110 protein-coding genes and 7 tRNA genes (2 of these 117 only partly in view) are annotated in these 115343 nt (G+C 51.7%); 39 read left to right on the forward strand and 78 right to left on the reverse strand.

All coding sequences use genetic code 11. From position 1 onward, the window contains the following. Positions 1 to 605, forward strand: the 3' end of a protein-coding gene (gene yfcC / locus OGY33_RS12225) for a putative basic amino acid antiporter YfcC (RefSeq protein ID WP_048224744.1). Its footprint begins 916 nt before the window's first position; only the last 605 of its 1521 coding nucleotides appear in the window; the start codon falls outside the window, past its left edge; its stop codon occupies positions 603 to 605. A gap of 56 nt (positions 606 to 661) precedes the next feature. Here yfcC and yfcD read toward each other — a convergent pair whose 3' ends face one another. The 3 genes from yfcD to yfcF are packed head-to-tail and all read right to left on the reverse strand — an operon-like array spanning position 662 to position 2524. After that, the gene (gene yfcD / locus OGY33_RS12230; RefSeq protein WP_003834775.1) at positions 662 to 1216 is read right to left on the reverse strand and encodes an NUDIX hydrolase YfcD; all 555 of its coding nucleotides are present in this window, start codon (positions 1214 to 1216) and stop codon (positions 662 to 664) included. A 56-nt stretch (positions 1217 to 1272) separates the two neighbouring features. Then, the gene (yfcE, locus tag OGY33_RS12235; RefSeq protein ID WP_048234823.1) at positions 1273 to 1824 is read right to left on the reverse strand and encodes a phosphodiesterase; all 552 of its coding nucleotides are present in this window, start codon (positions 1822 to 1824) and stop codon (positions 1273 to 1275) included. Between the two features lie 55 nt (positions 1825 to 1879). Next, on the reverse strand, positions 1880 to 2524 hold the full coding sequence (yfcF, locus tag OGY33_RS12240; protein WP_003834778.1) for a glutathione transferase: 645 nt from the start codon (positions 2522 to 2524) through the stop codon (positions 1880 to 1882). Positions 2525 to 2658: 134 nt separating this feature from the next. On the opposite strand from yfcF, the gene yfcG reads away from it, so the two are divergent. The 4 genes from yfcG (at position 2659) to OGY33_RS12260 (ending at position 5212) form a co-directional block, all read left to right on the forward strand. Next, positions 2659 to 3294 carry a GSH-dependent disulfide bond oxidoreductase gene (gene yfcG, locus OGY33_RS12245; RefSeq protein WP_020996685.1) on the forward strand — a complete coding sequence of 212 codons (636 nt, stop codon included), beginning with the start codon at positions 2659 to 2661 and terminating at the stop codon, positions 3292 to 3294. Between the two features lie 54 nt (positions 3295 to 3348). After that, on the forward strand, positions 3349 to 3711 hold the full coding sequence (folX, locus tag OGY33_RS12250) for a dihydroneopterin triphosphate 2'-epimerase (protein WP_003028107.1): 363 nt from the start codon (positions 3349 to 3351) through the stop codon (positions 3709 to 3711). Positions 3712 to 3731: 20 nt separating this feature from the next. Further along, positions 3732 to 4625 (forward strand): TIGR01777 family oxidoreductase, encoded by an 894-nt coding sequence (locus OGY33_RS12255; RefSeq protein WP_003834782.1) that lies wholly within the window; start codon positions 3732 to 3734, stop codon positions 4623 to 4625. 71 nt (positions 4626 to 4696) lie between these two features. After that, a complete protein-coding gene (locus OGY33_RS12260) occupies positions 4697 to 5212 on the forward strand; it encodes a GNAT family N-acetyltransferase (RefSeq protein ID WP_071845290.1) in 516 nt (171 codons plus the stop codon). Between the two features lie 33 nt (positions 5213 to 5245). Here the strand turns inward: OGY33_RS12260 and hisP are convergent, their stop codons facing one another. From hisP to pdxB, 15 genes are all read right to left on the reverse strand, one after another. Beyond that, entirely contained in the window at positions 5246 to 6019 is a 774-nt protein-coding gene (gene hisP / locus OGY33_RS12265; protein ID WP_003028114.1) for a histidine ABC transporter ATP-binding protein HisP, read from the reverse strand. A 13-nt stretch (positions 6020 to 6032) separates the two neighbouring features. Beyond that, positions 6033 to 6740, reverse strand: a complete 708-nt coding sequence (gene hisM, locus OGY33_RS12270; protein ID WP_003028116.1) for a histidine ABC transporter permease HisM — start codon at positions 6738 to 6740, stop codon at positions 6033 to 6035. Next, complete coding sequence (locus OGY33_RS12275) at positions 6737 to 7423, reverse strand: histidine ABC transporter permease HisQ (RefSeq protein ID WP_003028118.1); 687 nt, start codon at positions 7421 to 7423, stop codon at positions 6737 to 6739. The genes hisM and OGY33_RS12275 overlap by 4 nt, the downstream gene beginning before the upstream one ends. 186 nt (positions 7424 to 7609) lie before the next feature. Beyond that, positions 7610 to 8392, reverse strand: coding sequence for a histidine ABC transporter substrate-binding protein HisJ (gene hisJ / locus OGY33_RS12280; protein ID WP_003028120.1), 783 nt, complete (start codon positions 8390 to 8392; stop codon positions 7610 to 7612). Positions 8393 to 8639: 247 nt separating this feature from the next. Then, positions 8640 to 9422, reverse strand: a complete 783-nt coding sequence (gene argT / locus OGY33_RS12285) for a lysine/arginine/ornithine ABC transporter substrate-binding protein ArgT (RefSeq protein WP_006683634.1) — start codon at positions 9420 to 9422, stop codon at positions 8640 to 8642. Between the two features lie 287 nt (positions 9423 to 9709). Beyond that, positions 9710 to 10279, reverse strand: coding sequence for a UbiX family flavin prenyltransferase (locus tag OGY33_RS12290; RefSeq protein WP_060683492.1), 570 nt, complete (start codon positions 10277 to 10279; stop codon positions 9710 to 9712). A gap of 96 nt (positions 10280 to 10375) precedes the next feature. Then, a complete protein-coding gene (gene purF, locus OGY33_RS12295) occupies positions 10376 to 11893 on the reverse strand; it encodes an amidophosphoribosyltransferase (RefSeq protein WP_003028127.1) in 1518 nt (505 codons plus the stop codon). 33 nt (positions 11894 to 11926) lie between these two features. Further along, positions 11927 to 12415 carry a colicin V production protein gene (cvpA, locus tag OGY33_RS12300; protein WP_003028129.1) on the reverse strand — a complete coding sequence of 163 codons (489 nt, stop codon included), beginning with the start codon at positions 12413 to 12415 and terminating at the stop codon, positions 11927 to 11929. Between the two features lie 213 nt (positions 12416 to 12628). Next, positions 12629 to 13297 carry a cell division protein DedD gene (dedD, locus tag OGY33_RS12305; protein WP_003834793.1) on the reverse strand — a complete coding sequence of 223 codons (669 nt, stop codon included), beginning with the start codon at positions 13295 to 13297 and terminating at the stop codon, positions 12629 to 12631. Further along, the gene (gene folC, locus OGY33_RS12310) at positions 13287 to 14555 is read right to left on the reverse strand and encodes a bifunctional tetrahydrofolate synthase/dihydrofolate synthase (RefSeq protein ID WP_048215850.1); all 1269 of its coding nucleotides are present in this window, start codon (positions 14553 to 14555) and stop codon (positions 13287 to 13289) included. The genes dedD and folC overlap by 11 nt, the downstream gene beginning before the upstream one ends. A 192-nt stretch (positions 14556 to 14747) precedes the next feature. Then, the gene (gene accD / locus OGY33_RS12315; protein WP_003834797.1) at positions 14748 to 15662 is read right to left on the reverse strand and encodes an acetyl-CoA carboxylase, carboxyltransferase subunit beta; all 915 of its coding nucleotides are present in this window, start codon (positions 15660 to 15662) and stop codon (positions 14748 to 14750) included. A gap of 149 nt (positions 15663 to 15811) precedes the next feature. After that, positions 15812 to 16471 carry a DedA family protein gene (locus OGY33_RS12320; RefSeq protein ID WP_003028140.1) on the reverse strand — a complete coding sequence of 220 codons (660 nt, stop codon included), beginning with the start codon at positions 16469 to 16471 and terminating at the stop codon, positions 15812 to 15814. Between the two features lie 24 nt (positions 16472 to 16495). Beyond that, positions 16496 to 17308 carry a tRNA pseudouridine(38-40) synthase TruA gene (gene truA / locus OGY33_RS12325; protein WP_191238266.1) on the reverse strand — a complete coding sequence of 271 codons (813 nt, stop codon included), beginning with the start codon at positions 17306 to 17308 and terminating at the stop codon, positions 16496 to 16498. Next, on the reverse strand, positions 17308 to 18321 hold the full coding sequence (locus tag OGY33_RS12330; protein WP_008785360.1) for an aspartate-semialdehyde dehydrogenase: 1014 nt from the start codon (positions 18319 to 18321) through the stop codon (positions 17308 to 17310). The genes truA and OGY33_RS12330 overlap by 1 nt, the downstream gene beginning before the upstream one ends. Before the next feature lie 68 nt (positions 18322 to 18389). Next, positions 18390 to 19526, reverse strand: a complete 1137-nt coding sequence (gene pdxB / locus OGY33_RS12335) for a 4-phosphoerythronate dehydrogenase PdxB (RefSeq protein ID WP_079939919.1) — start codon at positions 19524 to 19526, stop codon at positions 18390 to 18392. Positions 19527 to 19634: 108 nt separating this feature from the next. Between pdxB and flk the strand changes: the two genes are divergently transcribed. Further along, the gene (gene flk / locus OGY33_RS12340) at positions 19635 to 20636 is read left to right on the forward strand and encodes a flagella biosynthesis regulator Flk (protein WP_048216403.1); all 1002 of its coding nucleotides are present in this window, start codon (positions 19635 to 19637) and stop codon (positions 20634 to 20636) included. Here flk and OGY33_RS12345 read toward each other — a convergent pair. Continuing rightward, on the reverse strand, positions 20633 to 21811 hold the full coding sequence (locus tag OGY33_RS12345) for an MFS transporter (RefSeq protein ID WP_003834805.1): 1179 nt from the start codon (positions 21809 to 21811) through the stop codon (positions 20633 to 20635). The genes flk and OGY33_RS12345 overlap by 4 nt on opposite strands. A 293-nt stretch (positions 21812 to 22104) precedes the next feature. On the opposite strand from OGY33_RS12345, the gene OGY33_RS12350 reads away from it, so the two are divergent. Continuing rightward, the gene (locus tag OGY33_RS12350; protein ID WP_191238265.1) at positions 22105 to 22620 is read left to right on the forward strand and encodes a YqhG/Tai3 family protein; all 516 of its coding nucleotides are present in this window, start codon (positions 22105 to 22107) and stop codon (positions 22618 to 22620) included. A 52-nt stretch (positions 22621 to 22672) separates the two neighbouring features. Here the strand turns inward: OGY33_RS12350 and fabB are convergent, their stop codons facing one another. Then, positions 22673 to 23893, reverse strand: a complete 1221-nt coding sequence (gene fabB / locus OGY33_RS12355; RefSeq protein WP_006683621.1) for a beta-ketoacyl-ACP synthase I — start codon at positions 23891 to 23893, stop codon at positions 22673 to 22675. 159 nt (positions 23894 to 24052) lie between these two features. On the opposite strand from fabB, the gene mnmC reads away from it, so the two are divergent. Next, on the forward strand, positions 24053 to 26053 hold the full coding sequence (gene mnmC, locus OGY33_RS12360) for a bifunctional tRNA (5-methylaminomethyl-2-thiouridine)(34)-methyltransferase MnmC2/FAD-dependent 5-carboxymethylaminomethyl-2-thiouridine(34) oxidoreductase MnmC1 (RefSeq protein WP_191238264.1): 2001 nt from the start codon (positions 24053 to 24055) through the stop codon (positions 26051 to 26053). Between the two features lie 114 nt (positions 26054 to 26167). Here mnmC and OGY33_RS12365 read toward each other — a convergent pair whose 3' ends face one another. From OGY33_RS12365 to prmB, 6 genes are read right to left on the reverse strand one after another with little or no spacing between them, the layout of a single operon-like run. Further along, positions 26168 to 26443 (reverse strand): YfcL family protein, encoded by a 276-nt coding sequence (locus OGY33_RS12365; protein WP_003028163.1) that lies wholly within the window; start codon positions 26441 to 26443, stop codon positions 26168 to 26170. A 32-nt stretch (positions 26444 to 26475) separates the two neighbouring features. Further along, the gene (locus tag OGY33_RS12370) at positions 26476 to 27024 is read right to left on the reverse strand and encodes an elongation factor P hydroxylase (RefSeq protein WP_191238263.1); all 549 of its coding nucleotides are present in this window, start codon (positions 27022 to 27024) and stop codon (positions 26476 to 26478) included. Then, positions 27024 to 27833, reverse strand: a complete 810-nt coding sequence (locus tag OGY33_RS12375) for a sulfite exporter TauE/SafE family protein (protein WP_003834821.1) — start codon at positions 27831 to 27833, stop codon at positions 27024 to 27026. Before OGY33_RS12375 ends, OGY33_RS12370 begins: the two co-directional genes overlap by 1 nt. Then, positions 27833 to 28657 (reverse strand): penicillin-insensitive murein endopeptidase, encoded by an 825-nt coding sequence (mepA, locus tag OGY33_RS12380; RefSeq protein WP_032944099.1) that lies wholly within the window; start codon positions 28655 to 28657, stop codon positions 27833 to 27835. Before mepA ends, OGY33_RS12375 begins: the two co-directional genes overlap by 1 nt. Positions 28658 to 28660: 3 nt before the next feature. Continuing rightward, positions 28661 to 29746, reverse strand: a complete 1086-nt coding sequence (aroC, locus tag OGY33_RS12385; RefSeq protein WP_003834825.1) for a chorismate synthase — start codon at positions 29744 to 29746, stop codon at positions 28661 to 28663. 39 nt (positions 29747 to 29785) lie between these two features. Further along, positions 29786 to 30718, reverse strand: coding sequence for a 50S ribosomal protein L3 N(5)-glutamine methyltransferase (gene prmB / locus OGY33_RS12390; protein WP_003028173.1), 933 nt, complete (start codon positions 30716 to 30718; stop codon positions 29786 to 29788). Positions 30719 to 30884: 166 nt separating this feature from the next. On the opposite strand from prmB, the gene smrB reads away from it, so the two are divergent. After that, positions 30885 to 31436 (forward strand): endonuclease SmrB, encoded by a 552-nt coding sequence (smrB, locus tag OGY33_RS12395; protein WP_191238262.1) that lies wholly within the window; start codon positions 30885 to 30887, stop codon positions 31434 to 31436. 74 nt (positions 31437 to 31510) lie between these two features. On the opposite strand, the gene sixA is transcribed toward smrB, so the two are convergent. From sixA to OGY33_RS12415, 4 genes are all read right to left on the reverse strand, one after another. After that, positions 31511 to 31996: a phosphohistidine phosphatase SixA gene (gene sixA, locus OGY33_RS12400; RefSeq protein ID WP_003028179.1), complete on the reverse strand. Its 486-nt coding sequence runs from the start codon at positions 31994 to 31996 to the stop codon at positions 31511 to 31513. Between the two features lie 208 nt (positions 31997 to 32204). Beyond that, positions 32205 to 34352, reverse strand: coding sequence for a fatty acid oxidation complex subunit alpha FadJ (gene fadJ, locus OGY33_RS12405; RefSeq protein ID WP_191238261.1), 2148 nt, complete (start codon positions 34350 to 34352; stop codon positions 32205 to 32207). Then, positions 34352 to 35662 (reverse strand): acetyl-CoA C-acyltransferase FadI, encoded by a 1311-nt coding sequence (gene fadI / locus OGY33_RS12410; RefSeq protein ID WP_063940574.1) that lies wholly within the window; start codon positions 35660 to 35662, stop codon positions 34352 to 34354. Before fadI ends, fadJ begins: the two co-directional genes overlap by 1 nt. Positions 35663 to 35838: 176 nt before the next feature. After that, the gene (locus OGY33_RS12415) at positions 35839 to 36123 is read right to left on the reverse strand and encodes a YfcZ/YiiS family protein (RefSeq protein WP_003834838.1); all 285 of its coding nucleotides are present in this window, start codon (positions 36121 to 36123) and stop codon (positions 35839 to 35841) included. Between the two features lie 371 nt (positions 36124 to 36494). Between OGY33_RS12415 and fadL the strand changes: the two genes are divergently transcribed. Continuing rightward, complete coding sequence (gene fadL / locus OGY33_RS12420; RefSeq protein ID WP_048215843.1) at positions 36495 to 37826, forward strand: long-chain fatty acid transporter FadL; 1332 nt, start codon at positions 36495 to 36497, stop codon at positions 37824 to 37826. Positions 37827 to 37885: 59 nt separating this feature from the next. On the opposite strand, the gene mlaA is transcribed toward fadL, so the two are convergent. Continuing rightward, positions 37886 to 38641, reverse strand: coding sequence for a phospholipid-binding lipoprotein MlaA (gene mlaA / locus OGY33_RS12425; RefSeq protein ID WP_003028190.1), 756 nt, complete (start codon positions 38639 to 38641; stop codon positions 37886 to 37888). A 288-nt stretch (positions 38642 to 38929) separates the two neighbouring features. Between mlaA and OGY33_RS12430 the strand changes: the two genes are divergently transcribed. Together OGY33_RS12430 and OGY33_RS12435 are read left to right on the forward strand one after the other, a co-directional pair. Further along, entirely contained in the window at positions 38930 to 39871 is a 942-nt protein-coding gene (locus OGY33_RS12430; protein ID WP_048215842.1) for a formate/nitrite transporter family protein, read from the forward strand. Positions 39872 to 39946: 75 nt separating this feature from the next. Next, positions 39947 to 40018 (forward strand) — tRNA-Arg (locus OGY33_RS12435). 620 nt (positions 40019 to 40638) lie between these two features. Here OGY33_RS12435 and OGY33_RS12440 read toward each other — a convergent pair. Together OGY33_RS12440 and OGY33_RS12445 are read right to left on the reverse strand one after the other, a co-directional pair. Next, a complete protein-coding gene (locus OGY33_RS12440) occupies positions 40639 to 41334 on the reverse strand; it encodes a hypothetical protein (RefSeq protein WP_191238260.1) in 696 nt (231 codons plus the stop codon). 733 nt (positions 41335 to 42067) lie between these two features. Further along, the gene (locus OGY33_RS12445; RefSeq protein ID WP_191238259.1) at positions 42068 to 47263 is read right to left on the reverse strand and encodes an autotransporter outer membrane beta-barrel domain-containing protein; all 5196 of its coding nucleotides are present in this window, start codon (positions 47261 to 47263) and stop codon (positions 42068 to 42070) included. A gap of 999 nt (positions 47264 to 48262) precedes the next feature. On the opposite strand from OGY33_RS12445, the gene OGY33_RS12450 reads away from it, so the two are divergent. Beyond that, a complete protein-coding gene (locus tag OGY33_RS12450) occupies positions 48263 to 48802 on the forward strand; it encodes a DUF2058 domain-containing protein (protein ID WP_020996692.1) in 540 nt (179 codons plus the stop codon). A 105-nt stretch (positions 48803 to 48907) separates the two neighbouring features. Here the strand turns inward: OGY33_RS12450 and pgtA are convergent, their stop codons facing one another. Genes pgtA through pgtC form a run of 3 tightly spaced genes read right to left on the reverse strand, consistent with a single transcriptional unit; the run spans position 48908 to position 53350 of the window. Further along, positions 48908 to 50155, reverse strand: a complete 1248-nt coding sequence (pgtA, locus tag OGY33_RS12455; RefSeq protein ID WP_191238258.1) for a two-component system response regulator PgtA — start codon at positions 50153 to 50155, stop codon at positions 48908 to 48910. Beyond that, on the reverse strand, positions 50145 to 52139 hold the full coding sequence (pgtB, locus tag OGY33_RS12460) for a two-component system sensor histidine kinase PgtB (RefSeq protein ID WP_191239009.1): 1995 nt from the start codon (positions 52137 to 52139) through the stop codon (positions 50145 to 50147). The genes pgtA and pgtB overlap by 11 nt, the downstream gene beginning before the upstream one ends. Before the next feature lie 11 nt (positions 52140 to 52150). Beyond that, the gene (gene pgtC, locus OGY33_RS12465; RefSeq protein ID WP_104021912.1) at positions 52151 to 53350 is read right to left on the reverse strand and encodes a phosphoglycerate transport regulator PgtC; all 1200 of its coding nucleotides are present in this window, start codon (positions 53348 to 53350) and stop codon (positions 52151 to 52153) included. Positions 53351 to 53765: 415 nt separating this feature from the next. Here pgtC and pgtP point away from each other — a divergent pair, with 415 nt between their 5' ends. Further along, positions 53766 to 55157 carry a phosphoglycerate transporter PgtP gene (pgtP, locus tag OGY33_RS12470; RefSeq protein ID WP_191238257.1) on the forward strand — a complete coding sequence of 464 codons (1392 nt, stop codon included), beginning with the start codon at positions 53766 to 53768 and terminating at the stop codon, positions 55155 to 55157. A 109-nt stretch (positions 55158 to 55266) separates the two neighbouring features. Here the strand turns inward: pgtP and OGY33_RS12475 are convergent, their stop codons facing one another. Next, entirely contained in the window at positions 55267 to 55509 is a 243-nt protein-coding gene (locus OGY33_RS12475) for a DUF2545 family protein (protein WP_008785383.1), read from the reverse strand. A gap of 440 nt (positions 55510 to 55949) precedes the next feature. On the opposite strand from OGY33_RS12475, the gene lpxP reads away from it, so the two are divergent. Continuing rightward, positions 55950 to 56870, forward strand: a complete 921-nt coding sequence (gene lpxP, locus OGY33_RS12480) for a kdo(2)-lipid IV(A) palmitoleoyltransferase (RefSeq protein WP_191238256.1) — start codon at positions 55950 to 55952, stop codon at positions 56868 to 56870. 41 nt (positions 56871 to 56911) lie between these two features. On the opposite strand, the gene OGY33_RS12485 is transcribed toward lpxP, so the two are convergent. Next, complete coding sequence (locus OGY33_RS12485) at positions 56912 to 57526, reverse strand: lysozyme inhibitor LprI family protein (RefSeq protein WP_103015410.1); 615 nt, start codon at positions 57524 to 57526, stop codon at positions 56912 to 56914. Between the two features lie 343 nt (positions 57527 to 57869). Between OGY33_RS12485 and ypdK the strand changes: the two genes are divergently transcribed. Beyond that, on the forward strand, positions 57870 to 57941 hold the full coding sequence (gene ypdK / locus OGY33_RS12490) for a membrane protein YpdK (protein WP_010723117.1): 72 nt from the start codon (positions 57870 to 57872) through the stop codon (positions 57939 to 57941). Between the two features lie 67 nt (positions 57942 to 58008). Here the strand turns inward: ypdK and alaC are convergent, their stop codons facing one another. Beyond that, complete coding sequence (gene alaC / locus OGY33_RS12495; protein WP_048215831.1) at positions 58009 to 59247, reverse strand: alanine transaminase; 1239 nt, start codon at positions 59245 to 59247, stop codon at positions 58009 to 58011. Between the two features lie 387 nt (positions 59248 to 59634). Between alaC and OGY33_RS12500 the strand changes: the two genes are divergently transcribed. The 3 genes from OGY33_RS12500 to OGY33_RS12510 all read left to right on the forward strand — a co-directional run bounded on the left by OGY33_RS12500 (position 59635) and on the right by OGY33_RS12510 (position 63225). Further along, on the forward strand, positions 59635 to 61332 hold the full coding sequence (locus tag OGY33_RS12500; protein WP_008785387.1) for a sensor histidine kinase: 1698 nt from the start codon (positions 59635 to 59637) through the stop codon (positions 61330 to 61332). A gap of 14 nt (positions 61333 to 61346) precedes the next feature. Beyond that, positions 61347 to 62081: a LytR/AlgR family response regulator transcription factor gene (locus OGY33_RS12505; RefSeq protein ID WP_003834866.1), complete on the forward strand. Its 735-nt coding sequence runs from the start codon at positions 61347 to 61349 to the stop codon at positions 62079 to 62081. Between the two features lie 121 nt (positions 62082 to 62202). Then, the gene (locus tag OGY33_RS12510) at positions 62203 to 63225 is read left to right on the forward strand and encodes a hypothetical protein (RefSeq protein ID WP_149607689.1); all 1023 of its coding nucleotides are present in this window, start codon (positions 62203 to 62205) and stop codon (positions 63223 to 63225) included. 26 nt (positions 63226 to 63251) lie between these two features. On the opposite strand, the gene glk is transcribed toward OGY33_RS12510, so the two are convergent. Continuing rightward, a complete protein-coding gene (gene glk, locus OGY33_RS12515) occupies positions 63252 to 64217 on the reverse strand; it encodes a glucokinase (protein ID WP_003028256.1) in 966 nt (321 codons plus the stop codon). A 204-nt stretch (positions 64218 to 64421) separates the two neighbouring features. Here glk and OGY33_RS12520 point away from each other — a divergent pair, with 204 nt between their 5' ends. Further along, positions 64422 to 65657 carry an ion channel protein gene (locus tag OGY33_RS12520; protein ID WP_032944118.1) on the forward strand — a complete coding sequence of 412 codons (1236 nt, stop codon included), beginning with the start codon at positions 64422 to 64424 and terminating at the stop codon, positions 65655 to 65657. On the opposite strand, the gene OGY33_RS12525 is transcribed toward OGY33_RS12520, so the two are convergent. Then, entirely contained in the window at positions 65658 to 67310 is a 1653-nt protein-coding gene (locus tag OGY33_RS12525; RefSeq protein WP_111465282.1) for an alpha-keto acid decarboxylase family protein, read from the reverse strand. It lies immediately after the preceding gene. A gap of 182 nt (positions 67311 to 67492) precedes the next feature. Between OGY33_RS12525 and mgrA the strand changes: the two genes are divergently transcribed. Together mgrA and ypeC are read left to right on the forward strand one after the other, a co-directional pair. Continuing rightward, on the forward strand, positions 67493 to 68482 hold the full coding sequence (gene mgrA, locus OGY33_RS12530) for an L-glyceraldehyde 3-phosphate reductase (protein WP_048234784.1): 990 nt from the start codon (positions 67493 to 67495) through the stop codon (positions 68480 to 68482). A 137-nt stretch (positions 68483 to 68619) separates the two neighbouring features. Further along, a complete protein-coding gene (ypeC, locus tag OGY33_RS12535) occupies positions 68620 to 68946 on the forward strand; it encodes a DUF2502 domain-containing protein YpeC (protein WP_003834889.1) in 327 nt (108 codons plus the stop codon). A 32-nt stretch (positions 68947 to 68978) separates the two neighbouring features. Here the strand turns inward: ypeC and OGY33_RS12540 are convergent, their stop codons facing one another. Together OGY33_RS12540 and OGY33_RS24585 are read right to left on the reverse strand one after the other, a co-directional pair. Continuing rightward, positions 68979 to 70217, reverse strand: coding sequence for an Nramp family divalent metal transporter (locus OGY33_RS12540; protein WP_008785392.1), 1239 nt, complete (start codon positions 70215 to 70217; stop codon positions 68979 to 68981). Next, positions 70214 to 70288 carry a hypothetical protein gene (locus OGY33_RS24585; protein ID WP_418219455.1) on the reverse strand — a complete coding sequence of 25 codons (75 nt, stop codon included), beginning with the start codon at positions 70286 to 70288 and terminating at the stop codon, positions 70214 to 70216. The genes OGY33_RS12540 and OGY33_RS24585 overlap by 4 nt, the downstream gene beginning before the upstream one ends. Before the next feature lie 273 nt (positions 70289 to 70561). On the opposite strand from OGY33_RS24585, the gene nupC reads away from it, so the two are divergent. After that, positions 70562 to 71764 (forward strand): nucleoside permease NupC, encoded by a 1203-nt coding sequence (gene nupC / locus OGY33_RS12545; protein ID WP_003834893.1) that lies wholly within the window; start codon positions 70562 to 70564, stop codon positions 71762 to 71764. 150 nt (positions 71765 to 71914) lie between these two features. Here nupC and OGY33_RS12550 read toward each other — a convergent pair. Together OGY33_RS12550 and OGY33_RS12555 are read right to left on the reverse strand one after the other, a co-directional pair. Beyond that, a tRNA-Ala gene (locus OGY33_RS12550) sits at positions 71915 to 71990 on the reverse strand. 42 nt (positions 71991 to 72032) lie between these two features. Continuing rightward, positions 72033 to 72108 (reverse strand) — tRNA-Ala (locus tag OGY33_RS12555). Between the two features lie 221 nt (positions 72109 to 72329). On the opposite strand from OGY33_RS12555, the gene OGY33_RS12560 reads away from it, so the two are divergent. Together OGY33_RS12560 and OGY33_RS12565 are read left to right on the forward strand one after the other, a co-directional pair. Next, entirely contained in the window at positions 72330 to 72692 is a 363-nt protein-coding gene (locus OGY33_RS12560; RefSeq protein ID WP_003028277.1) for a YfeC-like transcriptional regulator, read from the forward strand. A gap of 1 nt (position 72693) precedes the next feature. After that, complete coding sequence (locus OGY33_RS12565) at positions 72694 to 73086, forward strand: MerR family transcriptional regulator (RefSeq protein ID WP_003834896.1); 393 nt, start codon at positions 72694 to 72696, stop codon at positions 73084 to 73086. A gap of 56 nt (positions 73087 to 73142) precedes the next feature. On the opposite strand, the gene gltX is transcribed toward OGY33_RS12565, so the two are convergent. Continuing rightward, positions 73143 to 74558, reverse strand: a complete 1416-nt coding sequence (gene gltX / locus OGY33_RS12570; protein WP_008785393.1) for a glutamate--tRNA ligase — start codon at positions 74556 to 74558, stop codon at positions 73143 to 73145. A gap of 258 nt (positions 74559 to 74816) precedes the next feature. Here gltX and OGY33_RS12575 point away from each other — a divergent pair. The 4 genes from OGY33_RS12575 (at position 74817) to OGY33_RS12590 (ending at position 75217) form a co-directional block, all read left to right on the forward strand. After that, a tRNA-Val gene (locus OGY33_RS12575) sits at positions 74817 to 74892 on the forward strand. 46 nt (positions 74893 to 74938) lie between these two features. Further along, a tRNA-Val gene (locus OGY33_RS12580) sits at positions 74939 to 75014 on the forward strand. A 47-nt stretch (positions 75015 to 75061) separates the two neighbouring features. After that, a tRNA-Val gene (locus tag OGY33_RS12585) sits at positions 75062 to 75137 on the forward strand. Between the two features lie 4 nt (positions 75138 to 75141). Next, a tRNA-Lys gene (locus tag OGY33_RS12590) sits at positions 75142 to 75217 on the forward strand. Between the two features lie 303 nt (positions 75218 to 75520). On the opposite strand, the gene OGY33_RS12595 is transcribed toward OGY33_RS12590, so the two are convergent. The 7 genes from OGY33_RS12595 to OGY33_RS12625 all read right to left on the reverse strand — a co-directional run bounded on the left by OGY33_RS12595 (position 75521) and on the right by OGY33_RS12625 (position 82395). Beyond that, positions 75521 to 76405, reverse strand: a complete 885-nt coding sequence (locus OGY33_RS12595; RefSeq protein WP_149608333.1) for a LysR family transcriptional regulator — start codon at positions 76403 to 76405, stop codon at positions 75521 to 75523. A gap of 98 nt (positions 76406 to 76503) precedes the next feature. Continuing rightward, complete coding sequence (locus tag OGY33_RS12600) at positions 76504 to 77760, reverse strand: nucleoside permease (protein WP_191238255.1); 1257 nt, start codon at positions 77758 to 77760, stop codon at positions 76504 to 76506. Between the two features lie 56 nt (positions 77761 to 77816). After that, positions 77817 to 78650, reverse strand: a complete 834-nt coding sequence (gene xapA, locus OGY33_RS12605; protein ID WP_149608331.1) for a xanthosine phosphorylase — start codon at positions 78648 to 78650, stop codon at positions 77817 to 77819. Between the two features lie 326 nt (positions 78651 to 78976). Beyond that, entirely contained in the window at positions 78977 to 79246 is a 270-nt protein-coding gene (locus tag OGY33_RS12610; RefSeq protein ID WP_008785396.1) for a YdgH/BhsA/McbA-like domain containing protein, read from the reverse strand. Between the two features lie 229 nt (positions 79247 to 79475). Continuing rightward, on the reverse strand, positions 79476 to 79871 hold the full coding sequence (locus tag OGY33_RS12615; protein ID WP_048215817.1) for a DUF302 domain-containing protein: 396 nt from the start codon (positions 79869 to 79871) through the stop codon (positions 79476 to 79478). 77 nt (positions 79872 to 79948) lie between these two features. Next, complete coding sequence (locus tag OGY33_RS12620; RefSeq protein WP_191238254.1) at positions 79949 to 81040, reverse strand: YVTN family beta-propeller repeat protein; 1092 nt, start codon at positions 81038 to 81040, stop codon at positions 79949 to 79951. Positions 81041 to 81468: 428 nt separating this feature from the next. Next, positions 81469 to 82395, reverse strand: a complete 927-nt coding sequence (locus tag OGY33_RS12625) for a LysR family transcriptional regulator (protein WP_032944140.1) — start codon at positions 82393 to 82395, stop codon at positions 81469 to 81471. Positions 82396 to 82484: 89 nt separating this feature from the next. Here OGY33_RS12625 and OGY33_RS12630 point away from each other — a divergent pair, with 89 nt between their 5' ends. Further along, a complete protein-coding gene (locus OGY33_RS12630; RefSeq protein WP_003038103.1) occupies positions 82485 to 83483 on the forward strand; it encodes a bile acid:sodium symporter family protein in 999 nt (332 codons plus the stop codon). Here OGY33_RS12630 and OGY33_RS12635 read toward each other — a convergent pair. The 3 genes from OGY33_RS12635 to zipA form a co-directional block, all read right to left on the reverse strand. Next, positions 83480 to 83698: a DUF3820 family protein gene (locus OGY33_RS12635; protein ID WP_003038102.1), complete on the reverse strand. Its 219-nt coding sequence runs from the start codon at positions 83696 to 83698 to the stop codon at positions 83480 to 83482. The genes OGY33_RS12630 and OGY33_RS12635 overlap by 4 nt on opposite strands. A 1-nt stretch (position 83699) precedes the next feature. Next, entirely contained in the window at positions 83700 to 85715 is a 2016-nt protein-coding gene (ligA, locus tag OGY33_RS12640; protein ID WP_191238253.1) for an NAD-dependent DNA ligase LigA, read from the reverse strand. 71 nt (positions 85716 to 85786) lie between these two features. After that, positions 85787 to 86716 carry a cell division protein ZipA gene (gene zipA, locus OGY33_RS12645; protein ID WP_191238252.1) on the reverse strand — a complete coding sequence of 310 codons (930 nt, stop codon included), beginning with the start codon at positions 86714 to 86716 and terminating at the stop codon, positions 85787 to 85789. A gap of 230 nt (positions 86717 to 86946) precedes the next feature. Between zipA and cysZ the strand changes: the two genes are divergently transcribed. The 5 genes from cysZ (at position 86947) to crr (ending at position 91807) form a co-directional block, all read left to right on the forward strand. After that, entirely contained in the window at positions 86947 to 87708 is a 762-nt protein-coding gene (cysZ, locus tag OGY33_RS12650; RefSeq protein ID WP_057066948.1) for a sulfate transporter CysZ, read from the forward strand. Positions 87709 to 87871: 163 nt separating this feature from the next. After that, complete coding sequence (gene cysK, locus OGY33_RS12655; RefSeq protein WP_003038091.1) at positions 87872 to 88843, forward strand: cysteine synthase A; 972 nt, start codon at positions 87872 to 87874, stop codon at positions 88841 to 88843. A 383-nt stretch (positions 88844 to 89226) separates the two neighbouring features. Then, the gene (gene ptsH, locus OGY33_RS12660; protein WP_002913505.1) at positions 89227 to 89484 is read left to right on the forward strand and encodes a phosphocarrier protein Hpr; all 258 of its coding nucleotides are present in this window, start codon (positions 89227 to 89229) and stop codon (positions 89482 to 89484) included. 45 nt (positions 89485 to 89529) lie between these two features. Continuing rightward, complete coding sequence (gene ptsI, locus OGY33_RS12665) at positions 89530 to 91257, forward strand: phosphoenolpyruvate-protein phosphotransferase PtsI (RefSeq protein ID WP_008785405.1); 1728 nt, start codon at positions 89530 to 89532, stop codon at positions 91255 to 91257. A gap of 40 nt (positions 91258 to 91297) precedes the next feature. After that, on the forward strand, positions 91298 to 91807 hold the full coding sequence (crr, locus tag OGY33_RS12670) for a PTS glucose transporter subunit IIA (RefSeq protein ID WP_000522253.1): 510 nt from the start codon (positions 91298 to 91300) through the stop codon (positions 91805 to 91807). Between the two features lie 208 nt (positions 91808 to 92015). Here crr and OGY33_RS12675 read toward each other — a convergent pair whose 3' ends face one another. Both OGY33_RS12675 and pdxK read right to left on the reverse strand, forming a co-directional pair. Further along, positions 92016 to 92255: a hypothetical protein gene (locus OGY33_RS12675; protein ID WP_008785406.1), complete on the reverse strand. Its 240-nt coding sequence runs from the start codon at positions 92253 to 92255 to the stop codon at positions 92016 to 92018. Further along, a complete protein-coding gene (gene pdxK, locus OGY33_RS12680) occupies positions 92252 to 93118 on the reverse strand; it encodes a pyridoxine/pyridoxal/pyridoxamine kinase (RefSeq protein WP_191238251.1) in 867 nt (288 codons plus the stop codon). Before pdxK ends, OGY33_RS12675 begins: the two co-directional genes overlap by 4 nt. An 82-nt stretch (positions 93119 to 93200) precedes the next feature. On the opposite strand from pdxK, the gene ptsJ reads away from it, so the two are divergent. Both ptsJ and OGY33_RS12690 read left to right on the forward strand, forming a co-directional pair. After that, entirely contained in the window at positions 93201 to 94493 is a 1293-nt protein-coding gene (gene ptsJ / locus OGY33_RS12685) for a MocR-like B6 salvage transcription factor PtsJ (RefSeq protein WP_191238250.1), read from the forward strand. Positions 94494 to 94506: 13 nt separating this feature from the next. Continuing rightward, the gene (locus OGY33_RS12690; RefSeq protein WP_191238249.1) at positions 94507 to 95223 is read left to right on the forward strand and encodes a type 1 glutamine amidotransferase; all 717 of its coding nucleotides are present in this window, start codon (positions 94507 to 94509) and stop codon (positions 95221 to 95223) included. A gap of 81 nt (positions 95224 to 95304) precedes the next feature. Here the strand turns inward: OGY33_RS12690 and cysM are convergent, their stop codons facing one another. The 10 genes from cysM to OGY33_RS12740 form a co-directional block, all read right to left on the reverse strand. Then, complete coding sequence (gene cysM / locus OGY33_RS12695; RefSeq protein ID WP_191238248.1) at positions 95305 to 96216, reverse strand: cysteine synthase CysM; 912 nt, start codon at positions 96214 to 96216, stop codon at positions 95305 to 95307. A 67-nt stretch (positions 96217 to 96283) separates the two neighbouring features. Beyond that, positions 96284 to 97381 carry a sulfate/thiosulfate ABC transporter ATP-binding protein CysA gene (gene cysA / locus OGY33_RS12700; RefSeq protein WP_003038066.1) on the reverse strand — a complete coding sequence of 366 codons (1098 nt, stop codon included), beginning with the start codon at positions 97379 to 97381 and terminating at the stop codon, positions 96284 to 96286. Next, entirely contained in the window at positions 97371 to 98246 is an 876-nt protein-coding gene (gene cysW, locus OGY33_RS12705) for a sulfate/thiosulfate ABC transporter permease CysW (protein WP_149607883.1), read from the reverse strand. Before cysW ends, cysA begins: the two co-directional genes overlap by 11 nt. Then, complete coding sequence (cysT, locus tag OGY33_RS12710) at positions 98246 to 99079, reverse strand: sulfate/thiosulfate ABC transporter permease CysT (protein ID WP_003038061.1); 834 nt, start codon at positions 99077 to 99079, stop codon at positions 98246 to 98248. Before cysT ends, cysW begins: the two co-directional genes overlap by 1 nt. Continuing rightward, the gene (gene cysP, locus OGY33_RS12715) at positions 99080 to 100096 is read right to left on the reverse strand and encodes a thiosulfate/sulfate ABC transporter substrate-binding protein CysP (RefSeq protein ID WP_003835019.1); all 1017 of its coding nucleotides are present in this window, start codon (positions 100094 to 100096) and stop codon (positions 99080 to 99082) included. It abuts the gene before it with no gap. Between the two features lie 157 nt (positions 100097 to 100253). Then, positions 100254 to 101045 carry an SDR family oxidoreductase UcpA gene (gene ucpA, locus OGY33_RS12720; protein ID WP_003835020.1) on the reverse strand — a complete coding sequence of 264 codons (792 nt, stop codon included), beginning with the start codon at positions 101043 to 101045 and terminating at the stop codon, positions 100254 to 100256. 171 nt (positions 101046 to 101216) lie between these two features. Then, on the reverse strand, positions 101217 to 102116 hold the full coding sequence (gene yfeX, locus OGY33_RS12725; RefSeq protein WP_191238247.1) for a porphyrinogen peroxidase: 900 nt from the start codon (positions 102114 to 102116) through the stop codon (positions 101217 to 101219). Positions 102117 to 102209: 93 nt separating this feature from the next. Next, positions 102210 to 102785 (reverse strand): RpoE-regulated lipoprotein, encoded by a 576-nt coding sequence (locus OGY33_RS12730; RefSeq protein ID WP_032944164.1) that lies wholly within the window; start codon positions 102783 to 102785, stop codon positions 102210 to 102212. A gap of 59 nt (positions 102786 to 102844) precedes the next feature. Then, the gene (locus OGY33_RS12735) at positions 102845 to 103294 is read right to left on the reverse strand and encodes a DUF2919 domain-containing protein (protein WP_008785415.1); all 450 of its coding nucleotides are present in this window, start codon (positions 103292 to 103294) and stop codon (positions 102845 to 102847) included. Further along, positions 103281 to 103706, reverse strand: a complete 426-nt coding sequence (locus OGY33_RS12740; RefSeq protein WP_003038048.1) for a GNAT family acetyltransferase — start codon at positions 103704 to 103706, stop codon at positions 103281 to 103283. The genes OGY33_RS12735 and OGY33_RS12740 overlap by 14 nt, the downstream gene beginning before the upstream one ends. A 212-nt stretch (positions 103707 to 103918) precedes the next feature. Here OGY33_RS12740 and amiA point away from each other — a divergent pair, with 212 nt between their 5' ends. Beyond that, the gene (gene amiA / locus OGY33_RS12745) at positions 103919 to 104788 is read left to right on the forward strand and encodes an N-acetylmuramoyl-L-alanine amidase AmiA (protein WP_003038046.1); all 870 of its coding nucleotides are present in this window, start codon (positions 103919 to 103921) and stop codon (positions 104786 to 104788) included. A gap of 2 nt (positions 104789 to 104790) precedes the next feature. Continuing rightward, a complete protein-coding gene (gene hemF / locus OGY33_RS12750; protein WP_048224960.1) occupies positions 104791 to 105690 on the forward strand; it encodes an oxygen-dependent coproporphyrinogen oxidase in 900 nt (299 codons plus the stop codon). 95 nt (positions 105691 to 105785) lie between these two features. Here hemF and eutR read toward each other — a convergent pair whose 3' ends face one another. The 10 genes from eutR to OGY33_RS12800 form a co-directional block, all read right to left on the reverse strand. Next, complete coding sequence (gene eutR, locus OGY33_RS12755) at positions 105786 to 106838, reverse strand: HTH-type transcriptional regulator EutR (RefSeq protein ID WP_003835032.1); 1053 nt, start codon at positions 106836 to 106838, stop codon at positions 105786 to 105788. Between the two features lie 48 nt (positions 106839 to 106886). After that, the gene (eutK, locus tag OGY33_RS12760; RefSeq protein ID WP_003835033.1) at positions 106887 to 107417 is read right to left on the reverse strand and encodes an ethanolamine utilization microcompartment protein EutK; all 531 of its coding nucleotides are present in this window, start codon (positions 107415 to 107417) and stop codon (positions 106887 to 106889) included. An 11-nt stretch (positions 107418 to 107428) separates the two neighbouring features. Continuing rightward, positions 107429 to 108088 carry an ethanolamine utilization microcompartment protein EutL gene (gene eutL, locus OGY33_RS12765; RefSeq protein ID WP_003838537.1) on the reverse strand — a complete coding sequence of 220 codons (660 nt, stop codon included), beginning with the start codon at positions 108086 to 108088 and terminating at the stop codon, positions 107429 to 107431. 9 nt (positions 108089 to 108097) lie between these two features. Then, complete coding sequence (eutC, locus tag OGY33_RS12770) at positions 108098 to 108994, reverse strand: ethanolamine ammonia-lyase subunit EutC (RefSeq protein ID WP_008785418.1); 897 nt, start codon at positions 108992 to 108994, stop codon at positions 108098 to 108100. A 20-nt stretch (positions 108995 to 109014) separates the two neighbouring features. Further along, positions 109015 to 110376 (reverse strand): ethanolamine ammonia-lyase subunit alpha, encoded by a 1362-nt coding sequence (gene eutB, locus OGY33_RS12775; RefSeq protein WP_003038029.1) that lies wholly within the window; start codon positions 110374 to 110376, stop codon positions 109015 to 109017. Positions 110377 to 110387: 11 nt separating this feature from the next. Next, entirely contained in the window at positions 110388 to 111791 is a 1404-nt protein-coding gene (eutA, locus tag OGY33_RS12780; RefSeq protein WP_191238246.1) for an ethanolamine ammonia-lyase reactivating factor EutA, read from the reverse strand. Then, on the reverse strand, positions 111788 to 113020 hold the full coding sequence (gene eutH / locus OGY33_RS12785) for an ethanolamine utilization protein EutH (RefSeq protein ID WP_003835043.1): 1233 nt from the start codon (positions 113018 to 113020) through the stop codon (positions 111788 to 111790). The genes eutA and eutH overlap by 4 nt, the downstream gene beginning before the upstream one ends. A gap of 119 nt (positions 113021 to 113139) precedes the next feature. Then, positions 113140 to 114327, reverse strand: a complete 1188-nt coding sequence (eutG, locus tag OGY33_RS12790) for an ethanolamine utilization ethanol dehydrogenase EutG (protein WP_008785420.1) — start codon at positions 114325 to 114327, stop codon at positions 113140 to 113142. Next, positions 114317 to 115156, reverse strand: coding sequence for an ethanolamine utilization protein EutJ (eutJ, locus tag OGY33_RS12795; RefSeq protein WP_008785421.1), 840 nt, complete (start codon positions 115154 to 115156; stop codon positions 114317 to 114319). The genes eutG and eutJ overlap by 11 nt, the downstream gene beginning before the upstream one ends. Positions 115157 to 115168: 12 nt before the next feature. Continuing rightward, positions 115169 to 115343, reverse strand: partial view of an aldehyde dehydrogenase family protein gene (locus OGY33_RS12800; protein WP_003835050.1) — the 3' end only. 1229 nt of this gene lie beyond the right edge of the window; the window shows 175 of its 1404 coding nt (coding positions 1230–1404); the start codon falls outside the window, past its right edge — the gene reads right to left on this strand; it ends in the stop codon at positions 115169 to 115171.

Here is a 115343-nt window from a genome sequence, read left to right on the forward strand (position 1 = left end):
TCAACGCGTGGTTTATTCCTGAGATCGCCAGTCAGTTCTTCACGATGGGTCTGGTGATTGGCATTATCGGCGTCGTGTTTCGGCTCAACGGCATGACGGTCAACATCATGGCCTCCTCATTCACTGAGGGTGCACGAATGATGATTGCCCCTGCCCTGCTGGTTGGTTTTGCCAAAGGCATTTTACTGCTGGTCGGTAATGGAGAGGCGGGTGAAGCCAGCGTGTTAAACACTCTGCTGCACAGCATTGCCAATGGCATCAGCGGGCTGGATAACGCCATCGCGGCGTGGTTTATGCTGTTGTTCCAGGCAGTTTTTAATTTCTTCGTCACTTCCGGCTCTGGTCAGGCTGCGTTAACCATGCCGCTACTGGCACCGCTGGGCGATCTGGTTGGCGTAAACCGTCAGGTCACAGTCCTGGCCTTCCAGTTTGGCGACGGATTCAGTCATATTATCTATCCGACGTCAGCATCTCTGATGGCTACGTTAGGCGTTTGTCGGGTGGATTTTCGTAACTGGCTGAAGGTAGGTGCTACGCTGTTGGGACTGCTGTTTATTATGTCCAGCGTGGTGGTGATTGGCGCGCAGATGATGGGTTACCATTAAAAAGTGTGCGTCCGGCCTACTCGATTTCTCGACGCAGTAGGCCGGATGAACAGAGTTTACTCAGCTTCTTCCTGCTTTTCGGCTTTCGCCCCTTCATTCTTGGCGTTGCGGGTCATCCACAGCGCCAGGGCTTTCAGGGAGTCCGGTGTAAATTCGTCGCAGCGCGCGGTAATTTCTTCCGGCGTCAACCAGCAAACTTCACTGACCTCATCTTCCTGAAGCGCAAACGGTCCGTGGGAAACGCAGCTAAACAACCCACCCCATACGCGACAGTTCTGGTCTTCAAAGTAAAACTGACCATGCTCGGCAAACGGCACGCCCGCAATCCCCAGTTCCTCTTCTGCTTCACGACGCGCTGATTCCAGCATCTGCTCGTCAGCCTGAACCACACCGCCTGCGGTGGCATCCAGCATGCCGGGCAAAAAATCTTTTGTCTCAGTGCGGCGTTGAACCAGAATTTTGCCCATACCATCATGCACAACGATATACGTTGCACGATGGCGTAAGCGTTGCGCCCGCATTTGTTCCCGGCTGGACTGTGCAATGACTTCGTTGTCTTCATTCACAATATCCACCCATTCAGTACTTGCCAAACGACGCTGTTCCACCATCAGGAAACCTTCTTTTTTCTGGCGCTCTTACGGCGCGTTTATGTTTGTGGGGTAAATTACGGATTAATCTCGACCTGTGCAATAACACTTTGATCATTGAGTGCCATTACGCTGAGAACATTATCATCCAGAATCCCGTAACTTGCCGCAAAGCCCCCTTTCGGGATGCTTACCGAGCCGGGATTGAAATGATAGATACCCTCGCGCCGCTCAGCAACCGGCAGATGAGTATGCCCATAAACCAGAACATCGCCCGCATTGAGCGCCGGCATATTTTGCGGGCCAAAAAGATGTCCGTGCGTCAAAAAGAGTCGCTGGTTTTCTGTCAGAATTTGCTGCCACGGCGCAGTCATCGGAAAATGCAGGAGCATCTGATCCACTTCGCTGTCGCAATTACCACGCACCGCAATAATTCGCGATGCCAGCTCATTCAGCCGTTCAGCAACCTGCGCAGGTGCATAGCCTTCTGGAAGCGCATTACGCGGCCCGTGGTTTAAAACATCACCCAATATCACCAGCCATTGCGCGCCGCTTGCAGCAAACCGTTCGAGTACGCGTTCCGTGGCTGGCAACGAACCATGAATGTCCGATGCGAACATCAGTTTCATCACTCACTCCTCGCTGAAAATTACCTTGTAATGATACTGGATTACGGCCCGTTTTTCAGCAGGAACGCTTCGCTGAAAGCGCGATAAAACGCTGTACTGAAGCGCGCTGCCACTGGAAGGTGGCGTATTCCGCAAGCGCTTCTGGAACCTCATCGCCGTTAAGGACCAGGCGATTAAGCATTAGCGCTAAATCACAGTCAGCGATACACCATTCGCCAAATAAATTCTGCTTACCGTGGCTCAGTAAACTGCTCGCAGTAGCGAACAGTTTTTCCGCACTGGCTTTTCCCGCTTCGCTTAACGGTCCTTTCTTCACGCCAGCAAAAACGACATCTGTTGATCGTTCCTCACGGATAGGCATTAAATCGCTGCGGATCCACGCCTGAACCTGGCGCGCCCGAGCGCGCTTTTGTACATCGTGTGGGTAGATACGCTCCCACTGTGGCGGTGCAAAGCTCTCTTCCAGGAATTCTGTAATCGCTGATGATTCGCTCAGTTCAAAACCATCGATCTCAAGAACCGGTACGCGGCGCGTCAAGGCGTAACCTTGCCATGAAGGATGCAAGTGTTCACCACTATTGAGATCAACGGTTTTCAACGTAAAAGGTAGCCCTTTCTCTTGCAGAGCAACATAAACAGACAGCACGTAAGGGGAGAAAAAATTGGCATCTGACCATAGCGTAATTGCAGATTTGCTCATAATGTCCTCTGAAGTGTATTGGCTTGCTTTCAAAATATAGAGTCTTTCTCTCGCTGTCACTTGATGAAAACTCACGCACGCCAACAGGCTCTATACTTGTAATGACCCGGTTCATGACAAAACGGATGCTGAAAATGATCGATCTCTATTACACGCCATCGCCAAACGGTCACAAAATCACGCTGTTTCTTGAAGAGGCACAGCTGCAATACCGTCTGATTCATGTCGATATCAGCAAAGGCAGCCAGTTTCGCCCCGATTTTCTACTGATCTCGCCGAACAATAAAATCCCGGCCATTATCGATCATGCGCCGGAAGATGGCGGAAGGCCCATCAGCTTGTTTGAGTCCGGAGAAATTTTACTCTATCTGGCGGAGAAGAGCGGTAAGCTGCTTAGCGGTGAATTACGCGAACGCCACACCACACTGCAGTGGCTGTTCTGGCAGGTCAGCGGTCTGGGTCCCATGCTGGGGCAGAATCATCATTTCAGTCATTACGCTCCGCAAACGATCCCTTACGCTATTGAAAGATACCAGGTTGAAACCCAGCGCCTGTACAACGTGATGAATAAACGTCTGGAAACGTCACCCTGGCTGGGAGGCGATCACTACAGCATTGCTGACATTGCCTGCTGGCCGTGGATCCACGCCCATCAGCGTCAGCGCATCGACCTCGACAATTACCCGGCGGTCAATAACTGGCACGAACGCATCCGTACGCGTCCTGCCACGGAACGCGCCATGCAGCAAGCACTGAGTGAGAAGCGGTGACGCAATTCGGTTCTCGTGTATCATGCAGAGGTTCATACATGGAGGAAACCTGCAATGTCACAACCTGACGCCATTATTCGTATAAAAAACCTTCGTCTGCGCACCTTTATCGGCATCAAAGAAGAGGAGATCCTTAATCGCCAGGATATCGTCATCAATATTGCCATTCACTATCCGGCAGACAAAGCCCGTACCAGCGAAGATATCAACGACGCGCTGAATTATCGCACTATAACCAAAAGCATCATTGCCCACGTGGAGGGTAACCGCTTCTCATTGTTAGAAAAATTAACTCAAGATGTGCTCGATATCGCACGCGAACATCACTGGGTCACTTATGCTGAAGTGGAGATAGATAAACTTCACGCATTGCGTTACGCCGACTCAGTATCAATGACGCTGAGCTGGCAGCGCTAAAACGTAACCCGGGAGGCGACATGCAGATTCTGATTACCGGCGGTACTGGCCTGATTGGACGTCATCTGATCCCCTGCCTGCTGGAACTGGGGCATCAGATAATCGTAGTGACACGTACCCCTGATAAGGCTCGTCAGATTCTCGACTCTCGGGTCACGTTATGGAAAGGACTGGAAGAGCGGCAACATCTCAATAATATTGATGCCGTGATTAACCTTGCCGGAGAGCCTATTGCAGATAAGCGCTGGAGCGCACAGCAAAAGGAACGCTTGTGCCAGAGCCGTTGGGGCATTACGCAGAAACTGGTCGATTTAATCAATGCCAGCGAGACGCCGCCCTCAGTGTTAATCTCCGGTTCCGCTACCGGTTACTACGGCGATTTGGGCGAAGTTGTGGTTACGGAAGAAGAGCCACCGCATAACGAATTTACCCACAAGCTGTGCGCCCGCTGGGAGCAAATTGCCAGCACTGCGCAAAGCGACAAAACCCGCGTATGTATGCTGCGTACCGGCGTGGTACTAGCCTCAGCAGGCGGCATTCTGGCAAAAATGGTCCCGCCGTTTCGTCTTGGCTTAGGCGGCCCGATCGGTAACGGACGCCAGTATATGGCATGGATCCATGTTGATGATATGGTCAACGGAATTATCTGGCTGCTGAATAACGATCTACGCGGTCCCTTCAATATGGTTTCGCCATACCCGGTGCACAATGAGCAGTTTGCCCACGCGCTGGGTCACGCTCTGAACCGCCCTGCAATTCTGCGCGTTCCCGCCACCGCTATGCGACTGCTGATGGGGGAATCGTCAGTACTGGTCCTTGGTGGACAACGCGCATTGCCCAAACGCCTGGAAGCTTCCGGTTTTACGTTTCGCTGGTACGATTTAGAAGAAGCGCTGGCGGATGTCATCCGATAACCCCAATGCACTATTCACAGTCGCCGTTGTGGTGGTAAGGTTATAGACCAGATTTCCGCAATGGCGACGTTATGGCGATAATATCGACTCCCCGACTTACCCTCTCTTTGTTTCAATTTTCTGACTGGTCATTTTTCCAGAAACTCCGTGAATGTCCTGAAGTCATGCGCTATATGGGCAACATCGCCCCGGCGAAAGATACGCGGCTGTTATTCGCCAGACGTCTGGCCGCACAGCACACTTTCGTCATCCGCGAACATAACAGCCCGACGCCACTTGGCGATATTGGTCTGCAAATCAGCCATCTTTACCCGCAGGAAGCCGACCTCGGCTACGCCATCATGCCACAGGCTCAGGGGAAAGGTATTGCCAGCGAAGCCGTGCGCGCGGTGTGCCAGTATGCCTTCGAGCATGCAGGTGTGACGGCGATAAACGCATACGCGCTGGCGGATAACAAGGGTTCAATCCGTATTCTGGAAAAGACAGGCTTTGTACGTACGCAGGTACTGGAAAAGGCGTATGAGATTGACGGCATCGCCTACGACGACTGGGTGTTTCGGCTGGAGCGCGACGCGCTAAAATTGTAAGCCCGGAAAGCGTAGCGCCTCCGGGCTGTTGACTTACTTCAGCGATCCTTTAAGGAACTGTTGCAAACGCGGGCTTTGCGGATTACCAAATACCTGCTCCGGGTCACCCTCTTCCTCAATTTTCCCCTGATGCAGGAAAATCACGTGCGTGGAAACATGACGGGCAAACCCCATTTCGTGGGTCACCACCACCATGGTTTTCCCCTCTTCAGCCAGCTGTTGCATAATGCGCAGCACTTCACCCACCAGCTCAGGATCAAGCGCCGACGTAGGTTCATCAAACAGCAACACTTCCGGTTCCATCGCCAGCGCACGGGCAATGGAAACACGCTGCTGCTGACCACCGGACAGGTGCACCGGATATTTGCCCTGTGCGCGCTCATCAATGCCCACTTTAGCCAGATACTTCACCGCACGGTCGCGAGCTTCCTGCTTGCTCAGCCCCAACACCTGAATCGGCGCTTCCATGACGTTTTCCAGCACTGTCATGTGGCTCCACAGATTAAAGTGCTGAAAGACCATCGTCAGACGCGTACGCAGCAGGCGTAGCTGATTTTTGTCCGCAACTTTCAACTGGCCGTCTTTGTCGCGCACCAGACCAATGTTCTGACCGCTGACGACAATCGACCCGGCACTCGGTTTCTCGAGAAAGTTAATGCAGCGCAGGAAGGTACTTTTACCGGAACCTGACGAACCAATAATGCTGATAACATCACCCGCGTTGGCCTGCAGCGATACCCCTTTCAGCACTTCATGTTCGCCGTAGTGCTTATGTAAATCGATAACGTTTAATTTATTTTCAGACATCGTGTTACTCGAATCATTTAGAGGATACATGCTGCAACCAGCGTTTTTCCGCTTTACGGAACAGACTGATCAGGACATACGAAATAATCAAATACAGCACAGCGGCAATACCGAAGGCGGTAAACGGCTGATACGTTGCCGAGTTGATATCGCGAGCGATTTTCAACAAATCTGGCACCGTGGCCGTAAATGCCAGCGCCGTGGAGTGCAGCATTAAAATGACTTCATTACTGTATGCCGGCAGCGCAATACGCAGCGCGGAAGGTAAAATAATGCATCGATACAGTTTGAATGACGAGAAACCGTATGCGCGCGCAGCCTCAATCTCACCGTGAGGCACGGAACGAATAGCCCCGGCGAAAATCTCCGTGGTATAGGCGCAGGTATTCAGCGTCAGCGCCAGCACGGTGCAATTCAGCCCGCTGCGGAAAAACGCGTTGAGGAAGTCCGTGCCTTTAACTATCTCCAGCGTATACATCCCGGAATAAAACACCAGTAGCTGAACGTACAGCGGCGTCCCACGAAAAATATAGGTGAACAGCCAGATGGGAAACTGGATAAATTTATTACTGGAAACGCGACCAATCGCCAAAAAGAGTGCCAGTATTCCGCCCATCACTACTGACGAAATCAAAAGCCACAGGGTGATAGCGACGCCAGTATAGCGATATCCGTCGGTCCACAGCAGGGACTTCCAGTATTCCTGAATAATCTCGATCACAGGTCAGCCCTCTTCACACCCACGGAATAGCGGCGCTCAAGGTACAGCAGCACACCATTAGAAACAGTGGTAAACACCAGATAGATGACCCCGCACACGACGGCAAAATAGAACGGCTCCCAGGTACTCTTCCCGGCAAGTTGAGTCGCTTTCACCACGTCTTCAAGTCCAAGCAACGATACCAGCGCCGTAGCCTTAAGAATAACCTGCCAGTTATTGCCGATTCCCGGTAAGGCATAACGCATCATCGCCGGGAACATAATGCGACGAAATATTTGTGAGCTGGTAAAGCCAAACGCCGTCGCGGCTTCAATATGGCCTTTTGGTACAGCCATAAACGCACCGCGAAAAGTTTCGGTAAAGTAGGCGCCGTAGATAAATCCAAGGGTGATAATGCCCGCAACCATCGGATCAATATCAATCTGGCCGATACCGATGGCATCGGTAATGGTATTCAGCGCGATTTGTAATCCGTAGAAGATGAGCAGCATTAAGACCAGATCGGGCACGCCGCGGATTAGCGTTGTGTACCCTTCGAAAATAAGCCCCATTGCCCGGCTTTGCGACAGCTTTGCTGCTGCGCCGACAAGACCTATCAGAACCGCCAGTACCACCGAGCTGAGAGCCAGCTCCAGCGTAACAATTGCGCCCTGTAAAATAACACCTGAAAAGCCATACAACATGCTGCCTGTCCTGTCGTGTGTGGTGGAGTAGTAAGCCTCTTTTGATTTCAGACTAACCGTTAAATGCCGGATGGCGGCCTTGCCTTATCCGGCCTACAAAATCACCGTAGGTCGGATAAGCGCGGTGCCATCGGGCATAAATTCAACGCGTCAAAAATCTACGGGCTTTATCAGCACCTGCGGTAATTAACCGCCGTAAACATCAAAATCGAAGTACTTTTTCGCCAGCTTCTCGTAAGTACCGTCAGCTCGCATTTCGGCAAAGGCTTTATTCAGCGCTTCGCGCAGTTCGTTATCGTCTTTGCGCAGCCCCATACCGGTACCCACGCCGAACAACTTCTCGTCTTTCACAGACGGGCCGCCGAATTTGTAATCTTTACCGACTGGCTGTTTCAGGAAGCCTTCGCTGGCCGCAACTTCATCCTGGAACGCTGCGTCAATACGCCCGGCAGTCAGGTCAGAATAGATATTGTCCTGCCCCTGATAAGAGACAATCTCAATACCTTTTGGCGCCCAGTGTTCGTTGCCGAACGTTTCCTGGGTAGTGCCCTGCAGCACACCAACACGTTTGCCTTTCAGCGACTCAATGGTCGGCTGAATAGCAGAATCTTTAGCGACAACCAGACGCGAATCGGCTGCATAAAGCTTGTCGGTAAATGCGATTTCCTGCTGACGTTTTTCAGTAATGGAAAGCGAGGACATGATGGCATCGATTTTCTTCGCTTTTAGCGAAGGGATCAGCGCGTCCAGCGGGTTTTCCACGAAGGTACATTGCGTATTGATACGTTTGCACAGCTCTTTAGCCAGATCGATATCAAAACCGACTAATTCACCCTGCGCATTCTTCGATTCGAACGGCGCATAAGTAGGATCGGTACCGATACGAATTTTTTGCGGAATGGCTGCAAATGCTGCGGTAGCACTGGAGAAAGCCAGAACCAGAGAAAGAGACAACACCAGTTTTTTCATAACTATCCTCAACAGACTGTCTTTTATAGGGGATCTTTACAGGACCAGGTGCAGTTATCGTGCCATTAATCAGGCCGACAAGGCAAAGCATTCTACCCTGTCGGCGGTATTTATTTGCATGAAAAGCGCTTAAGTATGCACTCATGCTTATTAAGTCAGCGATAAAAGCACCAAAACAGTGCACTGAATTTATTATGCACCGAAATGGTTACCCGCAATGGTGCAGTCAATTCCCCACGCCGCTGTATTAATCGCCGTAGACATTAAAATTAAAATATTTGCTCGCCATTTTGTCGTAGGTGCCGTCTTTACGCAGTTCGCCCAGCGCTTTGTCGAAAGCGGCTTTCAGCTCTGCATCATCTTTGCGCAAGCCAATCCCGGTTCCGTCACCAAAGTATTTTTTATCTTTCACCGACGGACCGGCAAAAGCGTAATCCTTACCAGCAGGCTGCTTCAGGAAGCCTTCGCTGGCCGCGACTTCATCTTGCAATGCCGCGTCCAGACGGCCTGCCGTCAGGTCAGAATAGATGAGGTCCTGGTTCGCATAGGCCACCACGTCCACGCCTTTGCTGCGCCAGTTGTCATTGGCATAGGCTTCCTGAGTAGAGCCTTGCAGGACGCCAACGTGTTTACCTTTGAGGGAATCCAGAGTCGGCTGAATTGGGGAGCCTTTCGCGGCGATCAGACGTGAGTCTGCAGCGTAAAGTTTGTCTGAGAACGCAATCTCTTGCTGACGCTTTTCGGTGATAGAAAGCGAGGAGATGATGGCATCAATTTTTTTCGCTTTCAGCGATGGGATCAGCGCATCAAAGTCACTTGCAACCCAGGTGCATTTGATCTGCATGCGCTTACACATCTCATTTCCCAGATCGATATCGAAGCCGACAAAGTCGCCTTTGGCATCTTTAGAGGAAAAAGGAGCGTACGTTGTATCTGTACCAATACGAACCGTCTGCGGAAGTGCTGCGTAGCTGGCCGCGGTGGCGGAGAGTCCTACCAGCAAAGACAAAGCAAGAACCGTCTTCTTCATACATAACCCTCAAGTGGCGTAATTTTATTATGTTTTACGTTGTGTTGTGTGTTTGCAGACTTTTTCATGCAGGTCTTATGCCATTTTCGCGTCGATGAGGATATTCGACGTTAAATATGTTAATAAAACGTTGCAATAATGTCCTGATTTTGAAGATAGCAGGTCTGGCGGTTGAACCGCAGCGTTTCGTTGAGTTTTAACGAATTAAATGTTGAGGATATGATCGCGGTTACAAAATTGCCCTGAAACAGGGCAACGGATGATTCTTTGCACGCTGATGGAACGGCTTACGCCCCTTGCCAGCGGGTGAACAGGTCCTGTGGAAGGGTAATATCAAACTGGTCAAGCACGCGATTAACCGTTTGATTAATCACATCATCGAGCGTTTGCGGACGATGATAAAACGCCGGGACAGGTGGCATAATTACCGCCCCAATTTCTGCCGCCTGCGTCATCAATCGCAAATGCCCCAGATGCAGCGGCGTTTCGCGTACACACAGCACCAACGGACGGCGTTCTTTCAATACCACATCCGCCGCACGGGTAAGCAACCCATCGGTGTAACTGTGGACGATGCCAGAAAGCGTTTTGATTGAACAAGGCAGAATAACCATTCCGGCGGTCTGAAAAGAGCCGGAGGAGATACTGGCGGCGATATCACGGCTATCATGATTCACATTTGCCAGCGCCTGCACGTCGCGCACAGAGAGGTCCGTTTCCAGCGCCAGCGTCTGCCGGGCAGCGGCACTCATCACCAGGTGGGTTTCCACATCAGTGACGTCACGCAATACCTGCAACAGGCGCACGCCGTAAATTGCCCCGCTTGCACCAGAAATACCAATGATGAGTCGTTTCATGTGTAATCGCCCTTACTTGCTCAGGGCCGACTTTGCAGGAAATTACGGTGAGTTGCAAGCAAGGGCGCAGGTTGCGCCCTTGCTTGCGAGCAAACATTAACCTTCGTTGTGCATCTCAAGGTTTTCCGCTTCGTTCTGACGCAACACCGCTTTGGCATCGTCATTACGCAGGGAGTCGAGGAAATCGAGATATTGCTGGTCGACGTCTTTGGTAACGTACACGCCGTTAAACACTGAACATTCAAACTGCTGAATATCCGGGTTCTCAGCACGGACAGCTTCAATCAGATCGTTCAGATCCTGGAAGATCAGACCATCTGCGCCGATTATCTGGCGAATCTCGTCCACTTCACGACCATGCGCAATCAACTCCGTCGCCGTAGGCATATCGATGCCATAAACGTTCGGGAAGCGAATTTCCGGGGCGGCAGAGGCCAGATACACCTTCTTCGCGCCAGCTTCACGCGCCATCTCGATAATCTGTTCTGAGGTGGTGCCACGCACGATGGAGTCATCCACCAACAGCACGTTTTTATCACGGAATTCCGCACGGTTAGCGTTCAGCTTACGGCGCACAGATTTACGACGCAACTGCTGGCCCGGCATGATAAAGGTACGGCCCACATAGCGGTTTTTCACAAACCCCTGGCGGTACGGCTTACCGAGAATACGAGCAATTTCCAGCGCGATATCACAGGAGGTTTCCGGGATTGGGATTACTACGTCGATGTCCAGATCTTCCCACTCACGGGCAATTTTTTCGCCAAGCTTAGTCCCCATATTCACACGGGCGCTGTAGACGGAAATCTTGTCGATAAAGGAGTCAGGACGTGCGAAGTAAACGTATTCAAACAGACATGGATTGCTCACCGGGTTATCGGCACACTGACGGGTAAACAGCTGGCCTTTTTCGGTGATGTACACCGCTTCGCCAGGTGCTACGTCGCGCAGGAATTCAAAGCCCAGCGTATCCAGCGCTACGCTCTCAGACGCCACCATGTACTCGGTACGGCCATCGCCAATATCGCGTTTGCCCATCACCAGCGGACGGATACCGTTAGGGTCGCGGAAGGCAACCATACCGTGACCGATAATCATCGCCACGCAGGCATAGGCGCCGCGAATCTGGCGGTTGGTTGCCGCAATGGCCGCAAAAATATTGTCGGCTTCCAGCGGGTAATGGCGGAAGTTATCCAGCTCGCTGGCGAAAATATTCAGCAGAATTTCAGAATCTGAAGTGGTATTGATGTGGCGGCGCTTTTCTTCAAACAGCTTTTTACGCAACTCATGCGCATTGGTCAGGTTGCCATTGTGGGCAAGCGTAATGCCATACGGTGAGTTGACGTAAAAAGGTTGAGCTTCGGAGGCGCTGGAGCTGCCAGCCGTTGGGTAACGCACATGACCGATGCCCATATTGCCCTGCAAACGCTGCATATGGCGCGCTTCAAAAATATCGCTCACCATTCCGTTTGCTTTACGCAAGCGGAAGCAGTTGTTGGCATCAATGGTGATGATGCCCGCAGCATCCTGACCACGATGCTGGAGCACCGTTAACGCGTCATAAATCGACTGGTTTACCGGCATAACACCGGCGATACCGACAATACCGCACATACGTCTTTTCCTCGTTCAGCAACGACCCAAAGTTTATACTTTGGGCAAGAAACTTGACGAGCTTTGCAGATAGTCAAAGAACCATCTGATGATGAAACTGAACTGCGGGATCAGCTGTGACTTACCCCAGTCTTCACTTTTCGACAGACCGGTAAAGGTATCGAGAAAGAACAGTATGGCGGCGACGATCAACGCTCCACGCAAAGCACCGAAGCAGATCCCCAACACCCTGTCGGTACCCGACAGTCCTGTTTTCTCTACCAGTTGGCCTATCACAAAGTTAACGATAGCGCCGACGATAAGTGTCGCGATGAACAGTATCGCGATAGCAATCCCATTTCGAACCAGTTCGTCTTCAAAGCCCGTAAACCAGACAGACAGGTAAGTGTAGTAATGGCTGGCGACAAAGAAAGCACAACCCCAAGTCACCAACGATAATGCTTCACGAACAAAGCCACGGATCAGGCTAACCAGACAGGAAAAACCAATCACCGCGATAATGGCGTAATCAATCCAGACCATATGTGTCCCACGATTTTACGCCCTGTCGTCCTGTTCGGGGCGCATTCTAACAGAAAAAGAAAACGTTTGCGTAGGGATTTCCTTTCCACGCGTAAATAAAAATGGCGCTGAAAAAATCTTCAACGCCATACGATTTTATGCCTCTTCGGACACTGCCGGATGGCGGTGTAAACACCTTGTCCGGCCTACATCAGAGCAACGTAACGCAATCCCTTAGTTAGGGGTATACCCCATCACCACCCCGCTCAAACCAGAGATCTTCTGCAGCTCGCCCAGCGAGTTCTTCAGCTTATCTTTGGAGGCGTCAGGCCCTACGAGAATGCGGGTTATTTTACCCTGCACCGGCGTTGACGGGGAAGTATATACCCGGAAGCCCGCGCCACGAAGTTTACCCACGATCTCATTGACCTTATCCGCGTTTTTCAGCGCACCGAGTTGTACAACGTACGCTTTGCCGGTTGGCGCTGGCGCTTCCTCAGCGGCCGGTTTCGGCGCTGGAGTCGGTGCCGGTGTTGGTGTCGGGGCGACGGCAACAGGCTGCGGTTTCGGTTTAGGTTTCGGTGGTTCCACAGGCGCAGGGACAGGATCTAACTCCGCGCTGTTTGCCGTCGTCAAACGTGATGGATCCAACGATGGCGCGGCAGCATCACCCGCACGCACCTCTTCTGCCGCCCCTTCCGGCGGCTGAGTCGGCAGCGCCTGCGTTGCTGCAGGCATCATGTCTGGTTCATCGCGATCGCCGGGTTTAGGTACCAGTGGGATCGCTGCAAATTCATCCTGATAATGCTTTTTCTGGCCGTCAAGCAGCCCGGGAAGCACAATCACCCCGAGCGCGACCAGCACAATTGTGCCGACTAATCGATTCTGAAACTTACTCGCCACCGCTTCTCCCCACGTCTATTACTTCCATGACATGTGCGACAGTGTGAAACGATCCACACACCAACACGGTATCTTCTGGCTTCGCCTCAGCAAGTGCCGCAGTCCATGCCTGCGCCACGCTGTCATAAGCGTTGCCTTTGCCCAGGTGCTCCAGCAGCTGTTCTGCCGTTGCACCACGCGGCCCTTCCAGGGGCGCACAGTACCAGTCGTCAACCACACTTTTCAGCCAAGCCAACGTACCGGCAATATCTTTATCATGTAGCATACCGATAACCGCAAGTACACGCCCGCTTTTCACTAACTTTTTCAGACGTCCGGTCAGATACTCCGCCGCATGCGGGTTATGGGCAACATCAAAAATAACCCGCGGCGACTCGCTCACAATCTGGAAGCGTCCCGGTAAAATCGCTTGTTCGATACCGTCACGAATGGCCTGCTCGCTGACGTTAAGACCGCTTGCGCGCAGTGCAGCCAGTGCGGTTGCAGCATTAGGTTGTGGCACCTGCGGCAACGGCAGGTGCGCCAGCGTTCCATGAGCATCAGTAAACGACCAGTCGTTCTCCGTGACTGCATAGCGCCAGTCCACACCACAACGTTGCAAAATCGCCCCGCTCTCCTGAGCGACATCCGCGATGGTGTAAGGCATTTCCGGTTCGCCGACGATGGCCGGTTTCTCTGCGCGGAAAATCCCTGCCTTCTCACGACCAATACTTTCGCGATCCGGGCCCAGCCAGTCAGTATGGTCAAGCGCAATACTGGTGACTACTGCGACATCGGCATCGACGATATTGGTGGCGTCAAGGCGGCCGCCTAACCCCACTTCCAGAATAACAACATCCAGTTGGGCCTGTTTAAACAGCCAGAGTGCCGATAACGTACCGTATTCAAAGTAAGTCAGGGAAATGTCACCACGTGAGTCTTCAATCTCAGCAAACGAGGCGGTATGAGCTGATTCCGGCAGTTCACGCCCCTGCACGCGCACGCGTTCCGTGTAGCGCACCAGATGAGGCGAACTGTACACCCCAACTTTATAGCCTGCCGCAGTCAGCACAGATTCCAGCGTACGACAGGTTGTGCCTTTCCCATTGGTTCCTGCCACCGTAAAAACAAATGGCGCAGGTTTCAACACACCCAGTTTACGCGCCACCTGGCTGACGCGTTCAAGGCCCAGATCGATGGTTTTACTGTGCAGGTTTTCAAGATAAGAAAGCCACGACGCCAGGGGCGACGCGGCTTGAGGGATACGTTTATTGTCCATGATGCCTGTAGATTCTTTACGTTGAGAAAAGCAAAAGGGCAGCGCCAACCGGCCTGCCCTTTTTTACACGTCGTTTTCCACGTTGCAGATGTGTTGGCTGTACTCGCTCTCCCGAATCACTTAACGGTGTAAGTTCATCGGGATTAACACTCTTGTCGCCTGCCTGCAACCCGAAACCCATAGCGTAAACTATCAGGCCTCTGGTTCCTGATCGGGAACCGGAGGTACCACTTCGCCTTCACGCGGCTCATCCGGATTCGGCGCAGGAAGATTCATCAGCTTCGCCAGGATGCTTGCCAGTTTCAGGCGCATTTCCGGACGGCGGACGATCATATCGATAGCGCCTTTTTCAATCAGGAACTCGCTGCGCTGGAATCCCGGCGGCAGTTTCTCACGTACGGTTTGCTCGATAACACGCGGACCAGCGAAGCCGATCAATGCTTTCGGTTCGGCAATGTTGAGATCGCCCAGCATCGCAAAGCTTGCGGAAACACCACCCATTGTTGGGTCGGTCAGTACAGAAATATACGGTAAACCGCGTTCCTGCATTTTCGCCAGCGCAGCAGAGGTTTTCGCCATCTGCATCAAAGACATCAGCGCTTCCTGCATACGCGCCCCGCCAGAAGCGGAGAAGCAGATCAGCGGACAGTTGTCTTCCAGCGCCTGCTCAACGGCACGGACAAAACGCGCGCCGACCACAGAGCCCATGGAGCCGCCCATAAACGCGAACTCGAATGCCGCAGCAACGACCGGCATACCGTGAAGTGTGCCTTTCATCACCACCAGCGCATCTTTCTCGCCGGTTTCTTTCTGCGCAGAAGCCAGTCTGTCTTTGTATTTTTTGGAGTCACGAAACTTCAGCACGTCTTTCGGCTCAAGCTCGCTACCCAGTTCCACAAGAGAACCTTCATCTAACAGGCTATGCAGGCGATTGCGCGCCGACATGCGCATATGATGGTCACACTTCGGACAGACCTCAAGATTACGTTCCAGCTCAGCACGGTATAAAACCTGACCGCAGCTATCACACTTGGTCCACACCCCTTCAGGAATGCTTGCCTTGCGGGTGGGAGTAATGTTGCTTTTAATTCGTTCAATCCAGCTCATTGGTGACCTTTCTGCCTGAACCCTAGTCAGCTTTGTTATAAGGGGCGCATAATGCCATTTTTGCCCCTAACAGACCATGAATGTTGCACATTAAAACATAACAGCCCGAAACTTTGGATAAAAAAGTGGTCGAACCGCTGAGTTACTTTCTATTTTGCAGCCCGTGACGCAGCACGCTTATGGCGAATTACTTCAATCACCCCCGGCAATACGGAAAGGACGATAATCGCCACAATCAATAATTTCAGGTTTTCCTGGACGATCGGCAGATCGCCGAACAGGTAGCCTGCGTAGGTGAACAACAATACCCACAGCAATGCGCCTACGACGTTATACATCGCAAAGTGACGGTAGGACATATGTCCCATACCGGCAACAAACGGCGCAAATGTACGCACGATTGGCACGAAACGCGCCAGGATAATCGTCTTACCGCCATGACGCTCGTAGAACGCATGGGTTTTATCCAGGTAGCTGCGGCGGAAAATTTTGGAGTTCGGGTTACTGAAAAGTTTTTCCCCGAACAATCTGCCAATCGTGTAGTTCACCGCATCGCCCACAATCGCCGCCACAATCATCAGTGCCACCATCAGATGAACATTGAGATCGTTGGTTGGCAGCGCAGAAAGCGCACCCGCAACAAACAGCAGCGAATCCCCTGGCAGGAATGGTGTCACCACCAGCCCGGTTTCACAGAACAGGATCAGAAACAGAATGGCGTATACCCAGATACCGTATTCCGCAACCAGCTCCGCCAGGTGCACATCAATGTGCAGGATAAAATCGATAAGAAAGTAAATCAGGTCCATAGTTTTGCCTTTATACGACTCAAATTAGTCCGCCAGAAATAGCGGGCCCATAGGCGGTTTTGGCAGGTCGAACCGGTCCGGGTAATCTACCGCAACCAGATACAATCCTTCCGCTTTCGCCGTTGCCGCTGCCAGCGTTCTGTCCTTTGCCGCTAACAGTTCTGCTATCCAGCTCTCCGGCTGGTTGTTGGCGCCAACTTCCATCAGGCTGCCGACAATATTCCTGACCATATGATGTACAAAGGCATTCGCTTTAATATCCACCACCACATATGCACCGAAACGTTCGACGTTAATGTGCATCACGTTTCGCCACGGCGTGCGCGACTGACACTGCACCGCTCGAAACGAGGTAAAATCATTTTCGCCAATCAGACACTGGGCCGCACGATGCATACGCTCAGCGTCCAGCGGTTCATAGTAATGGGTTACCCCTTTACCCAAAACCGCAGGGCGCAACCGATGATTGTAGATGATGTAGCGATAACGGCGAGCCGTGGCGCTAAATCGGGCATGAAAATCATCGGGTACAGCTTTAACCCAGCGCACGGCGATGTCACCAGGTAAATTCGCATTTACCCCCAGTGTCCAGGCCGCATCTTTACGCTGGGCAGCGGTTTCAAAATGCACGACCTGCCCAGTGCCATGAACGCCCGCATCCGTGCGTCCTGCACAAAAAACATTGATGCGTTCATTCGCCACCTGAGAGAGCGCTTTTTCCAGTTTTTCCTGAACGCTACGCACTTCGTTCTGGCGCTGCCAGCCATAATATTTGCTGCCGTCATACTCAATGCCCAGCGCAATTTTATGGGTTGACGGCTGTTGCTGGTCAGACATTAGTACAGGTACTCCTGCACCAGTTTTTCCGCAATTTTCACCGCCATTAACGCGCCGCCAAAGCGTACGTTGTCCGCCACAGACCAGAACTGAACCTGCTCTGGCATACCGTAATCATTATGCACGCAGCCAATAGAAAGGTGCGGCGTGCCCGATGCATCGCCAACCTGGGTCGGGAAGTCGGTCTCTTCCGACAACACCACGTCTTCACCGCGTGAAAACGCATCGCGCGCTTCTTCCGCCGCCAACGGGCGCAGGGCCTCAAAATTTACCATCTGCGCGTGGCCATAAAATACCGGGGACTGCACGATGCTGGCAGAGATGAGCAGACCGTCATCCTGCATAATTTTGCGCACTTCATCGACGATACGACGCTCTTCACGCACGCTACCTTCACGATCGGGCAGCAGCGGCAGCATGTTGAATGCCAACTGACGGCCAAAGAAATCATCTTCGTCAATCGGGATGCCGTTAAGCAGTTTTGCACTCTGTCCGGCCAGCGCATCCACCGCTTTTTTGCCATGAGCGGAAGCTGAGATAATATTGGTCACCGTAATACGCGAAAGCCCACCGTCATCAATCAACGGTTTCAGCGCAGACAGCAGTTGGCTGGTCAGACTGTTAGGCACTGCAATCACATTGCGGTTACGGTAATCCGCCAGCACGAACGGGTTAACGTCCGGAACCACCAGCGGAACGTCTGGCTCAAGCGCGAACAGACCGCTGCTGTCGATCACCAGGCAACCCGCATTAGTGGCTTCTTCTACCCATGCGGCGGTGGCTTCAGCGCCCGCAACAAAAAATGCCAACTGTGCCTGCGTCCAGTCAAAGTCTGCAACGTCCTGTACTATGACCGATTTACCGTTAAAACGCAGATGTTCACCGGCGCTTTCATTACGCGCCAGCGCATAAATTTCACCGACCGGGAACTGGCGTTCAGCCAGCGTATCGAGCAGGGCTTCGCCTACGGCGCCCGTTGCGCCCAGAATGGCAATATTCCAGCCTTCAGACATGGTGATTTACTCCAAGAAATACGTAAGCGTCCCTGTCGCATTATTCGACAGGGAGCATTAAGAAGACATTAATGTGCCGGATGATGAACAGCGTTAAAACCCAGCTTACACAATAAGGCAGCAGCCGTTGCGTCGTCACACATCACATATAAAGACGACCATTCACGACGCTCAAGGTAATTTTTACGCAGTTTATCAAACTCACCCGGAATTCCAGCGACTTTACGCAGCGGCGCATCATCGCGGCGCACATCATACACTAAATGCACCAGCCTTTTCAGCGTTGGCTGATCTAACGGGCCGTGCAGGGTGATACGACCAAATTCCGGCGCGGGTAACAGGGTACTGAGCGCAACGTGCTGCTCGTGACCAATAAACTTACTATAGGCCTCAAAGACCTGCGTGGTGCCACGCGCTTTTCCTTCGAGGGTATACCCGGCAATGTGCGCCGTGCCGATATCGGCTTTCTCCAGCAACGCCACATTGAGATCCGGCTCTCCTTCCCAGACATCCAGCACAACGCTCAGCGACTGACCGGCATTCAACCGGTTCAGCAATGCCGTATTGTCGATGACCGGCCCACGGCAGGCGTTGATCAGAATAGTGCCCGGCTTCAACCGGCTAATCAGCGCGTCATCCGCCATGTGCAGCGTTTTGTACGGCCCGTCTTTAAACAGCGGGGTATGGAAAGTCAGCACATCGGCTTGCTCAACCAGTTCATCCAGCGAGCAGAAATTGCCTTCGTCACCGCGATCGGCTCGCGGTGGATCGCACAGCAGCGTGCGGATCCCCAGCGCTTCCAGACGCGCCTGCAAACGCCCGCCCACGTTGCCCACACCCACAATGCCTACGGTGCGATCGCGTAACGCAAACCCGTCGCGCTCCGCCAGCATCAGCAACGCTGAAAAAACATATTCTACGACCGCTATTGCGTTACAACCGGGCGCGGCGGAAAAACCGATCCCCGCCTGCGCAAGCCAGGCGTCATCCACATGGTCTGTGCCAGCGGTTGCCGTACCGACAAATTTAACCGGTTTTCCGCCAAGCAGTGATTCATTTACTTTCGTCACCGAGCGCACCATTAAAGCATCCGCATCATCCAGTTCAGCAACGGGAATCGGACGACCGGGAACCGCTTTGACCTCCCCCAAACGACTGAACAGTTCGCGGGCATAGGGCATATTTTCATCAACGAGGATTTTCACGTCTTTCGCACCTGTTTGAGAACGAGAGTTAACCGGGCAAGTGTGCCATAATCTCGCCGCCAGGCATACTGCGAGACCTGGTCAGCACAGATTTAAGGAACAGAGATGATGCAGCCCATTTCAGGTACGCCCGCACGCCCTCCCGGCGAAGGCCAAAATGCCCCTTCCGCTGCGGGTGAACAACCGTTATCCACGCAACAACGTACTGTGCTGGAACGGCTAATTACCCGTTTGATTTCACTCACCCAGCAGCAAAGCGCTGAGGTGTGGGCCGGAATGAAGCACGATCTGGGCGTCAAAAGTGATACGCCGCTGCAGTCTCGTCACTTTCCTGCCGCTGAGCAAAACCTTAACCAACGACTGGGGGTTGCTCAGCAAAATCATGTTAATCGTCAGGTGCTTTCGCAGCTCACTGAATTACTGAGCCAGGGAAATAATCGCCAGGCGGTGAGTGATTTTATCCGTCAGCAGTATGGGCAAACGGCGCTCAGCCAGCTCACGCCTGAGCAGTTGAAGAACGTGCTCACGCTGCTGCAACAAGGACAGCTGTCGATACCGCAGCCGCAGCAGCGCCCGGCTACCGATCGCCCGTTGCTCCCCGCAGAGCACAATACGCTGAACCAGTTAGTTACCAAACTGGCGGCGGCCACAGGAGAATCCGGGAAGATGATCTGGCAGTCGATGCTGGAGTTGTCTGGCGTAAAAAGCGGTGAGCTGATCCCTGCCAAACAGTTTACGCACCTGGTCACCTGGCTGCAGGCGCGCCAGACGCTCAGCCTGCAAAGCGCCCCTACGCTACAAACGCTCCAGGCGGCGCTGAAGCTGCCATTAGAGCCGAATGAGCTGACAGCGATAAAAGAATACGCACAGCAGACGTATCAGATCCAACCACAATCGATTCTGACCACGGTGCAGGTGCAGGACTTGCTCAATCAAATTTTCCTGCGTCGCGTGGAACGAGAACGTGAGCTCATCGATCCGCGTCATCTGCAGCCCATTTACAGCCCGTTCGCGCCGATGATTGAAACGGTTAAATCTCTGTCGGCACGACCGGGACTGCTGTTTGTTGCGTTGATGATTGCGTTAGCCATTTTCTGGCTGGTCGCTTAACCTTTACGCAGCGTAAGCAACGTTACAATAATCCCCACCACGGCGGATATCGCCCCGGCAAGGAACACTGAGGGATAACCGTACGCGGTGGCCAGCACCCCGGCGACCGGACCGCTTATGCCGTAGGAGATATCCTGAAACGCGGCGTAACCGCCCAGCGCCGTACCGCGAACCTGCGCGGGCACTCGCTTCACCACTTCGACGCCCAATGCCGGGAAGATAAGCGAACACCCGGCCCCGGTTAATGCCGCCCCGAGCAGCGCAATCCAGGCCGATGGGGCCTGCCACAGCAAAATCAGCCCCGCTGTTTCCACCAGCAAAGAGACAACGGCAACCTTCACGCCGCCGAAACGGTCCGGCATCCAGCCAAACAGAATGCGCATCAGCACAAACGCCCCACCAAACGCAGTCAGGGTGAACCCCGCCATCGTCCAGCCGTTGCTGACAAAATAGAGTGAAATAAAGGTACCGATCACCGCAAAGCCAACGCCCTGCAGCGCCAGGCCCAGGCCCGGTTTCCATATAAGCCCGACTACGCTCCATAAAGAAGGACGTTCTCCTGCATGCGCAGGCACTTTGCGCACGGTGCCGTTGAATGCCCATGCCAGCAACGGTAATACCATCGTCGTTCCCGCCAGCGCCGCGAAGCCAAAGTGGCTGTGGATCAACAGGCCCAACGGTGCACCGGCGGCCAGCGCGCCGTAAATCGCCATTCCGTTCCACGACATCACCTTACCGGAGCGTGTTGGGCCGACCAGCCCCAACCCCCAGGTCAGCGTACCGGTGAGCAGTTGGCTTTCGCCAAAGCCGAGGATCAAACGCCCGACGATTAACAACGCAAATTTTACGGGAACAGAAACAGGCAATAGCGCGGCTAAAAGCCACGCCGCGCCTGCCAGCCCACAGGCAAACATCCCCTGTAGCGCCGAGCGTTTAGCACCATATTGATCGGCTAAGCGCCCGGCGTAGCCGCGCGTTAATACCGTCGCCAGAAACTGTACACCTACGGCGATACCGACCATGGTGTTGCCATAGCCCAGTTCCTGATGCACAAACAGAGGAATCACGGGCAAAGGGAGACCGACCGTCATATAGGTCAGGAAAACTGCAAAAGCGATACGAAACAGCGAAAAGTTCGCCGAAGGTGTTTTTTCTTGTTGGGTTACAGCTGTCATGCGTTACTCCAAAATGCAGAGTAAGGCGAGGAATGCCCACGCCCCCTCTACCTGACTATCAGGATTAAGGTGCGTTGGATAACGTTAAACGCTTACGCATTATCAAGAGGATAATGTTGAAGCTGGAGTCTGCCTGTGAGGGGCTAAACTTGTCAACCTCGAAATCACCGAAGGCATCCACAAAACAGAGGGTTATATTATCGAAGAAAAGCACTAACAATGAGGAAATAGTTTTCAATCAGAGGGACACTCAACGATCCATTTTGTCGGAATATATTTTTAGGGACACGGTAATGAAAGCATTTTCGCTTATTGCTCTCATCCTGATGCTTTGCGGCTGCTCTGCGCCTCATCAAGACAGCACACAGGCTGTAAAACAGTTCTATCTCTCATGGATGAACATTAACACCCAGGATCTGGATACACCTCATGACACATCCGCATTAATGCAGCGCTATGTAGCAAAAGACCTTATCGAACGCCTGGCGCTGATTGATTCCCTTTACGAGCAGGAAATCCTCGGAGCAGACTACTTTATGTACGTTCAGGATTACGACCCCAAATGGATCCCGCAGCTACGGGTCGGGCGAGCACAACCTTTTCTCGGCGGTGAAAAAGTTGATGTTCAGTTAGGCACAGGGTCGATACCGCTTCAACTGGAGGTCTATACGCGTTGGGAAGACGGGCGCTGGAAAATTTATCGCGTTCGCGATATTAGCGATAGTTATGAGCACCTCATCTACAGCGCCGGGGATATTACCCGTGCGCAAGCGTGGTCGGCGGAAATCGCGCCGGATTACGAAAAATGAATAAATAAAAAAGGGAGCCATCAGGCTCCCCTTTGCATCTTATTTTGCAGACTTACGCTTTCAGCTTACGCATTACCAGCGTAGCGTTGGTGCCGCCAAAGCCGAAGCTGTTGGACATCACGGTGGTCAGCGCCTGCTCGGTCGGTTTGGTCACGATGTTCAGACCCGCCGCCTGCTCGTCCAGCTCTTCAATGTTGATGCTCGGCGCGATAAAGCCGTGTTCCAGCATCAGCAGAGAGTAGATAGCTTCCTGTACGCCAGCCGCGCCCAGAGAGTGACCGGTCATGGCTTTGGTTGCCGAGATTGCCGGGCTCTTATCGCCAAACACTTCACGGATTGCGCCCAGCTCTTTCACGTCGCCTACCGGAGTAGAAGTACCGTGGGAGTTCAGGTAGTCGATAGGCGTGTCAACGCCGTGCATCGCCATCTGCATGCAGCGTACTGCGCCTTCGCCAGACGGGGCAACCATGTCTGCGCCATCGGAGGTAGCGCCGTAACCGACGATTTCCGCGTAGATATGCGCGCCACGAGCCAGAGCGTGTTCCAGCTCTTCAACCACCACCATACCGCCGCCACCTGCGATAACAAAACCGTCGCGGTTTGCATCATAGGTACGGGAAGCTTTAGACGGGTCGTCGTTATATTTGGTAGACAGCGCGCCCATGGCGTCGAATTCACACGCCATTTCCCAGCACAGCTCTTCGCCGCCGCCAGCAAAAACGATGTCCTGTTTGCCCAGCTGAATTTGTTCCACAGCGTTGCCGATACAGTGCGCAGAAGTCGCACAGGCAGAGCTGATGGAGTAGTTTACGCCGTGAATTTTGAACGGCGTTGCGAGGCAGGCAGAAACGCCGGACGCCATCGCTTTGGTGACCACATACGGGCCAACCGCTTTCAGACCACGCGGGCTACGCATTGCGTCAGCGCCGAACACCTGAAAACGCGGGGAGCCGCCGCCGGAACCTGCAATCAGGCCAACGCGCGGGTTGTTCTGGTAATCTTCTGCTGCAAGGCCGGCATCAGCCACTGCCTGTTCCATAGAAAGGAATGCATAGATGGATGCGTCGCTCATAAAGCGCACTACTTTGCGGTCAATGAGGCCAGTGGTATCCAGTTTTACGTTGCCCCAAACGTGGCTACGCATGCCGGAGTCCTTCAGCTCCTGAGAGAAAGTGATCCCTGAACGTCCTTCACGCAGAGATGCCAGGACTTCCTGCTGGTTATTACCGATGCTGGAAACGATGCCCAAGCCAGTAATCACTGCACGTTTCATTCAATACCTCTGTAAGTCGCACTATTTTAAAGTTTCGAGTGGCACAATAGCGTACACTTGTACGCCGAACAAGTCCGATCAGCCATTTAATGTGGAAATTTGCGCAGCCAGGCACTCATCGCTAAGATCGGGGCACAGCCTGCCAGACGAGTAACTTACGTGAAACAATACGCTATACAACCTGCAAACCTTGAATTCAACGCTGAGGGTACACCTGTTTCCCGAGATTTTGACGATGTCTATTTTTCTAATGATAACGGGCTGGAAGAGACACGTTACGTCTTTCTCGGCGGGAATCATCTCGCCCAGCGATTCCCCGCGCATTCACGTCCCCTCTTGGTGGTGGCAGAAAGCGGGTTTGGCACCGGACTTAACTTCCTGACGCTCTGGCAGGCATTTACCGGTTTTCGCGATACCCATCCTGAAGCTACCCTGGAAAGATTACATTTCATCAGTTTTGAAAAATATCCGCTAACGCGCGAAGATCTCACCTTAGCCCATCAGCACTGGCCAGAACTTGCCCCGTGGGCCACGGCGCTGCAAGAGCAATGGCCGCTGCCACTGGCGGGATGCCATCGCCTGCTCCTTGATGAAGGACGCGTCACGCTGGATCTGTGGTTTGGCGATATTAACGAACTGACCAGTAAGCTCGATGACTCCCTGAATCAAAAAGTGGACGCCTGGTTTCTGGACGGTTTCGCACCGGCAAAAAATCCGGATATGTGGACGCCAACGCTGTTTAACGCAATGGCCCGTCTGGCTCGTCCCGGCGGTACGCTGGCGACCTTCACCTCAGCGGGCTTTGTGCGTCGGGGGTTGCAGGAAGCCGGGTTTACGATGCAAAAATGCAAAGGCTTTGGTCGCAAACGTGAAATGCTCTGTGGCGTAATGGAACAGACGCTGACGCTCCCTTCATCGGCTCCCTGGTTTGCACGTTCCGGAACAGATAAACGCGAAGCCGCCATTATTGGCGGGGGGATTGCCAGCGCATTGCTGTCGTTGGCGTTACTGCGTCGCGGTTGGCAGGTCACACTCTATTGCGCCGACGATAATCCAGCCGGGGGTGCCTCCGGCAATCGCCAGGGCGCGCTTTATCCGCTACTCAGCAAGCATGACGCGGCCATTAATCTCTTTTTCCCCACCGCGTTTACCTTCGCTCGTCGACTGTATGACGCCCTCCCCGTTGAGTTCGCGCATGACTGGTGCGGTGTGACGCAACTGGCGTGGGATGAAAAAAGCCAGCAAAAAATCGACAAAATGCTGTCCCTTGAATTGCCTGATGCGCTCGCCGTCAGCGTTAACGCAGAGCAGGTTTTACAAACGACCGGCGTCGAAACCGGATGCGGCGGGATTCAGTACCCTGCCGGAGGATGGCTGTGTCCGGCACAGTTAACCGCCGCCGTATTCGACTACGCCGCAACGCTGGGATTACGCACGCGGTATCAACATACGCTGGCCTCGCTGTCTCGCCAGACAGAACACTGGCAATTGACGTTTGCCAGTGGCGAAACCGCCACTCACGCTGCTGTAGTTCTGGCTAACGGGCATCGCATTAACGGCGTTGAGCAAACGCAGTCGCTACCGGTCTACTCCGTAGGCGGTCAGGTGAGTCACATTCCTACCACGCCTTCGCTTTCAGCGCTGCGCCAGGTGCTGTGCTATGACGGCTACCTCACGCCGCACAACCCGCAAAACCAGCAGCACTGCATTGGCGCCAGCTATCATCGCGGAAGTGAAGAAACGGTGTATCGCGCGGACGATCAGCAGCAAAACCGTCAGCGCTTAATAGATTGTTTCCCGAATGCCTCGTGGGCAAAAGAAGTAGACGTTAGTGGCAATGCCGCCCGTTGTGGAGTGCGCTGCGCCACGCGCGATCACATGCCGATGGTCGGCAACGTCGCTGATTATGACGCCACGCTCAGCCAGTATGCCACTCTTGCCGAAGACAAAGAGCACGCCGTAAACGCCCCGGTGTATTCCGATTTATTTATGTTAGGTGCACTGGGCTCGCGCGGGCTGTGTACTGCCCCGCTGTGTGCAGAAATTCTGGCATCGCAAATGAGCGATGAACCTATACCCATGGATGCTAGCACGCTGGCAGCGCTGAATCCGAATCGTCTGTGGGTGAGGAAGTTATTGAAGGGTAAAGCGGTGAAATAAGATAGCATCTCGCCATTGCCTGATGGCGCTACGCTTATCCGGCCTACAACCCCCGTCCGCGTAGGCCGGATAAGACGCCTTCGCGTCGCCATCCGGCACAATCCACTGCAATTATTATTGCGTTGCCTTCTGGAACAGTGTGTCCCACATCTCTTTCACTAACGCCTGGTCACGCGGCGAGAGTTCGCCTGCGCTGATGGCTTTTTCCAGGCTGCTGGTCACATTGGCGTACAATGCCTCAGCGGAATGGTCCTCGCCAGCATCCAGCTCAGCCACAGCCAGCGTCAGGTGCCCACGCAAATAGCCACTGGCAAACAACTCATCATCGCTGGCGTGCTCTACCATATCGTCGATTAATGCCAGAATGCGTGATTCAAACTCCGCGATCATCTTATTTCCTCATTGTAAACGTGGCAGCGGCTTCAGTTGAGCGCTTCGGGCCACGGGAATTGTTCCGCCGTAAGTTCAGGCGTGTGATAATAATTCTGTAACGCGTTAATGAAACGCGCCGGACGTTCAGGGATCCCCTTTTCCAGGTACTCCATCACCTGAGCATGAACACGGCGCTGGAATACCACGCGATCCGGTTCAAAGTCTCCTTCCAGATTGTCGCAACTGACGTTAAACGGGTAGCCCGCCGCCATGCAAAACAACCAGTCAAACGCCTGCGGCTTCACTTCCACATCTTCAAACTGGCATTGTGTCTTCGCGTCTCGTCCGTCCGGGCAGTACCAGTAACCGAAATCGACCAGCTCACGACGGGCTTTACCGGCGATACACCAGTGTGAAATTTCGTGTAACGCACTGGCGTAATAACCATGCGCAAAAACGATACGGTGATACGGTAATTCCGCATCCGCTGGAAGATAGATCGGTTCGTCGTCGCCTTTAATCAGACGGGTATTAAATTCATCGGCAAAGCAGCCGTTAAAAATCTCAATTAACTCTTCGTAGTGATGCGTATTATTCATTAGTTCATCCCCAGCCAGTGGAGAATCTCCTGTCCATGATTATCATAAAGTAGCTTGGCGCTCATCACGGCGGAGACAATAACGATCATTGGCCGAATGAGTTTTTGTCCTTTGCTGAGTACCAGTCGAGAGCCCATCCGTGCGCCAATAAACTGGCCAATGAGCATCACAAAACCTGTCGCCCAAATCACTTTGCCGCCGAGGGCAAACAGCAACAACCCACCGATATTCGATGTGGCATTTAATACTTTGGCGTGGGCCGTCGATTTCGCCAGGTTGTATCCGCACAGCATGACAAAAGCCAGCGCGTAGAACGACCCCGCCGCCGGACCAAAAAAGCCATCGTAAAAGCCGACGCAGCCCCCGGCCACCAGCGCGAAAGGCAAACCGTGCAGTCGGCGCTGTCGATCCTCTTCCCCGATTTTCGGCATCAACAGAAAGTAAAGGCCAATACAGATAACCAATACTGGCAGGATCTGACGCAGAACATCTGACTGCACGTGCTGAACCAACAGCGCGCCACTCATTGAACCGATAAAGGTCATGAAGATATTGAGTTTCTGATCCGCCAGATTAACCACACCCCGACGAATAAAATAGAGGGAGGAAGAGATAGATCCCCCGCAGGCTTGCAGCTTATTGGTCGCCAGCGCTTGCGCAGGTGGCATCCCGGCCGCCATCAATGCCGGGATGGTGAGTAGACCACCACCTCCGGCCAGAGAATCAATAAAACCTGCCAGCATCGCCACAAAAAAAAGCACACCTAACAGCAGTGGCGACACCATAAACAGAGAGGCAAAATGATCCATTAGAGTACATGCTCGTCCAGTAGCGCCTGGCAGGAAGGCGGCAACGGCGGCGGTGTCTTCTTCTCAGGCTTGGTGGTTCCAGGTTTTGGAGGTTCGAACCAGCTTTGCAGCTCTGCGCCACAGCCGTCACCCGGTGGCGGTAACGGTTGATCTTCGCACTCAAGGCTGTCGGCAGGGCAACGTAACCGCACGTGCATATGCGCACGATGCTGGAACCACGGCCGCACTTTACGCAACCAGTCCCTGTCGGTCCCTGCATCCAGACAAAGTTGTTGCTTAATCGCCGGATTCACGAAAATACGCGTTACTTCATTATCTTTTGCAGCCAGCCTGATCAGGCTGAAAATCTCCGGTTTCCACAGTGACGGCACAACACGTTTGCCATCCTGTGAGACCAGATCTAACGCCTGCGGCCGCAGCAGTTGCGACTGGGTCCAGCGCGTTTTCGGCAGTTGCAGGAAAATATCCACATCCAGTCCCGTCTGGTGGCTGGCGTGACCGCCATTGAAACGCCCACCGGCCGGCATCCCCATATCGCCGATTAACACCGTGCCCAGTCCCTGACTATTGGCCTGATAACTCAGACGCTGGATAAACCTCACCAGATCCGGATGGCCAAAGTAACGACGCTGATCGGTACGCATCACCTGATAATGTTCTGACTGTACAGGCAGCGTATCAGCGCCAACAATACAGCCATTGGAAAACGCGCCGATAGACTGCGCACTTCCTGCAACCGGATGGGTAATTTTCTGCCAGGGCGTCGCCGCCAGACAGGCGGTACTGGCAAACAGAGCCAGCGCCGCAAGTGCCGTTTTTTTCATCTCTTACCAGCGTGGAATATCGGTCTTCACGTCCGCATTTTGCGCCCGCTGACGCAGCAGGTGATCCATCAATACGATCGCCAGCATCGCCTCGGCGATCGGTACGGCGCGGATCCCTACGCACGGATCGTGGCGACCTTTAGTGATCATTTCGACTTCTTCTCCAAAGCGGTTAATAGTGCGCCCAGGAACGGTAATACTGGACGTCGGTTTCAGCGCCATATGAGCAATGATTTGCTGCCCGCTGCTGATCCCGCCCAGAATGCCGCCCGCATGGTTACTCTGGAAACCTTCTTTGGTGATTTCGTCACGGTTCTGACTGCCGCGCAGCGCAACAACGTCAAATCCATCGCCAATCTCAACGCCCTTAACGGCGTTAATGCTCATCAGCGCATGGGCGATGTCAGCATCCAGGCGGTCGAATACAGGTTCGCCGAGACCCGCAGGTACACCGCGTGCAACAACGGTCACCTTCGCTCCGATTGAGTCACCTTCTTTCTTCAGCCCGCGCATCAGTTCGTCCAGCGCTTCGAGTTTATCCGGGTCCGGGCAAAAGAACGGGTTAAGTTCCACCTGGGACCAGTCTTTGATCTCCAGCGGAATATCACCCATCTGCGTCAGGCAGCCGCGGATCTCAACGCCGAATTTTTCCGCCAGATATTTTTTGGCTATCGCTCCGGCCGCCACGCGCATCGCCGTTTCACGTGCGGATGAACGTCCGCCGCCACGGTAGTCGCGCAGGCCATATTTTTGCTCATAGGTATAGTCGGCGTGTCCCGGACGAAAAACGTCCTTAATCGCGCCGTAATCCTGTGAACGCTGATCGGTATTTTCGATCAGCAGGCCAATGCTGGTGCCTGTGGTAACGCCCTCGAACACCCCGGAGAGGATTTTCACCTGATCCGGCTCACGACGCTGCGTAGTGTAGCGCGATGTGCCCGGACGACGTCTGTCGAGATCGTGCTGCAGGTCAGCTTCTGTCAGAGAAATGCCCGGCGGAACACCATCGACAATACAACCGAGCGCCAGCCCGTGTGATTCGCCGAAAGTGGTTACGCGAAAGAGTTGCCCAATTGTATTTCCTGCCATCACGGCTCCGTTATGCGTGTTGTGTATGTGCGCGTGTAATTAGTCTTTATAAATGCTGAAGTGCTCGCGAGCAGCAACTAACTGCTCTTTGGTCAGCATGAATACGCCGTCACCGCCGTTGTCGAACTCCAGCCAGGTGAACGGTACATCCGGATATTGCTCTATCAGATGTACCATGCTGTTTCCGACTTCACAAATCAGAATACCGTTATCTGACAGGTAGTCCGGGGCGTTCCCCAGAATGCGGCGGGTAAGTTTCAGCCCATCGCTGCCGGACGCCAGACCCAGTTCAGGTTCGTGACGATATTCGTTTGGCAGATCGGACATATCTTCTGCATCGACATACGGCGGGTTGGTCACAATCAGGTCATACTGGACTTTCAGCAGATCGCGGAACAGATCGGAACGGATCGGCGTGACGTGATGAATCAGGCCGTGTTCTTCAATATTGTGTTCGGTCACCGCCAGCGCGTCAGTGGAAATATCCACCGCATCCACTTCGGCTTCCGGGAAGGCATACGCGCAGGCAATGGCAATACAGCCGCTGCCGGTACACATATCGAGGATATGCTGCGGTTGCTCATTAATAAGGCCCGCAAAGCGGTTATTGATAAGCTCGCCAATCGGTGAACGCGGAACCAGCACGCGTTCATCAACATAAAACTCATGCCCGCAGAACCAGGCTTTGTTGGTCAGATAAGCAACCGGAATGCGCTCGTTGACGCGGCGAATCACGCGTTCAACAATACGATGACGCTCGCTGGAGGTCAGACGCGCGGTACGCATATCTTCTGGAATATCCAACGGCAAATAAAGTGACGGCAGCACCAGTTGTACGGCCTCGTCCCATGGGTTATCCGTGCCATGGCCATACCAGATGTTCGCCGCGCTAAAACGGCTGACCGCCCAACGCAACATGTCCTGAATGGTATGCAGTTCACTCACTGCTTCATCGACGAAAATTTTATCCACGTATTCCTCCAGGGCATGCTCGTATTAATTTCGGCGGCTAGTTTGCCACGAAGACGGCGATAAATCAGCATTCACACGGGGCCTGAACGCGAAAATTGCGTTTTAAGCGATCGGATGCCCGCCGAGTCGGGTTAAACTAACGGAAAATAAAAGTTGAGACTCTCGAATGAAAAAGAAAACATCGCTCAGCGAGGAGGATCAGACGCTGTTTCGCCAGCTGATGACCGGCACGCGTAAAATTAAGCAAGACACTATTGTTCACCGACCTCCACGTAAAAAAATTGCCGAGGTTCCGGTTAAAAGACTGCTACAGGAGCAGGCTGATGCCAGCCACTATTTCTCGGATGAGTTTCAGCCGCTGCTGAATACGGACGGCCCGGCAAGATACCTGCGCGCTGACGTCAGCCATTTCGAGCTGAAGAAAATGCGCCGTGGCGATTACTCTCCGGAGCTGTTTCTCGATCTGCATGGGCTGACCCAGCAACAGGCCAAACAAGAGTTAGGCGCGCTGATTGCCGCCTGTCGTCGTGAGCATGTGTTTTGCGCCTGCGTGATGCATGGCCACGGAAAGCATATTCTGAAACAGCAGACGCCGCTCTGGCTGGCCCAGCATCCGCACGTTATGGCCTTTCATCAGGCACCGAAAGAGTACGGTGGCGACGCCGCCCTGCTGGTGCTGATTGAAGTGGAAGAGTGGCTACCGCCCGAACTTCCGTGATGCAGAAAAACAAAAAGAGCCGCATTTGCGGCTCTTTGATTTTCCGGGTGGCGGCTGCGCCTTATCCGGCCTGTTTAAATCGCTTTTGCCATTTTCAGGTTACACGGGCTCATCTGCCAGTTAAAAGTACCCTTCCCGCTCTCATCAAGCGTAACGCTGGCAATCGCTGATGTGGTAAACATCGGCGGTGTTTCACCAGGGCAAAGCTCAGACACCAGATATCCCACTAAAGGCAAGTGAGAGATAACCAGTGCCGTGGCGATACCTTCATTGGCCAGAGCCTGTAAATAGGCGCTGACCAGACCGACATCGCCGCAGGGAGTCAGCTCCGGCAAAACATCCACACCGGTTGGCAGGTTCATACACTCCCCCACCACATCCAGCGTTTGTTCGGCTCGTAGGAACGGGCTCACCAGAACACGTTCGATATCCACTTTTTGACCTTTCAGCCAGTTCGCCATCAGGCGAGATTCGTCACAACCACAGGAGGTTAAGGGACGAACCGAATCACTGGCGGCATCGAGGGCCGCGTCGCCGTGACGCATGATAAAAACTTGCATATTGCACCGCTTTTGTTAACCAGAATCACCACTACCTTTATTCACAGCCCCTATTGGCTGTGGTAACGATATGGTGGCCGGCATTGTGCCTTATCCATTCACCGAATGAAACGCTGTTTTTTACCTCAACGGCGTAAGTATAGTCAATCTCTGTTTACATTTTGAGCGCGACCCATACATTCAGTGCGGACTCATCCTACCTTTGACCTCATGAATTCAGGTCAGTTTCCCCAATATTCCAGAATCTTTCACTGCGTTCCGCCATCTGCAATAACTGCTCACACGGTGTAAACCGCGAGCCGTACTGCGTGGTCAGCCGTTGCAGAACCGCAACCACTTCACCCGCGCCGAGAGAATCCATATACCGGAACGGGCCGCCGAGGAATGGCGGAAAACCAATACCAAATACAGCGCCGATGTCGCCATCACGTGCGCTGCGGACTATCTTCTCGTCGAAACAACGGGCTGCTTCATTGAGCATTAACATAACGCACCGCTCTGCTACCTGCGCGGCGGAAAGTCGGCCCTGACCCTGGACGCCAATAAGCGTATAAATTGCAGGGTCGACCTGTTTTTTGCTTTTACGCCCTTTCGCACCATAAAGATAGAAACCCCGACCATTTTTTCTACCTTTGCGATCGTCATTCAAAATTGAAGCAACAACATTTGCAGGCGCGCTAAAACGTTCTCCATATGCAGCCTCAAGCACTGGTATAATTTTAGTGCCCGTATCAATTCCAACCTCATCCAAAAGTTGGATTGGCCCAACTGGAAAACCAAACTTAACCAGCGCGGCGTCTATGGTTTCGACCCGCTCGCCTTCGGTCAACATACGAATCGCTTCGTTAATATAAGGCGCTAAAATGCGGTTAACGTAAAAGCCGGCCTTATCTCTCACCACTATCGGCGTTTTGCCCTGTTTTTTCGCTAACTTAACGGTAGTTGCAATCGTCTGCTCAGAGGTCGTGGCATGCGGGATCACTTCGACCAACGGCATTTTTTCCACCGGACTAAAAAAGTGTAAACCAATCACTTGTTCGGGCCTTGCAGCGTTCGCAGCAATATCGCCAATGGGCAAAGATGAGGTGTTAGAAGCAAAAATGGTATGAGGTGCGCAATTTTGCTCAACTTCTGCCACCATCCTTTGTTTTAGCGACAGATCTTCAAACACGGCTTCAATAATTAGATCGCGATGCGCAAAGCCACGGTAGTCGATCGTTCCCGAAATCAGCGCCAGTTGTTTATCGCGTTCGCTGGCTTTGATATGACGGCGGCGAACCTTCGTTTCAAGCTGATCCCAGCTGTACTTCAGCGCGTGGTTGATTCCCTTAGCGTTTATATCTTTGATGCGCACAGGCAAGCCGCCTTTACAGGCCGTCACGTAGGCAATACCCCCGCCCATCAGACCGCCCCCCAAAATACCTACGGTGTTTAGCGGGCCAGGTTTCGCATCACTTCCGGGATCTTTTTTCACATCGGTGTTGGCAAAAAAGATGTGCCGTAGCGCCTGAGACTGGGATGTCATCGCCAGTTCACCAAACGCACGGGCCTCAGCGTCGTAACCGCTACTGCTGCCTTGCGCTAGCCCGGTTTCTATAACCTCAAGGATACGTTCTGTTGCAGGGTAGTTACCTTGCGTTTTTTGCGCCGTCTTTTTACTGGCCATGCGGAACAACAGCGCCCGCCCCAGCGGCCCCGCCAACACTCGCTCTCTCACGGGCAGTGTTCGATGCGCAGAACTGTCCTTTTTAGCCAGTTCAACGGCCGCTTCCAGCAAAATGGAATGCGGTACAACTTCATCCACTAAACCAACTTTCAGCGCCTGTTTTGCGCGTAATTGTTTTCCGGTGAGGATCATATCCAGTGCGGTACTGACGCCAATCAGGCGCGGCAGCCGCTGCGTACCACCGGAGCCGGGCAACAAGCCAAGCTGTACTTCCGGTAAACCCAGAACGGTTTTAACATCATCGGTACAAATACGGTTGTGGCACGCCAGCGCCATCTCCAGGCCACCGCCGAGGCATGCGCCATGAATCGCGGCGATAACCGGGATCGGCAAGGCATTAATTTCCGCCATCATCTGCTGCCCCTGACGGGCCAGCGTTTCGGCTTCCTGCGCGCTGCGACAGCTACCAATCATGTTGATATCCGCCCCGGCAATGAAGTTATCGGGTTTAGCCGAAATAAACACCACGCCGCGCAATGCTTTGTTATCGCGGATTTGTTTCAGAATGGCCCGTACCTGGGAAGCAAACTCCGCTTTCAGGGTGTTCACTTTCTCTCCGGGCACATCAATGGTGACAACAGCAACGTTATCCAGACGTACGTTTAGTGTAAAAGCCGATGCCATTTCCATTATTCCGCCTCCAGAACCATGGCTGCACCCAAACCACCTGCTGCACAGGCGGTCACTAAACCAAAACCACCGCCACGACGTCGTAACTCATGGAGGGTTTGGGTAATCATGCGCGCACCGGTAGCTGCGAAGGGGTGTCCATAGGCAATCGATCCACCCAGCACGTTAAATTTACTGTCATCAACTTCGCCAGTGGCATGTGCTCTGCCCAGCACGTCGCGGGCAAAACGTTCGCTACCCAACAACTGAAGATTCGCCAGCGTTTGTGCGGCAAAAGCTTCATGCATGTCGATCAGCGTTAAATCTGCCATCGTCAGACCCGCTCTCTCCAGGGCTAGCGGCGTTGACCACGCTGGTCCCAGCAGCATGTCCTGCCAGACATCGATGGCGGTAAAAGCAAAACTACGCAGGTACCCCAGTGGCACCAGCCCCAGCTCTTTCGCACGCGACTCCGTCATCATGATCACGGCGGCTGCGCCGTCCGTTAGCGGGGTACTGTTTGCTGCGGTGACAGTGCCGTGCTTGCGGTCAAACGCTGGACGTAGTTTGGCGTAATCGGCCAGCGTAGAGTTACCGCGAATATTGTTATCTTCTGAAAAAGGATCTTTAAACGGTGGCGCGTAGGTAGTCATTACCTCATCTGCCAGCTTTCCTTCAGCCCACGCCTGAGCGGCACGCTGATGAGAGCGGTGCGCCAGAGCATCCTGCTGTTCTCGGGTAATACCATAGGTTTTGGCCATTTGCTCAGCCGTATCCCCCATACGCAAACCGGTGGAATACTCGGCGACGGCTGGCGGCACAGGCATCAGGTCACGTAAACGCAGTCGGGAAAAGAGTTTAAGGCGCTGACCGGTAGTCCGGGCCTTATTGACATCCACCAGCACCCGCGCCAGCTTTTTACTAACGCCAATAGGCAAGACTGACGAGGAGTCCGCACCACCCGCAATTCCCGCACGAATAGACCCCGCCATCAGGCTTTCCGCGACATTCGCCACTGCCTGAAAACTGGTCGCGCAGGCTCGGCTTACGCTATAGGCATCCGTATGCACATTCATGCCGGTTCCCAGCACGATTTCACGAGCAATATTTGGCGCTTCAGGCATTTGCACCACCTGACCAAAAACCAGTTGCTCAATCACATCAGCAGGTATTTCGCTGCGCGCCAGCAGCTCACCGACGACCATTTTTCCTAAATCAACGGCGGGAATGCCATGAAACGCGGTAGCCTGACGAGCAAATGGCGTACGCAACCCACTTACAATGGCAATACGGTCGCCCTGGCGGGTAACCAGCGGTAAAGCCTGACTCATAACACTCCCCTGTAAAAAATAAAATAAGTGGTCTGACCTGATCATAGTCTTAACCAATTTTTTACATTTAGCCAAGCGGAGAGAAAAGAAAGTGGGAGCTAAGACACAGTGAATAATCACTGACAGTTACGAAAAAGCCCTTGCTATCTGATAGCAAGGGCTTTTGCAGAGGGAGATTAACGCAGGCCCAGCTGGAAGATCAGCGTTTCAGCTTCACAGGCAAAAACAAAGTCGATATCCAGACGCACACCTTCTGACTCTTCAGTAAAGGTCGAGGTGATTTGGCAAGGCTCAGATTCCACGCCACGCGCCTTTTCGGTCAGTGCAGCCAGCGTTTCTTCTGCCTCTGCGCGGTTCGCGAACACACGGCTGTAGGACGCGGTGCAATCGGAGTTGTCCATGATGGTGCCAACATCCATACAGCAGCAAACCGGGGTTTCATCAGCACTGCATTTACTCATTGTAGATTTCCTCTGTATTCGCACCTGAGGTGCCAGATAAACGATAGGGATATTTTACGCTCCCATTATTCGCCTCTCCAGTCGTTAATTGTATGAAATGCGATAAGTGACCGAAATCACACTTAAAAATGATCTAAAACAAAAATCGCCCAAACAGGTGAGTGCGCACCCCCGCAATTTTGCCAGCTGGATCGCGTTTCTCCGATCAAATTTGAAAATATTTATAAACATACTTGCAACATTCCAGCTGGTCCGACCTATACTCACGCCACTGGTCTGATTTCTAAGTCGTACCTCAGACCCTACACTTCGCGCTCCTGTTACGGCATGTAACATTGTTTGTATAAAAATAAATCTATGAGGTTATGGTCATGAGCCAGAAAACCCTGTTTACAAAGTCTGCTCTCGCAGTCGCAGTGGCAATTATCTCCACACAGGCCTGGTCTGCAGGCTTTCAGTTAAACGAATTTTCTTCCTCTGGCCTTGGCCGGGCATATTCGGGTGAAGGCGCAATTGCAGATGATGCAGGTAACGCCAGTCGTAACCCGGCATTGATTATGATGTTTGATCGCCCTACTTTCTCAGCAGGTGCAATTTTCGTTGACCCGGATGTAGATATTTCCGGTCGCTCGCGTATTGGCAATGACGCCAGCCAGGATAATATCGCCCCAACAGCCTGGATACCGAACGTGCATTTTGTTGCTCCAATTAACGATCAGTTTGGTTGGGGGGCCTCCGTCACCTCTAACTACGGCCTGGCTACGGAGTTTAACAATGATTACACAGCTGGTTCGATGGGCGGGAAAACCGATCTGGAAACGCTCAATCTAAACCTGAGCGGTGCTTATCGCCTGAACAATCATTTTAGCTTCGGTCTCGGTTTAAACGCCGTCTATGCAAAAGCGAAGCTTGAACGCTATGCTGGCGATTTACCACAGCAGATCGTTGCAGGCTCCGGGGGCAGAATTCCTCCATCACTGGCCGCGCAATATCCGGCAGATACACAGATTGCGCGCCTGAAAGGTGACGAGTGGGGCTTCGGTTGGAATGCTGGCCTTCTTTATGAAGTAGATAAAGATAACCGCTACGGTTTCACCTACCGTTCTGAAGTAAAAATTGACTTCAACGGTGATTACCGCAGCAATCTGCCATCAATGGACCGTATTCCTGCGCAGTTGCGTCCGGTGTTCGCCAGCCTGCCAGCAGGAACCAACGGCAGCACGATCGATGGTTCACTTGATCTGAACCTGCCAGAAATGTGGGAGTTTTCAGGCTATAACCGCGTTGCACCACAGTGGGCGGTTCACTACAGCATGGCTTATACCAGCTGGAGTCAGTTCCAGGAGCTGAAAGCAAAAGGCAACAACGGCCAAACCTTGTTCTATAAAGAAGAAGGCTTCAAAGACTCCTATCGCATCGCGCTCGGTACTACCTATTACTATGATGATACCTGGACGTTCCGTACCGGTATCGCCTTTGATGATAGCCCGGTTCCGGCAAACCGTCGTTCCATCTCTATTCCGGATCAGGACCGCTTCTGGCTGAGCGCGGGTACAACCTACGCCTTTAATAAGGATGCATCGTTGGATGTTGGTATCTCTTATATGCACGGTCAGAAAGTGAAATTCGAAGAAGGCCCATACTCCTTTGAATCTGAAGGGAAAGCCTGGTTGTACGGTATGAACTTGAACTACGCATTCTGATTTTCTTCAGACGTAAAAAAGGTGAGCTTTTTAGCTCACCTTTTTATTTGCCCAATTCCTTACTCAGAATCGATCTCTTTTAAATCATCCTGAATATCTTTCGCGTTCGGGTTTTCTTCTGGTTTGAGTTTCCCGCCGTTCGCAATAAAGTCATGACGCTGGAAGTAAGCTTCACGCACCATGATGTAAGGATCGGAAGACTGACGCAGCAGACCATCAGAGTCGAGCAATTGCGCGCGAGTTTCAATCCCTTCAACCGTCCATTTGCCTATCGACAACGGCCAGGTCAGCCAGGACAGTACCGGATACAGCGTATCGACCATATCGCCGCCGTCATCACGCAGCGTGAAACTACCGTAGAACGGAAGCTGCATATACGGCCCGTAACCAACATCATAGTGGCCTAACGTACTGCCAAAGCGGTGTGGTTCAACGCGCTGCAACTTCGGATTAGCCATACCTGCCACATCGATAAAGCCGCCCATACCTAACAGGGTATTCAGGAAGAAACGGGTAAAGTGCACCATCCCCTGATAAGGATCGCCTTGCAGGAAATAGTTGACCATGACGGCCGGCTCTTCAAGGTTCCCCGTAAAGTTGCTTAAACCATTACGCGCCGGCTGCGGAACATAGTCACGCCAGGCAACAGCTACGGGTCTTACAACGTATGGATCTAAAACATTAAAGTTGAAGTTGTACATGGTGCGGTTGAACCCTTCAAATGGGTCCGAACGCCCCTGCTGTTCAGTACCGGAGCTCGCACACCCCACCAAAAGTGTGGTTCCCAGCGCAAGCGCCGACAGGCGAAGCTTCATAAGTGTCTCCCTGTGTTTTATGGCTATCGCTGATTGCCATCCATGACGGAACGATGACGTATCCGCCTGTTTAGATGTGAGCGATTGTAACAGCACGTCAAATGATGTCTATATACCCTGTCTTACTGATTTGATCATAGCCTGGTAATGCGCACTCCGCGGCGGTTCTATTCTAACTAACCCGATAAAAACAAACGTTACTATTTTTGCTATCTCAGACTTTCTCCCGCTGATTTTCAGACAAAAGCCGCTACGCTTTAGCAATACGTGCTTATTCAGGATTCGGCTATGAATGACATCAAGAAAGATAAGATTGATCGACACAGCGACGAACTCGAGGTGGAAAGCGATGAAAAGCTAACAGGGAAAAAGATAGAGCTTGATGAGGACAGACTCCCCTCCCGCGCCATGGCAATCCATGAACATATTCGCCAGGATGGGGAGAAAGAGATGGAGCGTGACGCGATGGCGCTACTGTGGTCAGCCATCGCAGCAGGACTGTCGATGGGCGCCTCGCTACTGGCAAAAGGGATTTTTCACGTACAGCTGGAAGGTGTGCCAGGGGGATTTTTACTCGAGAACCTCGGTTATACCTTCGGCTTTATTATTGTCATTATGGCCCGCCAGCAACTTTTTACCGAAAATACCGTCACCGCCGTACTGCCGGTGATGCAAAACCCTACCCTCGGCAATTTTGGCCTGTTGATGCGCCTGTGGAGCGTGGTTCTGCTGGGTAATATTATTGGCACCGGGGTTGCCGCATGGGCCTTTGAACATATGCCGATTTTTGATGAAGAGACCCGCGATGCTTTTGTCAAAATCGGCATGGATGTGATGAAAAATACGCCAACAGAGATGTTTTCCAACGCCATCATTTCCGGCTGGTTAATTGCCACCATGGTGTGGATGTTTCCCGCCGCCGGAGCGGCAAAAATTGTGGTCATTATTCTGATGACCTGGCTGATTGCGTTAGGTGATACCACGCATATCGTCGTCGGCTCGGTGGAAATTCTCTATTTGGTCTTTAATGGCACGCTGCACTGGAGTGATTTTTTCTGGCCCTTTGCGCTACCAACGCTCGCCGGGAATATCTGTGGCGGAACGTTTATTTTCGCGCTGATGAGCCATGCGCAGATCCGCAATGATATGAGCAACAAACGCAAGGAAGAAGCCCGGTTACAAGCAAAGCGTGATGAGCAAACGCAGAAAAACCAGAAAAAACAGGCCTGAATGGTGACTGTTTGAGCAGTCGGGCGGCTTGAGACTTACTCTTGCAAGTAAAAAAGGCTATACTCGTGCCGCTTCGTCCCCTTAGTTAAATGGATATAACGAGCCCCTCCTAAGGGCTAGTTGCAGGTTCGATTCCTGCAGGGGACATTTCTCAACAATTCACGCCCTCCCACAGCCATTCATTACCCTCCTGTAGAGTAAGCATCACTAACATAGAGTTCTCATATAATATTTTCAGCTACAGGAAATATGCGGCAATATTTCGGCATCACATTTCCCAACATATCCATAACAACCACATCAGCTTTTTGCGCCAGTAGGTATATACTTTAGATTAAGAACTTACAGGGCATGATTCGTTTCCAATATAAATATCACATAAACTATCAACAATCTTCTCACACTTTAAAAATAACTCCTGAGCAAATAATGTTGGTGTTAGATTTCTGGACTTTCGCTCAAACAAGACCTCTCTAAAATTCTCACAGAATCTACGTAACATTATACTTGCTGTCGCAACAGAGCATTTCAGAATTGTACTAACACTGCTCATCTTACGATACTTCATATAAACAACAAAAAATACCATAGTGTTAAGATCTATTTTTTTCAGTTTATGTATATCTTCAGCGTAGGGCATACATCACCTCATAATTTCTATAATGGCAGAAAAATAAGACAGTTAGCGTTAAGCAATAGTATTTGTTAATAGTCCCACTAATTTTTGAGCAAGTAGTTTGATGTTATAAACAGAGTTATAATTTTATTTACAACTCCAGTTTCTCAAGAATAATAGAGCGCTGGGTATAAAGTGTTTTAGTGCTGATACCAAAGCGGTTAGAAGCTGACCGAATACTTTCTCCAGACAGCAACACATCCATCGCCCGTAAATCACTATAGTTGAACTTATCAGTAATTCTACTACTTCTACTAAACATTCTTGCCAGAGATGCGATCTCATCAAAAATAAATACTGCCAGTAAGTCTCTTATCATATCAACTTTTAGCTCAACAAAAGAGCTAACAACTGCCAAAGAGGGGATATTATTTTTCTTTAAAAGATAGTGTATGAGTATTGCGTTGTTATAAATTTGTGGTTTCGTTTTGTTGACCAGTATCAGAATCTTGGTACGAGTAAACTCCTGATCATTTCTTCCCTCTTCATATCTCAAGAAATCAATAACATCATTGCCATACAGCCCACCCGATGCTGCATTAAAAATGATATAGTACTTATCTATATCCTCACAGAGGTTCTCACTCCACATTTTATAATCCGTAAAACAGGCAAATGAGAAAACCTGCAAGCAGCCATGAAATTCTGACAATATATATTCGCATGCAATTCTGCTATAAAAACAACCGTCTATAATAATAATTTTCATGCTTCTTATATCAGCAGAAAGATCATGCTGCACATTGCAGGTTCTATTTCCTACCCCCACTCTTGTTTTAATTTTCATTTACTTCTGGCCTCACGCTGCTTACTTATTAATGTTTTATATAGATTTAAAACAAACTATTACATATTGAATAGAAGAGCAATATTTGATTGCTACTGTAATTGTTTATGTATCCTAAACAATTAACCGAGGTCTTTTTTAATGGTTTGATCGACTTAAAAAAAATAGATATTTTACACTGATGTTACCTTATGAAATATATAATAAAACTCTGCACTTTTTCCCAGAAAGAGGTCTTTCCCTGTTTGGTAAAAAATTTGACAACCAAAAATAGCCGATGAAATGAGTAAAATTGCAACTATTTATAGTATGGATAATATCAAGTATTTTTAACATTCATATCACTTCACATCACCAAAAATTGATAAAAATCAAATTACACAGCTTTACTCAGTGATGGAAATAGCAATTAATCATTATTACTTCATTTTTTCGTAAAATTAAATATTCTATCTTTTTTTAAATACATTCACTCATTTTTGCGATCTGCATCACACTACCATTTCAAACGCATTAAAATTTATGAAATGTCGATACGAATTGGTATCACATACCTGGCATGTTTCGTGGTTTCAAACACTATAGAAGGATCGTCTACAAGGCGTTTCTGCCCTGACTGTACTTTTAGTTAGCGCTCTAAAAGAGCGCTACGTTGTAAAAAAGGTGGGGATAAGCTCAAGAAGTACTGAACGGAAAAGGGCCTCTTTATAAGCAGGCCCTAGGTTCAATTTGATCAGAAACTGTACTTCACTCCTACCATCGCGGAAGAGTCGCTGTATCCTTTGTCCCCAATCTGCACACCCACGCTCCCCCATAGATTTAGGCGTGAGTTAAGTTTGCCCTCAACACCTGTTTTGATTTCACCAATATTGCGGGCGCCGTCCTGGTACAGGTTCACTCCATCCATTCGCGTCCCAAAGTCCTGGGTATTATGTATCCAGTTCACTTCCACAAATGGCTGGAAGGTTCGGTTTTTACCGTCATCTATTTTGCTATGACCTTTAAGGTAAGTACGCAGACCAAGACGTGTCTGCAGATTACCGTCACCTTCCGAACTCACTCGTGTGCCGTTGCTTTCACGGTGGTCGTCTGCCTTGATCCCCATCCAGATAGCCTGAACTTGTGGCTGAATAAACCACTCATTCAACCCGCCCTTACTACCGGTGAATTCACCAAGTTTATGCGTGTACCCTGCTTCTAATGAAGCAGTAATGCCGCTTGAATCATAAGATTCTCCCTGAATATCCTGGCCGTTAACGTCATTGCTAAACCAACCGTACTGTGCCCAACTGTCCAGGTACATACCCTGTTTAGTCTCATCGTTCTGATACCAGGTGGCATAAAGCCCCGTACTGTAACCACTGACAGAACCTTGAGAATGGTAACCAGTAACATTCGAATGACTATTGCTGTTATCTTTGCCGTAACCTGCCATTACCCCAAGATGCAGGCGCTGCAGATCATCCGAGCTCCACTGCGCGATATCACCACCCAGTTGGATAACATAGCGGTTGCTTTGCGTGCTCATTTGACCACTGTTGTCTTTCCAACGGTTATGCCCACCAACCTGGCGTAACCACATACTGGTCACCTTCTTCTCTCCAGTCAGCACATCTGTATACTGAGGTTCTCCCAAACGGTCATGTAGTCGTGTGATAAACATTGTATTTGCCGCCGCCAGGTTGGCGGTATAACTGGCGGACTCAGGACGTACCACCGATATGCCTGGCTGTACCGGTGCATCAGGAGAACGTGGAGTAACAGGCGTCCCTGGATCCACAGGTAAGACGGGATCAACAGGTGTTTCTGGATCCACTGGCGGTGTCACGTACAAGCTGGTCAGGAACCAGTCACTGCCCTTTTTCACCAGACTATAATCATAAGCGCCCGCAACGATACGCCCTGATTTGGTGAATATGCCGTCAGATACCCCATTAACTTCTACTACACGAATACCTTCCACCGTCTGAGCGCCACCACCACCGACATTGTTCACCCTCATAAAGGTATTTCCGCTGGTATCGCCATTAACCACAATCTTGTCGGTGGCAGAAGCATCATCACCTAACACTGTATTCAGCACTACCGTGCCACCTTGACCGTGCCAGCTATTGGCTGTCAGGGTATGTCCTGTGTTCATTGGTAACGAGGACGGAGCTACGAAGTTGATGGTCCCTGCTAAATTGACAGCATCGACCACCGAGTCTGCAGTCATATTCCAGCTACTGCTCGTGTCAATACTAATGTCAGTTGGGTCGATCCAGCCAGTAAGCATGGCGCCATTGCGCAGAGATAATGCAGTATTGTCCTTACCGATGATATTACTCACCAACTGGGCACCGCCGTTACTACCATCCAGCACTAGTTCCCCACCCTCGATTTGAGTTTCACCAGTCCAGCCGGTATTACCGCTCAGCGTCAGCGTACCATCTCCTGTTTTTGTCAGACGACCTTTCGATGAACCATCAACAATATCACCGGTATATGTCGTGTTATCAGTGGCTGTCTCATTGTTTACAGTTAACATCGCACCATTCAGACGAACTTCGCCACCAGCCCCCCCCAAACGATTTGCCCGTTGGTTGTTGTTGTTTAGATCAAACACACCGCTATTGATAGTCAACTCGTCGCTACTGGCAAGACTATCCACGGTATCTGTACGTAATGCTCCACCGTTGAGTGTCGTTTTACCGGTATACGTATTGAGCGCAGACAGAATCAATAATCCTTCCCCTGTCTTGGTTAGACTTTTACCATCCCAACCGCTGGTAAAGCCCCCCGCAGGTAGAGTCTGGTCAGACAGCACAGTATCAACATTAAAGGCAGTCCCCTCATTAAGGGTAAAACTCCCCGTGCTCTTCGATTGTAAACCCTCATTCCAGGCTAACCGGAAGCTAAGGTTATAATCCTTATTATCTGTTGACAGATGGCCGTCATGTAACAAGTAATCAAGCCCTGTCTGAACCAGTGGGTTGTTGACAAAATCACCGGTGATGCCATTTGCAGTATGAATAAGGGTATAGGTATTGTTGGTGACCTCACTGGACCTGACCGGCTCTGTGGTATCGCTAAAACCATTGATGATGAGTTGACCATCAAGCGAGGAAGTGTCTGCCGTGATGTCTGGTGATGCTCCCAGCGTTACATTCAGTGTTGAATCCTTGGCCTGTGTAAATTTGTCTCCCACTACTAATGTCGAATTGTCCATACCAATTCTGGTCGTCGCGCCTGCATGAGTAGTGTACGACCCTGTGGTGGTGAAGGCCCCCACCTGATGAAACGCAAGTGTGCCACCTGTGACATTAACACTACCTACAGTATTACCAATACCACTGAGAATCTGGGTCAAGGATCCGGTCTTGGTCAAGGAGCCAACATTGGTAAATACGCCAGCAAAATTGGCATTGTCGATAAGGCTACCGTTATTGGTGGCATTATTGACGCCGATGGCGAGCGAACCATCAGACAAACTGGAACTAACGAGCCCCGACGAATCACCTTCAAGTGAACCAATAGTACTACCCACCGGATCAACGGAGAGTGTGCCGCCAGAGACGAGGAGAACACGGGAACCATTTGCATTTGTACCTGAGAGAGCGATTCGACTTCCCGTCCCTGTCGCCCACAATCCCGTCCCGCCGGTAGTCCCCTGGTTAAAGATAATCTGTCCGCTGCCTTCAGCCTTGGCTCCCCAGGTATCAGTTATTGAGGCACCACTGATATTGAGTGTCTGATTGTCTAATGTAATTCGACTACCAGTGCCATTAGCATCCAACATTGCCGACCCCGCTCCGCTAACCTGTATAGTAGGCAATACGTTTCCCGCAGAACCATCAAAGGTTTTTGTGGCGCCACCGGTTGTAGTGAAACCATGAGCATTTGTGCCTGAGGTGATAACACTCCCGCCATTCACATTGACCTGGGCGGCTCCGTGCTGGCGTATCCCATGGGCGCTATCGCCCGCGGTCCTGACTGACAGCGCATTGGTTAGCGCAATATTACTTCCATTTCCGTTGGCAAAAATACCAATAGCTCCCGCCCCCACAGTATCGATCGTCGTGCTGCCTGTACTGGTAATGGATCCTCCATAGTCAGCCTGCATTCCCACTGCGTTGCTATCTGTCGTTGCTACATCAGCATCAACAAGATTGATAACCGCATCGGTACCACTAGACCAGATACCTCTGCCCGAAGCGGTACGAATTATGGTAGTCCCGGTACTAATAACTTTTCCGCCATCAAATGCCGACAGACCAGCCGCATTATTGTTGCTGTTTTTATCCGTCGTCGTTACATTCAGATTGTTTACAGTCACTAAGGATCCAGAGTCAGCAGCATTCACACCAGATGCGTTGCTACCATTGGTCGTAAGCGTTGTATCCCCACTAATATTCACGCTGGCACCCTGTCGTGCCAAGAGGCCGATTGCGCCATAACCGCTGGTCGTTGCAGTAAGATTAGTCAGGTGGAGAGACGATCCCGCGTTGCGGGCAAAAACACCACTCGCGCTTGTGTTGGTGGTTGTGACTACGACGTTACCGTTGCTGGTAATTGCCCCTCCACTTTCAGCGAGTAGGCCATGAGTGAAGTATCCGGTATTGATGTTGTAATCACCCGCAGTTTGTACATGAACATCCCCACTACCGAGATTAATTGTTGATCCGGTTCCGTTCGCAAAAATGCCCATAGAACCTGCACCCGAAGCGCGAACCGTTGTATCACCTGTAATGTTAATGACGCCTTGATTGGATGCAGTCAAACTATATGCACTTTCCCCAGTGGTTGTCACATCTGTATTTGAAAGATTTAGCACACCGCCATTATTTGCTCTGATACCATGTCCGTTTGCGCCGCTGCTATGCACAGTTATTGTTCCGGTGCTATTAATCGTGCCGCCATATGCATACACGCCAGAAGCAGCACCGGAGGTTGTTATATCGACATTATTAAGATTGACAACTCCGTCGAGTTGCGTGTGAATACCATGCGCTCTTGTGCCGGATGTATTAATTGTTGTCAGTCCGGTTGCAGTAATCACACTGCCACTATAAATAGCATATATCCCTGTCGAATCATTTCCTGTAGTGGTCAACCGAGCGTCTGTCAGGTTAATAGCACTGCCTTGTTGAGCAAGAACGGCATGGGATGTCGTACCTGAAGTATTGATATCTACCATGCCAGTACTCGAAATAGCACTCCCTGCTTCCTGAGCACTAAGCCCAACAGATCCATCGCCTTCGGTTGTGATATCAGCACCCGCAATATTGACCGCGCCTCCGGTTTCAGCGTTTACCCCCGTACTACTATCAAGCTTCGTGTGGATAATTGTCGCGCCGGTGGTCGTAATAGTACTGTTAGCCCCCAGAGAGGATAAACCAGGAGATCGGCTACCCTCGGTCGTAATATCACTATCGACCAGATAGATATTACCACCGTTTGACGCAATAACACCTGAACTGGAAAGCGCTTTCGTAAGGATTGTCGTTTTCCCAAGACCTGTAATAGTGCTATTCTGGTTTTGAGCATATAAACCGTATGCGCTTAATCCGTTAGTTGCTATATCAACATTTAAAAAATTAAAAATACCACCATTTCTGGCTACAGCACCGGAACCATTATTTCCGTCAGTCAAAATAATCAGATCATTGGATGAGGAAATTGTAATTCCTGCATCTGCAGAAACCCCGGGAGAATCAGTGGTAGTAATAGTACTGGTCTCTCCTGCCGGAAACGCAAAGTCACCTGAGACTGTCGAACTGTAATCTGCAGCATGTGCCGAGAAAACACCAAGGCCAATACAAAGACCAACCGTTGAAGTTATTGCTCGCACTGCCGAGCTTTTTTGTTTGCCACATGATGTTGCAAGTTCTGATACCACTACCCAGCTTTGAGTGACCGCACTCCATATAATGCGATATACTGTATTCACTTTATAACCCCTAAAATATTCAATGTATTGTTATAGTTATGCCCGTAATAAACCTCATGCCATAAATCACTGACATAGCTTATTCGTCATAAAGCGTAAAACGTATTCAGATGTAAACCCAAATTGCCAATAGGCTCATTCAGATTATATGAAGAATATAAACAGACTTTGAAAGGATCATTTACTTCCGCTTTGGCTAATTCACTTAAAAAATAAACCACCATCTATTGCCTATTACTACTAGCAACTACTCTTAAAACGAAAGCAATCTTCCAACACCCCCAATAACTTACAATTAGCAATATCATTTACACATAGTAATACACTAAAAAACAAAACAATCAAAATTTGAAGCCCAATATAAAAGGTAGGAAGTTCATTAGCGAAACTAATATTCATATTTTTAATAATTGAATTGACATCATCCCCACAAACGCTATTCATAACTCATCAGATTGATTTAATTAAAAATATCACCTTCCTTTAACGAGATACAAAGCAATACTAAAAAAAACCAAAAACACTTACATCATACCAATTTGACATTCCAGAATAATGAAATTGTTTATAATTGCAAAACACTTAACTTGAGCTAATCATTGACATGCTCGCAATGTCATTTATCATGATCCATATCAATTTAAAGGTTAATGAATTTAAAAAACACAGCATATAAGTGTTCATGAATTAATTATTCAGATCTTTAAAACAATTAAAAATATTCGTTAATGATAAGCAAAAAATGTGACTTGAATCACAATTTATTTTATCGCAAAAATGGGGCTGTTTGCCTTAAAAATCCCCTCCCTAATACAGGGATAACGAAAATACAGAACATACACTTCTTCACACTCCATTTTTCTTCTCCTTCTTCCGAGCACGCCATTAACCAGCACCCAAGGCTTTATCACGATGCTTAGAGTCAGAGCCATCATTCTGGCGTCCCGCCGAACGTTAAGGTTATAATCCTTACAACGATTTTTTGGATTAGAAGCGACAATGACAAAACTTACCCTACAAGAACAGATGCTTAAAGCAGGTCTGGTCAGCAGCAAAAAAATGGCGAAAGTGCAGAGAACGGCGAAAAAATCGCGCGTTCAGGCTCGTGAAGCCAGAGAAGCGGTTGAAGAAAATAAAAAAGCACAGGTCGAGCGTGATAAGCAGCTCAGCGAACAGCAGAAGCAGGCCGCATTGTCTAAAGAATACAAAGCGCAGATCAAGCAGCTGATCGAGATGAACAAAATCACCATTTCCCGTGGCGATATTGGTTACAACTTTACTGACAATAACCTGATCAAAAAAGTTTATGTTGATAAGGTAACCCAGTCTCAGTTGATCAAGGGCCGTCTGGCCATTGCCCGCCTGACTGCTGAAAGCAGCAGCGAGAGCGAATACGCCATTATCCCGGCTGTTGTCGCCGACAAGATTGCCCAGCGCGATGCAAGCTATATTGTTCTCAATTGCGAACTGAGCCAGGAAGCGAAGGACGAAGACGATCCGTATGCTGATTTTGTCATTCCTGACGATTTGATGTGGTAAGAAAAACACCCCGATAATCACCCAGAGTTCCGTCGCGTATTTCGGTGAACGCTAGCGCCGTCACCGAAATACCGTCAACCGTTATTCTTCCCCACATGCCATCTGCTAAAACTTATAGTGTTCCTTGCTCAGTCCGTATTTTCTCATGCGCAAATACAGTTTCTTACGCGGAATTTGTAAATACTCCGCCACTTCATTAATACGTCCCTGATGAATATTAAGCGCTTCGGTAATGATCTGTCGCTCGTACTCGTCGACACGACGATCGAGCGGTGTCGGTTCGGGCAAATGTAGCTGTGGATTCGCGGTTTCAGCCAGTGGCAATAACCCAACGGCAAAAAGCTCGGCGGCATTGGCCAGCTCCCGAACATTGCTTAACCACACGCGACGCCGCATTCCTTTTAGTAATTCCCCGTCAACCTCGGGCACCGGATGGTTCAGACGCAGACAGGCTTTCTGCAGATAATGGCGAAACAGCGGCTCAATATCATCCGGGCGCTGAGACAACGGCTGACAAGCGATTTGCGTCATCGCGAAACAGTAATAAAGTTCGGCCACAATCTGGTTGGTTGCCGCCAGTTCCACCAACGAAGTGGCGCCAATACCAATTAAGCGAAACGGACGCCGCTCCTGGCTTTGCAAATGCACCAGCTGGTGCTGCTGTTCGCGCGTCAGGCACTCAATATGGCTCAGGACCAGCGTTCCCCCTTGCGCCAGGGCAATAAGGTCATTGAGTTGCCCCGCATTCTCTAACGTCAATTCCCCGCGGATAAACGGTCCTTCAGCGCTGCGCCCAAGTTGATGCAAATAACGAGCTCCGGTCATACGCCCCGTTCCCGGCTCGCCATAAAACCAGACGGCAATATCCGTTTCAGCCAGTTGCCGTAAGCGCTGGCGGTACTGATTAACCCAGTCACTGTAGCCGACCAGTTCAACCTGGAGCTTTTGCTGGCAATAGTGACGACGTGCAATCACAGATTTTCTCTGACGCAACGCGTCCTCTACCAACACCAGCAGTTTGCCTGGATCAACCGGTTTTTGCAGAAAATCCCACGCACCTTTCTTCACCGCGTCCACCGCCATCGGGACATCGCCATGTCCGGTGATCAACAGGATCGGAAGCTGATTGTCATCCTGATGAAACAACGTCATCAGGTCGATTCCATTACAGCCAGGCATACACACGTCGCTCAGGACAATCCCTGGCCAGTCGGCCTGCAGCCAATTTCGGGCATCAAAAGGGTTACTGCATGCGAATACATGATATCCCTCCTGTTCAAGCAACAGGGTGTAAGCGTCAAGAACATCGGCATCATCATCAATAAGCAGAACAGAATATTCATCACTCAACATCGTTTACATCCGTCAGATTAAATTGCAGAACGACGCAGGCATTGCGCCCTGGTGTCGACGCCAGGCGCAGTTCGCCGTTCATTTGCATCATTAACGATACACAAATCGATAAGCCAATACCGAGGCCAACATCCTTACTGGTGGTAAACGGTTTTAACAGTGATGGTAATAATGCTCCAGGCCAACCGGGGCCGTTATCGCTGATAAATACGCACAACCGGCTGCCTTCGGTCTGCCAGTGAACCTCTATTTTCGCCGCAACCGGACAGGCATCCAGCGCATTTGCCAGGACGTTTACCAGCACCTGCTGAATACGCACTTCATCACCGGCCACCCACACGCCCCGGTCTGGGAGCGTCAGCGTACCCTGCTGTGGCTTGTGTCGCATGGCCAACAGTTCCCAGGCAGCGTTGAACGTTTGTCGGAGATCGACCGGATGCAGAGGCGTGCCAGGCTCGGCCCGGCGCGCAAACTGACGCAGTGAACGGATAATGGCATCGATGCGAGTAATCAGCCCCTCCGCTTTGGTTAATGTGCTTCTGGCCTGAGCGGGTTGCCCCTGTTCGATTGCCCTCCCTGCCGTAAACAGGTACATCGACAGCGCATTCAGCGGTTGATTAATCTCGTGCGCCAGCGTGGTCATAGTCTGGCCGACCACCGCCAGTTTTGCCGTCTGGATCAGCTCATCCTGCGTTGCACGAAGATCGGATTCAATCTCCTTGCGTTCGGTCACTTCCTGCTCCAGCTGATTTTTTTGCGCACTCAACTGGCCCAGGGTATGACGCAGCAAGCCTGCAATACGCCCCAACTCATCGCGTCCATATACCGGGATAGAGGCATCCGTTCTGCCAAGACCAATTTGCACCACGGCCTGGTTGAGCGCAGTAAAACGCTTCACCAGACGCGAGCGAATGAAGTAGTGGTTAAGCCCCCAGGCGAGAAGTAGCGCCAGCAGCGTCGCCAGCAGGATAAGTCCACCGCTGACGCGAACAATTTGTTCCAGCCGCTGGTTAAACGTCTGCATTTGCTGATGGCTACTCCCCAGTTGCGCTTCCAGCAGCGTTCGAAAGCGCCCAAGCGTAGCCTCTCTGGCATGGTTGGCATCAACCAGCGCTTTTTGCGCTGCAACATAATCGCGCATCGTATCGGGCATTTTATTTTTCATCATCCCGATTTCCAGCAGCTCATCGATAGTTTGTCGCAGTGTGATAGTGCTGGGCCAGTCATCGAGGGTGCGGATATTTTCATCCGCCGTTTTCTTCAGATTTTCCAGGTAGCGGATGTGATTCTCCACCAGCATGCCATCGTCGCTACCCGATTTCAGTTCATTGAGTCTGTCGCGTAAATCATCAACGATCTGGTTTTCAATTCTTGCCAGGGTGTAGACCTGCTGCTGCTCGTTTTGCACCTCTCGGGCACGTTTGAGATACAGCGCCGCATCACCATTTTTGGCCTCGATTTGATCCAGCAACGTCCCCTGCTGCCAGGTAAAATCCTGCACCAGTGAATTCAGCTCAGTAGTAAAATCATCATGTAGCCAATCAATGCGCGCGGAAAGTTCGCTCACTTTTTCGCGGACAAGGAACATGTTGTAGAGCACCCGGTCCAGTTCCGCCATCAGCGCCCGGCTGTCCTGCAAAATCACCGCCAGTTGCTGCTGTTCTGCTGGTTGCAACCCCCTGCTCAGCACTTCGATTTTATCCAGATGCGAGATTATCTGATTGCGCAGTTGCAGCCTAACCGTCGTATTGGGAGCCAGCAGGAATTCATTCAGCTGGTCCACAACCAGATTGAGATTCCCTTCAATCAAAAAAGCGGAATGCACGCGCGGGAAGTAATCATCAAGCGAATAGCGTATCTGCGAGCTCTGCTCATGCCAGGAGTATAAACTGACGCAGCTTACGCTCAACGTCAGTAATGCGCCCGTTAGAAAGGCTCCCCGCAGGCTGCTGCTGATGCTGAGTTGGCGAAGGCGTTGCAGTATCGATCCACCTTTCATTTTAATTCTTCCAGTTTTGATATCGCCTGACGCTGGTTTTTAAGAAACCAGAGCTGCCACTCCATCATCTGCTGTTCGGCAACGCTTTTATTATCAAACTGCGCAAGCCAGGCTTCATCTTCACTACTTTTGGCATCTATCGGAACGCTGGTCAGTAAGGCTCTGATTTCGGGTAGCGGGCGTTTCAGGCGTGCTTCCGCACTGTATAGTGCCCGCCATGCATCCTTCAGTTGCGCAAGACGAAAACTGATGGCGGTATCAAACATCCGCTGCACTAACTGTTGTCGCTTAAGGATCAGCCGATAATTAAGCGGAGGCTGGTTCATTAAAATAGCCTGCTGAGCAGCGCGGGGATTATCAGATGCGAGCTGCGTTACCGGATATTTCCCCGTATTCGCATCAGCAAGGATCCGCTGTCCCTCCGGGCTTAACAAATAGCGGATAAAACGACGCGCTTCATTGGGGTGCTGGCTGTTCTTGAGAACAGCAACATAGGTTGGCGATACCGCCGAGCGTGGAAAATAGGTAAAAGTCAGGTGAGGATCGTTAAGCAACAGGTTGGCATAATTATCAATGACCGGCCCCGCCACGCCCAGGCCACTCTTAATTTTGTCGGCTACGCCAAAACTGCGTGATGAAATCGTCACCAGATTTCCAGCACTCGCCAGCAGCGTCGCCCACCCCGCTTCCCACCCTTTTTGCTGTAGCAATGACTCAACCATCAGATGGTTGGTATCCGAACGCGATGGGCTACTCATCAACAGTGCGTTCTGATATTTGGGCAGCGTTAAATCCCCCCAGTCGGCAGGAGGCGACAGATGTCGTGCCACCAGCGCAGAACGATTAATCAACAGACCAAAACCAGATATCGCCACTGCCACGGAGGTCGAACGGATAGAGTCTGGCACCAGCCGCTGGCTTTCCGGCAACGCATTTTCGAAGGGCGCCAGCTTCTGATGCTCCTGCAGATGCTGTAACAGCATAGGGGATGAGGTCAAAATCAGATCAACATTTTCCGCATTCGCAGTATCCAGCAGTTGCTCCAATGAACTGCTGGTCCGGTTTAACGTGCGAATCATCACCGACCCCGGTTCAGTCTGCCAACGCTGAATAATCCAGGCCGTTGCCCCAGGGGAAAAGGTTGTCGCCATTACCAGCTCTTTACCCTGCGCCAGGCAACTCACCGACAACGACATAAAACAGAGCGAGAACGCCCAACAACGCCCCCGGCCCAAAAGTCTGTTTGTGATCCCGTTCATAAATACCAACATATGCAAAAAAAAATATTGAGACAAAACTTACCCGTTTATCACCGACTGGGGGAAGAATAAGGTTATTCGTAGAATAACCAAACGGAAAGTGACGACATCGGTAAAGAATACCCGAAAATGCAGTCTGAATTTGTTAATATCCGCACACGCCGATGATAAAAGCGTCCGTAAAAGAATAGAATTGAAAAGCCATTATTTAAAAAGAGTCAAAACAAGCCACACCATCCAAAAATTGAGTCAATAGTGACACATTTCATCTATTTGAATTTCTCTCCCGCCTATTTCACTCTTCACTACGAAAAATCCTGATATTCACATCAATATAAATTTAGGTGATGATATGTTATCCATATTTAAGGCAGGGCCTTCAGCAAATAAAGTCCCGGCGGAGAAAGTCCAGGAAACTTATGGCCGATACCGCATTCAAGCATTACTCAGCGTATTTCTTGGCTATCTTGCGTACTATATTGTGCGTAATAACTTCACGCTCTCAACACCGTACCTGAAAGAACATCTGGATCTCAGTGCCACGCAAATTGGTCTACTCAGCAGTTGTATGCTTATTGCCTATGGGATCAGTAAAGGCATTATGAGTAGTCTGGCAGACAAGGCCAGCCCTAAGGTCTTTATGGCATGCGGCCTGGTTCTGTGCGCCATCGTAAACGTCGGTTTAGGATTCAGTACCGGATTCTGGATTTTTGCCGCTCTGGTCGTTTTCAACGGTTTGTTCCAGGGTATGGGTGTTGGCCCTTCATTTATTACTATTGCCAACTGGTTTCCGCGTAAAGAACGTGGACGCGTCGGCGCATTCTGGAATATTTCTCACAACGTTGGCGGTGGTATTGTCGCTCCGATTGTTGGTGCCGCCTTTGCCATTTTAGGGAGCGAGCACTGGCAAAGCGCCAGCTATATTGTCCCGGCCGGTGTTGCCGTACTGTTTGCTTTTATTGTGCTGATGCTGGGGAAAGGTTCACCGCGCCAGGAAGGCTTACCGGCTCTGGAACAAATGATGCCGGAAGAAAAAGTAGTATTAAATTCCCGACACGCTGTCCAGGCACCAGAAAATATGAGTGCCTTCCAGATTTTCTGCACCTATGTGCTGCGTAATAAGAATGCCTGGTATGTTTCACTGGTAGATGTCTTCGTCTATATGGTGCGTTTTGGCATGATTAGCTGGTTGCCTATTTATCTGTTAACCGAAAAACATTTCTCGAAAGAGCAAATGAGCATCGCTTTTCTGTTTTTTGAATGGGCGGCAATCCCTTCCACATTACTGGCGGGCTGGCTTACCGATAAACTGTTTAAAGGCCGTCGCATGCCGCTGGCCATGATTTGTATGGCGCTGATTTTCGTCTGTTTGATCGGCTACTGGAAAAGTGAATCCCTGCTGATGGTCACTATTTTTGCCGCCATTGTGGGTTGCCTGATCTATGTTCCACAGTTCCTCGCTTCTGTTCAGACGATGGAAATCGTTCCCAGCTTCGCAGTAGGTTCTGCAGTAGGACTGCGCGGATTTATGAGCTACATTTTTGGCGCATCGCTGGGCACCAGTCTGTTTGGCGTAATGGTCGACAAAATGGGGTGGCACGGCGGCTTCTATCTGCTGATGGGGGGTATTGTTTGCTGCATCCTGTTCTGCTACCTCTCTCATCGCGGTGCGTTGGAACTTGAGCAACAGCGAAAAAATGCTCAGCAAGAGGAAACATCACTCCAGTTGGCGGATGCCCGGTAATTCATTTCGGTCTCACAAAAAAGTGCCAGCGATGCTGGCACTTCAATAAACTCAGATAAATAATAAATAACTCAAAGTGATAATTTATTGCTAAACGTAACATTGCAAATTATTGCTTACCATCCGCGACCATAAAGCGAATGATCAAACCACATGTCGGAGCAAGAAACAGGAATAATCCAGTTACCATTTCGTTACCATTGGTCAGCCGCATAGTAAAAACGTAAATTAATGCCGTAAGGATGGCCATGCCGAGAAAAGCGCTAATTGACGCCGCAGCGCCTATAACCTGCCAGATATAGCAACTGACGCACAGAATGCTCAGTATGAGAAAGGTCCAGAAATAGAGCATAGCGATACCTCCTGTCTGCCGTAAACTTAACGTAAGTCCTTACACTCCCTTAACTTTATATTCTAAGACAATTCCTATCCGCATGCAATTTGAGCAACATTTTATTCACAAAAATCATTCGACCGCTTACTATTACACTTTTTCTCCGTCGTTTATTTAATCATCATAAAAACAACGAATTATATATAGGCGAAATTTTGCCCTTAATCGCCCTAAAAACATTTACGAATCTTGAGTAATTATTTCTGGCTGACATTAATTTTCGGGTGTACATTGTGCGTCCGATCATTCATGCCCCCTCGTGGTTTTGTCCTGACTCAGTTTTACACTCTTTACAGGAACCAATGTCGTTCATGGCGGCCTAACGATCAGTGCAGAGTGTAAAACGACAGGCAAAGAATCTTCGCGATACATCTATTTCGTATCAACAACAGGTGCTTATGTTCCCCCAATGTAAATTTTCACGCGCGTTTTTGCATCCGCGCTACTGGCTCACATGGTTTGGTGTTGGTGTGCTCTGGTTACTGGTACAGCTTCCCTATCCCGTATTGTGTTTTCTTGGTACCCGTACAGGAACGCTGGCTCGTCCATTTTTAAAACACCGTGAATCTATTGCTCGTAAAAATCTCGAACTCTGTTTCCCAAATCTGTCACAGGAAGAAAGAGACAAACTGGTCGATGAGAATTTCCGTTCGCTCGGCATGGGGCTGCTTGAAACAGGTATGGCCTGGTTCTGGCCGGACCGCCGGGTGCGCAAATGGTTTGATGTAGAAGGGCTGGACAACCTGAAGCGCGCTCAGATGCAAAATCGTGGCGTGATGGTCGTTGGCGTACACTTTATGTCGCTCGAGTTGGGTGGTCGCGTAATGGGGCTTTGCCAGCCAATGATGGCAACCTATCGCCCGCACAATAATAAGTTGATGGAGTGGATCCAAACCCGCGGTCGTATGCGCTCCAACAAGGCAATGATCGGCAGAAATAATCTGCGTGGTATTGTCGGCGCCCTGAAAAAAGGCGAGGCAGTGTGGTTTGCCCCCGATCAAGACTATGGTCGTAAAGGGAGTTCATTCGCCCCCTTCTTCGCAGTCAAAGACGTGGCGACCACCAACGGTACCTACGTGCTGTCACGATTATCGGGCGCAGCAATGCTGACCGTAACCATGGTGAGAAAAGCAGATAACACCGGTTACCGCCTGTTCATCACCCCAGAAATGGAAGGTTACCCGGCAGATGAAAGCCAGGCTGCAGCGTATATGAACAAAATTATCGAAAAAGAGATCATGCGTGCACCCGAGCAGTATCTCTGGATCCACCGTCGCTTCAAAACTCGCCCGATGGGTGAAGCTTCGTTGTATATCTAAAAAGAAAGGCCGTAAGGCCTTTCTTTTTTTCCAAGGTTGAATTATTTAACGCCCCATTTGCTGTGTAGTTCAGCCATTCGCTCGCTGTAGTTGCGGGCGATGCAGGCTGATTTATCCTGTTCCTTCCAGCACTCGTTACGCCCTTTCACCCAACCGCGCTGCTCTGCTTTCAGCGTCGGGTTATTGCTCGATTTAACCAGCGCCTGCTTGTAGGCCCCGTTTAACGCTAAATCCATTTCTGAGAGCGAAGGACTGTGGCAGATAATCTCTTCGATACTGCCCTTTGCAACCGCAGCGCAGGAAAAAGAGGGTCCAGTGCTGGTCGATTTTTTGGCCCCAGAAAAGTCAATATTATCTTCAGGCAGGCATACCCCGTGCTTTCGATTCGGCCCACTCCAGGAAACGTCCGGATTCCCGTCATCTTTACGAGAAATAGAAACCGTATTGTTCCCGCTTTTGGCTTCCCAGTAATTTTCATTGAAGGCCTTCACCGTCGCCTTCGAGCCATCAATCCAAACATTGCCTTTGCCATCACTATTCACGCCACCAATACTTGCGCAGCTGAAATTAAACGCCAACGGTGAGGCCGCCATCGACGTCAATGGCGTAAAAACGAGTGCTAACATCATTAATCTGGTCATTTTTAACCTTTTCATTATCTCATTCCGCGAAAAATTAACCGCATTAACATCATGGCGATATGAGAATTCTCCGAGTAACCATTACGTCGCTCAATAGCAATTTATTACCGGCAGAAATTAAACTGTCGCCGAATCACGACAGTTGTAAGTTATTAAAATTAAATAAAAAAATGCCTCTTGTCTCTCCTCATTTTTAGGCGTACATTAGCGCCGTCTGGAGCATTAAAGCTCAGAATTCTGAGGTGATGCAGCCAAGCAAATGAGGGGGATTCTCCCTTTCGTTCGCGAGTGCATCAGCTCTATGTCAGGTAAGCATATGTTCATTTAGACGTACCCCAGGTACGCGGAGAGATGAAAAGTGAAATATTTCTTTATGGGCATTTCTTTTATGGTCATCGTTTGGGCCGGTACTTTCGCCCTGATGATCTAAATTAAAAGACGCCGCAAAAAAACAGGAGCCATCAGGCTCCTGTTTTGCATTTTGGGGAAACATTCTATCAGTCGATACTTTCAGAAGCCGGTTTTGCACTGGTCGGTAACAGGCCATCTGCGCGAAACATCGCCTTGATGCCGCGAATAGCCTGGCGGGTACGGTCACGGTTTTCAATCAACGCAAATCGCACATGCGTATCACCATAATCACCAAACCCAATCCCTGGCGAAACGCATACCTTCGCTTCGTTCAGCAGCTTCTTGGCAAACTCAAGTGACCCCATCCCGGCGTATTGCTCTGGAATTTTCGCCCAAACGTACATTGAGGCCTTTGGCATCTCGACCATCCAGCCTGCTTCATGCAGTCCTTTGACCAGCACATCACGACGACGTTTATATTGCTCAGCGATATCCCGCACACATTGCTGATCGCCTTCCAGCGCGGCAATTGCCGCAACCTGCAGTGGCGTAAAGGTCCCGTAATCGTGATAGCTCTTGATTCGCGCCAGCGCGTTCACCAGCGTTTTGTTGCCCACCATAAACCCGATACGCCATCCCGCCATGTTGTAGCTTTTCGACAGGGTGAAAAATTCAACAGCGACGTCGCGAGCGCCGGGTACCTGCATAATCGATGGCGCCTTCCAGCCGTCATAAACAATATCAGCGTAGGCCAGGTCGTGAACCACCAACACGTCATAGCGTTTAGCCAGGGCCACCACTTTCTCAAAGAATTCCAGCTCGACGCACTGCGCGGTCGGGTTGGATGGGAAACCTAAGATCATCATCTTCGGCTTCGGGTAACTTTCGCGTATTGCGCGTTCCAGCTCATTAAAGAAGTCGACACCCTCAACCAGCGGCACTGAACGCACCTGCGCGCCGGCAATCACCGCGCCATAGATATGGATGGGATAACTTGGGTTGGGCACGAGGACCGTATCACCGTGATCGAGCGTTGCCAGCATCAGGTGCGCCAGCCCCTCTTTGGAACCGATGGTCACAATGGCTTCGGATTCAGGATCGATCTCAACGTCATAGCGTTCCTGGTACCAGCGGGAAATCGCCCGACGCAAACGCGGAATGCCGCGTGAGGTGGAATAACCATGAGTATCCGGGCGCTGCGCCACGGTACACAGTTTTTCGACAATGTGAGGAGGCGTGGCCCCATCCGGGTTCCCCATACTGAAATCGATAATATCTTCGCCGCGCCGACGCGCAGCCATCTTCAGTTCAGCGGTGATGTTAAAAACGTACGGGGGAAGGCGATCAATACGCGTAAAGCGACGTTCAGGGCGAGAGTCAGCCATAATATCCTCAGATTAACGTTAGCGCCCGGACCGTCCGAGCGACGCTGCCACGATGGTGGCACGTTTAGAAAATAGCCTGAATAATTTCCTTCTGTCGAGAGGCAAAACAAAATATTTTTTCCTGACGAAAAAGAGGAACAGCTGAGTAAAATAAGGAAATAACCATTTTCACAACCCGCCAAAAATTACCATCATTTAACATTTTGTTGTTAAATACATTACCTTGAACGCAGTGCTCACAGGACAGGTATTGTAAATACAACAATCATGCAACAATCCCCTTTTAATATTATGGTTTTTCCCCATTAGCTCTGAACTGCGGGGGTGCTGGTCATCCTGCCTCAGGTTACCTATCATAGTGGTTTAACCCTTTCGCAAGAGTCACCCGTGCACGAAATATTCAATATGCTGCTGGCGGTATTTGACCGGGCAGCACTGATGCTGTTCTGTCTGTTTTTCCTGATTCGTATCCGCCTGTTTCGCGAACTGTTGCACAAGTCAGCCCACTCCCCAAAAGAGCTGCTCGCCGTTACCGCGATTTTCTCCATGTTTGCCCTGTTCAGTACCTGGTCTGGCGTACCGGTAGAAGGTTCTCTGGTCAATGTGCGTATTATCGCGGTCATGTCAGGAGGGATCCTGTTCGGTCCATGGGTTGGCATTATTACGGGGCTGATCGCAGGCACCCACCGTTACCTGATCGATATTGGCGGCGTAACTGCCCTACCCTGCTTTATTACCAGCATTCTGGCTGGCTGCATTGCCGGGTGGATCAACCGTAAGATCCCCAAAGCGCAGCACTGGCGCGCGGGTATTTTAGGCGGAATGCTGTGCGAATCACTGACCATGATCCTCGTCGTCGCCTGGGCACCCACCACCGAACTGGGGCTGGATATTGTCTCAAAAATCGGTATTCCAATGATCCTCGGCAGCGTCTGTATTGGTTTTATCGTGATGCTGGTACAAAGCGTTGAAGGTGAGAAAGAAGCCAGCGCTGCAAAACAGGCCAAGCTGGCGCTGGATATCGCCAACAAAACGCTGCCGCTCTTTCGTCAGGTCAACAGCGAGTCGTTACGCCAGGTGTGCGAAATTATCCGCCACGATATCCACGCTGACGCGGTTGCAATCACCAATACTCAGCACGTTCTGGCCTATGTTGGCGTCGGAGAGATCAACTACCGCGATAACGATGACTTCGTCAGCCCCACCACGCAAGAAGCCATAAATCACGGTAAAATCATCATAAAAAACAATGATGAAGCGCATCGCACCCCGGAAATTCACTCCATGCTGGTGATCCCGCTTTGGGAGAAAGGCGTCGTGACCGGCACACTGAAGATCTACTACTGTCACGCTCATCAAATCACTTCCTCGTTACAGGAAATGGCGATCGGTCTGTCGCAAATCATCTCCACCCAGCTTGAAGTCTCCCGCGCAGAGCAACTACGAGAAATGGCAAATAAGGCAGAGCTACGCGCACTGCAAAGCAAAATAAATCCCCATTTTCTGTTTAATGCCCTGAACGCGATTTCATCGTCGGTGCGGCTTAACCCGGACACCGCACGTCAGCTCATTTTTAATTTGTCGCGCTATCTTCGCTATAATATTGAATTAAAAGACGATGAGCAGATCGACATTAAGAAAGAGCTGTATCAAATCAAGGATTACATCACCATCGAACAGGCTCGCTTTGGCGACAAGCTGACCGTTATTTATGATATCGATGAAGAGGTAAGCTGTTTTATTCCCAGCCTGCTGATTCAGCCGTTGGTCGAGAACGCTATCGTCCATGGGATCCAGCCCTGCAAAGGGAAAGGTGTGGTCACCATCAGCGTTGCGGAGTGCGGCAACCGGGTACGGATTGCCGTACGAGATACGGGTCATGGTATCGACCCAAAAGTGATTGAACGGGTCGAGTCCAATGAAATGCCGGGCAATAAAATTGGTCTGTTGAATGTGCACCATCGCGTTAAGCTGCTCTACGGTGAGGGATTACATATCCGCCGTCTGGAGCCAGGCACAGAGATTGCCTTTTATGTACCTAATGTGCACTCGCCCGCAGCCGCGCCAACTACATTATTGCTTTAACCAGGAGTGAAGTCGTGAAAGTCATCATTGTTGAAGATGAATTCCTGGCCCAACAGGAACTGAGCTGGCTGATAAAAGAGCACAGCCAGATGGAGATTGTCGGCACGTTTGACGATGGTCTGGACGTGCTGAAATATCTCCAGCACAACCGCGTTGACGCCATTTTTCTGGATATTAATATTCCCTCGCTGGACGGCGTATTGCTGGCACAAAATATCAGCCAGTTCGCGCATAAACCCTTTATTGTGTTTATTACCGCATGGAAAGAGCATGCTGTTGAAGCCTTCGAACTGGAAGCTTTTGACTACATTCTGAAGCCGTACCAGGAATCACGCATTGTCAGTATGCTGCAAAAGCTGGAAGCCGCCTGGCAGCAACAGCAAACGGGAACGTCTCCTGTAAGTCCGGTGGCCCGCGAAAACGATACGATCAACCTGATCAAGGATGAGCGGATCATCGTGACCCCAATCAACGACATCTACTACGCTGAAGCGCATGAAAAGATGACGTTCGTCTATACGCGACGAGAATCATACGTCATGCCGATGAACATCAGTGAATTTTGCAGCAAACTGCCGGCTTCGCATTTCTTCCGCTGCCACCGTTCGTTCTGCGTAAATCTGAATAAAATCCGCGAGATCGAACCCTGGTTTAACAACACTTATATTCTGCGTTTAAAGGATCTGGAATTTGAAATCCCGGTTAGTCGGAGCAAAGTGAAAGAATTCAGACAATTAATGCATTTATAGTGCTGAAAAAGCGTGACGAATGGAGAGTACAGCGCGCTTTCAGTCGTTTCCGCGACGAACGGGATAGCGGAACTAAGTTTGTAGTATATTGGTCGTCACTCTATTTTTTACAGGTGATGTCATGGCAAAGCTGAGCGAAAAATATCAACGTACATATCTACGCGAATACGCAAAAGAAGCGGAAAAAAATGCCCTGATATGGATAAGTACGGACGATTATTTAGCTGAGTGCCTGGATATTCATGAACAATGCCATCTGGATTATTCACTGCAACAACAGCTGAGTTCATGGCTTTTTATGCTGCGCATGAAGCGCAGCCCGGATTTATTAGGATATAAAACCGCGATACAGTCAAATGATATGGAATCTCTGCACTTATCCCTGCAACAGTCTGCGATGATTAAACATGTGACGCAGGGTGTGGACTCAGGCTGCGATCACAGTATTAATGTATGGACGACACTGGAGATTCTTGCCGCGGGTTTATTTGACCGAGTACCGCTCTTATTGCCTGAAAAATTGGGCATGAGTGATAACGGTCACCCTGTTAACCTGGCCATGACGAATTTAATGATGGCGGTGTGGTACAAACGTGCAGACTTTGCAGTGGATGCCAGAAAAAGAGCGCAAAAGGTACTGGCCACGAAGCAGACAGCAAGCGATATGTTCATCCTCCGCTACCTGATGGCGCTCCTGGATGAGGATGTGACAGAAGCAGGGACACAACTCGATTTATATTGTAAAAGCGTATCTGCATTGAGAGAACCGGGACTCACTAAGCTCCATAAAATGTTCTGGCCATACGCGCACGGGTTATACAACATGGCTTATATTGTATTGGGCAAAGATAAAGCCAGCGCGATGCCAAAACCAACCGCAGAGTGTTTCATGGACGATCTGGCGGAATGGCAAAATAAAAATAACTATCGCCATGGCCCGCTATTTGTTGAATACCCTAAACCAATTGACCTTATTAACACCCTGATCTCATGCACGCCGCCAGAATGTTGTTTGCATCAACCCTATCTGGATACCGATAAAAAATATAAAAACACAAGATACCTGCATGCCGATTTATTTGAACAACAGATGATCAAGATAATTTTAGAAAATATGAACAGCCAGAACGACAAGGCCGGATAAGCGCTGAGCGCCATCCGGCCCTGACCTTACAAAATGTGGCCCAGCGTCTGACGTAAATGCGCACCAGCGCCAAGTAGTCCTGGATTATCGTGCACGATCAGATACACCGGAATATCCTGCACGTAGGCTTTAAAACGACCTTTATCTTCAAAACCACCGCGGAAGCCCGACGCTTTAAAAAAGTCGAGGAAGCGCGGCACAATGCCGCCGGCGATGTACACACCGCCAAATGTGCCCAGCGTTAACGCCAGATCGCCACCAAAACGTCCCATGATGACGCAGAACAGCGACAGCGCACGACGACAGTCAATGCAGGAATCTTCCAGCGCCCGTGCGGTGATATCCTTCGGCTGCAGATTTTCCGGCAGGCGTCCGTCAGATTTAACGATCGCGCGATACAGATTCACCAGTCCCGGACCCGACAGCACGCGTTCTGCGGACACGTGACCTATTTCCGCGCGCAGAACCTCAAGGATAATTCCCTCTTCCTCGCTGTTAGGCGCAAAATCCACGTGGCCGCCTTCACCAGGGAGGCTTACCCAGCGTTTATCCACGTGGACCAGATGCGCCACGCCGAGCCCGGTTCCTGCGCCATAAACAGCAATAGGTTTACCTTCAACAGGTTCCGCGCCACCAAACTGGATTAAATGCTCTTTTTTCAGCATCGGGATCGCCATCGACACAGCGGTGAAATCATTGATGATTTCCAGATGGCTGAAGCCCAGGTTTTTTTTCATCTCAGCAATAGAGAACGCCCAGGTATGGTTGGTCATTGCCACCCAGTCGCCGGTTATCGGACAGGCAATGGCAATACAACCATCTTCAACGCTAACGCTATGCTCATCCAGGTACACGCGCACCACCGCCTCCAGACTTGGATAATCCAACCCGGAATAGGTTTTTGCCTGCGAAATCTCGCCACTGGCAATATCGCACAGAGCAAGACGCGCGTTGGTGCCGCCAACATCCCCTACTAAAGCATATTTTGTCATTCTTCCACTGCTCCGCTAAAGTCAGAATAAATCTTTGCCACACTGTAAATTCATGGGGACATAACAACAACGGTCTGAAGGCTGATGCCCGTGGAAAATCGATCCAGATCACACAATTACTTTATCGTTTCAGCACCATTTGCAGCGATGTCGTCAGGCAGGCTGTGCAAACTATGTCTATGACTCTGTTTTAAGGAATAGAAAATGCTCCATCCGCGAGCCAGAACGATGCTCTTGCTATCAACCCCAGCGCTAATCATTGGCATAGCGTCCAGCCTGGTGTTGATCGTTGTGATGAAAGTGGCTTCCGTTTTACAGCAGTTTTTGTGGGAACGTCTGCCTGTTAGCATCGGTATAGCCCAGGACTCTCCGGTCTGGATTATCGGTATGCTGACACTCACGGGGATCATGGTCGGGTTAGTTATCCGTTACAGCCATGGCCACGCAGGCCCGGATCCGGCCTGTGAACCGTTAATTGGTATGCCGGTGCCAACGTCAGCAATACCGGGCCTGCTGGCAGCGTTAATCCTCGGCCTCGCGGGTGGCGTCAGTCTGGGTCCGGAACACCCCATCATGACCGTGAATATCGCACTGGCAGTGGCACTTGGTAGCCGCATGTTTCCGCGCATTGCCAAGCTGGACTGGACCATTCTCGCCTCTGCCGGCACCATCGGCGCGCTATTTGGTACCCCCGTTGCCGCCGCGCTGATATTTTCGCAAACGCTAAATAGCTCAAACGATGTGCCCTTGTGGGATCGCCTGTTTGCACCGTTAATGGCCGCCGCCGCGGGTTCGCTAACCACCAGCCTGTTTTTTCACCCCCATTTTTCACTGCCCATCGCGCACTACACGCAGATGCACTTGATCGATATCCTCAGCGGCGCGGTTGTTGCTGCCATCGCCATTGCCGCTGGGATGGTTGCCGTCTGGTGTCTGCCGCGTTTGCACCATTTAATGCATCGATTAAGACACCCGGTGCTGATCCTCGGGGCAGGCGGTTTTATCCTTGGTATTTTGGGTGTTATCGGCGGGCCGCTTACCTTGTTTAAGGGACTGGACGAAATGCAGCAAATGGCGTTTAGCCAAACGCTGGGGACATCAGATTATTTCATGCTCGCCGTGATCAAACTAACGGCATTGGTGGTAGCAGCGGCGAGTGGTTTTCGCGGCGGACGAATCTTCCCGGCGGTATTCGTTGGCGTCGCACTTGGCCTGATGCTGCACGCCCATGTTGAAGCTGTGCCGGCTGCCATCACGGTTTCTTGCTCTATTCTCGGGCTGGTGCTGGTCGTCACCCGTGACGCCTGGCTGAGCCTGTTTATGGCAGCAGTGGTGGTGCCAGATTCCACCCTGCTGCCGCTGCTGTGCATCGTCATGCTGCCCGCCTGGCTGTTGCTGGCAGGCAAACCGATGATGGTCGCTGAGCGCCCTGATAAATAGCTATCCGCCGTTGCGAGATTCCAGCGCACGGGTCACCGTGCGCAATAATTCAGGAAGATCGGCTTTCGGTAGCACCACCTCAATTAACGACAGTCGTTGCGGATGGGACAACCGGGCCAGCACCTCTTCCAGCTGTACCGCCTGCTTCACCCGCCAACATTCGGCCTGACATTCACGGCTAAACGCCTGCGGCACCGACGTCCAGCTCCAGGCGGCGATGTCGTTATAGCGCTGATTTGCCCCATGTATGGCCCGCTCCACGGTATATCCGTCATTGTTGAGCAGTAAAATAACCGGCGATTGCCCGTCTCTGAGCATGGAGCCCAGCTCCTGAATGGTGAGCTGCGCCGCGCCATCACCAATAATCAGGATCACCCGACGGTCCGGACAGGCCGTTTGCGCGCCGAATGCCGCCGGGAGCGCGTAGCCGATAGATCCCCACAACGGTTGAACCAGTACTTCCGCCCCGCAAGGTAGTGAGAGCGCAGCCGCGCCAAAGGCGGCGGTTCCCTGATCGACGAGGATAATGTCATCAGGCTTCAGAAACTGCTGCACCGTGTGCCAGAAGTTTTCCTGCGTCAGTGGGCCATTCTCAACCTGAACATGCCTAATTGGCGGACGTTCTGGCGGTAGAGAAAACGACATTTCCAGGCACAGCTCACGTAATGTGGTGACCGCCTGCTCCATCGGGATGTTAAACCAGTGGGATCCAATTCGTGACGCATGGGGCTGAACGTCAATGGTGCGATCCTGCGGTAGCTGTTGTGTAAACCCAGCAGTCAAGGTGTCGACAAATTGTGTGCCGACACACATTATCGTATCGGCATCTTCTATAGCCTGACGTACATAATCGCTGCTGGCTCCGGCGCTGTACGTGCCAACAAACGCCGGGTGACGCTCATCAAACAGTCCTTTGCCCATCAACAACGTGGCATGAGCCATCGGCGTTTCCACCATCCAGCGCTGTAAAACCGGCTGCAGACCAAAACGCAGCGCGAGGAAGTCGGCCAGCAACGCTACGCGTGGGCTGTCCAGCAATCGTTCACGGGCATGGTAGCGAAACGCCTCTATCACGCTGCTTTCCGGCTCGCTCAGAGGAACACTCATAATATCATTCGGTGGCGTAGCAGGCTGTTTAGCCACATCAGCAGGTAGCATCAGATAGCCCGGCCTGCGCTCGCTGAGCATCATTCGCAACACACGGTCAATTTCATAGCAGGCATTTTGTTCATCCAGTATCGCGCTGGCCGTTGTTACTGCCTGCTGCATGCGGTAAAAATGCTGAAAGTCACCGTCACCCAAAGTGTGATGCATCAACTCTCCGCGACGCTGCGCGCCGCGACAGGGTGCGCCGACAATATGCAAAACAGGAACATATTCCGCGAAGCTACCCGCGATACCGTTAATTGCGCTTAACTCCCCCACACCAAACGTGGTGAGCAGCGCCCCAACCCCGGATACCCGGGCATAGCCATCTGCCGCATAAGCCGCATTCAATTCATTCGCACACCCGACCCAACATACGTTGGGATGTTCAATCACGTGGTCAAGAAACTGCAAATTATAATCGCCCGGCACACCAAAGAGATGGCCGACGCCACAGCCTGCCAGCCTGTCCAGCAGATAATCAGCAACGGAATACGGGGTTTGCATGACAGCTATCCTTCTGACGGTAACCTCATGTTGAGTATCGAAGAACTGTGATGACTGTCCAGGAAAGTCGCTGTGAAAGGGTGGAAAGCAGGATTTACAGTTTTGGCGGTTAAAATTCATTGAAGAATCGACGGTGTAACCGTATACACTGAAAGACACACGCATTGTGGAAGGGAGGTGACATGGTTTATCACGCAGATGAAAATCGTTATCAGACAATGGAGTACCGCCGCTGCGGTCAAAGCGGCCTTAAGCTCCCGATTGTCTCTCTGGGTTTGTGGCACAATTTTGGCGATACCACGCAGGTCGAGAACAGTCGCGCATTGTTACAGCGCGCATTCGATCTGGGGATTAACCATTTTGATCTGGCAAATAACTATGGTCCACCGCCGGGTTCGGCAGAACGGAATTTTGGTCGGATCCTGCAGGAAGATTTTTTACCGTGGCGAGATGAGCTTATTATCTCCACAAAAGCGGGCTACACCATGTGGGAAGGTCCCTACGGTGATTGGGGTTCACGCAAATATCTGATTGCCAGTCTCGATCAAAGCCTGAAGCGTCTGGGGCTGGAGTATGTCGATATCTTCTACCACCATCGCCCCGACCCTGAAACACCGCTCAGAGAAACCATGCGCGCGCTGGATCACATCGTCCGTCAGGGCAAAGCGCTGTACGTCGGGTTGTCTAACTATCCAGCAGATCTTGCCAGGCAGGCGATTGAAATACTCGACGATTTAGGTACGCCATGCCTTATTCACCAGCCCAAATATTCCATGTTTGAACGTTGGGTCGAAGGCGGCTTGCTGTCGCTATTACAGGAAAAAGGTGTCGGCAGTATCGCCTTCTCACCGCTGGCTGGCGGACAGTTAACCGACCGCTATCTGAACGGCATTCCTGCGGATTCTCGTGCGGCAAGCACCAGTCGCTTTCTGAATCCGGACCAGATCACTCCACAAAAACTGGAAAAAGTGCGGGCGCTGAATGTGCTGGCAGAACGACGCGGGCAAAAGCTTTCCCAAATGGCGCTAGCATGGGTGTTACGGGATGACAAAGTCACGTCCGTGCTGATTGGCGCGAGTAAAACGGCGCAGATTGAAGACGCTGTCGGTATGCTGGCAAACCGTCACTTTACGTCTGAAGAGTGCGCGGAGATTGATGCTATCCTGAGTTGATTGAAATAAAGACACATTTATTAACAAAAAGTGCTCTCACTTGCGATTTAAGAGTTAAGGCGATGAAACGGGGCTTTACTGCCCCGTAATATTACGTTAACAGGCCGGCTACGGCTCGATCGTGAAGGAGAGAAAACATGTTCAGGTCACTGATTCTGGCGGCAGTCTTATTGGCTTTTACACCGCTGGCCGCGAACGCTGGCGAAATCACCCTGCTGCCATCAATAAAATTACAAATTGGCGATCGCGATAACTACGGTAACTACTGGGATGGCGGCCGCTGGCGCGACCGGGATTACTGGCACCATAACTATGAGTGGCGCAAAAATCGCTGGTGGCGTCATGACAACGGCTACCATCGTGGCTGGGACAAACGCAAAGCTTATGAGCGTGGTTATCGTGAAGGCTGGAACGATCGTGACGACCACCGCGGTCGCGGGCGTGGCCACAAACATCATCATTAATGTAACAAAAGGGCCAACAGGCCCTTTTGTTTTTACAAACCGAGTGCGGTTCCTACCAACAGCCAGATATTGAGCGCCACCACCAGCACAACAATCACCCAACCTACCTGTTTTACCCAACGGGTATTCACCAAATCGCCCATCAGCTTACCGTCACTGGTAAAGATCAGTAGCGGCACCAGCGCCAGTGCAATACCAAAACTGAGCAATACCTGGCTCATCACCAGAATGCGCGTCGGATCCAGTCCCATCAAAATCACAATAAATGATGGCATCATGGTGACGGTACGGCGTACCCAAAGCGGAATGTGAAAGCGGATAAACCCTTGCATCACCACCTGCCCGGCCAACGTACCGACCACGGTAGAAGAAAGTCCCGCAGCCACCAGGCTTAAACCGAATACCGTCGCCGCAGCGTGACTCAACAGCGGTTCAAGTGTCAGATACGCTTGATCGAGATCGGCAATACCGGTATGCCCGCTAAAGTGAAATGCAGCGGCAGCCGTCGCCATCATCGCAAGATTGACAAATCCAGCAATCGTCATGGCGATTGCCACATCCCATTTCGTGGCCGCATAGCGCTGTTGACGTGTTCCGCCGTGCAGATGCTGAGTTAAGGAAGAGTGCAGATAAATGACGTGTGGCATGATAGTCGCGCCGAGCACGCCAGCCGCCAGGAACACCGCTTCGGAATTAGGCAGGCTCGGGATAACCATTCCCTTGCTAAGTTGCGCGAAGTTCGGCTGGGAAAAGATCAGTTCCACAATGTAAGCCGCAGCCACAAACAGCAGCAAGCCGCCAATCACTTTTTCCAGCGGTTTTTGCCCACGGCGCTGCAACATCAGAATCAAAAAAGTCGCGATACCGGTGAGCACGGCCCCCTGCAATAACGACACGCCGAGGATCAATTTGAAACCAATCGCGGCACCAATGAATTCAGCAAGGTCTGTCGCCATGGCGATAATTTCGGCCTGCACCCAGTAGAACCACACCACCGGACGAGGATAGTGATCGCGAATTTGCTCCGCCAGGTTTTTACCCGTGGCAATACCCAGCTTTGCCGACAGCACCTGAATCAGCATTGCCATCAGATTTGCCCAGACCACCACCCACAACAGTTTATAGCCAAAGCTGGCCCCTGCCTGGATGTTGGTGGCGAAGTTGCCCGGATCGATGTAGCCGATCGCCGCGATGAACGCAGGTCCCATTAATGCGAGCTTCAACTTGCGCGCTGCCCGTCCACTGCTACTCTCAACGCGATCGTTAGTCATTTTAGTGCCTCAGAAACATAGCCTTTGCTATGTTTCAAGCTACGCCTATTGAGAATGATTATCAAATTCATTTTAATGGGTGAAGTTGATTTCTCTGATAGCGTTTGTCTATGGATCGATAAGGATTCTGGAAATACCGGTGAGATGTTTAATTATTGTTATGAGATTAGCACAATGACATAACTTTTCACTTCCATACTAAACATAACAGAAGTGTATCACCGATCACTAATTTTGAATCTCGTCACAGGTCCTTATTATAGTGTGTGTTTGATCTCGTTTTCTTTATGGTTGTTACATAGAATGTGCACGAAAACTAAACCTGCCTCATATTTGGAGCAAATATGGACCGCGTTCTTCATTTCGTCCTGGCCCTTGCCGTGGTTGCGGTACTCGCACTGCTGGTAAGCAGTGACCGTAAAAAAATCCGCATTCGTTATGTTATTCAATTGCTTGTTATTGAAGTGTTACTGGCATGGTTCTTCCTGAACTCTGATGTCGGTCTGGGCTTCGTGAGAGGCTTCTCCGAGATGTTTGAAAAACTCCTCGGATTCGCTAATGAAGGGACAAACTTTGTCTTCGGCAGCATGAACGACAAAGGCTTGGCATTCTTCTTCCTGAAAGTGCTGTGCCCAATCGTCTTCATTTCCGCTCTTATCGGTATTTTGCAGCATATCCGCGTTCTGCCGGTTATCATCCGCGCGATTGGTTTCCTGTTATCCAAAGTGAACGGTATGGGCAAGCTGGAATCCTTCAACGCCGTCAGCTCCCTGATCCTGGGTCAGTCCGAGAACTTTATCGCCTATAAAGATATTCTCGGCAAAATGTCTCGCAACCGTATGTACACCATGGCTGCAACGGCGATGTCGACCGTTTCCATGTCTATCGTCGGCGCGTACATGACCATGCTGGAGCCGAAGTACGTGGTTGCAGCGCTGGTTCTGAACATGTTCAGCACCTTTATCGTGCTGTCGCTGATCAACCCGTACACCGTTGATGCCAGCGAAGAAAACATTCAGATGTCTAACCTGCACGAAGGCCAGAGCTTCTTCGAAATGCTGGGTGAATACATCCTGGCAGGTTTCAAAGTGGCAATTATCGTTGCGGCGATGCTGATTGGTTTCATCGCGCTAATCGCAGCCCTGAACGCCCTGTTCGCCACCGTGACCGGCTGGTTTGGCTACAGCATCTCCTTCCAGGGCATCCTGGGCTACATCTTCTACCCGGTTGCATGGGTAATGGGTGTGCCGTCCAGCGAAGCGCTGCAGGTGGGCAGTATCATGGCAACCAAACTGGTTTCCAACGAATTCGTCGCGATGATGGATCTGCAGAAAATTGCCGCCACGCTCTCTCCGCGTGCAGAAGGTATCCTGTCCGTGTTCCTGGTCTCCTTCGCTAACTTCTCTTCCATCGGTATTATCGCCGGTGCGATTAAAGGTCTGAACGAAGAGCAAGGTAACGTGGTTTCCCGCTTCGGTCTGAAGCTGGTGTACGGCTCTACGCTGGTGAGCGTACTGTCTGCATCTATCGCCGCACTGGTGCTGTAAGCGTAAGATAACGTCGTATTGATAAGACCGGGGAGATTCTTCTCCCCGGTTTTTTTATGCCTGCTATTCAGCAAACCGAAGAGATACAGGGTAAGAACAGGTAGGATACAGAAACAAAAAACCCCCGCTTTTCAGCGAGGGTTTAAATTTTGGTGGAGCTAAGCGGGATCGAACCGCTGACCTCTTGCATGCCATGCAAGCGCTCTCCCAGCTGAGCTATAGCCCCACGATGCTATTACGTACATACCAAATTCATTGGGATTAAATTTGGTGGAGCTAAGCGGGATCGAACCGCTGACCTCTTGCATGCCATGCAAGCGCTCTCCCAGCTGAGCTATAGCCCCATTACGTAAAGCTTGTCGAGTTGACGGGCGGCATCATATGAATTCCCTTCGCGTGTGTCAACGGCAAAATTAACTCATAGAATTCAATCGCTGAAAAAGCAGTCAAATGAAGAACATTGCGTAACAACTCGCATTCAGTAGTTAAACGCGTCACGGTTTCTACTAAAATGGTGCTATAAAATGAGCCACTAATTAACCCCACGACTATTCAGGGAATCGTTATGTTCAAGGAACGGATGACGCCAGAAGAACTTGCTAATCTGACCGGATACAGCCGACAGACCATCAATAAATGGGTGCGCAAGGAGGGTTGGGCTACATCACCAAAACCAGGCGTACAGGGCGGTAAAGCGCGTCTGGTTCACGTCACCGAACAAGTTCGTGAATACATTCGCAGTGCTGAGCGTTCAGCCGAAGGTTTATCAGATAATTTATCGTTATCCGGCGATACCTCTATCGAAGCTCTACTGATTAGGCTCGCCAAAGAGATGACTCCGTCAGAACAAAAAATGTTTACGTCACTGATCCTGCGTGAAGGCATTACGGGTTTGTTACAACGCTTAGGGATCCGCGACAACAAATAATATGAAAAAATTACGCAGCAAAATGACGACCGAAGAACTAGCGGAATGTCTCGGGGTTGCCAAACAAACCGTCAATCGTTGGATCAGAGAACAAAACTGGACCACCGAAAAGTTTCCCGGCGTTAAAGGGGGTCGTGCAAGGCTGATCCATATCGACTCCAGCGTCCGTACGTTTCTGCTCAATATTCCGGCTTTTCGCAAAGTCCCTGAAATTTATCAGGCTGAGGAACCGCTGGCAGAATACACCCACGTGGTGCGTAGCCACGCCTGTCGCCAGATAATTAGCGCACTGGACAACATGTCCCCAACGGAACAAGAAAAGCTGGCAATGTATATTTCGCGCGAAGGTATTCGCACTTTCCTTACCCGTCTGGGTATTGATGAGTCTGAATAACAGGCAAAAAAAACGGCAGGATGCGCTCCTGCCGTTGTTTCATCGCTCAACCGGTCTTACTGCTGGCTTTCACGCTCAGCAATAAACGCCAGCGCTTTATTAATACGCTCAATGCTGCGGGATTTACCAATCGCATGCACCGTTACGTCTAACGCCGGAGACTGACCCGCGCCGGTTACGGCTACGCGCAGCGGCATCCCAACTTTACCCATACCCACTTCCAGCTCATCAGCGGTTGCCTGAATCGCGTGATGCACGTTTTCTGCCGTCCACTCGCTGATAGCAGCCAGCTTATCGCGAACCACTTCCAGCGGCTGACGCGCTACCGGACGTAGGTGTTTCTTAGCTGCATCCGCGTCGAACTCAGCAAAGTCTTCGTAGAAGTAGCGGCAGCTCTGCGCCATCTCTTTCAGCGTTTTGCAGCGCTCACCCAGCAGTTTAACCAGCTCAGACAGCTGCGGGCCGACGCGAGTATCGATATTTTCCTGCTCAATATGCCATTGCAGATGCGTTGCCACATATTCAGGCGCCAGCGAATTAATGTAGTGATGGTTCAGCCACTGCAGTTTTTCGGTGTTGAACGCACTGGCAGACTTGCTCACCGCACCAAGGGAGAACAGTTTGATCATCTCTTCACGGGTGAAGATTTCCTGATCGCCGCTGGACCAGCCCAGACGCACCAGATAGTTCAGCAGCGCTTCCGGCAGGTAACCGTCGTCGCGATACTGCATAACGCTGACCGCACCGTGACGTTTAGAGAGTTTTTTACCGTCGTCGCCGTTGATCATCGACACGTGTGCATAAACCGGCACCGGCGCATTCAGCGCTTTCAGGATGTTAATCTGACGCGGAGTGTTGTTGATATGGTCTTCACCACGAATAACGTGGGTGATTTCCATATCCCAATCGTCGACAACAACACAGAAGTTGTAGGTCGGGGAACCGTCAGTACGGCGGATGATCAGATCGTCCAGCTCCTGGTTGCTGAATTCGATCGGCCCACGGATCTGGTCGTCAAAAATAACGGAGCCATCCTGCGGGTTGGCAAAACGCACCACGCAGGGTTCATCAGCAGCATGATGTTCATGGCCGTGGCGGCAGCGACCGTCGTAACGTGGCTTCTCACCGTTTGCCATCTGCTCTTCGCGCAGTGCGTCCAGACGCTCTTTGGAGCAGTAGCATTTATACGCGGTACCGGCTTCCAGCATCTCATCAATCACGGCGTTGTAGCGATCAAAACGTTTGGTCTGGAAGTACGGGCCTTCATCCCATTCCAGATTCAGCCAGTTCATGCCATCCATAATGGCTTCAATAGCTTCCGGAGTGGAGCGTTCAAGATCGGTGTCTTCAATACGCAGCACAAACTCACCGTCATGGTTACGTGCAAAAAGCCAGGAATATAGAGCAGTACGCGCACCACCGACATGCAGGTAACCTGTCGGGCTTGGCGCGAAGCGAGTTTTGATTTTCATGAAATGGCCTTACGTTTATAAAGATGCCGACAACCGGCAAATCCTGGGAAGATTATCAGGCTCGTATTCTATCACTGTGGCCTGATTCCTCAATGTTGTTCAGGTTGGAACATCACGCTTTGCCATTTTCGTATACAAATCATGCTGCATGGATTGATTTGCGATCGTTTTGTTTAAATTTACGACGAACGAACAAATTCTTTAGAAAATGCGTTGACTCATTTTCAACTCTCCCTATAATGCGACTCCACACAGCGGGGGTGATTAGCTCAGCTGGGAGAGCACCTCCCTTACAAGGAGGGGGTCGGCGGTTCGAACCCGTCATCACCCACCAACTACTTTATGTAGTCTCCGCCGTGTAGAGTAAGAAATTGAGAAGTGGGTGATTAGCTCAGCTGGGAGAGCACCTCCCTTACAAGGAGGGGGTCGGCGGTTCGATCCCGTCATCACCCACCACTTTCTCGCCAGCTGGATTTCTTACAATAAAATTGAAGTACCGAAGTGGGTGATTAGCTCAGCTGGGAGAGCACCTCCCTTACAAGGAGGGGGTCGGCGGTTCGATCCCGTCATCACCCACCACTTCGGGTCGTTAGCTCAGTTGGTAGAGCAGTTGACTTTTAATCAATTGGTCGCAGGTTCGAATCCTGCACGACCCACCAATGTAAAAAGGCGCCCTAAAGGCGCCTTTTTGCTATCTGCGATTTATAAGATTCGAACCTGCATCGCCTGATGCGCTACGCTTATCAGGCCTACAGACAATACCGCACGCGTAGGCCGGATAAGACGTCAGTCGCCATCCGGCACAGACAATACCGCACACGTAGGCCGGATAAGACGTCAGTCGCCATCCGGCACAGACAACACTACACACGTAGGCCGGATAAGACGTCAGTCGCCATCCGGCACAGACAACACTACACACGTAGGCCGGATAAGACGTCAGTCGCCATCCGGCACAGACATCACATCGTCAATGCCGCTACCAGTTTCTCCAGCGCGGGTGTCGCCTGCAGTTGGTCATACACAATATACAAATCCGCCGGAATACGTTCCTCTAACGGTCGAAATACCACGCCAGGCCAATTCATCTGCGCATAGCTGTCAGCAATTAACGTAATACCAATCCCCATGCTGATCATCGCCAGCACCGTTTGCGGCTCCCTCACCTCACGAATAATCATCGGGGAAAATCCAGCACTCAGGCAAACTCGCTGCAAAAATGCCCAGTCAGTATGAATGGAAGGCATTGTGACAAAATATTCATTTCTCAGCGCCTCCAGCGGTATGGACTCACAGGCAGTAAGAGGATGTTCTTCCGGCATGGCAACCAGAAAAGAGGACTCATGCAAACGCAAACTGGTAAACCCGGGAGAAAGCTCCGTAGCCATCCGCCAAATTCCTGCATCCAGTTCACGCCGTTCCAGCATCGTCATCTGCATCGCGGGCATGTTCTCGCGAAACAGCACCTCAACATTGGGATTATCCTTCATAAAACGCCGCATCACCGGACGCATTTTTCCCCACATCGCTGTACCGATAACGCCAAGCTCAATTCGCCCTGCCTCACCACGACCAATTTGCTCCACTCTCGCCAGCGCCTGATTGGCACTGGATAACAGTCGGCGCGACTCTTCCATCAATATCTTTCCCGCGTGAGTTAACGCCACGCTGCGAGAATGACGGATAAATAGCAAAGTGCCGAGCTGTTGCTCCAGCTCTTTAATATGGGTACTGAGCGGCGGTTGCGACATATTCAGGCGAGCAGCAGCGCGTCCAAAATGCAGTTCTTCTGCGACAGCAAGAAAATAACGCAGTAACTTCAGATCGATACGGTACGTGCGTTCCATGGATAATGCGCTCCTGAAATAAGGATAATGCGCAAAGTTACCACATTGCCTCGCAGATAATGAAACGGCGGGTATCAGAACCCGCCGCCAATGGAGTGTTAATGTGCCGGTGATTTCTGTGCCAGTCGTTCAGGCTCATGCCTGTACTTAAAGAACAATGCAAAGATAACCGCAAGTGTTAACGCATACGCGGCAAACACCAGCCAGATGGTTTGCCAATCCTTAACGCCATCGACAGAGAAGTAATCTACCGCCATCCCGCTCAGGATTGAACCCACCCACGCGCCCACGCCGTTGACCATCGTCATAAATAGCCCCTGCGCGCTGGCGCGAATGTTAGAGCTAACCTCCTGCTCGACAAATACCGATCCCGAGATATTGAAGAAATCAAACGCACAGCCGTAGACGATCATCGACATCAGCAGCAGCACAAAACCAAACGGCGACGGATCGCCAAAGGCAAAGAAGCCAAAGCGCAGCGTCCATGCCAGCATGCTCATCAGCATCACCGTTTTAATGCCAAAGCGTTTAAGGAAGTACGGAATAGTGAGAATAAAGCCCACCTCCGCCATCTGCGAAACTGAAAGCAATATGGAGGGGTACTTCACCACAAAACTGTCGGCAAACTCAGGATTACGGGCAAAATCATGCAGGAACGGATTGCCAAAGACGTTGGTGATTTGCAACACCGCCCCCAGCATCATCGCAAACAAAAAGAAGATTGCCATCTGCGGTTTTTTAAACAGGACAAAGGCGTCCAGACCGAGCTTGCTGGCAAGCGTGGTGTTTGCTTTCTTCTCAGCAACCGGGATTTTCGGCAACGTCAACGCATACAGAGCCAGCAATAACGATGCGCCAGAAGCGATATACAGTTGCGCACTGCTCAGCTCCAGTCCCATCAGGCTCACCGTCCACATGGCCACAATAAACCCTATAGTGCCAAACACGCGAATGGGGGGGAAAGCGGTGACCGGATCCTGACCCGATTGTGCCAGACACGAGTATGAGACGCTATTCGATAAGGCAATCGTCGGCATATACGCCATTGCGTTAACCAGCATCACCCAAAACATAGTCTGCGGATCGGTAACGGTTGTGGCATATAGCAACACGCCCGCACACACCAGATGACAAAGCATATAGGCGCGATCGGCGCGTAGCCATTTATCGGCAATGATGCCCATAATGCCCGGCATGATAATCGCCGCCAGCCCTTTCGAACTGTAGACCATACCCACATTCGCGCCGGTAAAATCCAGGGTATTAATCATGTAGGAACCCAGGGTTACCAACCAGCTTCCCCAGATGAAATATTGCAAAAACGACATGAGCTTTAAGCGAGATGCGATACCCATTTTTCCGTTCCTTGCCATAAAGTAAGACCCCGCAAGCGGGGTCATTTTTTAGTTATTCAGGCCAGTTTGCGCAAGAATCCGCATATCAAATTGATGAAATTCTGCCGGGAGAGTTCCGCCGCAGCCAGCGTCTGCGCATGAGATAATTTAACATCACCCAGACCTTCCGCCAGGTTGGTGATGGCCGCCACCGCAACCACTTTCAAACCGCAGTGGCGCGCAGAGATAACTTCAGGCACCACCGACATCCCCACCACGTCACCACCGATAACTTGCATCATGCGGATTTCTGCCGCGGTTTCAAAGTTCGGCCCCGGATACGAGACAAAAACCCCTTCACTCAGCGGGAACCCTTCCTCAGCGGCAACAGTTTGCAGGATCGCACGGTAGTCAGCATCATAGGCATTCGCCAGTGAAAAGAATCGCTCACCAAAACGCTCATCGTTTGGCCCTACCATCGGCGTACCCGGCATCGTATTGATGTGATCGCTAAGCGCAACGAGGCTACCCGGTCCGACTTCGGGACGCAAAGAGCCTGCGGCATTGGTGCAAAACAGCAGCTCACAGCCCAGCAGTTTCAGCGTACGAATGGCATCCGTCATCACCGTCATACCGCGACCTTCATAGAAATGTCCACGTCCTTTCATACAGGCCACCGGAATTCCCGCCAGATTTCCCAACACCAGTTCACCAGCATGGCCGTGTACGGTACTCACCGGGAACCCTGGTAGTTTCTCGTAAGAGATGGCAGCCGCATCCTCAATTTGATCCGCCAACGCCCCCAGGCCGGAGCCGAGGATAAAGGCTACGCGCGGCGTAAAATCCGGTTTGTAACCACGAATGATATCAGCGCTATACCAGGGATTTTGCGAGAAAAGAGAGTGGCTCATGAGATGTCCTTAATACTGAGTAATCGAAATAACGTAGCGTACCGCATTGTTATAGCGAGACTACGCAATCGATTACCAATACCGTTTATCCCGATAACCGATAGTAAATCGGTATAGATGGCATGTGCTAAATCGGCCTGAACTCACATTTTTTTTCTGCCAGAAATGGCAAGGAGTACCAACATATCTGGAATTCGTCAGACGAGTGGGCTGACAAAACCCGCCCTGAGAATGACTGACAAACATTTGTTGATGTATTAATAAGCGAAAGCAGGTACAACAACGTACTTTCGCTAATCAATAATTTAAATGGGGGAAACTGCTGTTTACTTCTTATAGAGTTCGCTGGTCACTACAGCCTGAGAACCATTGCCTATAGAAGAGAAGTTCTTAATAACAAAGAAATCAGCACCTTCTTTATCTGCCATTTTCGAAATTTTGTGCATACATTGATTCACCGTATTTTCCGTTACGGTGATTGACTTGACATGCTTTAAACTATTGGCTTCTTGTTGCGAGATTTCTGTAGCAGCAAAGGCAGACAGACTGAGAAAACACAAAGAAGCGGCCAATGATGTGACTAATGTCTTTTTCATAACTATCCTCATAACTTACATATTAATATTTGAGCGTCAAGATATACTCTTCACATAATATTGCAAACAAAAATCCTTCTATTTATAAAATAGACGAATCGACAAATATTGAAGAGTAATGAACATCAAATGTATTGTTCAATAGGTTTATTATAGCGGGTTAAATACTTGCATAATAAACGCAGAAAATAACACTAAATATCCACGAGGTACTTAGTGTTATTTGCAATTAATTACCGGCTACTTCGTTAAGAAGGGTTGCCAGGATGCTAACTGGAGCAACAACATTATGTGCAACACCATAATCAATCTCCAGAACAGTACTTGCATCCTGATAATCTATATGGGTATCACCATTATCATCCTGCCAAATAACCACCCGTAGGGGTAACTCTATTGCCGCATGAGGATTTGCTTGCATGGCAGGAGTACCACCCTTTGGGTTACCAAACAGAAATAACATCGTCGGTCGCAGAGCAAGACCTACATCCGTTGCCGCTTGCTGTTGATCAACCTGCACAAAAATACGAATATTTTTAGCATTCAATACGCTGACGAGTCTGTTTACAGTATCATCAAAATTGAACTTACTAGGCAGCGTTTTTGTCCGCTCCGGCTTTCTCATCTGTCGTTCCTTTATTTATAGAATATTTATGAAAATACCCGCCAGCGAATGACGGGTATTGATAAATGCTAGCACAGTTATTTAGGCGTCACGTCAACAGAGCCCCAGCTAATACCATTTGGGTTGTTGTCTACCGGGAGCGTGTTCACTACCTTACGCTCATTAATGTCAATCATCGAGACAGAGTTTGCAAATGAGTTAGTTACGTAAGCATATTTGCCATTTTTATCGACAACCACGCCATGGGCCCCATTGCCAGTGGTGATAGTTTTCGCTAACGTAAGGCTTGCGATATCAATCATGTTTATTGTGTTACCCGGCTTGCTCTTCGAGCCCTGATTGGTTACCAGCATGCTTTTACCATCCGGAGTGCCAAACAGCTGGATTGGTACGGTACCGACATTAATTTTCTTCACAACTTTACGCGTTGCTGTATCAATCACCGCTACAGCGTCTTCACCAGACAGGGAAACAAACACCAGTTTTCCGTCCGGTGAGAAACCTACCTGGGCTGGCATTTTACCTAATGGGATCTGCGCGACTTCTTTATTACTGGCTGTATCAACAACGGATACCGAGCCCCCTTTCATATTCGCGATATAAACTTCTTTACCGTCAGGACTCACTCTGAGGCCATGAGGGAACTTACCTACATTAATTGTCGTTAGATTTTTCAAATGCTCTGCATCAATCACGCTGATGGTGTTATCTGCACTATTTGAGATATACGCCATTTTCCCATCAGGGGTGACGACAACATGCGCAGGGTGTGCGCCAACCTGAAGTTTTGCAATAACTGTATCATTCTCGGCATTAATAACCCAAACTTCGCCATGTTCCTTTTTGCCTGCATGAGAATCTTTGCCCATGTCCATCTTCTCAGAATGGGTATCTTTACTCATATCCATATGTTCAGAGCCTGATGAATGTGTCCCGTTAGCACCAAGGTTGGTTACCCAAACTGTTTTATTGTCTGGTGACACCTGAACGTTATGCGGCATTTTACCAACATGTACTTTATCTACAGTCTTTAAAGACGCAGCATCAAGTACATTAACTGAATCTGCACCTTCATTTGCTACATACACTCTGTCTGCTGCAAACGTATAACCAGACCATGCCAGCATACTAATTTGCATTGCAATTAAAATTTTATTTTTGCTTATCATCGCCGCCAATACCCCATTAGTTAAATATATTTACCGGATTAGTTTCAGCAACCAGCTATTGTAGGATTATTTAACATGTCACTAATATTACTCCATCGGGATCGTGTTAATTCTACCTATAACGAGTTACTGTATAAATTGCTTAGTCATTTCATTAATCAATCGCCATACATCATTGTATTAGATACTGCTATCCGTACTTGCGTATAAAGAGTATCAACCTTCCAGCAAGTGGAAGGTCAAGAAAAAAAGTAATAATTTAAAATAGCCTTACAAATCCGCAAGCTGAGCAATTGCCTAAGAATATCGCAGGAGAATTTATAAATATAAAGAGGTAGTCCGGTGCCGGGTAAAAATATAAAAGTTAACGATCAGTTCATCGATACTGAAAGCCAAACTTAACGACATGACAAACACCAGCCATATCGTTAAAGCTGGTACAAAGGATCCCGTGCCCGACCGGCGGTTAATTCACTGGCCTGCATCCGTACTACGTCCCACAGCGCCTGAGCCGCAGTCGATAAAGAACGATTTTTACGTCGTGCCAGCATCAATTGTCGTTCCACAACCGGCGTCAGGCGTTTAACCTGCAAATGGCTGCCCTGTGGCAAAGGAAGCGCCAGCGCAGGCAGCACGCTGATACCAATCCCCGCCTCAACCATCGGGAAAAGCGTGGCAGGGTGACCAATCTCCTGAACAATATTGGCCTCAATGGAAAAGTGAGCCAGCGCCGCATCGATCAACGGTCGACTGCCGGAAGCGTAATCCTGTAATACCAGGCGCTCATGATATAAATCCTGCCAATTTACCCATTCGCGTTGGGCTAGCGGATGATCCCCTCGACACAACAGCAGGAACGGTTCGGATAACACCGCTTCACACTGCAGATCGGTCACAGCACCTGGATCTATCACAATGCCAAAATCTACCTCGCCCTGACGAATACTCTCCAGCACCCACTGTTGCGGCCTGTCGTGCAGCACAAAATCGATTGCTGGATAAAGCTGATTACTCTGGGCAATACACTGTGGAATAAGGTGAGCAGATATTGTCTGGCTGGCGGCAACGCGCACCGTTCCGGTTAACTGCGTTCCCACCTGGCCTGCTTCACGCAGCGTGCTGTGCAGTTCATCCAGAATACGTTCCAGCCGCGCCGCCAACTGGTGCCCTGCTTCCGTCAGCACCACTTCCCGCGTTGTTCTATCTAACAACCGCACACCCGTCTGCCCTTCCAGCTCTTTAACGCTGTGGCTGACCGCAGACTGGCTTAAGCCAATGATATCCCCCGCCCGGCTAAAGCTTTTGGCCTGAGCGACGGTAACAAAGATACGGAGCTGACGCAGAGAGTAATTCATCTATTCGATTCATATATGGATGCAATAAATCAATTTTATTTCTCAAACAGAAAAACGCAAAATGTTCCTACCGAATTTCAGGAGCTTTTATGAAACTTTTTCGTATCCTTGATCCGTTCACGATAACGTTGATTACGGTCGTTTTACTGGCGTCCTTTTTCCCGGCCGAAGGTGGCTTTGTACCTTTCTTTGAAGGCTTAACCACCGCTGCCATTGCCCTACTGTTTTTTATGCACGGGGCGAAGCTTTCGCGTGAAGCCATTATTGCCGGCGGTAGTCACTGGCGTTTACATCTGTGGGTGATGTGCAGCACGTTTGTTGTTTTCCCGGTGCTGGGCGTTCTGTTCGCCTGGTGGGCACCGGTAAATGTTGACCCGATGCTGTACACCGGTTTCCTGTACCTGTGTATTTTGCCGGCCACGGTGCAGTCGGCAATCGCTTTTACGTCGCTGGCGGGGGGTAACGTTGCTGCCGCCGTGTGTTCCGCTTCGGCCTCCAGCCTGCTGGGTATTTTTCTCTCGCCGTTACTGGTTGGCCTGGTAATGAATATGCATGGCGCAGAAGGCAGTCTGGAGCAGGTGGGGAAAATCATGCTGCAACTGTTGCTGCCGTTCGTACTGGGACATCTTTCACGTCCGTGGATTGGTAACTGGGTGTCCCGACATAAAAAATGGATCGCCAAAACGGACCAATCCTCCATCTTGCTGGTGGTGTACTCCGCCTTCAGTGAAGCCGTGGTTAACGGGATCTGGCACAAAGTGGGGATTGGTTCGCTGTTGTTTATCGTGGTGGTCAGCATCGTATTGCTGGCAATCGTGATTGGCATCAACGTCTTTGTTGCGCGGAAATGCGGCTTCAACAAAGCCGATGAGATCACCATTGTCTTTTGTGGTTCGAAAAAGAGCCTGGCGAATGGGATCCCAATGGCAAATATTCTGTTCCCGACGTCAGTGATAGGAATGATGGTGCTGCCGTTGATGATCTTCCATCAAATTCAGCTGATGGTGTGTGCCGTGCTGGCACGTCGCTACAAGCAACAAACAGACGCATTGCAGGCGCAGCAGAAAAGCCGCGCCGCAAAGGCTTAGAGAGGGCGTTTCAGGGGCTGCACCAGTTGCGTCAGCCCTTCAGTTTTAATCAGCAGCGTGATTTGCATCAGCTCGCCGAGCTTGCCCGGCGGGAATTCATCTTTACGGGCAAACCACAGCAGATACTCTTCCGGTACATCAATCAGCCGACGCCCTTTATATTTGCCAAAGGGCATCACGGTATTGGCGATTTCAACCAGCTGCTCTTTTTCCATCTCAGGCACCCAGTAAGCGGATCATTTCAGCTTCATCGATCACGGCAATACCCAGTTCCTGCGCTTTTGCCAGCTTCGAACCCGCCGCTTCACCGGCAATCACCAGGTCGGTTTTCTTCGATACGCTGCCGGCTACTTTTGCACCCAACTCGGTCAGTCGCGCTTTGGCGTCGTCGCGTGACATCAGGCTCAGGCTCCCGGTCAGCACTACCGTTTTACCCGCGAAGGGGCTGTCGATTTCTTCAGCGTTGATGACCACCGGCGCCGGCCAGTGAATCCCCTGCGCCAGCAGTTGGACGATCACCTCGCGGTTGCTCTCTTCAGCAAAGAAATTAAACACGTGGGTCGCTACCACAATGCCGACATCCGGCACTTTTTGCAGCTCTTCAATGGAAGCCGCTTCCAGCGCCTCAAGGGTGCCAAAATGCGCCGCCAGACCTGCGGCTGTGGCCTCGCCGACTTCACGAATGCCCAGCGCGTAGAGGAAACGGGCAAACGTCGTTTCTTTCGCTTTTTCCAGCGCATTCACCACGTTTTGCGCCGATTTCGGCCCCATACGATCAAGGCCGGTCAGCTTACCTGCCGTCAGGGTGAAGAGATCTGCTGGCGTATGGACATACTCTTTCTCGACCAGTTGATCGATAATTTTGTCGCCCATACCGTCAACATCGAGCGCGCGGCGAGAAACAAAGTGTTTCAACGACTCCTTACGCTGTGCCCCGCAGATCAGGCCGCCAGTACAGCGAGCGACCGCTTCGCCTTCCACACGTTCAACATCAGACCCGCACACCGGACAATGCTGTGGAAACACAATTTCACGCGTCTCTTCCGGGCGCTCGGAAAGCACCACGTTGACGACCTGCGGGATCACATCGCCCGCCCGGCGAATAACGACTTTATCGCCAATACGCAACCCCAGACGATCGATTTCATCGGCATTATGCAGAGTGGCGTTACTGACCAGAACCCCGGCAACCTGAACCGGCTCAAGACGAGCGACGGGCGTAATCGCCCCGGTACGTCCGACCTGAAACTCAACATCGCGAACAAAGGTCATCTGCTCTTGCGCCGGGAACTTAAAGGCCACCGCCCAGCGCGGCGCGCGGGCAACAAAACCCAGTTGCTCCTGCAACGCCATAGAGTTGACTTTAATCACCACACCGTCGATATCGAATCCCAGCGTCGGTCGGTCTTCTTCAACCTTGTGATAGTAAGCAAGTACTTCCTCCGGAGAGTCGCAAAGCTTAACTCTGTCGCTCACCGGCAATCCCCACTCTTTAAATTGCAGCAGACGGCCCAGGTGGGTATCAGGCAACACACCACCTTCCAGCACACCAACGCCATAGCAGAAGAAAGTAAGCGGTCGCTTCGCTGTAATACGTGGATCGAGCTGGCGCAATGACCCGGCCGCTGCGTTACGTGGGTTAGCAAACACTTTGTTGCCAGTACGGCGGGCCTCTTCGTTAATTTTTTCAAATCCGGCCTGCGGCAGGAACACTTCACCACGCACTTCCAGACGCGTCGGAATGTTATCGCCTCGCAGTTTTAATGGGATCGCACGGATGGTGCGCACGTTCGAGGTAATGTCCTCCCCCGTGGTACCATCACCACGCGTTGCGGCACTGACCAGCACACCGTTTTCATACAGGATACTGACCGCCAGCCCGTCCAGCTTCAGTTCGCAGCACCAGGTTAGTTTGTCCGTACTCTTCAGTCGGTCCTGCACGCGCTTGTTGAAGGCGAGAAAACTCTCTTCATCAAACACGTTATCCAGCGACAGCATTGGCACTTCATGGCGAATCTGGCTGAACGCTGCTAACGGGGCGGCGCCAACACGCTGGGTTGGCGAGTCGGGAGTGATAAGGTCTGGATGCTGCGCTTCCAGCTCGCGCAGTTCACGCATCAGGCGATCATATTCCGCATCGGGAATTTCCGGCGCATCCATCACATGGTAGAGATACTCATGATGGCGAAGCGTGGTTCGCAGTTCTGTCAGTTGTTGTTCGATTGATTCCATATCGCACCATCAATGATAAAAAACCCCCGACAGGCGGGGGTTTAGCAAGGAGATGTCACGCCAGAGGAAAATCAGGCGCGAAATTCTTTAACTTCGCGGATGCGGTCCTGATACTCGCGCAGTTTCTGCGGCGTCATCATGCGACGTTGATCGTCGAGCACCACACCACCCACTTCATCGGCAATGTGCTGTGCGGACTGCAGCATCAGCTTAAAGTTTTGCAGCTCGTCACCGTAGGACGGAACCTGCATAAAAATAGTCACGCCAGGGGTGCTGAAATCACCCGTCATTTCGGGGTCAAACGTTCCTGGGTTAACCATATTTGCAAGGCTGAACAGCGAAGGACCGCTGCCATCCGGGCTCAAATGACGATGGAAAATATTCATATCGCCAAATTTAAAACCGGCTTGCTGAATGCTGTTGAGCAGCACTTCACCGTTGAGCTCACTACCGTGATGCGCCGCAACGTTCATAATAATGACAGCTTCTTTACGCTGCGGTTTTTCAACAACAGGTGCTTCTTCAACTACCGGCTCAGGCTGCGGTTGATGTTCAACGGCAGGCTCTGCGGGCTGGAAAGCCTGCGGCGCAGGTTGCGGTGCTTGCTGCACGGGCTGCTGAACCTGCGGAGCAACGGGCTGATGCTGCATCGGCTGCTGCACAGGTTGTTGCTGAACAGGCTGATGCTGCACCGGCTGCTGCGGTTGTACAGGCTGCGGCTGGTACTGGTGTTGCGGCGACTGAGGAGGAACACCATGTTCCTGCGCGTTACCGGGAGCATGATTCACACGATGAACGCGAACTTCGCCCACGCCTTCGTCTTCCTCGACGTTGTCGTCGAACGAATCCTCGTCTTCACGTTTAGACTTCATGCGTTTCAGTGGGCGATCGCGGAATATAGAAGACCGCTCTTTACGGCTAGTCCAAAAACCATGTACCAGTAAAGCGATTATGGCGATCGCGCCAACAATGATTAATATCAGACGCAAATCCTGCATCATTATATTCTCTGTTGTTCTAACACCTTGCCACCACGGCAAACATTTACTCACTAAGAGTATTTGTCGATTACGCCAAGTGCAAGTGCACTCTTGGCTTTCACGGCATAAAGATGAACAAAATTGTGCTTTTTGCTGTTTTTTCGAACATTTCTGAACAGCTTAACGCTCAACAACCCGGTAAGATACGCAAAGTTTACCAGAGCTTATATAACAAGGAGTATGTCCTGACCATGGTTTCATCATCTGCAGTCGTACCTCGCAGCGGCCTTTATTACTTTTCACAGGGATGGAAGCTCATCACCCAACCGGGCATTCGTCGCTTTGTCATCCTGCCTTTGCTGGTGAATATCCTGCTGATGGGCGGCGCATTCTGGTGGCTATTCACACAACTCGATAGCTGGATCCCTGCGCTGATGAGTCACGTCCCTGACTGGCTTCAGTGGCTCAGCTACTTGCTGTGGCCGATTGTCACTATCTCCGTACTACTGGTGTTCGGCTACCTGTTTTCCACCATAGCCAACTGGATTGCAGCGCCGTTTAACGGTCTGCTGGCTGAACAACTGGAAGCGCGCTTAACAGGCGCAACACCGCCTGACACCGGCGTTCTCGGCATCATGAAAGATGTTCCCCGTATTATGAAACGTGAATGGCAAAAGCTGGCGTGGTATCTCCCGCGCGCCGTCGTGTTGCTGATCCTCTATTTCATTCCGGGTATTGGGCAGACCGTCGCCCCGGTGCTGTGGTTCCTGTTCAGCGCGTGGATGCTGGCCATTCAGTACTGCGATTATCCGTTTGATAACCATAAGGTGCCTTTTAAGGAGATGCGCGTCGCGCTGCGCACACGCAAGGTCACCAATATGCAATTTGGCGCATTGACCAGCCTGTTCACCATGATTCCGGTGCTCAATCTGTTCATCATGCCGGTCGCGGTTTGTGGTGCCACAGCGATGTGGGTAGACTGCTATCGTGCTAAGCACGCGTTATGGAAGTAATGAAAAAATGTGTAAAAGCGGGCTGGCTTATGCCCGCTCTTATTCCATACTGCAACGCATTATTTCCTGGTGGCATATAGATATACGAATTCCTTACTTCCCCATACTTTCTCAACAGGTATGCTGAAGCGGTATCCCAATTTCATACAGTTAAGGACAGGCCATGAGTAAGATTTTTGAAGACAACTCGCTGACTATCGGTCATACGCCGCTGGTTCGACTGAACCGTATCGGTAACGGACGCATTCTGGCGAAGGTGGAATCACGCAACCCAAGCTTTAGCGTCAAATGCCGTATCGGTGCCAACATGATTTGGGATGCCGAAAAACGTGGTGTACTGAAACCGGGTGTAGAGCTGGTCGAACCAACCAGCGGCAACACAGGGATTGCGCTGGCCTACGTTGCCGCAGCTCGCGGTTACAAACTGACTCTGACCATGCCTGAAACCATGAGCATTGAGCGCCGCAAGCTCTTAAAAGCGCTGGGCGCGAACCTGGTGCTGACCGAAGGCGCAAAAGGAATGAAGGGCGCGATTCAGAAAGCGGAAGAAATTGTGGCCAGCGATCCGGAAAAATTCCTGCTGCTGCAGCAGTTCAGCAACCCGGCAAACCCGGAAATCCACGAAAAAACCACCGGCCCGGAAATCTGGGAAGATACCGATGGCCAGGTTGATGTCTTTATTTCCGGCGTCGGTACCGGCGGTACGTTGACTGGTGTGACCCGTTACATTAAAGGCACTAAAGGCAAAACCGATCTGATCACCGTCGCGGTTGAACCTACCGACTCCCCGGTTATCGCCCAGGCGCTGGCAGGTGAAGAACTCAAACCAGGCCCGCATAAAATTCAGGGCATTGGCGCAGGCTTTATTCCGGGCAACCTTGATCTGAAGCTTATCGATAAAGTCGTTGCCATCACTAATGATGAAGCTATTTCTACTGCGCGTCGTCTGATGGAAGAAGAAGGTATTCTGGCTGGGATCTCTTCCGGTGCTGCGGTTGCTGCCGCGCTTAAGCTCCAGGAAGATGAAACCTTTACCAATAAGAATATAGTGGTTATTCTACCGTCATCGGGTGAGCGTTATCTGAGCACTGCACTGTTTGCCGATCTCTTTACAGAGAAAGAACTGCAACAGTAGTGCCAGCATGTTAAAAACGCGTAAAAAAGCACCCTTTTGGGTGCTTTTTTGTGGCCTGCTTCAAAGTTTCAACTCTCCTGGCATTGATTCAACCCGCCGGAACTGGTATTTAACCAAGCTAATTATTTTGATGCGCGAAATTAATCGTTACAGGAAAAGCGCTAGCTGAATCGATTTTATGATTTGGTTCAACTCTTCCTTTCGCTGCATAATGTTTAATGACGAACGAAACGTCAGCGGCAAGAAGTTGCCAGCAACGGATTGCACCGAACTCCTTTTGTGTCGCGTCCAGTTTACGCCGATGCTAACAATACAGGCTAAAGTTGAGCCGCCAGGCTAGACTTTAGTTCCACAACACTAAACCTATAAGTTGGGGAAATATAATGTTCCAGCAAGAAGTTACCATTACCGCTCCGAACGGTCTGCATACTCGCCCTGCTGCTCAGTTTGTTAAAGAAGCAAAAGGCTTTACTTCTGAAATTACTGTGACTTCCAACGGCAAAAGCGCTAGCGCCAAAAGCCTGTTTAAACTGCAGACTCTGGGCCTGACTCAGGGTACCGTTGTCACCCTGTCCGCAGAAGGTGAAGACGAGCAGAAAGCAGTTGAGCATCTGGTTAAACTGATGGCTGAACTCGAGTAAGTTCAACGAGTTCTTTTAAATATCAGTCACAAGTAAGGTAGGGTTATGATTTCAGGCATTTTAGCATCCCCGGGTATCGCTTTCGGTAAAGCATTGCTGCTGAAAGAAGACGAGATCGTCATTGACCGGAAAAAAATTTCTGCCGACAAGGTTGATCAGGAAGTTGAACGTTTTCTGAGCGGTCGTGCCAAGGCATCTGCGCAACTGGAAGCGATCAAAACCAAAGCTGGTGAAACGTTCGGTGAAGAAAAAGAAGCCATCTTTGAAGGGCATATCATGCTGCTCGAAGATGAGGAGCTGGAGCAGGAAATCATAGCCCTGATTAAAGATAAGCACATGACGGCTGATGCAGCTGCGCATGAAGTTATCGAAGGTCAGGCCACAGCCCTGGAAGAGCTGGATGATGAATACCTGAAAGAACGTGCGGCTGACGTACGTGACATCGGTAAACGCCTGCTGCGTAACATTCTGGGTCTGGCAATTATTGACCTAAGCGCTATCCAGGACGAAGTTATCCTGGTTGCCGCAGACCTGACCCCGTCAGAAACCGCACAGCTGAACCTGAACAAGGTGCTGGGTTTCATCACTGACGCGGGCGGACGTACTTCCCATACCTCTATCATGGCGCGTTCTCTGGAACTGCCTGCTATCGTAGGTACGGGTAGCGTAACCTCTCAGGTGAAAAACGACGACTATCTGATTCTGGATGCCGTAAACAATCAGGTTTACGTCAATCCGACCAACGACGTTATTGAGCAACTGCGTGCCGTTCAGGAGCAGGTTGCAACCGAGAAAGCGGAACTCGCTAAGCTGAAAGATCTGCCGGCTATCACGCTGGACGGTCACCAGGTTGAAGTTTGCGCCAACATCGGTACCGTTCGTGACGTTGAAGGCGCCGAGCGTAACGGCGCTGAAGGTGTGGGTCTGTACCGCACCGAATTCCTGTTCATGGACCGTGAGTCGCTGCCAACTGAAGAAGAACAGTTTGCTGCGTATAAAGCCGTTGCTGAAGCCTGTGGCTCTCAGGCGGTCATCGTCCGTACCATGGACATCGGCGGCGATAAAGAGCTGCCGTACATGAACTTCCCGAAAGAAGAGAACCCGTTCCTGGGCTGGCGTGCCGTGCGTATCGCCATGGATCGTAAAGAGATCCTGCGTGACCAGGTTCGCGCTATCCTGCGCGCCTCCGCTTTCGGTAAACTGCGCATCATGTTCCCAATGATCATCTCTGTTGAAGAAGTGCGTGCACTGCGCAAAGAGATCGAAATCTACAAACAGGAACTGCGCGACGAAGGTAAAGCATTTGACGAAAGCATTGAGATTGGCGTGATGGTGGAAACACCAGCTGCGGCAACAATTGCGCGTCATTTAGCCAAAGAAGTTGATTTCTTTAGTATCGGCACCAATGATTTAACGCAGTACACCCTGGCAGTTGACCGTGGTAATGATATGATTTCACACCTTTACCAACCGATGTCGCCATCTGTGCTGACGCTGATCAAGCAAGTTATTGATGCTTCTCATGCTGAAGGCAAATGGACTGGCATGTGTGGTGAGCTTGCAGGCGACGAACGTGCTACACTTCTGTTGCTGGGGATGGGTCTGGACGAATTCTCTATGAGCGCCATTTCTATCCCGCGCATTAAGAAGATTATCCGTAACACGAACTTCGAAGATGCGAAGGTGTTAGCAGAGCAGGCTCTTGCTCAACCGACAACGGACGAGTTAATGACGCTGGTTAACAAGTTCATTGAAGAAAAAACAATCTGCTAATCCACGAGATGCGGCCCAATTTACTGCTTAGGAGAAGATCATGGGTTTGTTCGATAAACTGAAATCTCTGGTTTCTGATGATAAGAAAGACACCGGAACTATTGAGATCGTTGCTCCGCTCTCTGGCGAGATCGTCAACATCGAAGACGTGCCGGATGTAGTTTTTGCTGAAAAAATCGTTGGTGATGGCATTGCTATCAAACCAACCGGTAACAAAATGGTTGCCCCTGTTGATGGCACCATCGGCAAAATCTTTGAAACCAACCACGCTTTCTCTATCGAATCCGACAGCGGCATTGAGCTGTTTGTTCACTTCGGTATTGATACCGTTGAACTGAAAGGCGAAGGCTTCAAACGCATCGCTGAAGAAGGTCAGCGCGTGAAAGTGGGCGACCCGGTTATTGAATTCGATCTGCCGCTGCTGGAAGAAAAAGCCAAGTCTACCCTGACTCCGGTTGTTATCTCCAACATGGACGAAATCAAAGAGCTGATCAAACTGTCCGGTAGCGTGACAGTGGGTGAGACTCCGGTTATCCGCATCAAGAAGTAATTCTTTTTGCAGAGAAAGATGGCGCCTGATGGCGCCATTTTTTTTATATACTTCATCCTTCAGATTGCCTCTGTGTTGGCTGCAGTCGCTCACCCCAGCCACGTACTCATGTACGCCGGGGATTCTCTCCTTTGCCGCCTTGATGCAACCTGAATGATTTTGTATATACCCCGATAACGATTTTTATCTTTTATAGGTCGGAAAAGCGTTAAATTTGTGAGGTGACCGGTCGGTAACACGCCTCGCGCATCAGAATCTTCATCCCTTCCGGCCCGCTTTCCAGCATCCGTCGCTCCGAGTCTGCCACTAACAATTCACAGTCGTAGCCACCCGCAATACCAAACATGGCCCGCGCTACACAGATATCTTCCAGCGCTGCTGCCCCGTTGGTGTCAAAATGTCCAACCATACGCCCATTCTGGCGAACTACCAGCCGGTAACTCTTCATCGCGCCTCCCCTGCCGGTGGCAGAATTAATTCATCACAACCGCACAGGTGCGTCCACGTCATCACGTCCAGCACCCGCTGCGCGGCGTCGTGAGTCGCGGTCGTCAGCGCTTTCCCCAGTACAAGGCCGCTCACCAGCTCTGCACAAAACAGATCGCCAGTCCCCTTCAGATCCGTTTTCACTCGCGGATGAGCTAACACCTCAACCGTTTCAGCCGTCACCACCGCAACGTTAATAATCTCTTCGGTATCCCCCGGCGCGCTGGTAATTACCACCCATTTCAGGGTGTCAGTGAGCAGTGATTGTGCCGCCGTAATGGCTTCATCAAGCGTTCGACACGGCTTTCCGCTCAGCATTTGCAGCTCGAACACGTTCGGCGTCAGCCCCTGCGCCAGCGGCAGCAGGTGCTGACGATAAGCCTCCGGGATTTCGGCTTTGACATACATACCGCTATCCGTATCGCCAATCACGGGGTCGACCAAAATGCACAGGTCCGGATGCGTTGCCCGAACGGTTTCCAGCCACTGTGCCAGCAAGGCGATTTGCTCTGCGCTGCCCATGTATCCTGTAGTCACCGCCTTCAGCTCGCGCAGAGCATCGCGCTCATTTAAGGCGCGGAGATAACCGCTAAACCACTCGGCCGGAATAACGCCGCCATAAAAGGTTTCATAATGCGGGGTGTTACTGAACAGTACCGTTGGTACTGCCGTCACGCGTAATCCCTGCGCTTTAATAGCCGGAACAGCGATACTGTTGCCTACGCTGCCATATACCACCTGTGACTGGACGGCGACAATATCGGTCTGTAATGCCCGATGCTTATCGTCGAAGAGCACTGACTGAATATCACTCCCCTGCTCCATAAATTTCTCCTCTCGCTGGACAGCGCGCTTACGCCTCATTATTATCGTCATATGCTAAAATTCATTTTGTCATAGGTCAATAATGATCGACGGAAAAACCGCTAACGAAATTTTTGACAGTATCCGTCAACATGTCGCTACAGGCACGCTGGCAGCGGGAGAAACGTTGCCACCAGTGCGGGAACTGGCAACGGAATTAAACGTGAACCGTAATACTGTCGCGGCGGCTTACAAACGCCTGGTCACCTCCGGGTTGGCGCAGAGCCTGGGACGCAACGGCACGGTGATTAAGGGGATTACTGCCCCGGTTGCGCTGGAAGGTGGTAATCCGGATACCCCGCTTGTCGATCTTTCCGGCGGGAATCCAGCGCCCTCGCGGCTTCCTGACCTGAGTAGTTATTTCGCAAAGATAAATAAGAATCCGCGTTTGTACGGCGATGCCGCTGTGTCACCAGGGCTTAAAGTATGGGCATCACAATGGATGCAAAATGCAATGCCCGGCAAAGGGGAAATTGATATCACCAGCGGCGCCATTGATGCTATCGAACGGCTACTGTGCGCCCATTTACTGCCTGGTGATAGCGTTGTCGTAGAAGATCCATGCTTTTTGAGCAGCATCAACATGCTGCGTTATGCTGGTTTCTCCGCCAGTCCGGCCAATGTTGACCACGAAGGCATGCTGCCGGACCAACTGGAACTCGCGCTACAGAAAGGTGCGCGGGCGGTAATTCTGACACCGCGCGCGCATAACCCCACAGGATGCAGCCTGAGCGCCTCACGCGCGGCGCAATTGCAGGAAATCCTGGCCCGCTATCCGCAGACTCTGGTGATCGTCGACGACCACTTTGCGCTGCTATCTGCTTGCCACTGGTATCCGGTGATTGCGAAGGAAACCACGCACTGGGCGATTGTCCGTTCGATGTCGAAAACCTTAGGCCCGGATTTACGCCTGGCCATCGTAGTCAGCGATCCCGTCACATCCGGGAAACTGCGTTTACGGCTCAACTCCGGTAGTCAGTGGGTCAGCCATCTGCTGCAGGATTTAGCCTGCGCGTGCCTGAGTGACGAGACATATCAACACACACTGGCACAAACGCAGCAGTTTTACGCCGTCCAGCAGCAAACGTTGGCGGCAGCACTGCGGCGACATGGCATTGAGATGCCCGTTGGTGACGGTCTGAATATGTGGCTACCGCTGGAAGATAACAGCCAGGCGATCGCTTTTGCGCTGGCAAAGTCCGGCTGGCTGGTGCGGGAAGGCGAAGTGTTTGGCGTCAATACGCCCGCCCACGGCCTGCGTATTACGCTTTCAACCTTAACTGACAGCGACATTGATAAGCTGGCGGTTGATATTCATCAGGCGCTAAAGCGCTAACAGGAGAGAAAAAGTGCGAGTTCATTTTGTTATTCATGAGTCTTTTGAATCTGCTGGCGCGTATCTGCCGTGGGCCGAATCACGCGGCTATACCATCACCTGGTCGCGCGTTTATGCCGGAGAAGCAGTCCCTGCGAACGCCGATGATTTCGATATGTTGGTGGTGTTTGGCGGTCCACAGTCACCACGAACCACGCTGGCAGAGTGCCCGTACTTTGATTCTCAGGCCGAGCAGCATCTGATCAACCAGGCGATTGCGGCACGTAAAATTGTGGTGGGGATCTGCCTGGGTTCACAGTTAATCGGCGAAGCGCTGGGTGCGAAGGTGTGCCAGAGTCCGGAAAAAGAAATTGGTCACTACCCCATCGTTCTGACCGAAGCCGGTCAACAGAACCCGCTGTTCAGCCATTTCGGCTCATCGCTTATCGTCGGTCACTGGCACAACGACATGCCGGGGTTAACCGACCAGGCGATAATTCTTGCTACCAGTGAGGGCTGCCTGCGACAAATCGTGCAATACGGTAATTTCGTCTATGGTTTCCAGTGCCATATGGAGTTCACAGCTGACGCGATTGAAGGATTAATTCAGCACTCAGAGCAAGAGTTGGCTGAAGCTGAAGGGAAACGCTTCATCCGCCCGGTTGAAGAGATGCGCGCCTGGGACTACCAGCAAATGAATGAGAAGCTGTGGCAATTCCTGGATAAGCTGGTGGAAAAACGTAACGATTAATCATCCCTGGCCGGATAAAACATTATCCGGCCATCGTGCCAGGCAGTTACCTGATGGCGCTGCGCTTATCAGGCCAAAAAGTTAAATTCCCAGCCCCTGATTAAAGTGCTCTTCACCAAAGACGCCGGTCGAAAGGTAGCGATCGCCGCGATCGCAGATGATCGCCACAACTACCGCGCCGGGCGTAGCACGTGCAACGCGTAACGCGCCCGCGACCGCGCCGCCAGAGCTGACACCGCAGAAAATTCCTTCACGCACGGCCAGTTCACGCATGGTATTTTCGGCATCATTCTGATGAATATCCAGCATCTCATCCACCAGCGAGGCGTTAAAAATGCCCGGCATATATTCCGCAGGCCAGCGGCGAATTCCCGGAATACTACTGCCCTCTTCCGGCTGCAGGCCAACGATAGTGACCGCTTTTTCTTGCTCATGCAGAAAACGCGACACACCGGTAATGGTGCCTGTCGTTCCCATACTGGAGACAAAGTGGGTAATACGACCTGACGTCTGCTGCCAGATTTCCGGTCCGGTGGTGGTGTAATGCGCGTACGGGTTATCCGGATTATTAAACTGATCCAGCAACTTACCTTCTCCACGCTGCGCCATTTCAAGAGCTAAATCGCGCGCGCCTTCCATCCCCTGCTCTTTGGTGACCAGAATCAGCTCGGCACCATAGGCGCGCATCGCCGCACGGCGCTCCTGACTCATGTTGTCTGGCATCAACAGCTTCATGCGGTAGCCCTTCAGCGCGGCGATCATTGCCAGTGCAATTCCGGTATTACCGCTGGTCGCCTCAATCAGCACATCGCCTGGCTTAATTTCTCCGCGCTTTTCCGCTTCGACGATCATCGACAACGCGGCGCGGTCTTTCACCGAACCTGCGGGATTATTGCCTTCCAGCTTGACCCAAATTTCACTACCGTTATCCGGCGCCAGACGTTGTAATTTCACCAGAGGCGTATTGCCAATTGTTTTTTCTAATGTGTTCACGTTTTCAGCTCGTAAAAAAGCCCGGTAAGCGTAGCGCCACCGGGCGATAACTATGCAAATTAACCTATCAGGCTGATTGCGCCAGGGCAAGTTCCTCTTCACGCGTTTCAATACGCTGGTCGCCGTTATACAAGCGTGCATTTTGCAGCCCGACAAACAGCCGTTCACCGCGGCTCGGGGAGTCATCGCCTTGCATGATGACCGTCAGCGGTTCGTTGTACCACCCGAGGGGTTGTACAACTAATTGGGTGTAGTGCCCCTTCGGACTAGCTTCCAGCACCTGCACCGGCAATGGCGAATCCAGGCTGGTACGACGGCTGACGTCCACTTCCCACGGGCGCAGGAACAAATCCACCGGTCCCTGATAGCCAGGCGTATAACCCAGCGGCCAGCGGTGCGCGCCCACGTGGAATTGGCCGCCACGAATCGTCCCCTGCAGGCGGTTAACCTCACCCATAAATTCCAGAACAAAACGGGTAGCCGGTTCGCGCCATACCTGATCCGGCGCATCAGCCTGTTCGATATGACCCTGGCTCATCACCACCACGCGGTCTGCGACTTCCGTTGCTTCTTCCTGGTCGTGGGTGACAAACACGCTGGTAAACTTCAGCTCTTCATGCAGCTGGCGCAGCCAGCGACGCAGCTCTTTACGCACCTGCGCATCAAGCGCGCCGAACGGCTCGTCGAGCAATAAAATCTGCGGCTCCACCGCCAGCGCACGCGCCAATGCCACGCGCTGCTTTTGTCCGCCGGAGAGCTGTGCCGGGAAACGGTCCGCCAGATGAGCCAGTTGAACCATTTCCAGAAGTTTGGTCACTTTTGCTTTGATGGCCGCCGCATTCGGGCGCTCACGCCGTGGCAGGACCGTCAGACCAAACGCGATATTGTCGAAAACGGTCATATGACGAAACAGCGCATAGTGCTGGAACACGAACCCCACCTTACGGTCGCGGGCGTGCAATCGGCTGACGTCGGTACCGTGAAAACGGATATGCCCGCTGGACTGATGCTCCAGCCCGGCAATAATGCGCAGCAGCGTGGTTTTGCCCGAGCCGGATGGCCCCAGCAGCGCGACCATCTGACCTGAAGGAATATCCAGCGAGATATCGTTCAGCACCTGGGTGCGACCAAAAGACTTCTTAATATTGGCAATCTCAATGCTCATGATTTTCCTCCTGCTGCGCGCGTTTTTCCTGGTTCTCCAGACGCCATTGCAACATGCTCTTCAAAAACAGGGTAATAATCGCCATCAGCGTTAATAGCGCCGCGGCGGTAAAGGAGCCGACCGTATTGTAGTCCTGCTCCAGTAATTCAATCTGTAGCGGCAGCGATAAGGTTTCGCCGCGAATCGAGCCGGAAACCACTGACACCGCGCCAAACTCACCAATCGCACGGGCGTTGGTCAACACCACACCGTACAGCAATGCCCAACGGATATTCGGCAGCGTAACGCGGCGGAACATCTGCCAGCCGGATGCACCCAGCAACACAGCCGCTTCATCTTCATTGCTGCCCTGGCTTAACATCACCGGCACCAGCTCACGCACCACAAACGGACAGGTCACGAACACTGTCACCAGCACCATCCCCGGCCAGGCAAACATAATTTGCAGGTTATGCTCATCCAGCCACCCACCAAGCGGGCCGTTAGAGCCGTAAAACAGCAGATAGACCAGACCGGCGACTACCGGCGAGACAGCAAATGGAATATCCAGTAACGTCAGTAGTAGTTGGCGTCCTGGGAAGTTAAAACGGGTCACCAGCCAGGCCAGCAACACACCAAACACCAGGTTCACCGGGACCGCAATCAGCGCAATCAGCACCGTCAGCCAGATGGCATGCAGCATGTCCGGATCCGCCAGGTTCTGTAGTACCGGCATTAATCCCTTACTGAACGCCTGCACGAAGATATAAATCATCGGTACCAGCAAAATAAAGGTCGATACCAGCATGCCCGTGCCGATCAGAAACCATTTACCCCAGTTAATGCGGGGTGCGTCATAGCGTTTCAATTGAGTAATGTCTGCCATCAGTGACCTACCACGCGTCGACCGAAGCGACTTTGCAAGGTGTTAATTGAAAACAGCAGCAACAACGACGCCCCGAGGATCACAGAAGCAATCGCGCTGGCGGCCGGGTAGTCAAACTCCTGCAAGCGAACAAAAATCATCAGCGAGGTCACTTCGGTTTTCCATGCGATGTTTCCGGCGATAAAAATAACCGCGCCAAACTCACCGAGGCTGCGGGTAAACGACAGCGCAACGCCCGCCACCAGCGCAGGAGACAGCTCCGGCAGCACTACTTTACGGAAACTTTGCCAGCGCGTAGCACCGAGCGTTTCAGCTGCTTCTTCATATTCCGGGCCTAACTCTTCCAGTACTGGTTGCACGGTACGCACCACAAACGGAATGCTGGTAAAGGCCATCGCTACCGCGATACCGAGCCAGGTGTAGGTCACCTTGATATCCAGCTTCGCCAGCCACTCGCCGTAGAAGCCATTAACCGAAAACAGAGACGCCAGCGTCAGACCTGCCACCGCCGTAGGCAGTGCAAACGGCAGGTCCATCAGCGCATCCAGCAGCGTACGGCCCGGAAAGCGATAGCGTGTTAAGATCCACGCCATCAGCAAACCGAACACGCCGTTAAAAATCGACGCCACAAACGCCGACAGCAGCGTCACTTTATAAGCCGCCACCACCTGCGGATTGGTAATCACATCCCAGTATTGCGCCCAGCTCATTTGCGCCAGTTGCATCACCAGCGCGCTCAGCGGCAGCAGCAATATCAGGCAGACAAACAGTAAGCTGGTGCCCAGGCTCAAAGTGAAGCCGGGCAGCACACGTCGGGAAGAAACAGCAAACATTTACTTACGCCCCGCCGCCAGCAGTTTGTCCAGCTCACCGCCGCTGACAAAGTGCGTTTTCATCACTTCAGGCCACGAGCCAAACTTATCTTCCACACGGAACAATTCGGTCTGCGGGAATTTATCTTTCAGCTTGTCCATTACCTGTGGGTTATTCACGCGGTAGTAGAAATCGGTAATGATGGTTTGCGCCTGCGGGCTGTACAGCCAGTTCAGGTAAGCTTTCGCCGCTTTTTCAGTACCGTTGGCCTGCACATTTTTATCTACCCAGGCCACCGGGAACTCCGCCAGAATGTTGACCTTCGGCACCACCACTTCGAAACCCTGATCTTCATACTGTTTACGGATGTTGTTCACTTCCGATTCAAACGTGATCAGCACATCACCCAGACCGCGTTCAACAAAGGTGGTCGTTGCACCGCGACCGCCGGTATCAAATACTTCCACGTTTTTCAGAAACTGGGTCATGAACTGTTCGGTTTTGGCTTTATCCCCACCGTCCGCTTTATCTGCCGCGCCCCACGCTGCCAGATAGGTATAGCGTGCGTTACCGGAGGTTTTCGGGTTCGGGAAAATCAGCTTCACGTCCGGGCGAACCAGATCGTTCCATTCGTGGATATTCTTCGGGTTGCCCTTACGCACCAAAAACGCCATGGTGGAATAGAATGGCGAACTGTTATTCGGCAGGCGGCTTTGCCAGTCGGCAGGGATCAGCTTGCCTTTGTCATGCAGGATCTGCACGTCGGTCACCTGGTTATAGGTCACGACGTCAGCTTTCAGCCCCTGCAAAATCGCCAACGCCTGTTTTGATGACCCGGCATGAGATTGTTTAATCGTCAGTTTGTCGCCGCCGTTATCCTTCGCCCATTGCTGTTCAAACGGCGGATTAAGGGCGGCAAACAGCTCGCGGGAAACATCGTATGAACTGTTCAGCAGTTCCGTTGCCTGCGCTTGCCCCACCAGCAACAGCATGGCTGCCAGCGTCAGTGTTCTTTTTTTCAGTAAGTTAACGGCCATTGCGCACCCTTATAAATTAAATGACTTTCTTATGGTCATCATATTTATAACCAGTGCTAAAGGAGTAACGGTTTTATATACCGTTTGATGATTTGAAAGTTGAAAAGAGAATAAGGGGTACCTCCTCCCCAGCACATGGGGAGGAGACCGGCATCAATCAGACGCCGACGCTAACGCTTTCAGGCAGGGTGCTGCCGCCATCAATCACGTTTTGCGTGCCAGTTAAATAACTGGACTCATCCGATGCCAGGAACGCCGCCAGTTCACCGACCTCAAGCGGGCAGGCCAAACGACGCATCGGGATCGCTTTCGCCATTTCGACTAAAACGGATTCAGGATCTTCCGGGTTAGACTGTCGCGCAATGCTTTCCGCCATCGGCGTACGTACGTAGCCCGGGCAAATGGCATTCACGCGAATGCCGGACTGCGCATATTCTACCGCCAGGGATTTGGTCAAACCGATGATCGCGGCTTTCGACAGCGCGTAGGCCGTTTCGCCCGGGTCAGCAACCATATCGCCGGTCACCGATGACATCATCACGATGCGCCCGTCTTTGCGCGCAATCATCTCCGGCAGAACGGCTTTCGTCACGTTCCAGACGCCTTTAATGTTGATATCAATGTGGAAATCGCGATCTTCATCGCTCATATCAAGGAAGTTGCCGAGGCGGCATACGCCGGCATTGTTCACCAGAATATCGATTTTGCCTTCAATCTGCTTCGCGCGCGTCACCGCTTCCTTGACCGACGCAAAATCTCTGACGTCAGCGTGAACGGCTGTGCAACGGTGCCCACGCCCAGCCAACTCATCCGCCAGTTTTTCAATCTCATCGGAGATATCCAGCAGGATTAAGTTCGCACCATGGCGGGCAAACGTTCTGGCGATACCCTCGCCAATACCCTGAGATGCGCCCGTAATCAATGCTGTTTTGCCCGTGAGTTTTCCCATTTCAATATTCTCCTTTTGAATATGAAGCCTTCGCTTCATTCACGCAGAAGATACAGCAATAACAAATTAGTGCTGAGGAATAGCTCACTAAATCAGGTTAATCTCAGGTAAAAAAATCCCCGACGATGCGGGGATGTCTATTTCGTGGCCGATAACAGGATCAGCTCACCATTACAGCGCCATTAAACGGTCCAGCGACGGTGCAAAGTAATAGCCGCCGGTTACCGGTTTGGTGAAGCGCAGCATCGCATCACGCTTACCGTCAGTGTCACCAAACATGCTCAGCAATTGTTGTTCAATGTTGTACAGACGAGCGCAGTAGGCGCAGAAATAGAGACCATGCGTGCCGCTGGCAGTACCGTATGGCAGGCTCTGGCGCACAATTTTCAGCCCTTTACCGTCTTCTTTTAGGTCAACACGGCTCAGGTGAGAGGTGACCGGACGGTCATCACCGTCGATCTCTTCGTTGGCTTCCTTGGTACGACCAATCATCATTTCCTGGTCATGGATGCTCATGCGATTAAGCTGCTTCAGGTTATGTTCCCAACGCTGCACAAACACATAGCTGCCACCGGCATCCACACCATCTTTGATAACGGCAACTTCACGGCGCGTTTCTTCGCCTGCCGGGTTTTCCGTACCGTCAACAAAGCCGCTGAGATCGCGCTCTTCGACCCAACGGAAACCGTGGATTTCTTCTTTAACTTCAATACAGTCGCCAAATGCTTCCATTGCCGCCTGCGCAACGGAGAAATTCACGTCATGACGCAAAGAGAGAATATGGATCAACACGTCATATTGGGTTGCTGGTGCCAGACCTTTACCGTAAGGGATAAAGTCTTTTAACTCTTCAGCACCGACGCCGCCACTCAATGCACGCCAGGTGTTGTTGCCAAAAGCGACAACCGCGCCCAGATGCGCATCCGGGAACTTAACTTCAAAGGTCGCCAGCTTATCGGCGAAGGTTTTGCTGGCCGCACGCAGGGCATCAACGTCGCCTTTAACATTGGCTTCAATCCAAATCGCCGCACGGCAATGTTCTGGCAAAATGCCACTCTGAACCTGAGACATTGTTCCTCCTGAAAAAAAGATGCCACGACATCGTGGCATTGATGGGCGCTATTCTACCTGTTTTTTTAACAAGCCGATTTGTTCAGACGCAAATTAACGCCGCCAGATAATTTTGCTTACTTTCCACGCTTTCAGCGTGTCGTCAGACGGCATTATATCCTCAGGTCCGCTCCATTCACCGGAAAAAATATAGCTAATATGTTGACTTCCCTCAGCTTTACACTCAACGCCCGCGCTGTCATCGCCGGTTGCTTTTTGGCAATTACCATAAGCTTTAGTGTAAAGGTCGCTAAACGGTGTACCGATTTCGACACCCGCGGCTGACGAAATATCGTGATCTAATACATCAATACGACTGATGGTTCCCTGGCTGCCGTTGATGACTATCGCCAGCTTGTCGTCTTTCATCGCTTCATAGAAGCGCACCACATTACCGTTATCGGTCTTCATTCCGCTACGCAGGCGGTAATCACCGTCCAGCGCATCAGCAATGGCTTTTTCATCCAGCGGCGTAGCGCCCGTTAAAGCTCCTACGCCCTGCTCTGTGACCTGCGTTGAAGAACCAAACCAGTTCCACGGATTGGCGGCAGACCAGTTCACCGAGGACAACGTTGAACACCCGGCCAGTAGCAGCGGCATCGCGCATAAAGTCAAACGCAGTGATTTCATTTCACTTCCTTCCTTATTTATCAACGTTGCTTGGAGTCCGGTTTCCCCAAAAAGTGCCGTTATTCTTTCTCAAGGGAAAAACAGGCGCGCAGACGTTGATTGGTTAACAGCCAGATCAGCGCGACAATATCCGCCACCAGCAGCGCCAGCCCGACGCCATTGAGAGGATCGCCTGCCAGCCACATCACCGGCTGCCAGCACAGCAGCACCAGTTGAGCGAGAATCAATAATCCGCGCAGCCAGCGCCAGAGCACCGGAAACGCAAAGCGTCGCCCACTGAGTAAAAACGCCAACACGGCGGGAACGCCGGGAAGCAACCCAAGCCAGAATGCGTCATGATCGGGATAAAACAGATTCAGCAAGGTGTTGCCCTGCTCACGGGAAGAACCGGCAATCACAAACAATACCCAGGTGCGTGCCTGCAACAGCAGTACGCACCAGAAGAGAAAAGGCAGGCGCAGACGCCCATGACCGTCATAGTCGGCCGGATGAAACTCAGTACTCTTCATCTTCGATCAAACGCTTGCCCAGATTGAGTACATCCGCATGTTCATAGCCCAAACGTTCATACATGCCCTGTACGACGTCGTTATCGTCACGCACCATGATTTGAATCTTCGGACAACCGCGGGCAATGAGCTTTTTCTCCAGGCGGTTGAGCAGCGCATTGGCGATGCCGCGACCGCGAAACTCAGGATGCACGCCCAGGTAATAGGCGGAACCGCGATGCCCGTCGTATCCGCCCATCACCGTACCGACCACCTCGCCGTTCACTTCAGCAACGAGGAACAAGCTGACGTCATGATTGACTTTACGTTCGATGTCCATTTCAGGGTCGTTCCATGGACGCAGCAAATCACAACGCTCCCAGAGGGTGATCACCTCTTCGAAATCTTCCTGGCGAAAAACGCGTATTTCCATGGTATTGGGTACCTTTTCAGGACGTTAAAAAGCGATTATGGCGCGAACGGCTGATTTAGCCAATATCTGACGCGAAGCGACGGAAAAAATGGCATAATACGGAATTGTCACGTATTGAAATGAAAAGTAAAACAATTCTTATCTCGATCCGTCGCAACGGACTACGCGATACGATATAACGTTTAGAACCTTTTTTTTACAACTCAGGCCGTATGAGCACTTTTAAACCACTAAAAACACTCACATCGCGCCGCCAGGTGCTGAAAGCCGGGCTGGCCGCCCTGACGCTGTCAGGCATGTCACAAGCCATCGCTAAAGAAGAAGCGCTAAAGACCAGCAATGGACACAGCAAACCGAAAGCGAAAAAATCCGGTGCTAAGCGCGTTGTTGTCCTTGATCCGGGGCACGGAGGGATTGATACCGGCGCAATTGGTCGCAACGGGTCGAAAGAAAAGCACGTGGTACTGGCGATTGCCAAAAACGTGCGCTCGATCCTACGTAACCAAGGGATTGATGCACGCCTGACCCGCTCCGGCGATACGTTTATTCCGCTCTACGATCGCGTCGAGATCGCCCACAAACATGGTGCCGACCTGTTCATGTCGATCCACGCCGACGGTTTTACCAATCCGAGCGCTGCGGGTGCTTCGGTCTTTGCCTTATCCAATCGCGGCGCCAGTAGCGCCATGGCGAAATATCTGTCCGATCGTGAAAACCGGGCCGATGAAGTCGCCGGAAAGAAGGCCACTGACAAAGATCATTTGTTGCAGCAGGTGCTGTTCGATCTGGTGCAAACTGACACCATAAAAAACAGCCTGACGTTAGGCTCGCATATTCTTAAGAAGATCAAGCCGGTACACCGTCTGCACAGTCGCAGCACGGAACAGGCCGCCTTCGTGGTGCTAAAATCACCTTCGATTCCGTCGGTCCTGGTCGAAACCTCGTTCATCACCAACCCGGAAGAAGAACGATTGCTGGGTACGGCGGCGTTTCGTCAGAAAATCGCCACCGCTATCGCCAATGGCATCATCAGCTATTTCCACTGGTTTGATAACCAGAAAGCACACTCGAAGAAACGTTAACCATGAAGCCCGATGCACAGCGCGTAAAACAGTTCCTGCTCAGCCTGCAGGATGAAATTTGTCAGCAGTTATCCACCGTAGACGGCAGCGAATTTGTTGAGGATAACTGGCAACGCGAAGCGGGCGGCGGCGGGCGCAGTCGGGTGTTGCGTAACGGCGGTATTTTCGAGCAAGCAGGCGTCAACTTCTCCCACGTCCACGGCGATGCAATGCCGGCCTCGGCTACCGCGCATCGCCCGGAGCTTGCCGGGCGCAGTTTTGAAGCCATGGGCGTCTCGTTGGTGGTGCACCCGCAGAATCCCTACATTCCAACCAGTCATGCCAACGTACGGTTTTTTATCGCGGAAAAACCGGGGGCCGATCCCGTGTGGTGGTTTGGCGGTGGCTTTGACTTAACGCCCTACTACGGCTTTGATGAGGATGCGGTTCACTGGCATCGCACGGCGCGGGACCTGTGCCAGCCGTTTGGCGATGACGTTTATCCACGTTACAAAAAGTGGTGCGATGACTACTTCTTCCTCAAGCACCGCAACGAGCAGCGCGGCATTGGCGGGCTGTTTTTCGATGATTTGAATACCCCTGATTTCGACCACTGCTTCGCTTTTATGCAGGCGGTAGGTCAAGGATACACCGAGGCGTATCTGCCCATCGTCGAACGCCGCAAAATGATGAGCTGGGGCGAGCGCGAACGTAATTTCCAGCTGTATCGTCGTGGGCGCTATGTGGAATTTAATCTGGTGTGGGATCGCGGCACGTTGTTCGGTTTGCAAACCGGCGGGCGCACGGAATCGATTCTGATGTCGATGCCGCCGCTGGTACGCTGGGAGTATGACTGGCAGCCAGAAGCGAACAGCCCGGAAGCTGCCCTTAGCGAGTTTATTCAGGTCCGCGACTGGGTGTAATTGCCTGATGGCGCTACGCTTATCAGGCCTGCAACAACGGCAAACCCGTAGGCCGGATAAGACGCGTTAGCGTCGCATCCGGCACAATAATCTCATCATGCCCACTGGCGCATACGCTGATGCAGCGTCAACGACGGTTTCTCCGCAAACAGCTGCTGGTAGTCGGTGGCAAACTGCCCTAAATGCCAGAATCCCCACTGCATGGCGGCGTCTTTCACCGTCGCACTCTGTGACCATGGGCTTATCAACTCACGGCGCACGGCGTTCAGGCGAATACGTTTCAACCAGGCATTCGGGCCAATACCGAGGATCGCGTGAAAGGCGTTTTGCAACGTCCGGCGGCTAACGTGCAGCTGATTGCATAAGTCGAGCACGGTCAGCGGCTCTGACATATTTTCCAGCACATATTCGCGCGCACGTGACAGCAAGCGACGATAGCTCTGATGGCTGATGCTCTCCGCAGTCATAATCGGCTGCGCTTCTTCCAGCATGGTGCCCATCGCCAGCAGCAGGTTATCCCCCAACACTTTACGCACCGCGGGTTGGTGAAGGTTTTCAGGATTCTCACTAAACGTCGCCAGCGCCTGCTGCACAAAGCCCCATAGCGCGGCTTTGTGTTGTTCTTTAACTTCCAGCGCCGACTGATTGCGCAGCATATGCAACACCCTTTCCGGGTTATGCAGGAAGTTGGCCTGACGAGCAATGGCCTCTTCCGAAATGACGACACCCAAAATGGTGTAATCATCCGGGGTACTCAGTTCAAACTCCGTCCCGCCAGGGCGGGTGGCAATTTCAGCGCTACCCAAACACTGGGTACCAATAAATCCCTGCTCGCCGCGCGTGGCCGGAATGCCAAACCAAAATGAGTTTGGCCAGACAAGGCACGACTGACGCAGCGCCAGTCCGGTGTATTCACGGAACACCTGAATATCATCGAGCAGGATTTCCGTGAACTCGCCATGAAATTTTCCCGGATGCAGCTGGTCGTAGATCTGCTGCCAGGCGGTAATCGTCAGCGCGTGCTCATACACATCCGTTGTTCGCCGTTGGTGAACGTTGTCCACTTCCACTTTCGGCGTCAGTTTAACGTCTTCGGGTAATACTTCATGATAAAGATGGTGCAAGTTTGCAGTACGGTTCTTTTTCATGATCTTTTAAGCCGGAAGCTTCAACGAAGCCCCCGGCCCTCCGACAGGTTAATTTTTTAAGCGGTAGCGACTACTGCGTTTACGCAACGCTCCATCAGAAAAGAGCTGTTCCAGCGCATTTCTGGCTTCATCAAGTGACCAGCCAAAGTGGGCCGCCACTTCCCCTGCCGTCATTCCTTGACGGACCGATGCTAACAGCGTCAGAAGTTGGGCAGAGGATTCAGACGTCACTGGGGCGTCCTGTGTCTTCTCTGGTTTCACTTCTGTTTTCGCTTCTGGCTTCTGTTCAGGTTTCTTCGGCTGGCGTTTAAAACCGCCGATCAGCCACTGGGTGTCATCGTCCGGCCGGCCTATTTCCTTACGGCTGATAACACGGCCCGTACGCGCTGCGGCTGCACTGCCAGCATCCAGCGCTGCGCGGCATGCCGCCAGATCGCCTTCCACCACCAGCGTCAGCCGACCAGGATCGAGCACTTCGTGGCTAAGCAGACGCACGTTCGCGGCTTTCAGCATGGCATCGGCCGCGTCCACGGCAGCCACCATGCCATCCACTTCCAGTAATCCCAGTGCATTGATCATCACTACCTCTCTTACGCGCGCTGGATTGGATTACGGGCAATATCCAGAACGGCATCGGCAAAGGCGTTACATGCGGCTTTACAAGCGGCCTGGCTACCGGTCAAAAACGCGGCTGAATAGTTAGTTTCTGACGGCGGTGGTACATAGGTCACCAGTTGTACATCGGCAGATTTCAGCGCGGCATCAATACCAAATGTCGCTTCCAGCGGCGGTGCTACCAGATACGCCATCGGATCGCCCAGTCGGCATCCCGCGGTTGCGGAGAGATACGAACCGGTACGCGAAACCACATGCGCCAGGAAGGCGGTATCTTCTGCGTCATTCGCCCACTGGAATGCCGCCCCGCTTTCAATATTGGCCACCATCGCGTCCAGACCCGCGCGAACTTCGGCCGGGTTTGGTCCACCGAGCATAATCAGCACTTCGCCCGAGGTTGGAGAGGGACTGTGCGCCGCACCGGCATATAGCGAGCGGCCATAAACCACTTCGACCATTGCCTGTTTTGTCGCTTCGTCTGCGGCAATATACGCCACGTCATCAGAATCTGCTGTGATGAGTCCGAGGCTACGTATATGTGGCGGTAATTTAAGTTCGCGGGCAAAACCGTCATTTACCGAGGCAATCACACGCATTGCGGTGACTGAAGGTCTAATTAAATCTAATGCTGGCATGATGCCTCCTTAACGGGTCATATTGATGCCGGATGCTTTTTGCTCCAGCATGCGCTTGGCCAAATCCACAATCACCGCCGCCGCTTCAACCGGTGGCGTACCGCCCTGGTGAATGTTCGAGATACAGGTACGGTCAGCCTCAACGGTGGTCGCCACACGCGGCGAATAGACGGCGTAGCAAGAAAGACTTTCCGACTGGCCGAGGCCCGGACGTTCACCAACCAGCAGGATCACCGCTTTTGCACCCAGCAGTTCGCCGATCTGATCTTCGATTTTCACGCGCCCATAGCGAACAAAGAACGGCGTCCCGACCTTCAATCCGGCCTGTTTTAAGCCCGACAACAGCGGCGGCAGGATCTCTTCATAGTTAGCGGTAATCGCGTCGGTAGACAGGCCATCAGAAATAATCACCTGCACATCCGGATTCATTACACACTGTGATTTCAGTGCTTCAATGGCTTCCGCACTCAGACGACGCCCCATATCCGGACGCGTCAGATACAGGTTTTTGTCGCTGATTTCCGAGCGCACTTCCAGCAGCCCCTGGGCTTTTACCCACTCTTCCGGCACTTCTTTCAATACCGTATCTTTCGAACGCGAGTGGTCAGCCAGGAAACGCAGCAGCGCCTGGGTACGCGGACGAGGACCGGCACGACCAGTACATACACGCGCAGCGGTGCTACGGCGAAGTTCAGTCAACACCTCTGCACGGTGCGGATTCTCAACGCCAATCCATGCTTTGGCTTCGGCTGAGCCTAAGTCCATCGCGCAGCTTTCACCGGTCGGCGCGGCGCACTGCGTGGTGCTGCATTTTGCTGGTGCTGACGGTTCTTGAGCCTGCGGTTGAGACTCACCCATTGACGCCATTACGCTGCGTACAATTTCTTCAATCTGTTTTTGATCCATCGTGTGTCATCCCCGCGTCATCAGAAGAACAGTGACGGATCGCCCGCCCGTTTGGTCAGGCGACCGTTTGCCATAATGCCCATGGTTTCCAGCCAGCGTTCAAACTCCGGCGACGGACGCAGGTTCAGCAGCTGACGCACGGTCGCGGTGTCATGGAAGGCGGTGGTCTGATAGTTGAGCATGATGTCGTCACCGAGCGGCATGCCCATGATGTAGTTGCAGCCAGCGGTGGCGAGCAGAATCATCAGGTTTTCGTTAAGGTTCTGGTCAGCATCAGCATGGTTGGTGTAGCAGCAGTCGCAGCCCATCGAGATGCCGCTCAGCTTGCCCATAAAGTGATCTTCCAGACCCGCGCGAATAATCTGACGGTCGTTGTAGAGATACTCTGGCCCGATAAAGCCCACCACGGTGTTCACCAGGAACGGATCGTAGTGGCGTGCCAGCCCGTAGTTACGCGCTTCCATCGTCACCTGATCGGCACCGAAGTTCGCGCCCGCGGAAAGCGCAGACCCTTGCCCGGTTTCGAAGTACAGGCAGTTTTCCCCGGCGATACGGTTGAACTCAGCGCCCACTGCGCGCGCTTCATCCAGCATTGCCAGCTCAACGCCAAACTCTTTTAAGCCTTTTTCGCTACCGCAGATACTCTGGAAAATCAACCCGCCCGGCGCACCGCGACGAATCGCTTCGATCTGGGTAGTCACGTGTGCCAGTACGCAGCCCTGGGTCGGGATGTTGAATTTGTCGATAACGCCGTACACGGTATCCAGTACGCGGCTTAAGTTTTCCACGTCATCCGTTACCGGGTTTACACCAATCACCGCATCACCCGCCCCGAAGGACAGCCCTTCGTAGATTTGTGCGGCAATACTCTGCACGTCATCACGGGTGTCGTTCGGCTGTAAACGGCAGCTGAAGGTGCCCGGTAGACCGATGGTGGTATTGGCCTTTTTGATCACCGGCATTTTCTTACCGCCGTAGATCAGGTCCGCGTTAGAGCAGATTTTTGCTACCGCAGCGACCACTTCCGACGTTAACCCTTTGCGCGTAAACGCAATGTCATCAACAGAGGTTTCATCGCTCAGCACGTACTCGCGCAGCTCGCTGATACTCCAGTTTTTGATACGGTTATAGGCCGTCTCGTTGACGTCATCCTGAATCAGACGAGTAACACAGTCCTCTTCATAGGAAATCACCGGGTTATTGCGGATATCCGCCACCGTCATTTCCGACAGTACCTGCTTGGCCGCCACGCGCTCCTGCGAACTGGTTGCGGCCACTCCTGCCAGCACATCCCCCGAACGCAGTTCGTTGGCTTTTGCCAGCACCTCTTTAACATCCTTAAACTGATAAACATTGCCGAACAATGTGGTCTTTAGTTTCATAAGTCGTTCCCTCAGGAAGGAAATGCGAGTGATTTCACCGTCACCGGCACAACCGATCCGCCAAAAAGAGGCGTACCAATGTCGATATAGTCCCCCGCCCGGACAACCACCTCATCGATGACTGCCAGCGGGTGTTGCTGTAACTGTGGGCGTAACAGCATGCCCAGGGCCTTACCAAAATCCTGCTCGGCTACCACCAGCAGGGGATGCGGATTCGGATAGCGCGCGACAAAGGCCAGCAGCGCATCAATCACCGTTAACAGCGCGGCGTAGCGCACTGGCAGCGAACCGGGCAACGCCAGCACGTAGGCGTCTGTTTGCGGGTCCAGATCGAGCTGCATTAGCGCCTGTTGCCAGGCGGCCACCAAATCAGCCTCATCAACCGGAATCGCCACCGGCAGATTGCGCAGCGGAAGCGCCACACCTTCCAGCCAGATGGTGCTGCCCGAAAGCGACAGCGTATGCGCACCGGCGCCAATCACCGTGGCGCGCACGGTTTGCGCCGGGAACTGCACGTTCATCTCACGCAGGCGCGGATGTTCATGCAGCGCCGTTGCTAACAGCGGGCCAATGTCGGAAAAACAGAACGGATCGGCTGGTTGGTTGCGGTAGCACTCGCCCACCCCGCCGGACAACGTAATCACTTCCGGTTTCACGCCCGCCGGTAACAGGCCGGTTTGCATCAGCGCCTGCGCCAGAGGTGATAACGTACCGTCAATCACCTCCACAATCAGCGCCGCCATCCGTCGGGCTACCTGAACAAGCTGCGCCGCATTGAGGGTTCGGGCGTCGGTGCCCGGACCAAATACGTCATCAACAATCATCTGCCCCGGCTGATGCGCATGTACTACTCGCCCCTGACCGTCCGTTTCCAGCAGTCGCCCGCCGACGTTGAGGCAAGCCGAACCGCTGACCTTTCCAGCATCAAACAGAACGTAGTTCGACGTACCGCCACCGATATCGATGTTCAGTACGCGGCACAACTTCTGCTCGGACAGGGTTTGTGCCCCCGCACCGTGACCGGCAATCACCGATTCCAGATGCGGACCGGCGCTGGCCACAACAAAATCCCCCAGCGACTGAGAGAGCGTCATCACCGCCGGACGCGCATTACGGGTTTTGGCACTTTCTCCGGTGATGATGATCGCGCCGGAATCGACAGTCTCAGGCGCAATACCCGCCGCCTGATACTGGGCGAGGATCAGCGCCTTAAGTTCGGCCTCTTTCAACCCGCCCTGCTTATCAACGGGGGTAAAGAACACCGGGCTTTGCCAGCTAATTTCGCGTTTGATGAATTCGTAGCGCGGCACCTGCGACACTGCCGCACGGTTGACTAACTCAAGGCGCGAGAAAATCACCTGAGTGGTAGTGGTGCCGATATCGATACCGACGCTCAGTAGCTGGCGAGTATTCACGATTGCGCCTCCGGGTTGGTTTCTACTTCTGCTGGCACATCTTCATCTTTCGGTACCAACAGCATAGCCACACCAATCGCCGTCACGCCGCCAATCAACTTGCCGACAATCATCGGGAAGATCATCGCGTTCATGTTGGCAGCGGCGAAGCCTAAGTGGTCACCCAGTGCAAAGGCCGCGGAGACCGCAAAGGCGCAGTTGATCACTTTGCCGCGGGTATCCATATTCTTCATCATGCCGAACATTGGGATGTTGTTGGCCAGCGTCGCCACCATACCGGCAGCCGCAATATTATTGATTTTTAACAGGTTACCGACGCTCATCAGCGGTTTTTCAAACCAGCGGGTCAGCAGCAGCACCATCGGGTACGCACCAAGCAGCACGCAGGAGATAGAACCGATAACTTCGATGGCGCGCATCACTTCACCCGGCTTGTCGCCCGGCGCCATAAAGATGGGATCAAGACCCGGAATCAGCTCCCAGCCGAGCAGGAATTTGACCACTGCTGCTGCCAGGCCGATGGTGATCAGCGCTACCAGGAATTTCGCGAAGATCTGGAAGCCGTTGATCATTTTTTCCGGGATGAATTTCAGTCCCAGCGCCACCAGCACAGCCACGATCAGCACCGGGATCATATTCATCAGGATCAGCGCGAAGGTGAATTCCACCGGCTGTCCGTTGATTTCGACGCCGGAGTACATCGCAATCAAACCGCCCGCAATACAACCAATCGGAATGGTGACAATACCCGCCAGCACGCCCAGCGCCAGATAACGACGGTCAGACGGTTCAATAATCCCCAGCGCAACCGGAATGGAGAAGACCAGCGTCGGCCCCATCATCGCCCCGAGGATCAGGCCAGAGTACAGCCACGCCGCAACGTCGCCGCCCGCCAGCTCTTTCGCCAGGAAGAAGCCGCCCATATCGCACGCCAGCAGCGTTCCGGCAAACATCGACGGGTTCGCGCCCAGCATTTCATACAGCGGAATAATCACCGGCCCGAGCACATGCGCCAGAACCGGTGCCAGCGCGGTCATACCGACCATCGCCAGACCCAGCGCGCCCATCGCCATAAAACCTTCTTCAAACTGGCCGCCCGATCCCTCAATACTCTTACCAAACTTACCGAGGAAGCGTGCCGAACCGCCGAACTGCGACAGGATCCTGTCCACGGCGGCAATCAGCATAAAGAACATCATGATGTACATGATGATTTCGTTAATTCCCATAGCCCCTACTCCCTGTCATTTGTGATTTGTAGGCCGGATAAGACGTTTACGTCGCCTCCGGCATTAACGCCGTGTTATTGCCGGATGGCGGTGCGAGCACCTTATCCGGCCTACAGGCATTACCCGGCAGCCGCGTACAGGTCGATGATCTGTGCCTGCGTGGCGGTGCGTGGGTTACTGCGAATACAAATATCCTCCAGCGCGGCGTGAGCCCATGCGCTGTACTGCTCGGGCTTTGCCCCAACGTCAGAGAGTCGTTTGGTCTGGCCCACTTCGCTAATCAACTCGCTGACCGCGTTGATAGCATCACGATCGTCCGATTTCTTGTTGGTTAACGCGCGTCCGATATGGCTAAAGCGCTCACGACACACCATGCGGTTGAACCCCATTACCGTTGGAAGCAGCATGGCGTTAGCCTGTCCGTGTGGAATGTGCAACGTCGCCCCCGGCTGGTGCGCCATCGCATGGCACAGGCCAAGCCCAGCGCTGGAAAACGCCATCCCGGCCATACAGGAAGCCAGCAGCATGCTTTCGCGCGCCGCCAGATCCTGACCGTAGCCGACGGCCTTCGGCAGCGATTTACCGATCATCGCTATCGCACCAATCGCCAGGCTGTCGGTAAACGGCGTCGCGTTCAGTGCGCTATACGCTTCAACGGCGTGCGTCAGTGCATCAATCCCGGTCATCGCCGTTACGTGCGCAGGCACGCCTTCCGTCAATGCGGCGTCAAGGATCGCCACATCCGGCATCAGGGTTGCGTGGGCCAGCACTTTTTTGAGTCCGGTCGCGGCGTCGATAATCACCGTGACGTTCGTGGTTTCTGAGCCCGTTCCGGCGGTAGTCGGTACGGCAATCAGCGGCAGACGCGGGCGTAACACGCTACGCTCGTCCATGTCAGCCAGCGTCTGGGTAGGATTGGTCACCAGCAACGCCACTGCCTTGGCGGCATCCAGCACGGAACCGCCGCCGAAAGCCACGACACCGTCGCACTTTGATTCACGCAGTTGCGCGACTGCCGCGCAGACGTCCGTAATGCACGGTTCACCTACCGGACATGGCCACAGCGTCATTGCCACACCTTTCATCGCCAGGCTGCGCTCCAGTGCCGCGGTCATCCCAGCCTGATGCAGAAAGCTGTCTACCATGACGAACATATGCGTCAGTCCGCGCGTTTGTGCTTCCTGTCCGCAGGTACTGAGCGCTCCCAGTCCACATAACGTAACCGGGGGAACGCTAAACGTTTTTACGCGTTGCAGATTCAGGGTATCGAATGCCTGAAAGAGCGCGGTCTGCAATTCAGCTTGCATAGATTCCTTCCGCTTTTTCTTTTCCGCTGTTTGCAATCGCCAGCGGAGTCATAAACAGGCTGTGCTGGGGTAAATGCACCTGCAGTTCCGGGAAACGCTTACGGAACAGTTCATCAACGCCTGGCTGCATACAGGAGCCACCCGCCAGCCACAAATCAGCGACACCCTGTCCGGCAATATGGTGCGCCACGATTTCCGCCATCTTTTCGTAGACAGGCTTCACCACCGGCCAGATTTCTTTGCCATTGCTGCGCTTGTACTGCTCGGCTTCTTCCAACTGGATACGACGGTTCCCGGCCAGCGTCAGAGAGATATGGTGCCCGCCGGTCGCTTCATCAGCGGAGTAAGTCACTTTGCCCTGTTTAACAATCGCAATCCCGGTAGTGCCACCACCAATATCCACCACGCCGGCGTTATCAAGCTGCAACAGATCCGCCACCGCGGTTGGTTCGTCGAGGACATGGCTCACTTCAAGCCCGGCAGACTCCAGCACGTTAATAGAGATCCGTGGGTCAGTTCCCGGTGGAAACGAGGTTGCCGCATGGGTAAAACGGCAACCCAGTTGTTGTTCGAGCGTATCGAGATGGCGACGAACGATGGTCACCGCACCAAAGAAATCCCAGACGATGCCATCGCGCACGACATCGGCCCAGTCCAGGCAAACCGCGACCGGCTGTCCGTCACTGTCCACAACCATCGACACCACATCACACGTTCCCAAATCAATGCCCAACCACAGCGGTGAATCGCTCTTTACAGGCGTCTGGTTACATAGCGTTGCCGCTTTTAGCAGTCTGGGTGTCAACCAACGTTGTTCGTCGTGCGCCATCTCATTTACTCCTTATACAATTCTGAAGGCGTCTACCAACACACAGCGACGCAGACGCACAAACGTACGCGCACTGGTCACCCCTTCCCCGGTTGGTGTGGTAATGGTCATCGTGGTCCAGCCTTCACCGCCCAGTCCAAGACCGGCAATACACGGCCCGTTCTTAACGAAGATGCTGGTATCAATA

This window comes from Citrobacter sp. Cpo032, from assembly GCF_030332975.1.
Lineage (GTDB): Bacteria > Pseudomonadota > Gammaproteobacteria > Enterobacterales > Enterobacteriaceae > Citrobacter > Citrobacter portucalensis.

Coding starts and splice junctions, on each gene's coding strand:
- yfcD (WP_003834775.1), bottom strand. CDS start 1,216: ATGGTGGAACAGCGTCGTTTGGCAAGTACTGAATGGGTGGATATTGTG.
- yfcE (WP_048234823.1), bottom strand. CDS start 1,824: ATGAAACTGATGTTCGCATCGGACATTCATGGTTCGTTGCCAGCCACG.
- yfcF (WP_003834778.1), bottom strand. CDS start 2,524: ATGAGCAAATCTGCAATTACGCTATGGTCAGATGCCAATTTTTTCTCC.
- yfcG (WP_020996685.1), top strand. CDS start 2,659: ATGATCGATCTCTATTACACGCCATCGCCAAACGGTCACAAAATCACG.
- folX (WP_003028107.1), top strand. CDS start 3,349: ATGTCACAACCTGACGCCATTATTCGTATAAAAAACCTTCGTCTGCGC.
- OGY33_RS12255 (WP_003834782.1), top strand. CDS start 3,732: ATGCAGATTCTGATTACCGGCGGTACTGGCCTGATTGGACGTCATCTG.
- OGY33_RS12260 (WP_071845290.1), top strand. CDS start 4,697: ATGGCGATAATATCGACTCCCCGACTTACCCTCTCTTTGTTTCAATTT.
- hisP (WP_003028114.1), bottom strand. CDS start 6,019: ATGTCTGAAAATAAATTAAACGTTATCGATTTACATAAGCACTACGGC.
- OGY33_RS12275 (WP_003028118.1), bottom strand. CDS start 7,423: ATGTTGTATGGCTTTTCAGGTGTTATTTTACAGGGCGCAATTGTTACG.
- hisJ (WP_003028120.1), bottom strand. CDS start 8,392: ATGAAAAAACTGGTGTTGTCTCTTTCTCTGGTTCTGGCTTTCTCCAGT.
- argT (WP_006683634.1), bottom strand. CDS start 9,422: ATGAAGAAGACGGTTCTTGCTTTGTCTTTGCTGGTAGGACTCTCCGCC.
- OGY33_RS12290 (WP_060683492.1), bottom strand. CDS start 10,279: ATGAAACGACTCATCATTGGTATTTCTGGTGCAAGCGGGGCAATTTAC.
- purF (WP_003028127.1), bottom strand. CDS start 11,893: ATGTGCGGTATTGTCGGTATCGCCGGTGTTATGCCGGTAAACCAGTCG.
- cvpA (WP_003028129.1), bottom strand. CDS start 12,415: ATGGTCTGGATTGATTACGCCATTATCGCGGTGATTGGTTTTTCCTGT.
- folC (WP_048215850.1), bottom strand. CDS start 14,555: ATGGACAATAAACGTATCCCTCAAGCCGCGTCGCCCCTGGCGTCGTGG.
- accD (WP_003834797.1), bottom strand. CDS start 15,662: ATGAGCTGGATTGAACGAATTAAAAGCAACATTACTCCCACCCGCAAG.
- OGY33_RS12320 (WP_003028140.1), bottom strand. CDS start 16,471: ATGGACCTGATTTACTTTCTTATCGATTTTATCCTGCACATTGATGTG.
- truA (WP_191238266.1), bottom strand. CDS start 17,308: ATGTCTGACCAGCAACAGCCGTCAACCCATAAAATTGCGCTGGGCATT.
- OGY33_RS12330 (WP_008785360.1), bottom strand. CDS start 18,321: ATGTCTGAAGGCTGGAATATTGCCATTCTGGGCGCAACGGGCGCCGTA.
- flk (WP_048216403.1), top strand. CDS start 19,635: ATGCAGCCCATTTCAGGTACGCCCGCACGCCCTCCCGGCGAAGGCCAA.
- OGY33_RS12345 (WP_003834805.1), bottom strand. CDS start 21,811: ATGACAGCTGTAACCCAACAAGAAAAAACACCTTCGGCGAACTTTTCG.
- OGY33_RS12350 (WP_191238265.1), top strand. CDS start 22,105: ATGAAAGCATTTTCGCTTATTGCTCTCATCCTGATGCTTTGCGGCTGC.
- fabB (WP_006683621.1), bottom strand. CDS start 23,893: ATGAAACGTGCAGTGATTACTGGCTTGGGCATCGTTTCCAGCATCGGT.
- OGY33_RS12365 (WP_003028163.1), bottom strand. CDS start 26,443: ATGATCGCGGAGTTTGAATCACGCATTCTGGCATTAATCGACGATATG.
- OGY33_RS12370 (WP_191238263.1), bottom strand. CDS start 27,024: ATGAATAATACGCATCACTACGAAGAGTTAATTGAGATTTTTAACGGC.
- OGY33_RS12375 (WP_003834821.1), bottom strand. CDS start 27,833: ATGGATCATTTTGCCTCTCTGTTTATGGTGTCGCCACTGCTGTTAGGT.
- mepA (WP_032944099.1), bottom strand. CDS start 28,657: ATGAAAAAAACGGCACTTGCGGCGCTGGCTCTGTTTGCCAGTACCGCC.
- aroC (WP_003834825.1), bottom strand. CDS start 29,746: ATGGCAGGAAATACAATTGGGCAACTCTTTCGCGTAACCACTTTCGGC.
- smrB (WP_191238262.1), top strand. CDS start 30,885: ATGAAAAAGAAAACATCGCTCAGCGAGGAGGATCAGACGCTGTTTCGC.
- sixA (WP_003028179.1), bottom strand. CDS start 31,996: ATGCAAGTTTTTATCATGCGTCACGGCGACGCGGCCCTCGATGCCGCC.
- fadJ (WP_191238261.1), bottom strand. CDS start 34,352: ATGGAAATGGCATCGGCTTTTACACTAAACGTACGTCTGGATAACGTT.
- fadI (WP_063940574.1), bottom strand. CDS start 35,662: ATGAGTCAGGCTTTACCGCTGGTTACCCGCCAGGGCGACCGTATTGCC.
- OGY33_RS12415 (WP_003834838.1), bottom strand. CDS start 36,123: ATGAGTAAATGCAGTGCTGATGAAACCCCGGTTTGCTGCTGTATGGAT.
- fadL (WP_048215843.1), top strand. CDS start 36,495: ATGAGCCAGAAAACCCTGTTTACAAAGTCTGCTCTCGCAGTCGCAGTG.
- mlaA (WP_003028190.1), bottom strand. CDS start 38,641: ATGAAGCTTCGCCTGTCGGCGCTTGCGCTGGGAACCACACTTTTGGTG.
- OGY33_RS12430 (WP_048215842.1), top strand. CDS start 38,930: ATGAATGACATCAAGAAAGATAAGATTGATCGACACAGCGACGAACTC.
- OGY33_RS12440 (WP_191238260.1), bottom strand. CDS start 41,334: ATGAAAATTAAAACAAGAGTGGGGGTAGGAAATAGAACCTGCAATGTG.
- OGY33_RS12450 (WP_020996692.1), top strand. CDS start 48,263: ATGACAAAACTTACCCTACAAGAACAGATGCTTAAAGCAGGTCTGGTC.
- pgtA (WP_191238258.1), bottom strand. CDS start 50,155: ATGTTGAGTGATGAATATTCTGTTCTGCTTATTGATGATGATGCCGAT.
- pgtC (WP_104021912.1), bottom strand. CDS start 53,350: ATGTCGTTGTCGGTGAGTTGCCTGGCGCAGGGTAAAGAGCTGGTAATG.
- pgtP (WP_191238257.1), top strand. CDS start 53,766: ATGTTATCCATATTTAAGGCAGGGCCTTCAGCAAATAAAGTCCCGGCG.
- OGY33_RS12475 (WP_008785383.1), bottom strand. CDS start 55,509: ATGCTCTATTTCTGGACCTTTCTCATACTGAGCATTCTGTGCGTCAGT.
- lpxP (WP_191238256.1), top strand. CDS start 55,950: ATGTTCCCCCAATGTAAATTTTCACGCGCGTTTTTGCATCCGCGCTAC.
- OGY33_RS12485 (WP_103015410.1), bottom strand. CDS start 57,526: ATGAAAAGGTTAAAAATGACCAGATTAATGATGTTAGCACTCGTTTTT.
- alaC (WP_048215831.1), bottom strand. CDS start 59,247: ATGGCTGACTCTCGCCCTGAACGTCGCTTTACGCGTATTGATCGCCTT.
- OGY33_RS12510 (WP_149607689.1), top strand. CDS start 62,203: ATGGCAAAGCTGAGCGAAAAATATCAACGTACATATCTACGCGAATAC.
- glk (WP_003028256.1), bottom strand. CDS start 64,217: ATGACAAAATATGCTTTAGTAGGGGATGTTGGCGGCACCAACGCGCGT.
- OGY33_RS12520 (WP_032944118.1), top strand. CDS start 64,422: ATGCTCCATCCGCGAGCCAGAACGATGCTCTTGCTATCAACCCCAGCG.
- OGY33_RS12525 (WP_111465282.1), bottom strand. CDS start 67,310: ATGCAAACCCCGTATTCCGTTGCTGATTATCTGCTGGACAGGCTGGCA.
- mgrA (WP_048234784.1), top strand. CDS start 67,493: ATGGTTTATCACGCAGATGAAAATCGTTATCAGACAATGGAGTACCGC.
- ypeC (WP_003834889.1), top strand. CDS start 68,620: ATGTTCAGGTCACTGATTCTGGCGGCAGTCTTATTGGCTTTTACACCG.
- OGY33_RS12540 (WP_008785392.1), bottom strand. CDS start 70,217: ATGACTAACGATCGCGTTGAGAGTAGCAGTGGACGGGCAGCGCGCAAG.
- nupC (WP_003834893.1), top strand. CDS start 70,562: ATGGACCGCGTTCTTCATTTCGTCCTGGCCCTTGCCGTGGTTGCGGTA.
- OGY33_RS12560 (WP_003028277.1), top strand. CDS start 72,330: ATGTTCAAGGAACGGATGACGCCAGAAGAACTTGCTAATCTGACCGGA.
- OGY33_RS12565 (WP_003834896.1), top strand. CDS start 72,694: ATGAAAAAATTACGCAGCAAAATGACGACCGAAGAACTAGCGGAATGT.
- gltX (WP_008785393.1), bottom strand. CDS start 74,558: ATGAAAATCAAAACTCGCTTCGCGCCAAGCCCGACAGGTTACCTGCAT.
- OGY33_RS12595 (WP_149608333.1), bottom strand. CDS start 76,405: ATGGAACGCACGTACCGTATCGATCTGAAGTTACTGCGTTATTTTCTT.
- OGY33_RS12600 (WP_191238255.1), bottom strand. CDS start 77,760: ATGGGTATCGCATCTCGCTTAAAGCTCATGTCGTTTTTGCAATATTTC.
- xapA (WP_149608331.1), bottom strand. CDS start 78,650: ATGAGCCACTCTCTTTTCTCGCAAAATCCCTGGTATAGCGCTGATATC.
- OGY33_RS12610 (WP_008785396.1), bottom strand. CDS start 79,246: ATGAAAAAGACATTAGTCACATCATTGGCCGCTTCTTTGTGTTTTCTC.
- OGY33_RS12615 (WP_048215817.1), bottom strand. CDS start 79,871: ATGAGAAAGCCGGAGCGGACAAAAACGCTGCCTAGTAAGTTCAATTTT.
- OGY33_RS12620 (WP_191238254.1), bottom strand. CDS start 81,040: ATGATAAGCAAAAATAAAATTTTAATTGCAATGCAAATTAGTATGCTG.
- OGY33_RS12625 (WP_032944140.1), bottom strand. CDS start 82,395: ATGAATTACTCTCTGCGTCAGCTCCGTATCTTTGTTACCGTCGCTCAG.
- OGY33_RS12630 (WP_003038103.1), top strand. CDS start 82,485: ATGAAACTTTTTCGTATCCTTGATCCGTTCACGATAACGTTGATTACG.
- OGY33_RS12635 (WP_003038102.1), bottom strand. CDS start 83,698: ATGGAAAAAGAGCAGCTGGTTGAAATCGCCAATACCGTGATGCCCTTT.
- ligA (WP_191238253.1), bottom strand. CDS start 85,715: ATGGAATCAATCGAACAACAACTGACAGAACTGCGAACCACGCTTCGC.
- zipA (WP_191238252.1), bottom strand. CDS start 86,716: ATGATGCAGGATTTGCGTCTGATATTAATCATTGTTGGCGCGATCGCC.
- cysZ (WP_057066948.1), top strand. CDS start 86,947: ATGGTTTCATCATCTGCAGTCGTACCTCGCAGCGGCCTTTATTACTTT.
- cysK (WP_003038091.1), top strand. CDS start 87,872: ATGAGTAAGATTTTTGAAGACAACTCGCTGACTATCGGTCATACGCCG.
- ptsH (WP_002913505.1), top strand. CDS start 89,227: ATGTTCCAGCAAGAAGTTACCATTACCGCTCCGAACGGTCTGCATACT.
- ptsI (WP_008785405.1), top strand. CDS start 89,530: ATGATTTCAGGCATTTTAGCATCCCCGGGTATCGCTTTCGGTAAAGCA.
- crr (WP_000522253.1), top strand. CDS start 91,298: ATGGGTTTGTTCGATAAACTGAAATCTCTGGTTTCTGATGATAAGAAA.
- OGY33_RS12675 (WP_008785406.1), bottom strand. CDS start 92,255: ATGAAGAGTTACCGGCTGGTAGTTCGCCAGAATGGGCGTATGGTTGGA.
- pdxK (WP_191238251.1), bottom strand. CDS start 93,118: ATGGAGCAGGGGAGTGATATTCAGTCAGTGCTCTTCGACGATAAGCAT.
- ptsJ (WP_191238250.1), top strand. CDS start 93,201: ATGATCGACGGAAAAACCGCTAACGAAATTTTTGACAGTATCCGTCAA.
- cysA (WP_003038066.1), bottom strand. CDS start 97,381: ATGAGCATTGAGATTGCCAATATTAAGAAGTCTTTTGGTCGCACCCAG.
- cysW (WP_149607883.1), bottom strand. CDS start 98,246: ATGGCAGACATTACTCAATTGAAACGCTATGACGCACCCCGCATTAAC.
- cysT (WP_003038061.1), bottom strand. CDS start 99,079: ATGTTTGCTGTTTCTTCCCGACGTGTGCTGCCCGGCTTCACTTTGAGC.
- cysP (WP_003835019.1), bottom strand. CDS start 100,096: ATGGCCGTTAACTTACTGAAAAAAAGAACACTGACGCTGGCAGCCATG.
- ucpA (WP_003835020.1), bottom strand. CDS start 101,045: ATGGGAAAACTCACGGGCAAAACAGCATTGATTACGGGCGCATCTCAG.
- yfeX (WP_191238247.1), bottom strand. CDS start 102,116: ATGTCTCAGGTTCAGAGTGGCATTTTGCCAGAACATTGCCGTGCGGCG.
- OGY33_RS12730 (WP_032944164.1), bottom strand. CDS start 102,785: ATGAAATCACTGCGTTTGACTTTATGCGCGATGCCGCTGCTACTGGCC.
- OGY33_RS12735 (WP_008785415.1), bottom strand. CDS start 103,294: ATGAAGAGTACTGAGTTTCATCCGGCCGACTATGACGGTCATGGGCGT.
- OGY33_RS12740 (WP_003038048.1), bottom strand. CDS start 103,706: ATGGAAATACGCGTTTTTCGCCAGGAAGATTTCGAAGAGGTGATCACC.
- amiA (WP_003038046.1), top strand. CDS start 103,919: ATGAGCACTTTTAAACCACTAAAAACACTCACATCGCGCCGCCAGGTG.
- hemF (WP_048224960.1), top strand. CDS start 104,791: ATGAAGCCCGATGCACAGCGCGTAAAACAGTTCCTGCTCAGCCTGCAG.
- eutR (WP_003835032.1), bottom strand. CDS start 106,838: ATGAAAAAGAACCGTACTGCAAACTTGCACCATCTTTATCATGAAGTA.
- eutK (WP_003835033.1), bottom strand. CDS start 107,417: ATGATCAATGCACTGGGATTACTGGAAGTGGATGGCATGGTGGCTGCC.
- eutL (WP_003838537.1), bottom strand. CDS start 108,088: ATGCCAGCATTAGATTTAATTAGACCTTCAGTCACCGCAATGCGTGTG.
- eutC (WP_008785418.1), bottom strand. CDS start 108,994: ATGGATCAAAAACAGATTGAAGAAATTGTACGCAGCGTAATGGCGTCA.
- eutB (WP_003038029.1), bottom strand. CDS start 110,376: ATGAAACTAAAGACCACATTGTTCGGCAATGTTTATCAGTTTAAGGAT.
- eutH (WP_003835043.1), bottom strand. CDS start 113,020: ATGGGAATTAACGAAATCATCATGTACATCATGATGTTCTTTATGCTG.
- eutG (WP_008785420.1), bottom strand. CDS start 114,327: ATGCAAGCTGAATTGCAGACCGCGCTCTTTCAGGCATTCGATACCCTG.
- eutJ (WP_008785421.1), bottom strand. CDS start 115,156: ATGGCGCACGACGAACAACGTTGGTTGACACCCAGACTGCTAAAAGCG.